Consider the following 115343-nt stretch of genomic DNA (forward strand, 5'->3'; position numbering starts at 1 on the left):
AGGCTCTGGACGCGGCGCTGCAGTTGCTTGCCGTACGGATCGAACAGTCCGCGCTGAAGGTGCACCAGGATTTTGCCGATGCCACGCTGGCCATCGACCAGACGCGTCTGGAACAGATCCTCGTCAACCTGATCGGCAACGCGCTCGACGCCATGCACGCACAGCCCAGACCCGAGCTGTGGATCGAAGGAGCGATTGCCGACGGTCGTTACCGTCTGCTGGTGCGCGACAACGGTCACGGAATCGACATGGAAGCGCGCAAACATCTCTTCGAACCTTTCTTTACAACCAAACCCGGCGAACAAGGCCTCGGGCTCGGCCTGACCCTGTCAGCAAGCCTGGCGGCTGCGGCGGGCGGCAGCCTGAGTGCCGAGCATCCGGGAGATGGCGGCACCAGCTTTATCCTCTGCCTGCCATTCATCGAAAACGCTCCAACCGAACCTCGCCAGGGCGAGCCGACATGAGGCAACACCCATGAACATCAACAACGACCTGACCGTCCTGATCGTTGAAGACGATCCGCACGTGCTGCTGGGTTGTCAGCAGGCACTGGCGCTGGAAGATATTGTCAGCGAAGGTGTTTCGAGCGCCGAAGAAGCCTTGCTGCGCATTGGCGACAACTTTGCAGGCATCGTCATCAGCGATATCCGTTTGCCAGGCATCGACGGGCTGGAGTTGCTGACCCGCCTCAAGGCCCGCGACAGCAGCTTGCCCGTGGTGCTGATTACCGGGCACGGCGATATTTCGATGGCCGTCAACGCCATGCGCGACGGCGCTTATGACTTCATGGAGAAGCCCTTCTCGCCCGAGCGCCTGGTGGACGTCACGCGTCGCGCGCTGGAGCAGCGCGGACTGGCGCGGGAAGTCTGGTCGCTGCGCAGGCAACTGGCCGAGCGCGACTCGCTGGAAGGCAAGATCATCGGCCGCTCACCGGCCATGCAGAACCTGCGCGCCCTTATTGCCAATGTCGCTGACACCTCGGCCAACGTGCTGATCGAAGGTGAAACCGGCACCGGCAAGGAACTGGTCGCCCGTTGTCTGCACGATTTCAGCCGGCGCAAGGGCAGCCAGTTCGTGGCCCTCAATTGCGGAGGTCTGGCGGAAAGCCTGTTCGAGTCGGAAATCTTCGGCCATGAGGCCAACGCGTTTACCGGTGCGGGCAAGCGCCGGATCGGCAAGATCGAACACGCTGACAACGGCACGCTGTTTCTCGATGAAGTGGAAAGCATGCCGGTCAACCTGCAGATCAAACTATTGCGAGTACTGCAGGAGCGCACGCTGGAACGTCTCGGTTCAAACCAGAGCGTGGCGGTGGATTGCCGGGTCATTGCCGCCACCAAGTCCGATCTGAACGCACTGGGCCGGACCAACCAGTTTCGCAGCGACCTGTATTACCGGCTGAACGTCGTGACGCTTGAGCTTCCGCCACTGCGCGAGCGTCGTGAAGACATTCTGCAATTGTTCGAGCACTTCCTGCAGTTGTCCTCGCTGCGATTCGACCGCGAGCCACCTGAACTGGACCGCCAGACCGTGTCGAACCTGATGAGCCATGACTGGCCGGGTAATGTGCGGGAGTTGCGCAACGTTGCCGAGCGCTTTTCGCTGGGTTTGCCCGCCTTCAAACAGACCGGCACGGTGATCGAGAATCAAAGCCTGGGTTTTGCCGAAGCGGTTGAGGCCTTTGAGCGCAACCTGCTCAGCGAGGCCTTGCAACGCAGTGGTGGCAATCTCAGCCAGGCCAGTCAGGAATTGGGCATGGCCAAGACCACGCTGTTCGACAAGGTCAAGAAATACGGGCTCTGAACCGTCAACTCACGGCGCGATGACGCCTTTCAAGCAGGAGAATCCATTGGATCTGGTACTCAAGGCCCTGTTGGGCGGCGCGGTGGTGGTAATACTTGCGGCGCTGGCCAAGACCCGCAATTACTACATCGCAGGCCTGGTGCCGCTGTTTCCAACCTTCGCGCTGATCGCCCATTACATCGTCGGCAAGGGCCGTTCGCTGGACGATCTGAAAACCACCATCCTGTTCGGCATGTGGTCGATCATCCCCTACTTCGTTTACCTCGCGGCGCTTTACCTGCTGGTCGACCGTCTGCGCCTGGAAGCCTCACTGGCACTGGCAGCCGTCGCCTGGCTGATCGCTGCGACGCTGCTGGTGACGGTGTGGGTCAGGATTCACGGATAACGGCGTCAGCGATTTTCTTATTTCGCTTCGCTGACAATCTGCCGAATCGCGCTGACAAACACATCCACCGGCTGACCGCCCGAAACGGCGTACTGGTCGTTGAACACGATGGTCGGCACCGAGCTGACGCCGCGTGAGGTCCAGAGCTGTTCGGCCTCGCGTACCTCGCTCGCGTATTCGTTATTATCCAGAACGGCTTGAGCGCGCACGCGGTCCAGACCCACTTTCTGCGCCACATCTGCCAGTGTCTGGTGATTGGAAGGATCTTTAAGATCGCTGAAATACGCTTCGAACAGTGCGTCTTTCAAGGCATGCTGCTTGCCTTCAAGCTCGGCCCAGTGCAGCAGACGATGGGCGTCGAACGTGTTGTAAATACGCCGCTCGCCCTGAGCGAAGACAAAGCCCTGCTCGGCACCGCGCTCGCGGATGGTGTCGTGGATGCCTTCGATCTGTGCGGGTGTCGAACCATACTTTTCGGCGATGTGTTCCTTGATGTCCTGCCCTTCGGCCGGCATGTTCGGGTTCAGCTCGAACGGCTGGAAATGGATCTGTGCCTGTACTTCATCGCCCAGTTCAGCCAGCGCCTTGTCCAGCGCTCGCAGACCGATGACACACCAAGGGCAGGAAACGTCGGAAACGAAATCGATTTTCAGTGCAGTGCTCATGCAGGCCCTCGCTCAATCGGCAAAAACCACACGATACACTTCTGCCCATCCCTTTCAACCGTGCCGGGTTTTACAACTGGGCCAGGCTGCGACCGTCTTCGTGCTGCGCCTTCAGGTAAGGCAGCACGGCGCCGAGCAGAGGCGCCTTGAACGCCTCTTGAAAACGGTGCGCAAGCCCTGGGATCAATCGCAACTGACTGCCCTGAATATGCGCCGCGACATGCACGCCATGCATTACCGGCAGCAGCGGGTCAGCCGTGCCGTGCACCACAAGCACCGGCAAGCGCAGGCGGTTGAGCAGTTCGACACGACTAGGCTCTGCCAGAATCGCCATGATCTGACGCTTGACGCCCTCAGGGTTGAACGCCCGGTCATAGGACACGGCAGCCTGATGCAGCAGTTGCGCCCGATCATCCTTGACCTCCGGGCTGCCCAATGCCGCCAGCAGGTCGGCCTGTTGTTCGATGGCCATCTCGCGGTTCGGCGCACCACGGCGGGCCAGCAATTGCATCAACGCTGCGCTGGGCATCGGCAGACCCTGCGCGCCGGAACTGGTCATGATCAGCGTCATGCTCTCGACCCGCGAAGGCGCAAGATCAGCCAGATGCTGGGCAATCATCCCGCCCATGCTGGCACCGAGCACGTGGAACTGCCGAATCTGCAACACATCCATCAGGCCCAGCGCATCGTCGGCCATGTCGGTCAGCGAGTAAGGCGCGGACACCGGCAGGCCCAGCTTGTAGCGCAGCACTTCATAGGTAAGGTTGGCATCGGCAGGCTGTTGCACCCAGGTCGACAGACCGACATCACGGTTGTCGTAACGAATCACGCGATAGCCCTGCTGACAGAGCGCAACCACGACTTCATCAGGCCAGTGAATCAATTGCCCGCCCAGCCCCATGACCAGCAGCAAGGCAGGGTCGGACTCACTGCCGATACTCTGGTAGGCAATCCGGACGTCCTTGAGGTCGGCCATTTGCACAGGAACATCAACACTGCATTGATCGGCCGCAAAAGACGGCAAGCCGCACAAAAGCGCGGCCAGAAAAAGTAAAACCCGCATGAAAAAACACCAAAAAACAGATCCCCAGTAGGCCGCGAGTCTGATGATGTTTTACAAAGCGCGCTGCCACAGTTACGTGACAATTTGATGAAGGGTGCTCAACGGTCGTTTACGGGCCTGAGCAAACCCGATCAGGCACAGGCCAGCAGCAGGTTATCGCCAAACCGGGCACGCGCCTCCTGAACCAGCTCGACCTGATCGCTGGCGCTGCCGAGGGAAAGGACTTTGTAGACCGGCAGGCGATCAAACACCGGCGCCAGCTGCTCAGGCACGCTGACGCTGTCGATGTGCAGGCCGGTAACCGGCAACAAGGCGGCTACGCCAAGGTTGTCCTTAAGGTCGCCACGGTAGGTCGCGACCAGTTTCTTCATCGGTGAGTATTGAAGGATGTGGTACGCGCGCTCAAACGCATTGCGCCATTCCAGCGGCAGGTCCAGGGTCAGGATCGGCTCATCGATCTGCACCCACTCGACACCTCTGGCAGCCAGTCGACCGAAAATCTCGCCGTAGGCAGGCAACAGTCGTTCCAGCAGGTCGAGCTTGTCCAGGCCCTCTTCTGCCCGAGCGAACCAGAGGTACGTCAGCGGACCGATGACAGAAGTTTTGTGACCCTGCGCTTCGGCTTCCTGAGCATCCTTGAGCAGCAGCTCCCAATCCGGCTGGAAACGCTGGTCCTTAACCAGATGAGGAATCAGCGACGAAAACTGATCCGCCATCCACTGGTCTGGCGTGTGCGGAGAGGATTCATCACGCTGCCAGCACGCCCGCAGAGCCTGTTGCAATTCACGATCAGCGCCGATGCGCAGCGAGTCAGGGGTGTGTGCCAGAGCCATGAGGCGTCCTCCATAAAAGATGGTGCTATTGTCGACAGCCGAAGCATCATGAGACAAACTCATTTTTTTCGTGTTGATCACAAATACTATTCATGGAGCACTGACCGTGCTTGAGATACGCCACCTCAAAACGCTCCACGCCCTGCGTGAAGCTGACAGCCTTGTAGAAGCGGCCGAACGCCTGCACCTGACCCAGTCGGCACTCTCACACCAGTTCAAGGAACTGGAAGAGCGCATGGGCATGCCGCTGTTCGTGCGCAAGACCAAACCGGTTCGGTTCACCAGTGCCGGTCTGCGCCTGCTGCAACTGGCAGATTCGCTGCTGCCCCAGCTTCGCGGTGCCGAACGGGACATCGCACGGCTTGCGGGCGGCACCGCGGGCCGCCTGCACATGGCCATCGAATGCCACAGCTGTTTTCAGTGGCTGATGCCAACCATCGACCAGTTCCGTGATGCCTGGCCGGAGGTGGAGCTGGATCTGTCCTCGGGCTTCTCGTTCGCTCCGCTGCCTGCGCTGGCCCGTGGCGATCTGGATCTGGTCGTGACTTCGGACCCGCTGGAGTTGCCCGGCATTACCTACGTGCCGCTGTTCACCTACGAAGCAATGCTCGCGGTTGCCAATCAGCATGCGCTGGCGAGCAGACCCTACGTGGTTCCTGAAGACCTGTTGACTGAAACGCTGATCACGTATCCGGTTGAACGCGACCGGCTGGATATCTTCACGCGTTTTCTCGAACCAGCCGACATCGAGCCCGCGCAAGTGAGGACTTCGGAACTGACCGTGATGATGATGCAACTGGTCGCCAGCGGACGTGGCGTGTGCGGCATGCCCCACTGGGCGCTGCACGAGTACAGCTCGCGCGGCTATGTCAAAGGCAAGCGGCTTGGTGAGAAGGGATTGTTCGCAACGCTTTACGCCGGTATCCGCGCCGACATGCTGGACGCCCCTTACATGCGCGATTTTCTGCTGACCGCCAAGGACACTTCATTCTCGACGCTGGACGGTGTCAGCGCGGTTCGCTGACACCCTGCCTGCAACTCAGACGACCTGGGCCTGCCGCTGCCTGTAGAGCGGCAGAATGAGGTCGCGGGTCAGCGGAGCCAGGTGCAGCTCCACGTCAGTCTGCGTGCCGATCCAGATCACTTCCTCAATCTCGGCAGCGGGCACCGCCTGCGCGTCGGTCATCACCTCGAACAAATGGCAATGAACCTCAAAGCCAGGTTCATTGGCCGCAGGTGCGGTGAACTCACCGAGGAAAGCGGCCTGTTGCGGATCAATGACCAACCCCAGCTCTTCTTTCAGTTCCCTGGCCAATGCCACGGCTGCGGCTTCGCCAGGTTCTATCTTGCCGCCCGGCTGCATGAACGCCTGGGTGCCGCGTTTGCGCACCAGCAGGGTCTTGCCATCCGCAGCGATCAGCAAGGCTGCCGCAATAGTGATGAGCTTCATGCAAAGATATCCGTCTTCAGCAGTCGCGACTCGTCGGCGCGCTCCAGCGCCAGCGTGATCAGCCGATCAATCAGCCCGGCGTAGGAAAGACCGCTGGCCTGCCACAACTTGGGGTACATGCTGATGGAGGTGAAACCGGGAATGGTGTTCACCTCGTTGATGATGATGTCGCGCGCCTCGGTGACGAAGAAATCGACCCGAGACAGCCCTGCACAGCCAAGCACCTTGTAGGCGGTCAGCGCGACATTGCGCACCTCATCGCTCAGATCCGTAGCCAGCTCTGCCGGAATCGCAATACGTGCCTGATCGCCGTTGAGGTATTTGGTGTCGTAGGCATAGAACTCATCATTGGCAACCACCTCACCGCACACGCTGACCTGCGGATCGCGGTTGCCCAGCACAGCGCATTCCACTTCACGCCCCACAATGCCCTGTTCGATCAACAGTTTGTGGTCGAACTGGAAACCCAGCGCCAGAGCAGCCTGGAAACCGGCTTCGTCCATGACCTTGCTGACGCCCACCGAAGAACCCTGGCTGGCCGGTTTGACGAACATCGGCAAACCCAGCTGACTGGCCACGTCGGTAAAGTGGACGGTCTGGCCGCGGGTCAGCACGACAAACGGCGCGACGGCAATCCCGGCATCGCGCAACAGACGCTTGGTCACGTCCTTGTCCATGCAGGCGGCCGAGCCGAGCACGTCAGGGCCTACAAACGGAATCGCCAGCAGGCGCAGCAGGCCTTGCAGCGAGCCATCTTCGCCAAAGGCACCATGAATCAGCGGAAACACCACCTCGATACGCGCCAGTTGCTTACCGGTTTCAACCTCGACGAACTGACCGTCAGCGCTGCCCGGCAACAGTGCCAGACGCTTGCCCGCAGTGCTCAGGCTGATTCTTGCCGGGTCGTCCGGATTGAGCAGGTAATCGCCTTCGTCGAACCACAACCAGTTGCCCAGTTTGTCGATGCCGATCAGGGTCAGCTCATAGCTTCCACGATCAATCGCATTGATCACATTGCGCGCGGACTGCAACGAAACTTCGTGTTCGCTGGATTGCCCACCGAAAATGATGGCCACTGACTTTTTCAAAGCGGGTACTCCTGTTTTTCAGGCCGCGAAGATAAAAGCAATTCCCGCCAATAGTCCAGAGGACGAGTGGTCGCAACCCTCAATCCCGGCAAAAAAAATCCCGGTCATGGGCAATCCTGTACGGATGGCCCCTGACCGGGACGGGTGATGGATCATTGACCTGTAGAAGCGTCTTTCCTGGTGCCGGAACCAAAGGTGGCGAAACGCTTGTTGAAACCTGCGATCCGGCCTTCGCTGGTGGTCTTGCGTTGCTGGCCGGTGTACATCGGGTGCGATGCGCTGGACACGTCGAGCGCCACGTAGGGGTAAGTATTGCCGTCGGTGTGCTGGTGGGTGCGCTCTGTATCCACTGTCGAACCGATCAGAAAGTAGACGTCGGCTGCGGTGTCATGGAACAGCACGGTGCGGTATGCGGGATGGATATCGGGTTTCATGGATGCCTCCGGTCAAGCATGTGATTTAAGCGTTATACAGTAACATAACGGAATTTCCGGATGATAATGATTCCTGTCGATTCGCTCCATCGGCGGGCTTGATCGGGCTGCCGCTTGACGCTAAGGTTCGGCGCGCATCTGCAACATCGGTGGCATCGGATGGACCCTCAAGCGCCGATGGAACAATAAAAAAGCCAGTAGGATTTTCATGCCTGACACCCCCCACTACGACCTGCCCTCACATGCTTATGAACGCTTGATCGAGGCCCGTGATTCACTGCGATTGCTCGATGGTTATGTCAACAAGACTGATGTCATGTGCAACCCTTCGATGCTGCTGGGTTATGTCTCGATGCTGCAGAACGCCTTGCAGGACGTGATCAAGGCCAGCACCCCCACAGCACCTCGCGACAGCTTCATGCACAAGGAAGACGAACCCGGTTTCGTCGCGCTCAACCCCAAAGAGCAGGCCCTCATCCAGCATCTACGCTGGACCAGCCTGGAAGGTCGTGAAGAAGTGTATGCAGCCACCGAACGCCTGCGACATCTCAAGCCCCGGCTGCTGGAAAGCTGAACGAACGCTGCGACACAGGCAAAAGCAATCACCCGCGCTTCATTTACTGCTCACACCCATAGCGGCAACCCGCTACATTTCAGTGGTGCTCCCTGCCGACTCGTTCTGCGAGCAGGCCGGGACGTAAACTCTCCGGCAGCCCCGCAGTCCTGCAAGCCGTAACCGCAGGCAAAGACGGGGCGCCCAGCGCAGAAAACCGCCATTAGTCCAAGGATGTCGTATGAGCCTCTCGCTACTCAGTCGTTATGCCGTTTTCGTCGGATGCGTACTTTTCACGCTGTTCAGCCTGCCGTTCTGGCACCACGAGTGGCTGTGGCCGTTCACGCTGCTGACCGCAATGCTGAGCGTCGTGGGCATCATCGACCTGCTGCAGTCGCCGCACTCGGTTCGCCGCAACTACCCGATCCTGGGCAACATTCGCTACGCCGTCGAAGCGATACGCCCCGAAATCCGCCAGTACCTGCTCGAATCCGACAGCGACGCCCTGCCCTTCTCGCGGGCACAGCGCTCGCTGGTGTATTCGCGTGCCAAAAACGAATCGGCCGACAAGCCTTTCGGCACGCTGATCGATGTCTATCAGACCGGTTTCGAATTCATCGGCCACTCCATGCGCCCAGCCCCGTTGAGCGATCCCAACAGCTTTCGTGTATTGATCGGCGGCCCGCAGTGTTCGCAGCCCTATTCGGCATCGATCTTCAACATCTCGGCCATGAGCTTCGGCTCGCTCAGTGCCAACGCCATCCGAGCACTCAACAAAGGCGCCAAACAGGGCAACTTTGCCCACGACACTGGTGAAGGCAGCATCAGCCCTTATCACCGCGAACATGGCGGCGACCTGACCTGGGAGCTGGGCAGCGGCTATTTCGGTTGTCGCACAGCGGATGGCCGCTTCGATCCCGAGAAGTTCGCGGCGCAGGCGAGCAATCCGCAGGTGCGCATGATCGAGATCAAGATGAGCCAGGGAGCAAAACCCGGTCATGGCGGCATCCTGCCCAAGCACAAGGTGACTCAGGAGATCGCCGATACCCGAGGTATCCCGATGGGCGAGGATTGCATTTCGCCGTCCCGGCACAGCGCGTTCTCCACGCCTTTCGAGCTGATGCAGTTCATCGCACAGTTGCGTGAGTTGTCGGGCGGCAAACCGGTTGGCTTCAAGTTCTGTCTGGGCCATCCGTGGGAATTCATGGGCATCGCCAAGGCCATGCTCGACACCGGAATCTACCCGGACTTCATCGTCGTCGACGGTACCGAGGGCGGAACCGGTGCCGCGCCGGTCGAATTCACCGATCACATGGGCACACCGATGCGTGAAGCACTGCTGTTCGTGCATAACACGCTGGTTGGCCTGAATCTGCGCGAGCAGATCCGCCTGGGTGCCAGCGGCAAGATCGTCAGTGCTTTCGATATTGCCAGTGTGCTGGCGATTGGCGCTGACTGGGCGAACTCCGCAAGGGGCTTCATGTTCGCCATCGGTTGCATCCAGTCACAAAGTTGCCACACCAACAAATGCCCGACCGGAGTTGCGACTCAGGACGCGCTGCGTCAGCGCGCGCTGGTGGTGCCGGACAAGGCCGAGCGGGTGTACAACTTCCATCGCAACACCCTCAAGGGTCTGGCCGAAATGCTTGCGGCAGCAGGCCTCGACCACCCCTCGCAACTGGAAGCCAAACACCTGGTACGACGCATGTCAGCCACGGAAATCAAACTGTTTTCGCAAACCCACGTCTTCCTGCAACCCGGGCAATTGCTCAACGGCGTGCAAGACGACAGCTTCTATTCACGGATGTGGCGCATGGCCCGTGCCGACAGCTTCGAGCCAGCCGATGAAGTGGCGTGAGGCTCGGTCTGGAGACATTCTGTAATAGCCTGATTTTGCAATTGCCATGATTTAACGCCACCCTGCCGCGCCGCCGAGACAGACAGACTGGCGGCGCGGAACCTCAGCCCTGTATGGCCCATCTTATTAGCAACTTTCAAGAGTCCACCGTTATGACTAACGGACGCGATCATCGAATCGACTTTTTTCGAGGCCTGGCGCTGATCTTCATCTTCTGGGATCACGTGCCGGACAACCCTCTGGCCCAACTGACCGTGCGCAACTTCGGCTTCAGCGACGCGGCCGAAATCTTTGTGTTTCTGGCGGGCTACGCGGCCATCCTGGCCTACGGGCGCATTGCCCGACGCGAAGGCCTGCTGGTTGCAGGCGTGCGGATCCTGCGGCGCACCTGGGTGCTTTACGTCGTGCACATCTTTCTGCTGACCCTGCTGATGGGCATCGTTTTCGTCGCCAACAACCACGTCGAAACCCGCGACATGGTGCAGCAGATGGGCCTCGAATATTTTGTCGGCAATCCACAACAAGCATTGGCCGATGAGCTCCTGCTGCGCTTCAAACCCAACCTGACCGACCCCTTGCCACTCTACATCGTACTGCTGCTTGCCTTGCCACTGATCCTGCCTTTGATGCTGCGCAAGCTGGAACTGGCAGTAGGGCTGTCCATTGCGCTGTACATGATGGTGCCGCTGTTTGGCTGGAACCTGCGCGCCTACGAAGGCGGTGGCGTCTGGTACTTCAACCCGGTCGCCTGGCAGTTGCTGTTCGTGCTCGGTGGCGCCTGTGCACTGCGGGCTGAAACGCACGTCGCCAAGGAACGGCGCCCGCTGCATCGGCAACCGCTATTCGTCGTATCTGCCGTTTATGTGCTGATCGCAGGCGCACTGACGTTCAGCGAAAAATGGCCGGGCCTGCACACAGCACTGGTGTCGACGCTGCAACTGGAAACCTTCTACCCCATCAGCAAGACCGACCTGGCACCGGTTCGCCTGCTGCACTTCCTGGCGCTGGTCTATGTGGTTGCCCGCCTGCTGCCCGCCACCAGCACCTGGCTTGAAAACTGGCCCGCCCGCCAGACCTGCCGCATGGGCCGCTACTCACTGGAAGTCTTTTGTCTGGGCGTACTGTTGGCACCGCTGGCCGACATGGCCAACGCACTGGCGGGTGACACCTGGCCGATGCAAGTGACCACCGCAATGATCGGATTGGGATTAATGATGCTCATGGCTAACGGACTCGAGCTGAACAAACGCTTCGACAAAGCGCCCCGCCTGTTACCCACCTGAGAACAGCATCACACTCGACAACCCTCTCGGAAGTTTCCTACTGCTTTATCAGGCCAAGTTTTTCTGGACATGGCCGTTATCCGGTATGAACTCAACGGGAGGGTAATGCCTTGAATATCAACACCGTGACAAACCATGTAAATCCGCTAACGTCTGAAAGACCGTTACAGAACAGAACGGTCGAAGATTTAAGTGGGGATATCGTCCCCCTCTCTGTTTCGCCAAAACATCTGATGCTGCCGCCCAAGGCTGCACGCGACCCGAATGAAGAGTTTTACCATTACGAAAAAACGCCTTGGCTGACTAAAAAAGCCCAAGGCACTATGGGAAACTATCTGACGCATAGTTCCGATACATTTTTTGAACATGATCGACAAGAATTTCTGAACGAGGAAATCGAGAGGTTTCAAACATCCGTCTGCAGAATGTTCGACGACTTTCATGACTTCAAACAGCAGCTTTCCTATTTGAACCCGGAGCTTGCCAACAAACACTATGGTTTCACGCTAGGCTTCGATGAGCACATCAAGGTGACCGACCCGGACGGTGTATTGACGCCCGCCGAGCACACCTACCTCACCGAGGAGCTCAACAAGCGTCAGCCACTCAAGGATGCGCTGGTTAACAATGCAAAAAGCATCATGACGCTGCTGGACCATTACCCGGAAAAATTCGGCACAGAGCACACACTCAATCTGGAGAGTTTCAGCAAGGTCATCGATTACGGCCAGGTATTCAGCCGCAACACCATCGGTAACTTTATGGACACCATCATTTACCAGATCGAACGTAATGCCCCGAAACGCGAGGTCGTGGAGGGCGCACGGGTGGATGTTCACGCTTGATTCGAGAAAGGCTTCACAACAAAACGTCGCATCGGAAATGCCCTACGAGGTTATCAGGCCAAGCTTTTACCCTGACGGCCGTTATCACAGGAAGCGTCATCCATTCAGCAAGGAGCGAGACATGAATATCAACAGCGCTATTCCATATTACATACCGTCTCAAACACCGCGGCAGACGCTTGCGCCTCTGCCGACCGACCTCCCTTCCAATGCATTAACGGATCAGGAAAAGAAAGAAGCTTTTGCGAAAGAGTTTTACACGAGGGAGGAAGAGCCTTGGAAGGGAAAGTTTGTCAATTACGGGGACGACACAATAAAAAACGAACTGCGCGAGATGACTAAAGATCAGTATTTAATTTTTGCGAGCATGGAGGCCAGCATTGAACTCAGCAACCAGTATTCATTTTTTTGCCACTTCAAAGAACAGATTTTAGATGCGCGACCTGACCTGGCAGAGAAAAGCTTCAGTTTCACTCTTGGCGACGACGCGGAGATCAAAATACTGGACACTGGAAAAAGTCTGAGCGATGACGACTTGAAGTGGTTGACCGGAGCCATCAATTCCGGCGCCGACTTCAAAAACTCGGTACGACAAGGTGCGAAGCTTATAATGAGTCTTGTTGACCACGACCCCAAACACTTTTCAGGAAAAACCAACCTGAGCCTTTTAAACTTTCAGCACATTATTGATCTTGGCAAAGCACTCACAGACCCGCACAGCATGATTGAAGGATGGATGAAGCAAGTAAAGGAGCATGACGAGAAGAATGGAAACTCCCTGATCAACACCTACGCTTAGGTATTTCAAAAAGGGCGCTCCGCAGGCAAGCGGAGGCGCCCTACCCTAGAAGTTAAGGTCTTGTATGCAAATTGGTTAGCCAGCGCTTGCACAAATGCCCTAGCTTAAATTCGTGGGCCCTGTCTTCCAACTGCCCTGTCAAAATATTGTTAGCCTTATAGTGTCCCCTCTCGTAACGCGTACTCCACGTGAGTCTTGTCTTGTCGACATTTTCATAGATACTGTCTGCGAGCCGTCCACCTTCGCAGCGTTTGAACTCTATCAACTCTGATATTTTTCCATTTTTATCAGATGAGAAAACGTCTCTCACCTCCTCTCCGGTGCCCGTAGTCAGTGAAAAGTCCAGCTGACCACCCTCCAACGGATACGCCTTGCTGTCGGTAAAAGTCGCCTCCAGCGTCGCCTCTTTGAACGCCTGAGTCGCAAGAAATCCTTCTAGGTACTGCTGAAAAGCTGAAATCGGCAAAATGCCCTTCTCGTTGAGCAGGTCGTAATTCATGTGAGGAAACGACCCGAACACGATCCTGTATTCAGTGCTCGCAAATTTGACCCCCTCAACGGCGAGGACGCGGACGTTGACCTGAGAGCCGGGGTTCAAGCCCGATATCTTTTGAGCGCCTGCATAGGGTTTAGGCTTCCACGCGGCACCGTCAATTTGATATTCAACTTTCCATAGTTTGTCGTATTGACTGCCGGGCGTCGTCAGCAATACATCCTGACCACGAATTGCGGTAAAGCTGTACTGATGGACCGCCGAATTACTCTCCAGCATCTGACTGATCTCGTGAATCTTATCGGAGAGTACGACGACACCTGGAGCTTCCGCACGCAGCGCCGATGTTGCCTGTGGAGCATCCGGCATAACATCTGCAACCCTACTTTCACCCTGTGCAAGCGCATGGCAGGACACCGCCAGAAACAGTCCAGACAACAGCAGACGGCATGCAGCGTTTTTATTGATATTCATCTTTAACCTCAACTTCAATCCATTAATTCATGCCGGGCATCATTGCCACTGACGGCCTGGACGTAATCAGTTGAGTCGCCGAAGATCAACACCTAAAACAACTTTAAGGAAACGTCCTACACACTAATAACTGGCAAACTTTAACTATATAACGCACGTCAATCAGCTCTGGTTTACATCGACCGGGATTTGGCTGACCGCCTCTCAACGCCTGCGAAGCTCTCTAAATTCCTCCCGACAATTTCTCCTGCAATCCCGCCCAGCGTCTAAGCTTGTCTCAGGTGCGTTAACAGGGTGACGGGCCATCGACTATGGGCGTATTAAGGCATTCCGATAGCAGGCAAGATGTGATTTCCGCTGACCGTCAGGATGACCCACGCGCGCCGAAGCATTCCCCTCGTAAACGTTACGGATGGCGGGTGTTCTGGGTGGTCGTGGCATTGGGAGGTGTAGCGCTCGGCGCAGCGGTGGCGGTCGAAAGCCGCAGTTCCAGGCTTCAGGCCCGGGAGTTCAGCCGTTTTGCCGCCAGCCTCAGTTACTCGGTGCAGCCTGGACCGAGCACGGATGTCGTGTACCCGGGTGACGGGCCTTTCGACAAACGTCTGGGGTATTCCTCGCTGGATGAATTTCTGCCGCGTCTGCTGAAGCGCGATTACGTGATCACCCGACAGGCGCGCTTTTCCCCCGAGCTGATGCGTTACAGCCAGCGCGGTTTCTTTGTGCCTTATCAGGAAAAGATTCAGGCGGGGCTGTCGATCACCGACTGCCGGGGCGCGCCGCTGTATGAGTTCCGCTATCCACAGCAGTTTTATCCAGCCTTTGCCGACATTCCGCCGGTGGTCGTTCACAGTCTGCTGTTCATCGAGAACCGCGACCTGCTCGACCCGCAGCAGCCGCTGGCCAATCCGGCAGTGGACTGGCCACGCTTCGCCAAGGCGGCGTGGTCGCAGATCGCGAGAATGCTGTCGCTGCCCGGCCAGTCGGCAGGCGGCAGTACGCTGGCCACGCAGTTGGAAAAGTACCGTCACTCGCCGGATGGGCTGACGCAGTCGGGCTCGGAGAAGATCCGGCAGATGATCTCCGCCAGCGTCCGCGCCTATCAGCCCGGCGCGCAAACGCTGGAAGCGCGCCAGCATGTAGTCCGGGATTACCTCAATAGCGTGCCGTTGTCAGCCGTGCCCGGTCATGGCGAGGTACACGGCCTGGCTGAGGGGCTGCGGGTCTGGTTCGGTGCGGACTTTGCCAGAACCAACGAAATACTCGCGTCCAGTCCTGCCGACAGGAAAGGCCTGAACGAGAAAGCGCTGGCCCTGCGTGAGGTGCTGTCGCTGGTGATTGCCCAGCGTCGACCTTCCCATTACCTGGCCAAGGGAAGGCTGGAACTGGCAGAGCTCACCGACAGCCATATCCGTTTGCTGGCGCAGGCCAATGTCATTGATCAGTCCCTCGCCGATGCCGCGCTGGCGACGACAGTCACCTACCGCGACTGGGTGCAGCAGCCGACGATTCAACCTATCGAAACCAACAAGGGCATCAGCGTTGCGCGTACCCGTCTGTCGAACCTGCTGAATCGACCGCTCTATGATCTGGACCGTCTAGACCTGTCGGCCACCAGCACCCTGCACGGGCAGTTGCAGACTCAGGTCAGCCAATACCTGCGTGATCTGGCCGACCCGGAGTTCGCCCGCAGCATGGGGCTGATGGGCGAACGGCTGCTGTCCCCGGCCAGCACTGCGCAGGTGCGTTATAGCTTTACGCTTTTCGAACGCGGCGCGGATGGCTCCAGGGTCAGGGTACAGACCGACAGCACCGACCAGCCCTTCGACATCAACGAGGGCAGCAAGCTGGAACTGGGCTCGACCGCCAAGATGCGCGTGCTCACTACCTATCTGGAAATCATCGCCGAACTGCACGGGCGTTACGCCGACATGAGCGTTGCGCAATTGCGAAAAGTACCGATTGAAGAACCGGATCGCCTGACCCGCTGGTCGGTGGATTATCTGCTGCAGAACAAGGATCACGATCTGTCGAAGATGCTCGCGGCGGCGCTGGATCGTACCTACTCGGCCAGCCCTGGAGAAGCGTTCTTCACTGGCGGCGGCATGCATCGTTTCAACAACTTCAGACACGAAGACGACGGACGCATCCCGACCTTGCGCGAATCGCTGCGCGAGTCGATCAACCTGCCGTTCATTCGTCTGATGCGCGATGTGGTGCGCTACAGCACCTATCAGGCACCCAGCAACAGCGCGGCGTTGCTCAAGGACGACGACAACCCGCGTCGTCAGGAATACCTGAGCCAGTTCGCCGATCGCGAAGGCACCGTGTTCCTGCTGCGTTTCTGGAAGCGCTACAAGGACAAGACCACTCAGGAACGCCTGGACACTTTTCTGGATGGCATCCACCCCACTGCCATTCGCCTGGCTGCCGTGCATCGTTACCTGTTGCCGGGTGCCGACCGCACGACCTTCAATGCCTTCGTTCGTGCGCACCTGGAAGACCCGAGAACGACGTCGAAACTGACTGAAAAGCGTCTGGCGGATCTGTATGACAGTTACGCCCCCGGCGCGTATGACCTGCCCGATCAAGGCTACATCGCGCGGGTGCATCCGCTGGACCTGTGGCTGGTGGGCTATCTGCTCAAGCATCCCGACGCGCAGTTCAAGGACGCCGTGGCCGCCAGCCGTTTCGAGCGCCAGGAAGTCTATGGCTGGTTGTTCAAGAGTCGGCACAAAGGTGCGCGCGACAGCCGCATCCGCACGATGATGGAGGTCGAAGCGTTTCTGGACATCGAGCAACGCTGGCAGCGCGTGGGTTATCCGTTCGATCATCTGGTGCCTTCGCTGGCAACTGCCATCGGCAGCTCCGGTGATCGTCCGGCCGCGCTGGCAGAGTTGATCGGCATCATCCAGAACGATGGCATCCGTCTGCCTGCAGTACGCATCGACAGCCTGCATTTTGCTGCCGACACGCCCTACGAAACCGAACTGACCGTCAATCCGGAACTGGGTGAGCGAGTGCTGCCGTCCGAAGTGGCCGCAGCCATGCGCGAGGCGTTGTCGCAAGTGGTGGACGGCGGTACGGCAAAACGCGTGCAGGGCACTTTCAAAATGCAGGATGGCAGCGTGCTGGCGATGGGCGGCAAGACCGGCACCGGCGATAACCGTATCGAGAGCATCGGCGCAGGCGGACGCATCCTCAGTTCGCGGGCCGTCAACCGTACGGCGACATTCGTGTTTTACATCGGCGACAACCATTTCGGCACGCTGACGGCTTTCGTTCCAGGCCGTGCCGCCGAAGGCTTTCGCTTCACCTCGGCACTGCCGGTGCAGGTGCTCAAGGGCATGGCGCCACTATTGACTCCTTACCTGGAAGACCACGGCAAGGCGATGTGCAACTCGCCGTCTACCGCTCAAAACACCAGAACGTGACCTCGTTACCGTTCGTCATCATCTCTTGCAACGCAATTTAGATATATCTTAAGGTATATCTAACGTGTACAGAGAGAGATGAAGACTATGCGTGATGACGCTCATCACCCCCACCCCCGCCCCCACCATGTGCGTGAAGACCGCGACGGTTTTGAGAAACGTCCCGGCCGTGAACGCGGTGGACGTGGCCCGCGTGTATTTGCTCCGGGCGATCTGAAATTACTGCTGCTGGCGCTGATCGCCGAGCAGCCTTCCCACGGCTATGACCTGATCCGCAAGATTGAAGGCCTGTTCGACGGCGCCTACTGCCCGAGCCCTGGCGTGATCTACCCGACCCTGACCTTTCTGGAAGAAAGCGAGTTGATTCTCGGCGACGCCCAGGCCGGCAAGAAGCTTTACACCGTGACCGATCCCGGCCGCGCGTCCCTGCTGGAGCAGGCCGTTGCACTGGACGGCGTACGCACCCGTATCGAGGTCAGCAAGCGTTCGCTGCGCGGGCATGACCGACCGCCGGAAATCCACGAAGCAGTTCATAACCTGCGCCACGCGATGCACATGCACGATGGTCGCTGGAGCCCGGAGGAAATCATTCGGGTCCGCGACCTGTTGAACAACACCGCCAAGGCCATCGTCGATGGGCCGCAATCAGCCTCGGAGCCGTCTCAATGATTTCCGAACAAACTCAGGAACAATCGATCCACCGCGTCATGCATGAGATCAAACGTCGCAAGCTCACCGTGCTGCGCGTGACCCAACTGACGCCGCTGATGCGGCGCATTACCCTGCACGGCCCTGAGCTGAGCGGCTTCATCAGCCTGGGCACCGACGACCACGTCAAACTGTTCTTCCCGCGCACGCCTCAGGAACAAGAGGCCCTGGAAACCCTGACGCCTGCCAGCGACAAGGACGCACCACGTCCCCCCATGCGCGACTACACACCGCGTCGCTACGACGAAGCCACCGGCGAGCTGGATATCGATTTCGTGCTGCATGGCGAAGGCCCGGCCGCTACCTGGGCAGCCCAGGCTGAACCGGGACAGTGCCTGCACATTGCCGGTCCGAAAGGTTCGATGGTGGTACCGGACATGTTCGACAGTTACTTGCTGATTGGCGATGAAACCGCCATTCCGGCCATCGCCCGTCGTCTGGAATCGCTGCCTGCCAACCGTGCTGCGCTGGTGGTGGTCGAGGTGGCCAACGAGCAGGAACAGCAGGTATTCCAGAGCGCGGCACAGGTCGATGTGATTTGGATCGTCCGAGGCGAGCAGAGCCTGATTGATGTCACCCGCCGTCTGGAAATGCCCGAGGGCAAGCTCTACGCCTGGGTGGCGACAGAATCCGGCCTGTCTCGCAAACTGCGCCGGGTATTGCTGGAAGAATTCGGGCTCGACGAAGCGTTCGTCAAGGCCGCCGGCTACTGGAAGCTGGACGGCGAAGAGGCTTGAATCTCGAGGGTCTGGCGCCCTCGGCTGCGCCAGACCATGCCGCGCCTCACTTCTGGCGACGCGACGCCCGGCGATCCACCTCCACCAGCATCAATGCGATCACCACGAACCCCAGCAACACACCCAGAGCGTTGATGAAGGCTTTGGTGAAGCCAATCGTGCCGATATCGATGAAGGGGTACATGTAGTCGCCGACCACGTCGCCGCGCAGCAGGATGTAGGCGAAGTACACAATCGGGTACAGCGCCCACAAAAACACATGCTTAACGCGCAACAGCCCCTTGGGCACGCACCGCCACCAGTACGCCAGAAACGTCAGCGGCATCACGTCATGCAGTAATTCGTCGGCGACGAATTGCCAGCCTTGCGGGTGCCATAGATGGCGCAACAGGATGTTGTAGGCAATACCGACCACGGCGATGCTCACCGCGATGCCGCTGCACACCACCGGATCGCGAAAGAACCGATGCCCTGCCGACTGCCGCCCACTGAGCGCACAACTCAACGCGACCGCCACCAGCGTATTGGTGAGCACGGTGAAGAAACTGAAGAACCGGACCAGTCCTCCCAACAGGCTCGCCTGATCCATCCAGCGGCCAATCAAAATCAGATACAGCTGAATCGCAAGCCCCGCCCAACCCAGACAGGCAGCCAGCAAGAGGATGTAACGCTGCCGTTGGGAACGAGGCAGGTGGTGACTGTGCATCGGTGTGCTTCCTTGGATATCAGCCTCCCTGCCATGCGTTGATTACCAGCCTTTGCTGCGGTGCAGCTTTTTGTACAGACCTTCCACTTTCTCCCGAGCCCACGGCGTCTTGCGCAGAAACGTCAGGCTGGACTTGATGCTCGGGTCGCTCTTGAAGCAGCGAATGTCGATGCGTTCGGCCAGGCCCGACCACTCATAGTGCTCGACCAGGACGGTGAGAATCTGTTCCAGCGTGACGCCGTGCAGCGGGTCGGTATTGGGTGTTGTCATGTCAAACCTTGAAACCCGTGAGTGGGTGCAATACAGGAAGGTGCGCACCTTAGCCGACCCATCGGACATCGGAAAGGGCCAGGTGTGCGGCAGGGCCCGCATCACAGGTTAAAAATAGTGCCTTAAAGCACTGTTACCAAATCTGCAATGATCCATGTCAAGGAAAGCCCTTTTCGTAAACTAGTTAGCGTCCTATCATTGTCGCCTTCATAGCTGAACCGATTCTCTGCATCCGGAGTTTCACCGATGCCCGCCAAGACGGTCACGGGGAGCCTCGTCGTTCCTGAAAAAATCAAAAAGAATGCCCTTTTTCATGCCCAAATCATCAAAGCGTTACCGCTTCGCTACGGTTCACCGAGCTGTCAGTCTGTGCGGCCTGACACTGCTCGGCCTGGCAGGCACAGCCCATGCCGCGCCCGCTCTGTCACCCGATTCATCCTGGATGCTGGGTGACTGGAGCGGCAAGCGTACCGACCTTTCCACGCAAGGTATCGATTTCAAATTCGATTACACCAGCGAGACCGGAGCCAATCTGCACGGCGGCTACAACCACGAAAAGGCCACCCGCTACAGCGACCAGATCGCCGTCGGCGCTCATCTGGACCTGCAGAAAATCCTCGGCTGGCATGACGCCGAGTTTCAGCTGACCCTGAACAACCGTAACGGCGATAACATCAGCAACGACCGGATCGGCGATCCGCGCACCGGCACGATATCTTCTTCGCAGGAAGTCTGGGGACGCGGCAGTGTCACCCGGCTGACACAGATGTGGTATCAGCAGAAGTTCTTCGACCAGGCCTTGAGCGTCAAGCTCGGCCGCTTCAACGAAGGTGAGGACTTCAACAGCATACCCTGTGACTTTCAGAACCTGTCGCTGTGCGGCTCGCAGGTCGGCAACTACGTCAACACCTGGTACAACTGGCCGATCAGTCAGTGGGCGATGCGCATCAAGTATCAGCTCACGCCTGACGTCTTCGTGCAGGTCGGCGCCTTCGAGCAAAACCCGTCCAACCTGGAAAACGACAACGCCTTCAAACTCAGCGGCAGTGGCACCGAAGGTGCGGTATTGCCGGTGGAGCTGGTCTGGTCGCCCAGCGTCGATGGCTTGCCGGGTGAATATCGCGCCGGTTATTACTACAGCACCGCCGATAGCGAAGACGTCTACAAGAATACCGATGGCCAGCCCGCGGCGCTCACCGGGACGGCGTATCGTGGTGCTTCGAGCAAACATGGCGTGTGGCTGAATCTGCGCCAGCAGGTCACCCGGCACGATGGCGATGCCAGCCGCGGCCTGAGTCTGTTCGCCAATGGCACGCTGCACGACAAGAAAACCAACATGGTGGATAACTATGTTTCGGTCGGCATGGTCTACAAAGGCCCGTTCGATGCCCGTACTCAGGACGATATTGGTCTTGGTCTGTCGCGTATTCACGTCAATCCGGCGTACCGGAAAAACGCTGATGCACGAAATCAGGCAGCGGCGGTCTACGACTACAGCGACCCATCCTTCATGCCTTTGCAAGACACGGAATACAACGCCGAGCTGTATTACGGCGTGCATGTGGCCGACTGGTTGACCGTGCGCCCCAACCTGCAATACGTGCGTCATCCGGGCGGGCTGGACGAGGTCGACGATGCGCTGGTGGCCGGATTGAAAGTGCAACTCTCGTTCTGACCAGCGGTTGAATTCAACCGCTGGTAAATCGTCTCAACAGTTAGTCTGGTTTCAAGAGTGGCTCAGGACCCTGCAGAGGTTGCGGCGCCGGGGTCAATCATTCAATTCTCGCGGAGATTCGCATTATGAGCACTGATGGTGCTTCGGGTAGAAATCGTCTGTTACCGACACTGCTCGGGCTGGTGATTCTGTTGATGGGGCTGGCCTTGCTGGTCGGCGGCATCAGGTTGCTGCAACTGGACGGCTCGCTGTATTACCTGCTGGCCGGTATCGGCTTTGCGGTGACCGGCGTGCTGTTGATGACCGGGCGCAGTGCTGCGCTGGGTCTCTATGCGTTCCTGCTGTTCGCCAGTACGGTCTGGTCTCTGTGGGAAGTCGGTCTGGACTGGTGGCAACTGGTGCCGCGCCTGGCGCTGTGGTTCGCGCTGGGGCTGGTACTGCTGCTGCCATGGTTCCGCCGTCCGCTGCTGCATAACGGCCCGGCCCGCATGGGCACCGGTGCGTTGAGCATCGCCGTGGTGCTTGCCGGTCTGACCGCGCTGGCCAGCCAGTTCACCAACCCTGGCCGCATCGAAGGCCAACTGGATCGCGAGACCGCAGGCACAACCAATACCGCGCCCGCCATGCCCGACGGTGACTGGCAGTCCTATGGCCGTACCGCATTTGGTGATCGCTACTCTCCGTTGGCACAGATCACGCCGGAGAACGTCAGCAAGCTGGAGCCAGCGTGGACGTATCGCACCGGCGACATTCCAGGCCCGAACGACCCGGGCGAAACGACCGCCGAGAACACCCCGCTCAAGGTCAACGGCATGCTGTATGTCTGCACGCCGCACAGCCAGGTGATCGCACTTGACCCGGACACGGGCAAGGAAATCTGGCGCTTCGATCCGAAGATCAGCACCCAGAACGCCGAGAATTTCAAAGGCTGGGCGCACATGACGTGCCGTGGTGTCTCGTACCACGATGACGCAGCCTATGCCGCCGCCGGTGCTCCGGCTCAAAGCCCGGCTGCTCCGGCTACGACGGACGCTTCGACTGCAAGCGCTTCCTGCCCGCGCAGAATTTTCCTGCCGACTGCCGACACCCGTCTGATCGCCCTGAACGCCGACACCGGCAAGATGTGCGAAGACTTCGGCAACAAGGGCTCGGTCGATCTGACGGCCAACATGGGCACGTTCGCACCGGGTGGCTACTACTCCACCTCGCCTCCGGCCGTGACCAAGGACCTGGTGATCATTGGTGGCCACGTCACCGATAACGTCTCGATGGACGAACCGTCCGGTGTGATCCGTGCGTACGACGTACACACCGGTCGTCTGGTCTGGAACTGGGACAGCGGCAACCCTGAAGCCACAGCGCCTATCGCTGAGGGACAGGTCTACACCCGCAACTCGCCGAACATGTGGTCCATGTTCAGCGTCGATGAAAAGCTCGGCATGATCTACCTGCCGATGGGCAACCAGACGCCTGACCAGTGGGGCGGCGACCGTACGCCAGAATCCGAGAAGTACAGCGCGGGCCTGGTTGCACTGGACATCGCCACCGGCAAGGTGCGTTGGGATTACCAGTTCACTCACCACGACCTGTGGGACATGGACGTGGGCGGTCAGCCGACCCTCATGGACATGAAAACCGCTGACGGCATGAAACCAGCCGTTCTGGCCTCGACCAAGCAGGGCAGCATCTATGTGCTGGACCGCAGCAACGGTCAGCCTATTGTGCCGATCAACGAAGTGCCTGTGCCACAAGGCGCGGTCGAAGGCGATCACACCTCGCCGACCCAGCCCAAGTCTGACCTGAACTTCATGCCGCCTCCGCTGAAAGAGCGCGACATGTGGGGTGTGACCCCGTTCGACCAGATGCTGTGCCGGATCGACTTCAAGTCGCTGCGTTACGACGGTCCGTTCACTCCGCCATCGCTGCAGGGTTCGATCGTTTATCCAGGCAACTTCGGCGTCTTCGACTGGGGCGGTATCTCCATTGATCCGGTCCGCCAGATCGCATTCGTGAATCCGAGCTACATGGCGTTCCGCTCCAAGCTGGTGCCATCGGCTGAAGTCGAAGGCGGTCCGGGCCGCAAGAGCGAAACCGAAGGCGTACAACCGAACAAGGGCGCACCGTATGGCGTGATCCTCGAAGCACTGCTGTCGCCAATGGGCCTGCCTTGCCAGGCACCCGCATGGGGTTACGTGGCTGCGGTCGATCTGACCACCCACAAGACCATCTGGATGCACAAGAACGGCACCGTGCGTGACAGCTCGCCGGTTCCGATCCCCCTGACCATGGGCGTTCCAAGCCTGGGCGGTACGTTCACCACCGCCAGCGGCCTGGCGTTCCTGAGCGGTACGCTTGACCAGTACCTGCGCGCCTACGACGTTCGTAACGGCAAGCAGCTGTGGGAAGGCCGCCTGCCAGCAGGCGCTCAGACCACACCAATGACCTACACCGGCAAGGACGGTCAGCAATACGTGCTGGTCGTGGCCGGCGGTCACGGCTCGCTGGGCACCAAGCAAGGTGACTACGTGATGGCGTTCAAACTGCCGAAGTGATGTTGCGCTGAGGTAAAGGAAAGGCGGCCATCGAAAGATGGCCGCCTTTTTTTGTGCGCTCGGATGACTGAATGCATTCCCCATGGGAGGGGGTTTATGGCTGCGCGAAAACATGTATATAAAGATGAGCGCGGAACCGTGGACACGATCAGTGGACACGATCAATAGCTAACGCGCTTTCCCGCCCGGCTTGCCACCCGCCCGCAGGATGTCGCTCCAGCGTCGAACGAGGTAGTTGTGCTCATTCATGACCGAGTTCCACACGGCGATGTGACCCATGCGCTCCTCATATGAACCACCGTCGCGCACTTCTCCGGCATCGATCAGCGGCAAGCCGTCGCTGCCCAGCAATTGCTCGCGTGCAGGCAGGCCGGCGTACCAGTAGTCCCACTCGGCAGCGCTCAGGTGATCGCGGCTGCGGGCCGGGTTGCCTATGTAGTAACCCTGACGCGCCATCACCGCGCCCGGCCAGCCGGACAGCCACCAGTTCAGATAGGCATAGGCCGCGTCGAGCACAGGCCCCTTGGCGTGGCGTGAAAGAGACAACCCGCCAAACCAGCCGCGATAGCCTTCCTTCGGCACCGCAACGCGGTATTTCACACCGGCGCGATGCAGTCGCACCAGCGTCGGTGACCACAGGCTCTGAATATCGATGGTCGGGCTGAGCATCAATTCCGCCGCTTCCTCGTCGTCCGACCAGAACGCGCCGAAATGCCCTTGTTGCTGTTTACGCACCAACACGTCCGCGAGCAGGTCGATTTCCTCGATGCACATGTTGCCGATGTCCTTGAACTGCGCCAGTCCCGCCCCCTGCACCGCCAGCGCCGCGTCCAGTGCGCCGATGGCAGCGTCGCTCTGCAACGCGATGCGTCCACTCCAGACCGGGTCGAGCAACCAGCCCCAGCTTTCATCGGACGGGCTCAGACTTTCGGGCAAACGCTCCGGGCGATAGGCAAAACTGTCGGCGTTGTGGGTCAGCGGCAGCATGCTGATGCGCTCGGTGACGGCACTGCCCAGGCTCCCGTCGTGCTGCACGAAAAGGCGCTCGCTGGGCACACTGCCGCTGCCGGGTTGATCGGTAGGCCTCAAGCGCCCGCGCTTGGGCAGGTCGTTGATCTCGTGCCACAGCGCAATCCGACGCGTATCGATAGGCTGAATCGCCCGCGCCGGCCAGACGAAATCGACGTTGTGAAACCACTGATCGTACAGGTCGTAACTGTCCGGCTGCATGACCGCAATCCGCTGCGCGGTCTGCACATCGTGAATCTGATAGACCAGCTTGATACCCAAGTCCTGTTCGGCGCGCTCGCGCAGAGACTCAAGCAACGTGACCGAGGTGCCCAGCACACGCAGGGTGATGGTCATGCCGCGGTCTCGCTTTGGGCCGAGGTCAGAGGCGGCGCGAAGCTGCTGGCGAAGACGTCGAACGAGTGGCGCAGCAAGTCAGGGTCGAGGCCGCGCAGGATGAATACCAGACGCGAGGTGCGATCATCACCCGGCCAGGCTGCAAGATGGACGGGGGCATGCAGGCAATGCTGCACGCCATGGATCACGACAGGGGCCTGATTGGCATTCACGTTGAGCAGTCCTTTGACACGCAGGATTCGTTCGCCGTGGCATCTTAACAGCATCGACAACCACACCCCGAATCCGACCCAGTCCAGCGGCCGCTCGAAGGTCAGGCAACACACCTGTGCATCGCCATGCCGGGGCAATGTGGATTGCGGGCGATGCAGTTGCCAGCGGGTCACCTCCTGAGTGGGTTCTGCACTGCGTACGCCCTGCCCCAGCAGCAACTGATCGCCGCTGTGAACCTGCGCGGTGTCCAGCAACGGTGCGGAAAAATTGAGCGCCTGCAGATGCAGACGCAGTGCATCGAGAGCAGGCACATCGACCAGATCGGTCTTGCTCAGCAGCAGCCTGTCAGCGGCGGCAACCTGCGCCAGCCATTCAGGGTGCAGGCGCTCCTGCAGCGCGGCATGGCAGGCATCGACCAGGGTGATGATCAGCCCCACATGAAAACGCCCGCGCAGTTGCGGGTCATGACTCAGCGTGGCAAGAATCGGTGCCGGGTCGGCAAGACCGGTGGTTTCCAGAATCACACGACGAAACGCCGGGATTTCACCGCGACTGCGTCGCTCCAGCAGACCGAGCAACGCGTCTTTCAGCTCGCCACGAATCGAGCAACAGACACAGCCGCTGGGCAGCAACACGGTGTCGGGTGCCACTTCTTCGACCAGCAGGTGATCGATTCCCACATCACCGAACTCGTTGATCAGCAGCGCCGTGTCGCCCATGTCTTCATCCGCCAGCAGGCGCTTGAGCAAAGTGGTCTTGCCGCTGCCCAGAAAACCGGTAATCACGTTAAGCGCAATGCTCATGGAGACCTCTGCAAATGTTCAAGCAGACGGGAATCGAGCGGGTCCAGCGGTCGGCCGATCAGCAGTTCGGCCTTCTGCCACAACTGATCCAGACCGCTCGCCAGTTCCTGTTTGCCGGTCGCGCCCAGCAGCAGATAGGAAACGCCCTGAAAGTCCTCGACCTTCAAGCGAAACGGCGCGACCACCTTGTTGATGGCTGCAATGCGCCGCAAGCGTTCACGCCGCCTTGGCAGCTCGCCGCTCAGAGGATCGCTCCAGTGCACGTCTTCGCCCAACAGCCCGCACAGTCCACACATAGGTCATTCCTCGCTCAGGTGCATCACGGCATTACGTCGCCGGAGTTAGGCCCCAGTGTCTGACCCACGAACAGATTGCCGCCCGGCTCACTGGCGAGCAGCACTGCAACCGGCGCGACTTCTTGCGCAAGACCGAAGCGGCCCAAGGGCAGTTCGGCCGCCTTCGCGGCTTTCCAGGCGTTGCTGATACCTGCAACCAAAGGCGTTTCGATGGGGCCGGGCGCGATGGCGTTGACCAGTACGTTATCCTTGGCCACTTCCAGCGCCAGGGATTTGGTGAAGCCGATCACCCCGGCCTTGGCAGCGGAGTAGTGCGTCAGCTCGGCCCCGCCCTTGATGCCCAACTGCGAGGCGACGTTGATGATTCGTCCCCAGCGTTGCGCCAGCATGTACGGCAAGGCGCGCTGACTGGCGACGAACACACTGGTGAGGTCGACGCGCAGCATGTCGTTCCACATCTCGATGCTCAGGTCGACGCAGCGCGCCTGGGTCAGCATGCCTGCGTTATTGACCAGAATGTCGATGCCGCCGAACTGCTCGACGCACGCATCGACACCAGCCTGCGCGCCGTCGACCGTACCGACGTCAGCCACGCAGGCGTACACCTGCGCGCCAAGCTGGCGGCACTCTTCGGCGATTGTAGTCAGGTTATTCGGATCACGATCGCCCAGCACCAGCCGCGCGCCTTCGGTGGCATAGGCTCGCGCGATGGCAGCGCCGATGCCACTGCCTGCGCCGGTGATCACGGCGCGTCTGTCTTTGAGTTGTTGCATGGTGAATTCCTTGTTGCGAATCATCAAGAACGTGATCGTGCCCATGCTCTGCGTCACGGCCCGTGCGGACGCGGAGCATCAAGAGCGGCGTGACCACGCAGAGCGGTAACGATCACAAAATCAAACTCACTCCGGCCAGCGCACGGTCAGGCCGCCGTCGATCACGATGCTTTGCCCGGTCAGGTAGCTGGCCTCATCACTGCACAGAAACCGCACCAGCGACGCCACTTCATCCGCCCGTCCGACACGCCCCAGCGGAATCGCCCTGGCGGCCTGCTTCAGCCCTTCCGGACCGAGCGAATTCTTGCTGTCCAGCGACTGCGGTGTTTCGATCAAGCCGGGAATCACCGCGTTGCAGCGGATGCCCTTGGGCGCCAGTTCAACTGCCAGCGAACGGCACAGCCCTGGCACACCCGCTTTGGCCGCGGCGTAATGCGAGTGGTCCTGCCAGCCGTACACGCCACCGGCAATCGATGAGATCGCCACCAGCGCGCCGCCCTCGCCCATGTGCCTGACCGCCGCGCGGAAAGTGCGCATAACACCGGTCAGGTCCACGTCGAGCATTTCATTCCAGCGCTCGTCGGTCATTTCCAACAGCGGCGCACGGCGCAACAAGCCTGCGTTGGCAACTGCGTAATCAATCCGGCCAAACGCCTCCAAAGCCTGATTGGCCAGGTTGTCCACCGATTCGGTACTGACGACGTCCAGTGGCAGCATGAGGCATTCGCCGCCCGCCTCTTCCACCAAACGACGGGTTTCATCCGGGTCGTGCGGATCGGCCGGGTAAAATCCGCCCGCCACCGCCACACCCTGCCGGGCAAACGCCACCGCCAGGGCCTGACCGATACCGCTGGCGGCACCGGTTACCAGTGCAACTTTACGAGTCATGTGCATTTTCCTCATTTGACGGTTTCAGGGCGCACGTGACGGGCCGCGAACATCAACGCGCCGGACAGGAAGCAAGGCAGCGCGCCGAAGTACAGCGCCGAAGTCTGCCAGTCGCCGCCTGCGCTCAGCACCGACGTGGCACCGAAACCCGCGACCACAGCACCGATAGGTCCCATGGCATGGATGATTGCGCCGCCGGTGGCGCGGATGCTGGTGGGAAAACTTTCACTGATGAAGAACAGCGCTGCCGAGTAAGGCCCGATCAGGAAGAACAGACCCAGGCTGTACAGCCCGACGACCACCGGCATGTTGCTCGGCCCATAGAGCATGCCCGCAAACGCCAGACCTCCGAGCATCCAGCCCAGACCGATCACGTTGCGGCGGCCGATCTTGTCGCCCATCCAGCCGTGGCTCAGGTAGCCGCAGTAACCGACCAGGTTGGATAGCACCAGAATGATCAGCGAGTTTTCGAACGAGATGTGGTGCACGCTGACGATCACCGTTGTGCCCAGCACGCTGAACACCTGAATCGCCGCCCAGTTGAGCAGAATCGCTGCGCCGATAACCAGCGTTGCGCGCAGCGAGGTGCCCCGAAACGCCGCCCCAAGGCCTGCCTTGCTGTGTTCGTCGTAATCGACGCCATAGGTATGCGCCACGGCCTGCGCCTGGCTGACCTCACCCTTTTTTCGCAGTTGCGTGATGCGCTGATGGATCTGGAACTGCGGGCTCTCCTTGAGCTTGCGCGCCATGATCGCAATGATGATGGCCGGAATGGCAGCAAACACGAAGCAACCCTGCCAGCCGATGATCGGCAACAGCACCGCCGTCAGGCCCGCCGCGATCAACGCGCCGACCGGCCAGCCGCCCTGCACGAGGCTGTAGATGAAGCCGCGGCGCTTGGCAAGACGCGGGTCATCGGACGCCGCATAGATTTCACTCAGGTAGGTCGCGTTGACCGTCTCTTCCGCGTAACCCAGGCCGCCCAGCGAACGGATCAGGATCAGCGGCGACTTGCCCCACGATCCACCAATGGCCGTAAGCGCCGAACAGATCGCCGATCCGCTTACGGTAAACATGATGCCCACACGCCGTCCCAGGCGATCCACCAACGGGCCGATGGCCAGCGCCACCACGGCGGTACCGACCGCGACCCAGGTCGCGATCTCGGCCTGCTCCACTTCACTCCAGGAAAAGTGCCGCCCGATCTCGGGCAGCAGGGTCCCGAACAGAATGAAGTCGTATACCGCAAACACCCACGCAAAAAAGGCTATCCATGTGGCGAAGCGAACTTGCTCCGGCGTCAACTGCTCTGGCTTCCAGCCGGTCAGGTCAAGCTTGTTGTATATGGACATGAGTGATGCCTCGGACAGGGCTGTGAATCAACGGTTACGTGGGTTGCGACGCACGAAGTCGTCGGCGATCTCGTCGAAGGTGACGAATTTGACGCCCGCATGGCTCTGGATATGCTCGATCAGGCGCTCAAGCATCAGCAGCACCTGTGGGCGTCCAGACACATCGGGGTGGATGGTCATGGTGAACACCGCGTGTTCGTGCTCGCGGTACACCCAGTCGAACTGATCGCGCCACATTTCTTCCAGGTGGCGCGGGTTGACGAAGCCATGGCTGTTGGGGGCTTTCTTGATGAACATCATGGGCGGCAGGTCATCGAGGTACCAGTTGGCCGGAATCTCTACCAGGTCGGTTTCTTCACCACGCACCAGAGGTTTCATCCAGGTGTCGGGGTGCTGGCTGTAATCGATCTTGGTCCATTTGTCGCCCACGCGAACGTAGTACGGGTGGAAGTCGTTGTGCATCAGGCTGTGGTCGTACTTGATGCCCTTCTTGAGCAACAGCTCATTGGTGACGTTACTGAACTCCCACCATGGCGCGACATAACCGGTCGGACGTTTACCGGTAACCTGCATGATCAGGTCGATCGACTTGTCGAGGACGATTTCTTCCTGCTCCGGTGTCATCGCAATCGGGTTTTCATGGCTGTAGCCGTGCACACCGATTTCATGACCCGCATCGGCCACCGCCTTCATCTGCTCGGGGAAGGTTTCCATGGAGTGGCCTGGAATGAACCAGGTGGTACGCAGCCCGTAACGCTCGAACAACTTGAGCAGGCGTGGCGCACCGATTTCGCCCGCGAACAGGCCGCGCGAGATATCGTCGGGCGAATCTTCACCGCCATAAGAGCCCAGCCAGCCCGCGACAGCATCCACGTCCACACCAAACGCACACAGAATTTCTTTAGCCATTGTTGTTTCTCCTGCTGGTTGATCGGACCGGTCCACCGAATGGAGCCAGGTCACCGGTCAGTCGTTGATAGGGTGTTCAAGCGATGTTCATGAGGGTTTCAGCAGCGCTTCTACCGCCAGCGCCGCGCGCAACAGCCGGGCGTCCTCTCCTGCTGGCGCGCTGAGCAGCAGCCCGGTGGGCAGACCGCAGGCGTCGAAGCCGCTGGGCAGCGAAACGCCGGGCATGTTGAGCAGGCTGCCGGGCATGGTCAGGCGCAGCGTTGCAAGGTTGGTCTGGATGAAGAGCTCGTTGTCAGCCAGCAAAGGTGCCAACGGCGGCGCGACATGGGCGACGCTCGGGGTGATGAGCAGCGCGCCGTCCAGTTCGAGGGTCAGCCGCTCCTGCAAGCGCTCGCGGGCGGCGTACAAATTGATCAGCAGACTGGCAGGCATGTGCCGGGCAGCCTCAAGGCGCATGCGAACGCGCGGATCAAGGTCGACGGCCGCGTCGCTGTCGAGCAATGGCTGATGCAGGGCAAACGCCTCCGCCGCGCCCAGCCAGCCGCTGTGCTGGATCAGGTGCAGGGTGGCTTGAAAGGCTTCGCAAGGGCGCATTTCGACCAGCGCACCGGCAACGCGTAGCGCCTCGACAGCGCGCAGCAGATTGTCGCGCACTGCCGGTTCGACACGTGTGTCGTCCAGCACCGTCTGATCGACGATGAATTGCTGACCGGCCAGACTGCGCGGCACGTGCGAAGTCGGCTTGCTGCGTGCGCACAGCAGGTCGTCGATCACCAGCACATCCCGAACACTTCGGGTCAGCGGCCCGACACTGTCCAGCGTGATTGCCAGCGGGAACACGCCATCGCGGCTGTAACGGCGACTGGTACTGCGAAAACCCACCAGACCGTTGAGTGCCGCGGGAATGCGAATCGAGCCTGCGGTGTCGGTGCCCATCGCAATCGGCACGATGCCCGCTGCGACCGCAACCCCTGAGCCTGATGACGAGCCACCAGGAATCCGTGGCGAATCGTCGCCGAGCGGATTGACCGGCGTGCCGAAATGCGGATTGAGACCGAGCCCGGAATACGCAAACTCACTGAGGTTGGTCTTGCCCACACTGACCATGCCGGAGCGGGCCAGCAGCCCGACGCTTGGCGCATCCAGGCAAGCGGCGCTGACCTGTCGGCGGATCGCAGAACCGGCCGTGGTCACGGAGCCCGCCACATCGAACAGGTCTTTCCACGCCAGCGGAACGCCATCGAACGGGCCGAGCGGTTGACCCTGCTTCCAGCGGGCGGCCGACGCTTCGGCCTCGCGACGGGCGCGTTCTTCACTCATGGAAATGAAGACGTGATCAACCTGACCGGCGCGATGCAGGGCCTGCTCCAGGGCTTGCACAGGATTGTTTCGTCCCTTGGCGAAGTCTTCGGCCAGTGCGCAGGCATCGAGCGTTGTTCCGGAGGCGGTGGTGTCCATCATCGACATGGCAGACCTTCAAAATGTACTTATTAATAAAATGTACATTTAATAAAGGCAGAATCCATGCCAGTCTGGGACTCATGGCCCGCTGAAACGGCCGCGTCAAGCGCTTGAATGCGCCAAGAACATTGGATTAGAAACCTTTCATTGTCGGCACACACAGTGAGTCGATGGCATGCAGGGCCTTTGGTCGGCTGTCACAATGAAATAATGTATCTTTTATAAAAGGTACATTTTAGTGCAGATAGGTAACGGTGGCCCCATGAGTGAGCATGCGGATGTACCTCAAGGTGACAGTGGCGCATCTGTGCGAGAATTGTTCGTCAGCCGTCAGAAGTGTAAGAAAGCGATGTCAGATGAGGACCCGCGTACCGCCTCGCGTTACGCCACGATCCGTGAAGTGTTACGCAACGCCATCCTCACGGGTGCGGTCGCCAATGGACTGGTATTGCTCGAAGCGCCGTTGGCAGAACTGTTTGGCACCAGCCGCGTTCCAGTGCGCAAGGCGCTCAACCTGCTGCACGATGAAGGGCTGATCACCCGGTTCGACGGGCGCGGTTATCTGGTCAACCCGGAAGGCGGCTCGATCGAACCCTTGCGCCTGAGCCTGAGCCACAAACAGTTCGGGCTGGACAGCAGCGAAGAGCTGGTAGACACCCGCCCGCTGGGTGAGCGCATCCATGACGAAATCGGTGCGGCGCTGTCGGCGTGTATCGCTTTTGGTCATTACCGTCTGGATGAACAGAGCGCAGCCGAGCACTTCGGGGTCAGCCGCGCCGTTGTTCGTGAGGCGCTGATGCGCCTGCGTGATCGCGGGCTGGTGGAAAAAGAACCTTATTCCCAATGGTTGGCCGGGCCGCTGACGGCGCGTGAAGTGACCGACGATTATGAGCTGCGCGCCTGTCTGGAACCCGAAGCCTTGCGCCAGACCGGACCGCATCTGAGTCGCGAGCTTCTGGAAAGCATGCTGGCCAGAATCATCGCGGCGCAGAATGCTGAAAGCTGCAGTCTGGAACAGATCGAGCAACTGGAAGAGGACCTGCATCAACAGTGTCTGGCGGGCCTGCAGAATCGCAAGATCGCCACCCTGATCAGCCAGGCGCAGAGCCCGATGATCATCAACCGGATCTTCTACCGGCTGCTGGACATCGGTGCCGATGAAGCCATGCTCGCCGAACACCGAATGATCCTCGAACTGCTGCTGCACGGTGCCTTCGACGCCGCCGCGCTGAATCTCAAGGAACACCTGCATCGCGCCAGACAACGCATGCTTCAGCGCTTGAAAGTGTTATCGGTACTGCCTGAGCAGGAAGTACCGGGGTATCTGACGCGGTTGAGTTGATCAGCATTCATTCCGAAAGGTAGCTTGAACCCTGCACCTGGCTCACTGAATCCTCGGTCTGGGCCATGTATGACGCAGAGCGCCACGGCTGCATGTCCACGCGGAGCGGCATGGGCACGAGGCAGGATCGTTCCACGCCTGCGTGGTATTGCCGCACAGGACGCCCCGCGTCCGCTCTCGACGATGACGCTACTTGCGGATCACCTCTCCACGCAGCGCAGCAAGTCGGGCGATGAAGCGGTTTTGCACCGGCACCGGGACTTTTTCGGTGTCCATGGCGGCGATCAGGTTTTCGACCAGCGCGTTGAAATCGCTCGGGCTGAGGTTCTGCCCCTTGTGGGATTCGGCCAGACTGTCGCCGGTGTAGGTGCAGGGACCGTCGGCTATCACACAGAACTTGTCGACCAGCCGGTCGCGCAGCAGCACGATATTGACCCTTTTGAAGCGCTCGACAATCCGGTCATCTCTGGCAGCATTCAGGAGCATGCCTTCGACGATCCGCTGGATGCCCGCGCGCTGACCCAGATCCTGATAAAGGCTGTCATCCTTGACCTGCTTTTGAGCACACCCGACCATCAAGGCCAGCATCAGACACATCACCAAACGCATCATCAGAAACTCCCCTGAACGGACAGATAGGTGCCGTTCTGGTTGTCCAGCGTGGCGATTTCACCCAGGCGGGCGTAAGCCAGCACCACTGACAGGTGCTTGTTGGGGAAGTAACCGAGGAACACATCCGCCCAGTCGCTTTCGCCCGCAAACGACAGATTGTCGGGTTTCTCGCGGTACTCCACGCCCATGGCCCAGCGCGGGTTGAACAGCACCGCCACCGACCCTTCCTTGAGCAGGCTGCGCGTATCACGCCGGTCACCACCGAACCCCAACAGTCCGGTTTCGTTGGCGCGGCTGTAACGCACGCCGCCGTTGACCACCACGTTGTAGCCAAACGCTGCGCCCATGAACAGGCGGCTGGCCGTTAGATAACCTTCGACGTCAGCGTCACGCTGCGCGCCGACCAGACTCGGAATCAGGAAATCGTTCTGGTGCTTGTACTGCACGCCCAGCGACACCTGCGGAAGGCTGTCGTAAATCAGATCTCCGAACAGCCGCACCTTGACGCCAAATACGTCCTGGCTGAGGTTGTCATCCGGCAGGCTCAGCTTGTGCTGCAACGGGCTGATATCGAAGCGCTGATGCGCGTAGGACAGTTCAACGCGGTTGCCGTAAGCAACGGCAAGCCCCGCCACATCCAGGTTGTAATCCGGAAGATTGATGTGCGTGGCAAATGCTGTCGCGCCCCACTCGCCCTGCTCGCTGTAGCCGGTGATCACTGCCCAGGGCGTGATGCCGCCGCCTGCGCTGCCTTCGATGTTACTGGCACCGCCCGTGGCAATCAGACGACCGTTGTCGGCCAGGGCAGGAAGCGCCGCAGCGCCCAACAGACAACCCAACATCAGCGATATTTTGTAGGACATGGCTCAATTCACCATCAGACCGGGTAATTCGTCGGTTTTAACGATCCATGTCTCGAACGCAGTGGCGGTCAGCGGCCTGCTGATCAGGTAACCCTGCGCGGTATCGCAGTGCCAGCGACGGAGCAGGTCCAGGCTGTGTTGATATTCCACGCCCTCTGCCACGACTTTGAGCCCCAGGTTGTGGCTCATTTCAATGGTCGAACGCACGATCACCGCGTCTTCACTGGTCTCATCCAGATCGCGCACGAACGATTGGTCGATTTTCAGTTCCTGCACCGGCAGACGTTTAAGGTGCGCCAACGACGAATAGCCGGTGCCGAAATCGTCGATCGACAGGCTGATGCCACAGTCACGCAGCTTGTGCAGCACCACCAGCGCTTTTTCCGGCTGGCTCATGATTGCGCTTTCAGTAATTTCGAACACCAGTTGCTCGGCCGGCACGCCGTACTGTTTGAGCAGACCGACAACAAATCCGGCCAGGTCCTCACCCAACAGGTCATCGGCAGAAATGTTCACTGACACCTGCAACACCAGGCCCCGCTTGCGCCACTCGGCCAGTTGACGCATGGCCTCTTCAATGACCCAGTTGGTCAGCAGATGGATACTGCCGGTCCGCTCGGCCAGCGCGATGAATTCAGCTGGCGAGACATTGCCGAATTGCGGATGACTCCAGCGCAACAGGGCTTCGGCCTGGCGCACCGTTCCCTGACGAATATCCAGCTTGGGCTGGTAATGCAGCATCAGTTCGCCGTTGTACGGAGCCTTGCGCAGATCACGAATCAGGCTGATCTGACGCTGGTGCGCCAGGTCGCGACCGTCCTGATAGATTTGCAGCCGTCCCGGCAGGAACGCGGCGTCCTTGCGCGCGATGGCCGCGCGATTGACCAGTTCCTGGGCCGAGTTGCCGTTTTCCGGGTAGACCGTGATGCCGATGCAGCACTCGAGCGCAATGTCGTGATTGTCGATTCGCTGCGGCTCGCTGAGCAGCCGTTGCAGAGCATCGCCCGTCGCTACCGCGCCGTCGCTGGTGGTCTGATCGAGCAACAACAGGAATTCGTTGGCCGACAGTCGGGCAACGGTATCACCGGCGCGCAGTGTGCTTTGCAGACGCTGGCCGACTTGAAGCAACAGCTGCTCGACGCCTTCGGCACCGGAGCTTTCGTTGATCGCGCCGAGGTTTTCAATGCTCAGGTACAAGAGCGCCACTGCACGCTCGGCAGCGATGGCGCTGCCCAGCCGCTCCATTACCAGCGCCCGGTTGGGCAGGCCGGTCAGGTTATCGTGCAGCGCGTTGTGCGCCAGTTGCCCTTCACGCACCGCAATACCGTGCTGCATGGTGTTGATGGCGTCGGCCAGCATGCCGAGTTCATCCGTGCGGGCCATGTTGACCGGGGTCTCGTAATCGCCGTCACCGATCCGCTTGGCTGCGATCGCCAGCTCACGCACCGGGAGCGAGACACTGCGCGCCAGTGCCAGAGTGCCGATCAGCGAGGCCAGCAGCGCCGCCATGGAAATCCAGAAAATCTTCTCGTCCAGCGGCGCGAAGGCCTGCAGGGCTTTGTCCAGCGGGCTTTGCAGCAGGGCCAGGACCTGTCCGTCGCCGCCATTGCCCGTGTTGGCAAGCATCAGGGTCTGGCTGAGAAAATTCAGGTTGGACTGTTCGGTGACGCGCATCTGTCCGCCAGAGGAACTGCGCATCAGGTCAATCAGACCGGCATGCAGGGCTTCGGGCTGAGTACTGATCAGGCTGCCAGCCTTGCCGTTCTCAATGGTCAGAAACGACACTTCCAGACCGCTGAGCGAGCGCAGCTCTTCAGCGATGTCGCTGTCGATGGAAAATCCCATCACCACCCGACCAATTGGCAGGGGGGCCAGCACTGTGCTCTCGACCAGCAGATGCGGCGTACCACCTCCGGGCACGATCAGCACCGACTGGCCGGCGCGTTTGGCGGTACGCAGCGCCTGGTCATAAACGAATCGGGAGCCCTCGGGCACCTCGGGCACGGTACTGGCTATCACCACACCGTCCATACCCAGCAGAAACATGTCGCTCGCGTTGATGCGCTTGCCGTGGTTGAGCAACACCGAACGGATGGTCGAAGAGTCGGAACTGGCAACGGCATCGCGAAAACCGAAGTCGGCAGACAGCAGTTGCACCGCATCGCGCAGGCGTTTGCCGCGCAAATCGATCAGCCGCTCGAACACCCGGCTACCCACTTCCAGTTGAGCCTGAGCCTGAGTGCGCACTGCGTCGCCGGTCGCCACCTTGACCGCGAAGTACACCGCAAAGACCACGATCAGCAACAGGGCAATCAAGACCCCGGCGATGCGCGCCTGAAAGCTGACTTTAAGGTTCATTCATGGGCTGCCTTGTGGAACGCATCGCCAAAGCCACCCGTCGCCGGTTTGGCCGGCTTGTCGTCGACGGCCACTGGTACGACTGACAGGGTAAAACGCTGGGTAAGGCCTGCGGCAGGAATGTCAAACTCGCCGCCTGACACTGGCTGCATGTCTTCGATCTGCGGGTGCCAGAGCGTTGCCTGGTAGTGTCCGGCAGGCATCTGATCCAGTTTGAGCTGGCCATTGCTGTCGGTCACCCCGAACCAGGGCTCATCCGTGACGTAGATGTAGCCGACCATCCAGTCGTGAATATTACAGCCGAGCACCACGACTCCCGGCTTGTCGAACAGCAGTGGCTCCGACGGTGTGCCTTCATAAAGACGCAGCTCGAAGCGCTTGGCCGGAGAGAAGGAGTACACCTGATGCCGGATGTTGTCGCTGTTGGGAAATTTCACCTGCGTGCTGGTGTGAACGGCCAGAACGTGAGGCGCAAATTCCTGGTCGCGCTGGTCCATGGACGCCTTGAGCGCTGCAGGCGTGGCATCCGGCGGGCCTTTGAGCGTCACCACGGCATCGGACAGCGGCTTGCCCTGCTTGTCGACCAGTTGCGCCGTGAAAGTCGCGGCCGAGGCACTGACAGCAGACATCATCCACAGGCCAGCCAGCAATGCAGAAATAAATAAGTTGGTCATAACCGAGTCAACCCACAACGGCAGCGCCGCAAAAAATAAGCCAGCCCTGGCGACAACTGAAAGATCCCGGCGATGCTCGAAACCACAGGTTTTATCGCCACTGTTCAGACTATCGACCGAAGCCATTGAAACCTGAGGACACCCGCCCCATCTAAGAGCCATGTTCAACTTCTCAGGTGCCCCATGAGCGACCAGCAGACAGACTCGCCAGATTTGCCGAATGATTCAGCCGAGCACGACGTGTCGCTGAGCTCCGACAGCACCTCGCTTGCCCTGCCCGGCCAGAATCTGCCGGACAAGGTCTACATCATCCCGATCCATAACCGCCCGTTCTTCCCGGCCCAGGTCCTGCCGGTTATCGTCAACGAAGAGCCCTGGGCCGAGACACTGGAGCTGGTCAGCAAGTCCGAACATCATTCCCTTGCGCTGTTTTTCATGGACACGCCGCAAGAGGATCCGCGCCACTTCGATACCCGTGCGCTGCCAGAGTATGGCACTTTGGTAAAGGTTCACCACGCCAGCCGTGAAAACGGACGATTGCAGTTCGTGGCGCAGGGCCTGAGCCGCGTGCGTATCCGCACCTGGCTCAAGCACCATCGCCCGCCGTATCTGGTGGAAGTCGAGTACCCGCAGCAGCCGAACGAGCCGACCGATGAGGTCAAGGCCTACGGCATGGCCCTGATCAATGCGATCAAGGAACTGCTGCCGCTCAACCCGCTGTACAGCGAAGAGCTGAAAAACTATCTGAACCGCTTCAGTCCGAACGACCCTTCCCCGCTTACGGACTTTGCTGCGGCGCTGACGTCGGCAACAGGCGTGGAACTGCAGCAGGTGCTCGATTGTGTGCCCATGCTCAAGCGCATGGAAAAAGTCCTGCCGATGCTGCGCAAGGAAGTTGAAGTTGCGCGGTTGCAGAAAGAGATCTCTGCCGAGGTCAATCGCAAGATCGGCGAACACCAGCGCCAGTTCTTTCTCAAGGAACAGCTCAAGGTCATCCAGCAGGAACTGGGCCTGAGCAAGGACGACCGCAGCGCTGATATCGAACAGTTCGAGCAGCGTCTGGAAGGCAAGACCCTGACGCCACAGGCGCGCAAGAAAATCGACGAGGAAATCGGCAAGCTCAAGGTGCTGGAAACCGGCTCGCCGGAATACGCCGTGACCCGCAACTACCTGGACTGGGCCAGCTCCCTGCCGTGGGGCGTGTATGGTGCGGACAAGCTGGACCTCAAGCACGCACGCAAGGTGCTTGATCAGCATCACGCCGGGCTGGATGACATCAAGGCGCGGATTCTCGAATTCCTCGCCGTCGGTGCATATAAAGGCGAAATCAGCGGTTCGATCGTGCTGCTGGTCGGTCCGCCCGGCGTGGGCAAGACCAGCGTCGGACGCTCGATTGCCGAATCTCTGGGGCGACCGTTCTATCGCCTGAGCGTCGGTGGCATGCGCGACGAAGCGGAAATCAAGGGTCATCGTCGCACCTACATCGGCGCCCAGCCCGGCAAGCTGGTGCAGGCGCTCAAGGATGTCGAGGTGATGAACCCGGTCATCATGCTCGATGAAATCGACAAGATGGGTCAGAGCTATCAGGGCGACCCGGCGTCTGCCCTGCTGGAAACCCTGGACCCGGAACAGAACGTCGAATTCCTTGACCATTACCTGGACCTGCGCCTGGACCTGTCCAAAGTGCTGTTCGTCTGTACCGCCAACACGCTGGACTCGATCCCCGGCCCGTTGCTGGACCGGATGGAAGTGATTCGCCTGTCCGGCTACATCACCGAAGAAAAGCTGGCCATCGCCAAGCGCCATCTGTGGCCCAAGCAGTTGGCCAAGGCAGGCGTCGCCAAGAACAAGCTGACCATCAGCGACAGCGCTCTGCGCGCCGTGATCGAAGGGTATGCGCGTGAAGCAGGTGTGCGGCATCTGGAGAAGCAACTCGGCAAACTGGTGCGCAAGGCGGTCGTAAAACTGTTGGATACGCCGGATTCGGTCATCAAGATCGGGCCGAAGGATCTGGAGGCATCCCTGGGCATGCCGGTGTTCCGCAGCGAGCAGGTGCTGTCAGGCACTGGCGTCATCACGGGCCTGGCCTGGACCAGCATGGGTGGCGCGACCCTGCCGATCGAAGCCACCCGCATCCACACGCTGAACCGCGGCTTCAAGCTGACCGGTCAGTTGGGTGACGTGATGAAAGAGTCGGCGGAAATTGCCTACAGCTATGTCAGCTCCAATCTGTCGAAGTTTGGCGGCGACGCGAAGTTCTTCGATGAAGCATTCGTACACTTGCACGTGCCGGAAGGCGCCACGCCCAAAGACGGCCCGAGCGCGGGTGTGACCATGGCCAGCGCCCTGCTGTCCCTGGCCCGCAACCAGCCGCCGAAAAAAGGCGTGGCCATGACAGGCGAACTGACCCTGACCGGGCACGTGCTGCCGATTGGTGGCGTGCGCGAGAAGGTCATCGCGGCGCGCCGTCAGAAGATCAACGAGCTGATCCTGCCGGAGCCCAACCGTGGCAACTTCGAGGAACTGCCTGACTACCTGAAGGAAGGCCTGACCGTGCACTTCGCCAAACGCTTTGCAGATGTGGCGAAAGTGTTGTTCTGAGGCCTGCAGCCATATCGCTCCGCGTCACGCTTTCAAGCGGACGCGGAGCGATGGGCACGAGCAGTGTCGAGGCAGACGTGTGTATGACAGCGCGCACGACTCCTGAGCGCATCGACACCTCTGGCTCCCCTCCCAAACCCTGATCGGTTATTCTCCAGCATCGTCTTGCAAAATCGGACCTTGCCATGACCCTTGCCCGTCTCGCTGCGCCCTTGAGCCTCGCCCTGTTGAGCGCCTGCGCACAAACCCCGAAAAACATCGTTTCCATCGATAGCCAGAGTGACTGTCCATTGAGCCTGGAAGCCGGACAGACGCTGATTCTGACGCTGCCCAGCAATCCGACCACCGGCTTTCGCTGGCTGACCCAGAACCCGGCACAGGACATCCTGCGAAGCCTGGGGCCTGAGGTGTATGCCAATGGCGGCAGCAAGGAAATGATCGGCAGCGGCGGCGAATCTGTCTGGCGCTTCAAAGCCACGCAGGCTGGCAGCGGACATCTGCTGATGGTCTACCGCCAACCCTGGGCACCGGAAGTCGCGCCGGAGCAAACCTTCGACTGCTCGATCAAGGTGAACTGAGGCGTTTTCGACACTCCGCGCGGGGACTCATCCGGGAAGCTGCGCCAGACCATGCATCCCGGCGACAACTTGGCTAGAATGCCCGCCTTTCAAAGCCTTCGCCGGAATCGCCGTGAGCAAAGAACCCGACCGCCTATTCGCCCAGCCTCTGGCTCAGGTGCCTGACTTCGCCTTCAATGAAGACGTGGTGCGGGTGTTCCCGGACATGATCAAGCGCTCGGTGCCCGGTTACCCGACCATTGTCGAGAACCTCGGTGTGCTTGCGGCGCAGTTCGCGCAACCCGACACCGTTCTCTACGACCTGGGCAGTTCGCTGGGTGCCGTCACTCAGGCACTGCGCCGCCACGTGCGCATCGACGGGTGCAGGGTCATCGCCATCGACAACTCGGCCGCCATGGTCGAACGCTGCCGCGAATACCTGAACGCCCAGAACTCGATGTTTCAGGAGCTGTTGCCGGTTGAGGTCATTGAGGGCGACATACTGGGCCTGACATTCGAACCGGCCTCGGTGGTTGCTCTGAACTTCACCCTGCAGTTCATTGCGCCCGAGCAGCGTCTGGAGCTGCTGGGTCGTATCCGCCAGGCACTGGTGCCGGGCGGCGCGTTGATCCTCTCGGAAAAACTGCGCTTCGATGACGAGCAGGAACACGCACTGCTGACCGATCTGCACATTGCCTTCAAGCGCGCCAACGGCTACAGCGATCTGGAGATTGCCCAGAAGCGCAGCGCGATCGAGAACGTCATGAAACCCGACAGCCTCGAAGAACATCGCCAACGTCTGCTCGCCGCCGGTTTTTCCAAGGTGGTGCCCTGGTTCCAATGCCTTAACTTTGCCTCGTTGATTGCCCTGCCATGATTGATCTCGCTCCACTTGTCCGCCGTCTGGCACGTACTCCGCTGGCAGAATGGTCCAACGGCCTGCAGGACCAGCTCGACACCAAGATGACCAAAGGGCACGGCGACTTGCAGCGCTGGCAGAGTGCCCTGGACGCGCTGCCTGCGCTGACACCAAGCCGTGTGGAATTGGCCGACAGCTTCACGCTGGAAACCGAGTGCGATGGCGAAACCCGCACCGTGCTGCGCAAGGCCTTGATGGGACTTTCGCCGTGGCGCAAAGGACCGTTCAACGTGTTTGGCGTACACATCGATACCGAATGGCGCTCCGACTGGAAGTGGTCGCGCGTATCGCCGCACCTGGATCTGAAAGGCAAGCGCGTGCTGGATGTGGGCTGCGGCAACGGTTATTACCAGTGGCGCATGCTCGGTGCCGGGGCTGACTGTGTGATTGGCGTCGATCCGAACTGGCTGTTTTTCTGTCAGTTCCAGGCCATGCAACGCTACCTGCCCGACCTGCCTGCCTGGCACCTGCCCTTCGCTCTGGAGGACCTGCCTGCCAATCTGGAAGGGTTCGACACAGTGTTTTCCATGGGCGTGCTGTATCACCGTAAATCGCCCATTGATCACTTGCTGGCGTTGAAAGACTGCCTGGTGAAAGGTGGTGAACTGGTCATGGAGACGCTGGTGATACTGGGGGATGTGCATCAGGTATTGGTACCCGAGGATCGCTACGCGCAGATGCGCAACGTCTGGTTCCTGCCGTCCGTGCCTGCGCTGGAACGGTGGATGCGCCGTGCCGGCTTTACCGATGTGCGCTGTGTGGACGTCAGCCATACAACGGTCGACGAACAACGCAGCACTGAGTGGATGCGTTTTCAGTCGCTGGGCGACTTCCTCGACCCGAGCGATCCAACCAGAACCGTCGAAGGCCTGCCCGCGCCGATGCGGGCAGTGATCGTGGGGCGCAAGCCTTAGGCGTTCAGCGCCGGATCAAACATCCGTAACAAGGACCTTAGCGTGCTGCCGCGACGATCAGCGCCTTCATCTCGGCCACCGCTGCCTTGAAGCCTACAAACAGCGCGTGCGCTACCAGTGCATGCCCGATGTTCAGTTCGTTGATGCCCTTGATCGCGGCAATCGCTTCGACGTTGTGGTAGTGCAGACCGTGACCGGCGTTGACAATCAGCCCCTGAGCCAGACCAAAGGTCACGCCATCGGCAACCCGCTGCAGCTCTTCAGTCACTTCGGTCGGGGTTTGAGCGTCGGCGTAGCGGCCAGTGTGCAACTCGATGGCAGGCGCACCGACACGCGCTGAAGCGGCAATCTGGCGCTCATCGGCATCAATGAACAGCGACACTTCGCAGCCGATCTTCGACAGACGCTCGACCGCTGCCTTGATCCGGGCTTCCTGACCCGCCACGTCCAGACCACCTTCAGTGGTCAACTCCTGACGCGTTTCCGGCACCAGACACACATGCGCCGGACGAATCCGCTCGGCAAACGCGAGCATCTCTTCGGTAACGCCCATTTCGAAGTTCATACGGGTCTGCAGCACATCCTTGAGCAGCAGCACATCGCGCTCCTGAATGTGGCGACGGTCTTCGCGCAGATGAACCGTGATGCCATCGGCACCCGCCTCTTCCGCGTCCAGCGCGGCCTTGACCGGATCCGGGTAACGCGTGCCGCGTGCCTGGCGCAAAGTCGCCACGTGATCGATGTTCACGCCAAGAAGGATGCGGGTGCTTTGAGTCACGGGAGGTCTCCTGAAGGTTGATCGAAGCAGGCCGCAGAGCATAAAGCCTGTTTACGGCTTGCGAAACAGTTCACGACTGACTAATGGACGACCGCCCAGATGCACGGCCAGTGCCTGACGCATCAGGCGCTTGGCGGCAGACAATGCACCTGGCGCGCTCCAGTCGGCTTCGGCCATGGCCAGCAGCTCGACGCCCTGAAACAGACCGGGCTGCAACAGCCAGACCCGCTCCAGCCCGGCGTCGACCTGCAGGCGGTACATGCCATCTGCGGCCAGAGGCTCACCGTTGATGTCGGTATCCAGCGCAAAGCCGTAGCCCAGGTCATCCAGCAGACGCCATTCGAATGAGCGCAGCAGGGGTTCGAGCGCACGTCCCTCTGCAAGGGCGACCAGCGTGGCGGCGTAGTGTTCGAATACGGCGGGATGCGGGTCTTCGGCCGGCAGCAGGCGAATCAGCAACTCATTGAGGTACATGCCACTGAACAGCGCCTCGCCTGTCATCCAGGTCGCGACACCCGCGCTTTCCATGCGCCCGACATTCTTCAGTTCGCCGCGACCGCGAAACTCGACTTCAAGAGGCACGAAGGGGCGTGCCAGCGAGCCAGCCTTGCCCTTGGCGCTGCGCAATACGGCACGCAAGCGGCCCTGAGGCGTGAGGAAATCGACCAACGCGCTGTTTTCACGGTACGCACGGCTGTGCAGCACAAAGGCAGGTTGGCCGGTTGGCGTGCTCATAGGGCGGGCTCGAAAAGGAAAATGTTCACCCGGCCGGTGGCCGGGTGAAAAGACAACCTAGAGGTCGCCGTAGCCCAGCGAGCGCAGGGCGCGCTCGTCATCGGACCAGCCACCCTTGACCTTGACCCAGAGATTGAGCATCACCTTGGAGTCGAACAGCAGCTCCATGTCGCGACGAGCATCGCTGCCGATGCGCTTGATACGCTCGCCCTTGTCGCCAATGATGATCTTTTTCTGGCCGTCGCGTTCGACCAGGATCAGCGCATGGATGTGCAGGGTGCGACCCTGCTGCTTGAACTCTTCGATTTCAACGGTGATCTGGTACGGAAGCTCGGCACCCAGCTGGCGCATGATCTTTTCGCGAACCAGTTCCGCGGCCAGGAAACGACTGCTGCGGTCGGTGATCTGGTCTTCCGGGAAGAAGTGATCGTTTTCCGGCAGGTGGGAGGCGATCAGACTTTCCAGCGCTTCGAGGTTATGACCGTGCTGGGCAGAGATCGGCACGATGGACGCATTCGGCAGTTGGCCTTGCAGCCACTCCAGATGCGGCATCAGATCGCTCTTGTCTTCAATGCGGTCAGTCTTGTTGATCGCCAGAATGACCGGTCCCTGAACGTATTGAACACGTTCCAGTACCATCTGGTCTTCGTCGGTCCAGCGCGTGCGGTCCACAACGAAAATCACCACATCGACGTCTTTCAACGCGGCCGATGCAGTCTTGTTCATGTAACGGTTCAGTGCCTTCTCGCCGTTCTTGTGCATGCCCGGCGTATCGACGTAGATCGCCTGCACGGCGCCCTCTGTCTTGATGCCCAGCATGTTGTGACGGGTGGTCTGCGGCTTGCGTGAGGTGATCGCCAGCTTCTGACCGAGGATGTGATTGAGCAGCGTGGACTTGCCTACGTTAGGGCGGCCGACGATGGCAACGTAGCCACAGCGTGTTGCAGTTGTATCAGTCATGACCGTTCTCCACGCCCAGGGCAATAAGTGCTGCGGCCGCGGCTACCTGTTCGGCAATCCGGCGGCTGACACCCTGACCTCGACTCTTTTCATTCAATAAGGTGATTTCACATTCGACGAAAAACGTCCGGCAATGCGGCTCACCCTGGATGTCCACCACTTCGTAACGCGGCAGATCACAGGCCCGTGACTGCAGAAACTCCTGCAGACGGGTTTTCGGGTCCTTGTTGGTGTCTACCAGCGTCAGGCTGTCGAACTCGGTCGTCAACCACGCCAGCACGCGCTCGCGCGCAGCTTCCATTCCTGCGTCGAGGTAGATCGCACCGATCAACGCCTCAAGGGCATCGGCCAGGATCGATTCACGGCGAAATCCGCCACTCTTCAACTCGCCGGAACCCAGCCGCAGGTACTCGCCCAGATCAAAACCCCGCGCCAGCAATGCCAGCGTCTCGCCTTTCACCAACCGCGCACGCAGGCGCGACAGCTGGCCTTCACGGGCCTGAGGGAAGCGCTCGAACAGCGCCTCACCAGCCACGAAGTTGAGAATGGCATCACCGAGGAATTCCAGGCGCTCGTTGTTGCGACCGGCAAAACTGCGATGAGTCAGGGCAAGGACCATCAGTTCCTGATCCTTGAAGGTGTAGCCGAGCTGACGCTCAAGGCGGCTCAAGGATACGCTCACGGTCTGCCCACGCTCAGTTGCTTGTCGAACCTGATGACCACGTCGATGTTCTGGATCAATGGCTCGCGCTGTTCATAGTTCAAATGGGCGTTGAACGCATTGTTCTCCACCGTTACTTTTAAAGCCTTGTTCAAATCTATATCCCGGATGCTGTTGAGCTGCATGCTCTTTTCGACATAACTGTAAAATTCGTTGACCGTGGTGATATCCAGGCCCTTGTTGGTTTCGACCGCTTTGATGATTTTCGTCATCGCCATGTAGTCGAGGTAATGGGGAACGATCTTCAGCGCCGTGCTCACCGCAAATGCGACCAGCCCCAGCGTCAGCAGCCATCCAACCCAAGACAAACCTTTTTGAGAAGCAGGGAACGTCATGTTCACTGTTGACCCTCCTGGGTGCTCTGCCAGCGGCAGGCCAGAACGTTCCCAAATGACATACGGCGCTGATCAGGCAGCGCCGTATGGATTATTTGATCAGACCTACCCGTGAAAAATTGGGGAAGTGGCTCAGCTTCGGCTCCGGCCAGCTCATCCAGACAGCGAACGCCTTGCCGACGATGTTCTTGTCCGGAACCATACCCAGCTCATCCTTGGGAATGTTGGGGTCATCCCAGTAACGGCTGTCGTTGGAGTTGTCGCGGTTGTCGCCCATCATGAAGTAATGCGCGGCAGGCACAGTCCACTCGGTGTCAGGTGGCGCACGGTAGCGGCTCATTTCCTGGCGGATCTGGTGCTCGACAGTGCCCAGTTGCTCTTCATACAGTTCGGCGCTGCCCAGTGTACCGGGCTCGGTGCCGATCAACTTCTTGGCGACCAGTTCGCCGTTCACGAACAGGCGCTTGTCACTGGTGTAACGAATCCGGTCGCCGGGCAAGCCGATCACACGCTTGATGTAATTGACACTCGGGTCGCTCGGGTAACGAAACACCATGACGTCGCCGCGCTGCGGATCGCCGATCTGAATCACCTTCTGGTCCAGTACAGGCAAACGAATGCCGTAGGAGAACTTGTTGACCAGAATGAAATCACCCACGTCCAGTGTCGGCTTCATGGAACCCGAAGGGATCTGGAAGGGTTCGACCAGAAACGAGCGCAGCACCAGAACGATGAACAATACCGGAAAGAACGATTTGCCGTATTCAACCAGCAGGGGTTCCTTGTCCAGTCGCTCCACGACAGCAATGTCAGGCTCTGCGACGCTGCCCTGGTAGTTGGCGATGGCCGCCCGGCGACGAGGCGCCAGGAAAACCAGGTCAATCAGTGCAAGCACGCCACAGACGAAGACAGCGATGACCAACAACAGCGGGAAATTTAGTGACATAGGACCTGACTATTCCAACCTGAGCACTGCAAGGAAAGCTTCCTGTGGAATCTCCACGTTGCCGACCTGCTTCATGCGTTTCTTACCGGCCTTCTGCTTCTCGAGCAATTTGCGTTTACGGCTCACGTCGCCGCCATAACACTTGGCCAGTACGTTCTTTCTGAGTGCCTTGACGGTTGTCCGGGCCACGATCTGACCGCCAATGGCGGCCTGAATTGCCACGTCGAACATCTGCCGCGGGATCAGTTCTTTCATTTTCTCGGTCAACGCGCGCCCTTTGTAGTGCGCATTGTCACGGTGCACGATCAGCGCCAGAGCGTCGACCTTCTCGCTGTTGATCAGTACATCGAGCTTGACCAGATTGGCCGACTGATAACGGTCGAAATGATAATCCAGCGAAGCATAACCACGGCTGACAGACTTCAGACGATCGAAGAAGTCCAGGACCACCTCGTTCATCGGCAGATCGTAGCTGACTTGAACCTGCGTTCCGAGGAACAGCATGTCGTGCTGCACGCCACGTTTTTCGATACACAGCGTGATGACGTTGCCCAGGTGCTCCTGAGGCACAAGAATATTTGCCCGAACGATAGGTTCGCGCATGTCTTCGATGGCTGACAGGTCAGGCAGTTTGGACGGGTTGTCGACGTAAATCGTTTCACCGGTCTTCAGCAGCAGCTCGAAGATCACGGTTGGCGCCGTGGTGATCAGGTCCAGGTTGTATTCGCGTTCCAGGCGCTCCTGGATGATCTCCATGTGGAGCATGCCCAGGAAGCCGCAGCGGAAGCCGAAGCCCAGCGCGTCGGAGCTTTCCGGCAGATATTGCAGCGAAGAGTCGTTGAGCGTCAGTTTCTGCAACGCTTCGCGGAAGTCTTCGAAATCATCGGAGCTGACCGGGAACAGACCGGCATATACCTGCGGCTGAATGCGTTTGAAGCCCGGCAATACGTCTACATCGGGCGTAGTGCTCAACGTCAGGGTATCGCCGACCGGCGCACCATGAATGTCTTTGATGCCGGCGATGATGAAGCCCACTTCGCCGGCTTTCAGATCGACCGTTGCAGTGTGCTTGGGATTGAAAACGCCGACGCTGTCGACCAGGTGCATCTTGCCGGTGGATTTGACGAGAATCTTGTCGCCTTTCTTCACACGGCCGTGGCGCACACGCACCAGAGACACAACGCCCAGGTAGTTGTCGAACCAGGAGTCGATGATCAGCGCTTGCAGCGGGTCTTCGATATTGCCGGTCGGTGCCGGAATGGTCGTGACCAGACGCTCGAGCACCTCGTCGACACCCATGCCGCTCTTGGCACTGCAGGCGACAGCGTCGGTGGCATCGATGCCGATGATCTTCTCGATCTCTTCCTTGACGCGATCCGGATCGGCCTGCGGCAAGTCCATCTTGTTCAGTACCGGCATGACCTCAAGGCCCTGCTCGATAGCGGTGTAGCAGTTGGCAACCGACTGTGCCTCCACACCCTGACCCGCATCGACGACCAGCAACGCGCCTTCACAGGCCGCCAGCGAGCGGCTGACCTCATAGGTGAAGTCCACGTGGCCCGGGGTGTCGATGAAGTTGAGCTGGTAGGTAATACCGTCTTTGGCCTTGTAGTACAGGGTTACGCTGTGGGCCTTGATGGTGATCCCGCGCTCGCGCTCAAGATCCATGGAGTCAAGCACCTGCGCTTCCATTTCGCGCTCGGACAGGCCGCCGCACATTTGAATGAAGCGGTCGGCCAGCGTCGACTTGCCATGGTCAATGTGGGCGATGATGGAGAAATTGCGGATATGACTCAAATCACTCACGGATCAACACTCAAAAAGGTTGCAGGCAGATTGCCCGCCGAAAAATAGCCGGGAATTGTACCTGAAGGATGCCCGAGGCGTCACGCTTGCAGGTAGACCGATCAGCTTCAGGGTGAATCACAGGCATGAAAAAGGGCGACCGTGGCCGCCCTTCCCCATCAGACCTGGCTGTTATTCAGCCAGCTTGAACGTAATGAACGTCGCACGGCCCTGACGCAGGACGCGCATGGACACGGAACGATCCTTGGGCAGGCTTTTCGCCACATCGGTGAACTGCTTGGCCGACGTGATCGCCTGATTGTTCAGGTGAGTGATCACATCGCCGGCCTGCAGACCGATCAGCGAAGCCGGACCACCGGTGACTTCCTTGATCGCCACGCCACCTTTCAGGTCCAGGGTTTTCTTCTGCTCGGCGGTCAGTTCGATCACCGAGACACCCAGACGGTTGCTGCTGCGCTCGGCACCGGCACCCGGTACGCCGCCCATTTCCTGACCTTCATCCGGCAGTGCGCCGACGGTGACCGTGACGTTCTGACGCTTGCCGTCGCGAATCACTTCAAGTTCGGCCTTGCTGCCGTCCTTGAGGTTGCCGATCAGGTGAGGCAGGTCGGCGGACATGATGATGGGCTGACCGTTGGCGCTCAGAATCACGTCACCCACCTGCAGACCACCCTTGGCAGCCGGACCGTCTTCAAGCACCTGCGCAACCAGCGCACCGGCAGGCTTGTCCAGACCAAAGGATTCGGCCAGGTCCTTGTTCACTTCCTGAATCACTACGCCCAGCCAGCCGCGACTGACCTTGCCGCTGGCCTTGAGCTGATTGGCGACATCCATGGCGACGTCGATGGGAATCGCGAACGACAGGCCCATGAAGCCACCCGAGCGGGTGAAAATCTGCGAGTTGATGCCCACAACTTCACCGGCCATGTTGAACAACGGACCACCAGAGTTTCCGGGATTGATCGCCACGTCGGTCTGAATGAACGGCACGTAAGTGTCATTCGGCAGGCTGCGCCCCTTGGCGCTCACGATACCTTTGGTCACCGAATGGTCGAAGCCGAACGGCGAGCCGATCGCCAGTACCCACTCACCGACCTTCAGCTTGTTGGAGTTACCCAGCTTGGCGGTTGGCAGATCCTTGCCTTCGATTTTCAGAACAGCCACGTCAGTACGCGGATCGGTGCCGACCAGTTTGGCCTTCAGTTCGCTGCGGTCGGAGAGACGCACGAGAATTTCGTCCGCACCATCAATCACATGGTTATTGGTCAGCACATAGCCGTCAGACGAAATGATGAAGCCCGAACCCAGGGACTGGGCCTCGCGCTGACGATCACCTTTGCCCGGCGGACGCGTTCCCGGCGGCATGCTGCGCTCGAGAAACTCACGCAGCATCGGCGGCAGGCCCTCAAGGTCCGGCACCTGCTGATTGGCAATGGCCCGGTCAGGCAGCTTCTGCCGGGTACTGATATTCACCACCGCCGGCGATGCCTGCTCCACCAGCCCGGTGAAGTCCGGCAGATTCTCGGCCTGTACGGCAGCGACCTGTCCGAGCATCAGCACGGCGGCAATGAGGGATAGATAAGATTTCATGCGTGGTATCGACATACGGCTCCCATTCACAACGAGCAAAGTTAAGCAGTACAAGGTCAGCTGACTCAGAGACTCGGCACCGGGCGGCGCTCTTCTCTGACGCTTTTTACGGCCCACAAACGACAAAGGCCAGAGCTGCAAGGCTGTGACCTATAGAAAAAAAAGAGATGTTTTGCAACCTGAAAACCTGACCAAACATTTCAGCATCTCAGCACAGGGCCAGGTTGATTGCAGTCTGGCAGTTCGTCGGGCCCAAGATGAAATTTTTTACATCTTGGGCGCTATTCACAATTTCGAACTACTTTTTCGCCTGGGTTTCGGTACCACGGATGGACAACGCGATACGCTCTGCAGTGCCCAACGGTATCTCACCGACAACGGTTACCATCGTATCGCCTTGAGGCGTGGTCAGACGCCGGGAGACCGCGACGGTAGGGCCCAATTGAGTGCGGATATCGGACGAAGCGTTACCGCTGACAGGCTCTATGAACACCGAAAAGCGCGCCAGACCGTCACCATACATCAGACTGGTCACCGGAGAATGCGAGTCTTGCTCCTTGCGCACACCACTGCTGCTCAGCTCAAAGCCGGGCGGTAGCCAGTCGGAACGCCAGGCGACCGGGGTGACCTGCGCTTTGGCCTTGGCCTTCGCAGCCACTACAGGCTTGCAGTCGGCACTGGCCTGAAGCAATTGATCGGTCGGAGTGGTGGCGGTATCAAGGTCAGTGAACTGGAAACGCTCCAGCAATTGCCCCTTGTCACTCAACAACAGGGATTTCAGCGCAAGGCCGGTCTCATTGTCGATATGCAGTTCCATACCGTAACGATGCTGATCCTTGGGCGTAACCGCCACAATTGTAGTTGCTCGCCCAGCCACTCGCGACTTGCCGACGACTTTCATGTCGTACCAGTCCGAGAGTTTCTTGACGTCGAAATTTCGTGAGGAAGCGCTGGCGCTGGTAACGCCTGCTTCGAGAGTGCCACTGACGCACTGAGTAAGCCCGTCGATGCGTGACACCTCAAGAGCGGAACCATCAAGCTGCAACAAGCGCTCGCTGACCTTGCCTTCCGCTACGCGGTGCCAGATCCGATGGGTAGAGAAACTACCGTTGCGCTCGTAAACAAAAGTACCTTGATAGCTTTGCTGCTGATCAACCTGCCCAAGACGCTTGAGCATGTCTTGGGCATCATCGGCATGCACTGGGAGGGCAAGCCATCCACCAAGCAACAACGGCAGTAGAGGGACGACTCGCATGATCCTCCTTAACGGTTTTCCAGGCTGGCGGCACGAGCGTATGGCAGCGCGCTTTCAGTACCCTTCAACGCTGCTTCCTGTGCATGCTGGCGCAGGTAACCTGGCAGACGCTTGTCACCTTCACCGGCCTGACCTTGCAATACACCGTTGGCCATAGGACCCGGTGCCTGCTCAGCGCTCTCGGTGTAGCCCGCCAGTACAGCCGGACCCTTGACCTGTGGAACAGTGAGGTTGGCAGGCTGTTGGGTCTGTTGCGCCAGCTGCGTACCGGTGATTTCGTCCTGGTTATACAGGCGAACACCAGCCAGAACAGCAACGGTCACCGAAGCGGCAACGGCCAGACGACCCAGCGAGCGCCACGGACCGCGGGCTGCTTTAAGGGGGCTGACTTCATCGGCAATTGCAGCGGACACGGCCGCCGAAATGTCCAGATGAGGCATCAGCAGTTCCTTGTGCATGGCTGCACGGGCAATCTGATAACGCGACCATGTGGCACGTGTATCTGCATCGTCAATGGCATTCAATACCCGACGCAATTCCAATTCGTCCGCTTCATTATCCATCACTGCGGACAGCGATTCCTGCAGGGCTTCACGACTCATGGCGGGTTCCTCTCTTGGGCTATCGCCGCTGTCTCAGGATTCCTGCAACAACGGCTGCAGGGCTTTATCGATGGCTTCCCGAGCGCGAAAGATGCGAGAGCGCACGGTACCAACAGGACATTGCATGACGCTCGCAATGTCTTCGTAACTCAGACCATCGAATTCACGTAAAGTTAGTGCCGTACGCAAATCCTCCGGGAGAAGCTGGATGGTCCGATGGACTGTGCCCTCGATCTCATCCCTCAACAATGCACGCTCCGGCGACTCGATGTCCTTGAGGCCATGATCGCCATCGTAGAACTCCGCGTCCTCAGACCTTACATCGCTATCAGGCGGTCGCCGACCTCGCGACACCAGATAGTTTTTCGCCGTGTTGATGGCGATGCGATACAGCCACGTGTAAAACGCACTGTCACCGCGGAAATTTCCGAGTGCGCGATAGGCCTTGATAAAAGCCTCCTGCGCAACATCCTGAGCCTCATGGGTGTCGTGCACGAACCGCACGATCAACCCTAGAATCTTGTGCTGATACTTCAGCACCAACAGATCAAATGCCCGCGTGTCCCCGCGCTGTACGCGCTCGACAAGCTGCTGATCCTCTTCCTGGGTTAGCATGAACACTCCTCATTGAGCTTAAAGGAGCGTTGCAACTGATATTGTTCAGGCTCGCAAACATAGACTCGGGCTTTTCGCAAAAGTTCTCCCCCTTCAAGCAAGTTTCCTACAGGCAGTCATAAAGCCTGCAAGAAAAACGCAGCTCGACCGGATCGGCTGCGTGAATAGTCTTGTCGTCAGATGCACAGTCGATGATCACTTATCTAAACCTGAGCATGCCGACGCTGTTCCTTTATAGGCAACCTGCTATTGAGCCTGGATCCCGGTGAAAAGTTCCGTCAGCACAAACGCGGGCGTGAACGCAAACTGCATCCTCCCTACGAATCGATGAATGTATTTCAAGGATTGAAGCAGAGCAAAACGGTATGCATCAAAGCGGAGACTGGAGCACAATCGTCACCCGCCGTGGTTTCACATTGCCATGAGGCGCGGCTATTGTGCCGATCCCCCTATACTTATACTAGTGGCCGCCGAGAGCAGAATTCACAGATGAGCCAACATTTTCAGCACGACGTACTGGTCATCGGCAGCGGAGCGGCAGGCTTGAGCCTTGCGCTGACCCTTCCATCCCATCTGCGCATCGCGGTTCTGAGCAAGGGCGACCTGTCCAACGGCTCCACTTTCTGGGCTCAAGGCGGTGTCGCTGCTGTGCTCGATGACACTGATACGGTGCAATCGCACGTCGAAGACACACTCAACGCCGGTGGCGGCCTTTGCGACGAAGAGGCCGTACGCTTCACGGTCGAACACAGCCGCGAAGCCATCCAGTGGCTCATCGATCAGGGCGTGCCGTTCACCCGCGGCGACCATGCTGACACCGAGGAAAGCGGCTTTCAGTTCCACCTGACCCGTGAGGGCGGTCACAGCCATCGTCGGATCATTCATGCTGCAGATGCCACCGGCGCTGCGATTTTCAGAACACTGTTCGAGCAGGCCAGCAAACGTCCCAACATCGAACTGCTCGAACAACGCGCCGCCATCGATCTGATCACCGAACGCCGACTGGGTCTGGAAGGCCAGCGCTGCCTGGGCGCCTATGTGCTGAACCGTAAAAGCGGTGAGGTCGATACCTATGGAGCACGCTTCACGATCCTCGCGTCTGGCGGCGCGGCGAAGGTCTATCTCTACACCAGCAACCCTGACGGCGCGTGTGGTGATGGCATCGCAATGGCCTGGCGTGCTGGCTGTCGAGTGGCGAATCTGGAATTCAACCAATTCCACCCGACCTGCCTTTATCACCCGCAGGCCAAAAGCTTTCTGATCACTGAAGCACTGCGCGGCGAAGGCGCTTACCTGAAACTGCCGAACGGCGAACGCTTCATGCCTCGTTTCGACGAACGGGCAGAACTGGCACCCCGCGACATCGTGGCACGCGCCATCGATCACGAGATGAAGCGCTTGGGCATCGACTGCGTCTATCTGGATATCAGCCACAAACCCGAGGCGTTCATCAAAACGCACTTTCCGACGGTTTATGAGCGCTGCCTCGAGTTTTCAATCGACATTACCCGCCAGCCGATTCCGGTCGTCCCTGCCGCGCATTACACCTGTGGCGGCGTGATGGTCGACAGCCAGGGGCATACCGACGTGCCGGGGCTATACGCGATTGGCGAAACCAGTTTCACTGGCCTGCACGGTGCCAACCGAATGGCCAGCAATTCGCTGCTGGAATGTTTCGTCTACGCGCGCTCGGCGGCGCAGGACATCGAGAAACAGTTGGGCGACATCCAGATGCCAGTCGATCTTCCGGCCTGGGACGCCAGCCAGGTCACCGACTCGGACGAGGACGTGATCATTGCCCACAACTGGGACGAGTTGCGCAGATTCATGTGGGACTACGTCGGCATCGTGCGCACCAATAAGCGCCTGCAGCGCGCCCAACACCGTGTGCGACTGTTACTGGATGAGATCGACGAGTTTTACAGTAACTACAAAGTCAGCCGTGACCTGATCGAGTTGCGCAATCTGGCGCAGGTGGCCGAACTGATGATCCGCTCGGCCATGGAACGCAAGGAAAGCCGCGGACTGCACTACACACTGGATTATCCGGACCTGCTGCCCGAAGCGCTGGACACTATTCTGACACCACCCACCTACGTCGGCTGAATTTCAGACGTACGCGCAGACGTCGGTGAATATCCGGCGCTTGCGCATCGAAGGGGATGCAGCAGCTGTGGACCTGCCGACCGGGCCGCCCGCCACTGACCAGACGAAAGCGCAGAATCACGACCAGCGGGAGCGCCAGACTATCCTTGCATAACTGCACAGGCTGCCAGCCGCCTCGCTCGCTCCAGACCCGCCAGCCCTGCGAATCACGCTGCAATCCGGTGAACGAGCCGGGGCGCTTCAGCAATATCGACGCCGGCAACACCCAAGCCGCGTGAGCGACGCACAACGCAGCGCCCATCGCTGCGATCAGAACCGGAACATCCAGCCAATACAGCGCAGACAGCGAAAGCACCTGAACCAGGGCGTACGCCGTCAGCAGCAGACGCGACGCCTGCCAGTGACACTCGAAGCGATCATTTGGGCTGAACACGGTCCAGAATCATGCGAACCATGCGCTGCAACTCAGGATCTTCGGACTCGGCACGCTGCATGAACCAGCCGAACATGTCCTGATCCTCACAGGTCAGCAGGCGGCGATACAGATCGCGGTCCACGTCATTCAAATGCGGATAGACCTCACGGACAAACGGCACCAGCAGCACGTCCAGTTCGAGCATGCCGCGGCGGCTGTGCCAGTAAAGGCGGTTGAGTTCAACGTCTTCGACCATGGAGCGCTCCTCAAAGTAGGCGGCGAGTATACAGCCGTGAGCCGGCAGCGCGAATCGCGCAATGGTCGCAGCAGTTTTCATGTACCCGTATTCAGATTCACGACTGGGCACTATGATGTGCCCCAGACTTTTCCCATTTGCGATGACCATGGCCCACTCAGCTTTCTTCTGCACGCTATCCCATGAGGGCGTTCTTGCCGTTCGCGGCGTGGATGCCAGCAAGTTTCTGCAGGGACAATTGACCTGCAATTTCAATTACCTGAGCGAAGACCGCTCGAGCCTCGGTGCGCGCTGCACCCAGAAAGGCCGGATGCAGTCCAGTTTCCGCGTCGTGTTCGAAGGTGACGGCTGCCTGCTGGCGATGGCCCGGGAACTGATCGAACCGCAACTGCTGGACCTGCGTAAATATGCAGTCTTCTCCAAGTCAAAGCTGACTGATGAAAGCGCCACCTGGGTGCGCTTCGGCCTGCAGGAGGGTGACGGTGCTCTGGTCAGCCTGGGGCTCGATCTGGCGCAGGAAACCGATTCGGTATCGCGTGCCGACGACCTCATCGCAATTCGTGTCTCGCCTGCGCGGGCGGAGCTCTGGGTGCGTGCCGAACAGGCCGAGAGCGTTAAGTCGCGACTCGCTTCGCAGCTGGAAGAGGGCTCACTCAACGACTGGCTGCTCGGCCAGATCCAGGCCGGTATCGGGCAGGTATTCATCGAGACCCGCGAAGAGTTCATCCCGCAGATGATCAACCTGCAGGCGGTGGGCGGTGTCAGCTTCAAGAAAGGCTGCTACACCGGGCAGGAAATCGTGGCGCGCATGCAGTACCTGGGCAAGCTCAAGCGCAGGCTTTATCGGCTGTCCATGCAGGGCGACGAGATTCCGGCTCCCGGTGTCGCGCTGTTTTCCCCAGTGCACGCCAGTTCGTCGGGCAACGTTGTGCTCGCGGCACGGTCAGAGCAGGGGATCGAGTTGCTGGCAGTGCTTCAGGCCGATGCCGCAGAAAGTGGCGAGGTGCACCTCGGCGCTGCGGACGGCCCTTCCCTGCAATTGCGCGAGCTGCCCTACACACTGGACAGCAAGCTCGAAACGCAACGATAACGCGAGCGAACGCTCCCGTTTTTCCATGGTCATTACAGCACCCGGCATTCCGGCGCCCACAGGGCGCCCGGAACACTCTGGACACCCCTAAAGGCTGCGAGACGCAACATGAGCAAGATGGCTGACGAGGTGCAGAGAAACTTGATCAAGGCCATCGACAGAGATGCCTTGTTTCTCCCTACCCTGCCGGAAGTAGCACTGAAGATTCGCCTTGCCGCCGAAGACACCGAAATCAGCATCGCTGCGCTGAGCAAGGTCATCGGCAGCGACACTGCCCTGTCCGCTCGCCTGATCAAGGTGGCGAACAGCCCGTTGCTGCGACCCAATTTCGAGGTCAGCGACGTGAACACGGCGATCCGCCGTCTGGGCGTCAACTACACCTGCAACCTGGCCATCGGCCTGGTGGTGGAGCAAATGTTCCACGCCAAGTCGGAAGTCATCGAGCAGAAGATGCGCGAAATCTGGAAGCAGAGCCTGCAGGTGGCCGGGATCAGCTATTACCTATGTCAGCAGTACACCAGCCTGAAGCCGGATCAGGCCACGCTGGCCGGGCTGATCCATCTGATCGGGATCCTGCCGATCCTGACGTATGCCGAAGACCACTTCGATCTGCTCGCCGATCCGGTCAGCCTCAATCACGTGATCGACAACATTCACCCGGTCATCGGCGAGCGCCTGCTGCGCTCCTGGGATTTTCCGGAGCCGCTGGCCTCGGTGCCGGGCAAATTCCAGGACTTTACCCGCGTCTCGAAAAGCCCGGACTACATCGACCTGGTACAGGTCGCAACGTTGCACATTCACAAGAACACCGACCATCCCTTCAGCCTGATCGAAATCGCAGACCTGCCCGCCTACAGCCAGCTGCGCCTGAGCAGGGCCGCTGGCATGCTCGGTGCGGAAATGGACGACGCCAAGGACATGCTCTACTGAACCTGAGTCGCACTGAAGCTGACCCTGACTTTCAGACCGCGCTCGGCCCCGTCGTGTAAGGAAATACGGGCGAGATGGGCGCGACAGATTTCCCCGACGATGGCCAGTCCCAGCCCGGCACCGCTGCCCTGCTGGCTGCGACGATAGAAACGTTCGAACACCCGCTCGCGCTCCGCCTGCGGAATTCCGGGTCCGTCATCTTCGACTTCAAGAATGCCCGGCGCGTAGACCCTCAGGACAACATTGCCGCCGGACGGTGTGTGGGCCAGTGCATTGTCGATCAGGTTGCTCAGCAATTCGTTGAGCAGGGTCGGCTCGCCGCGCAGCCAGACCGGCTCTTCGGCCTCCAGCGCCAGTGCTACGCCGTGCGAGTGCGCCAGTGGCGCCATCGCCATGCCCAGCTCACGTGCCAGTTGACTGAGGTCCAGTTGCTGCGCGCCGCCTTCGGCAATCGCTCGGGCGCCGTTTTCGATGCGCGCCAGTGACAGCAACTGGTTGGCCAGATGAGTCAGGCGATCGGTTCCCAGCGCGGCGGACTCCAGTGTCGTGCGCCATTGCTGCGGGTCGCGTTCACGCAAGCCCAGTTCCACACGGGCCTTGAGCGCAGCCAACGGCGTGCGCAATTCGTGGGCGGCATCGGCAATGAATTGTGCCTGGCGCTCGAACTGCAGGCGCAAACGCTCGGTGAAGTGGTTCAACGCACCGACCAGCGGTCGAAGTTCATGCTGCACCTCGACCATCGGCAGTGAACGCAAATCGTCAGGCTGGCGTTCCTCGACCGCTGTGCGCAGACGCTCCAGCGGACGTAGCGCAGCACTGACCGTGAACCAGACCAGCAGCAACGCACCGCCGCCCAGCATGCCCAGCCGCAGCAAGGTATCGGCCATCAGACTGCGGGCCATGCCCTTGCGTGCTTCCTGGGTTTCAGCGACGCGGATTTCCGCCGTGCCGTTCATGCCCGGATCGGTTACCGGTTTGAGCAGACTGACGACGCGTACGTCCTGGCCCTGATACATCCCGTTATAGAACTTGGCGAGTGCCGGATAATCGTCGGTTCGCAACGTCCCCGGCGGCGGCGACGGCAGGTTTTCGTAGCCGGAAATCAGCTTCTGGTTGATGTCGTTGACCTGGTAATAGATCCGCCCTTCGCTGTCGTAGGCGAACGTATCCAGCGCCACATAGGGAATGTCTGCACTCAGCGTTCCGTCGCGCTGAGTCAGACCGGCAGCGATGGTGCGCGCCGACGCCAGCAGTGTGCGGTCATAGGCCGTGTCAGCCACTTCGCGTCCGTTCCAGTAGGCGCTCATGCCGCTGGCCAGCATCAGCACGACCAGCAGCAATGCCAGATTCCACAGCAGTCGCCAGCGCAGACTGTCGTTAATCATCGCGGCTTTCCAGCAGGTAACCCAGGCCACGGAACGTCACAATGGCCACCGAGTGCCCGTCGAGTTTCTTGCGCAGACGGTGCACGTAGATTTCGATGGCGTCAGGGCTGGCTTCCTCGTCGAGCCCGAATACCTGAGCCGCAAGCTGCTCCTTGCTCATCACCCGACCGGGCCTTGCGATCAGCGCCTCAAGCACCGCCTGTTCGCGAGAGGTCAGGGTCAGCAGTTCGTCGCCCAGGGTGAAACGACGCGTGTCCAGATCGTAGGCCAGCACGCCGCAACGCTGCTGACGTTCGCCGCCCAGCACGCTGCGTCGTAGCAGCGCTTTGACCCTGGCTTCCAGCTCGGACAGTTCGAAAGGCTTGGCCAGGTAATCGTCCGCACCCAGATTGAGACCATGCACCCGGTCCTTGACGTCACTGCGTGCCGTCAGCATCAGTACCGGCAGATTCTTGCTGCGCGCCCGCAAACGGGCCAGCACTTCGAAACCATCCATACGCGGCAGACCCACGTCGAGAATCGCGACAGCGTATTCCTCACTGGTCAGAGCCAGGTCGGCAGCCACGCCATCGTGCAGGACATCGACGGTCAAACCCGCGCTCTTGAGCGCCTGCGCGACACTCTCAGCCAGTTGCAGATGATCTTCAACGAGAAGAACACGCATCGCCGTCTCCTGTTATGGGTGTTGTTATCGGGAATGGTCGTTGCGGAGTTTACAGGCGCTTTGCACCCTGTGAAGTACAGAAACAACTCGAAGGCGTTCGGCGACACATTGAAAGGTAAATGAAAGGTTTGTCATTTAGCATCGCGGCACGACCCGCCAAAGGGTACGTGAACAGGGCGCCCGGATGCGTCTGAAAATAAAAACAATAAAACGGTAAACGGAGTCACATCATGTCAATGCCTTCCCGGCTCGACAGTTCGTGCATTGCATTCAATTTCCGGCCGTCCCGGTCGATCCGCTTCATGCTCGCCCCGTCATGGCACGACGCTGCCCCCGGCGCTCTTCCCGATATTTTCAGCACTTCGATGCAGTTATCTGCAGCCCTGTACCTGCCCGTCGAACCATGACGTTACGGGAAGTACCTGATAATCGAACACGCTGAACAGCTTTCCACATCCAAAAACAAAAACATCTCAGGAGACTGAACATGAAACTTTCCTTGCGTCAGCTAGCCATGACCGCCGGTTGCATGCTGGTTGCCACCCAACTGCTTGCCGAGCCCAAGCGCCCGGAATGCATCGCACCGGCCTCGCCGGGCGGTGGCTTCGACCTGACCTGCAAGCTGATCCAGAGCGCGCTGATCAATGAAAAAATCCTCAACACCCCGATGCGGGTGACCTACATGCCCGGCGGCGTCGGAGCTGTGGCTTACAACGCGGTGGTCGCACAACGTCCGGCCGATGCCGGTACGCTGGTCGCATGGTCCAGCGGGTCGCTGCTCAACCTGGCGCAGGGCAAGTTCGGGCGCTTCGACGAAAACGCCGTGCGCTGGCTGGCGGCCGTCGGCACCAGCTACGGCGCGATCGCGGTGAAGAGCGATTCGCCTTACAAAAACCTCGACGATCTGGTGAAGGCACTCAAGGCCGATCCAAGCAAAGTCGTCATTGGTTCCGGCGGCACCGTGGGCAGTCAGGACTGGATGCAGACCGCACTGATCGCCAAGGCGGCCGGTATCAATCCGCGCGAACTGCGCTACGTGGCGCTCGAAGGTGGCGGCGAAATCGCTACGGCCCTGCTCGGCGGTCACATTCAGGTTGGCAGTACCGATATCTCCGACTCCATGCCGCACATTCTCAGCGGCAACATGCGTCTACTCGCGGTCTTTGCCGAGAAGCGTATCGACGAGCCGGAAATGAAAGACATTCCGACGGCCAAGGAACAGGGTTACGACATCGTCTGGCCAGTGGTGCGTGGCTTCTACCTCGGACCAAAGGTGAGCGACGAAGACTACAACTGGTGGAAAGCCTCGTTCGACAAGGTATTGGCCTCGGAAGACTTCGCCAAACTGCGTGATCAGCGCGAGCTGTTCCCGTTTGCCATGACCGGCCAGGAGCTGGACACCTACGTCAAGAAACAGGTGGCCGACTACAAACTGATGGCCAAGGAATTCGGCCTGATTCAGTAATTGAACCCGATTGACTGACTTTCGGTTGCGCCTGCCTGGCGGGCGCGACTCAGGAGCTTTTCATGGTCATACAACGCATTTTCGCGGGTGTCCTGCTGATGGTCTGCATCGGCCTGGCCCTCATGGCCTGGCCGTATCAGGCGCCCTTCTCTTACGAGCCTGTAGGTCCCAGGGCCTTTCCGCTGCTGATGCTCGGCCTGATGGGCATTGCCTTGCTGTACATGCTGATTCGTCCGACGCCCATCGTACACAGCGAAGACGAACCGCCGCTGGACCGCGAAACGCTGGTCAAGATCGGTATCTGCATCGCCCTGCTGCTGGTCTTCGCCGGCCTGTTCGAACCGCTGGGCTTCATTCTCAGCAGCATCCTGATCGGCATACCGATGGCGCGCCTGTATGGCGGTCGCTGGGTGCCCAGCGTGGTGGTGGTGATTCTGATGAGCGTCGGCCTTTACCTGCTGTTCGATAAAGCCATGGACGTTCCACTGCCTTTGGGCCTGCTCAGCGTTCTGGAGAATTAAACATGGATACCATCAGTTATTTGGGCCAGGGCTTCGGCGTTGCCCTGACGCCTTACAACCTCGTTACCGCGCTGTCGGGCACGTTGATCGGCACCGTCGTCGGCCTGCTGCCGGGGCTGGGCCCGATCAACGGCGTCGCGCTGTTGATTCCCATCGCGTTCGCGCTGGGCCTGCCGCCCGAGTCCGCGTTGATCCTGCTGGCTGCGGTTTATCTGGGCTGCGAATACGGCGGCCGCATCAGTTCGATTCTGCTGAACATTCCGGGCGAAGCGTCCACCGTGATGACCACTCTGGACGGCTACCCGATGGCCCGCAACGGTCTGGCGGGCGTTGCGCTGTCGCTCTCGGCATGGAGTTCGTTCATCGGCGCTTTTATCGCCACCTGCGGCATGGTGCTGTTTGCACCACTGCTGGCCCGATGGGCGATTGCCTTCGGCCCTGCGGAGTACTTCGTGCTGATGGTGTTCGCCATCGTGTGCCTGGGCGGAATGGCCGGCGACAAGCCGCTCAAGACGTTCATTGCAGCACTGATCGGGCTGTTCCTGTCCGCCATCGGGATTGATGCCAACAGCGGCGTGTACCGTTTCACCGGCGACAATATTCACCTGGCGGACGGTATCCAGTTCGTTGTGCTGGTGCTGGGCCTGTTTTCCATCAGCGAGATCCTGTTGCTGCTGGAAAAAACCCACCGCGGTCAGGAAGCGGTCAAGGCCACCGGGCGCATGATGTTCAACCTCAAGGAAGCGGCGGCGGTGTTCACGGTGAACATTCGTTGCGGCTTCATGGGCTTCATTCTGGGCGTATTGCCAGGTGCGGGCGCCACACTTGCCAGCGCCGTGGCCTACATGACCGAGAAGCGCATTGCAGGGCCGACCGGTAAATTCGGTCAGGGCGACATGCGCGGTCTGGCAGCCCCGGAAACCGCCATTGGCGCAACCGCGTGCGGTGCGCTGGTGCCGATGCTGACACTCGGCGTTCCCGGCTCCGGCACGACGGCTGTGATGATCGGCGCCCTGTCGCTGTACAACATCACCCCTGGGCCAATGCTGTTTCAACAGCAGCCAGACCTGGTCTGGGGCCTGATCGCGTCGCTGTTCATCGCCAACATCATGCTGGTGATCCTGAACATCCCGATGATTCGCATCTTCACCCGCATCCTGTCCGTGCCGAACTGGGCGCTGGTGCCGGTCATCGCGATCATCACCGGGATCGGTGTCTATGCCGTACACGCCACCACGTTCGATCTGTTTCTGATGGTCGGCATCGGTATCTTCGGCTACATCCTGCGCAAGCTGGATTTCCCGCTGTCGCCAATCCTGCTCGGGTTCATTCTTGGCGGCCTGATGGAGCAGAATCTGCGTCGTGCACTGTCGATCTCCAACGGCGAACTGGGGATTCTCTGGGCCAGCCCGATCACACTCGGCGTCTGGGTGCTGACTGTGTTCATGCTGCTGTTCCCGCTGATCCGTATCTGGCGTAAACGCGCCAGACAGCGTTCCGCCCTGACCAATGTCTGATTCGTCACTGCGTAACTGGTGGCCGACCCCGCTGGTCGGTCTGCTGGGCGGTTACCTCGCCAGCCAGGTCGGCTGGCCGCTGCCCTGGATGGTCGGCTCGTTGCTGGCGATCATCCTGGTGCGCTGCCTGACACCCTGGCAGATCACCCAGATTCCAGGCGGCCGCAAGTGCGGCCAACTGGTTATCGGCATCGGTATCGGCCTGCACTTCACCCCTGTGGTGATCGAGCAGGTGCTGGCGCACTTCGGGCTGATTTTCTTCGGCGCGCTGATCACCAGTCTGTCGTGCCTGGTGGGCGTGTGGCTGATGCTGCGCACCGGCGAGGACCGGCCTACGGCCTTCTTCTCCAGCATGCCGGGCGGTTCCGGCGAAATGGTCAATCTCGGCGCACGCAATGGCGCGACCCTGAGCAGCGTCGCCGCCGCACAGAGCCTGCGCGTACTGGCGGTGGTGCTGTGCGTCCCGGCAATCTTCAAGTACTTGCTGGGCGATGGTGCCCCCGTGCTGCACGCCACCAGTGTCGACTGGCGCTGGCTGGCGTTTCTGCTGCCGTTCGGCGCGCTGCTGGCCTGGCTCTGGCAACGCCTCAAACAGCCGAATCCGTGGCTGTTCGGACCGCTTTTGCTGAGCGCCGTGGTCAGTGTGGTCTGGGACCTGAAAATCGGTTTGCCCCACGGAGCCAGCCAACTGGGCCAGTTGCTGATTGGCAGTGGGCTGGGTTGTCACTTCAATCGGGAATTCTTTCGTCGTGCACCGTCGTTTCTGGGACGCACGCTGTTGGGAACGGCACTGACCATGTTGATCGCCGCCCTCGCCGCCTTCGGCCTCAGTGCATTGACTCATCTGGATCTGCGTTCGCTGACGCTGGGCATGATGCCGGGCGGCATTGCCGAAATGAGCCTGACGGCCGAGGTGCTGCAATTGTCGGTGCCGCTGGTCACGGCGATGCAGGTGATGCGTCTGCTGTTCGTGCTGTTTCTGGCCGAGCCGCTGTTCCGGCGCTGGAACAGACGACTCGCAGACTGACGCCTCAGATATTCGGCAAGCGCCAGTCAATCGGCGTGATGCCGTTCTGCTCCAGATACTTGTTGGCCCGTCCGAAATGTCCGTTTCCAAGAAAGCCTTTATAGGCCGACAGTGGCGAGGGATGGACCGAGGTCAGGACCAGATGCTTGGTCGCGTCGACCAGCTTCTGCTTGCTCTGCGCATGAGCGCCCCACAGCAGAAATACCAGATGCGGCTGGTGCTGGCTGACCACCTGAATGATCCTGTCAGTGAAATGCTGCCAGCCCTTGCCTGCGTGAGACGCCGCATTGGCCCGCTCCACGGTAAGGGTGGTATTAAGCAGCAGTACACCCTGATCGGCCCAGCTCTGCAGGCAGCCATGGTTGGGAATATCAATGTTCAGGTCGCGCTTCAGTTCTTTGTAAATATTGACCAGCGAAGGCGGCGTCGGCACGCCAGGCTGCACCGAAAAGCACAGACCGTGGGCCTGATTGGGGCCGTGGTACGGATCCTGGCCAAGGATCACGACTTTCACGTTATCCAGCGGCGTGGAGTTCAGCGCGTTGAAGATCAGCGGGCCCGGCGGATAGATTTCCTTGCCTGCGGCGTGCTCCTGACGCAGAAACTCGCGCAACTGTTGCATGTAGGGCTTTTCGAACTCTTCGCGCAGCGCCTCTTTCCAACTGGGTTCAAGCTTGATGCGGTCGTCGCTAGTCATGGTCACATCCGGTAAAAACATTGCGCGGACACTAGGAAAGCTGACTGCCAATGTCAAATGTCCCCCATCGATTCCGTCGATTTCCTACACTGCATATTTCCCCCTGCAACTTAATGACGCCGCACAAAGACCAACAATGAGGTCGGCGTCTTTCCAGAGAGGGTCACGATGAACCTGCAATTCGAAGAACTTCACGCCCAGGGTGGCGTACGTATCGGAGTCGCTACGCTGGACGCCGAGAAATCGCTGAACGCACTGTCGCTGCCAATGATTCTGGCGCTTCAGGACCAGCTCGACGCTTGGGCGGGCAATCCACAGATAGTCTGCGTGCTGCTGCGCGGCAATGGCGCGAAAGCCTTCTGCGCCGGGGGCGATGTGCGCACGCTGGTAGAGACTTGCCTCAACGATCCCGGCACGGTGCCATCGCTGGCGGCGCACTTTTTCGGCGCTGAATACCGTCTGGACTACAGCCTGCACACTTACCCGAAGCCACTGATCTGCTGGGCGCACGGTTACGTGCTGGGCGGCGGTATGGGATTACTGCAGGGCGCCAATATCCGGATCGTCACCCGGAGCAGTCGGCTGGCTATGCCAGAGATCAGCATCGGGCTTTATCCGGATGTTGGCGCGAGCTGGTTTCTGTCCCGCCTGCCGGGAAAACTGGGGCTGTTTCTGGGCCTCACCGGTTCGCACATCAACGGACGTGACGCGCTGGATCTTGATCTGGCGGACCGTTGCCTGCTCGACGAGCAGCAGCCGGACCTGATCGAAGGCCTGCTGCAACTCAACTGGCAGGAACAGACCGATGTGCAACTGAACAGCCTGCTCAAGGCGTTGCAACATGAAGCCGACAGCCAGCTGCCAGAAGCGCAGTGGTTGCCGCGCCGGGCGCAGATCGATGCGTTGCTGGACGTGGGTAATCTGGTCTGTGCCTGGCAGGCCATCAGTCACTTGCAACAGCAGGACGATGCATTGCTGGCCAAGGGCGCGAAGAACCTCATCGAGGGCTGTCCGGTTACTGCGCATCTGGTGTGGGAGCAGATCAGCCGCGCGCGTCACCTGTCACTGGCACAGGTGTTTCAGATGGAATACGCCATGAGCCTGAACTGCTGTCGTCATCCGGAATTCAGTGAGGGCGTGCGGGCCAGACTGATCGACAAGGACCACACGCCGCACTGGCACTGGCCGGATGTCAGCAAAGTACCGCCTGCGGTGATCGAGGCGCACTTCGAGAAAGTCTGGGAAGGACGGCATCCGCTGGCGGACTTGTCGGAGTATTGAGCCTACGTGAACCCGTGCAGTCCTTGCCGGTCATGCCCTAGGGTCTGCCCCCATCGCTATACACACGTCCGCCTCAACACCGAGCATGCCCATCGCTCCGCGTGGGCATGCAACCCACGACGCTCCGCGCCCCATTCGAGAGCAGACGCGGAGCGTCCCGGGCTGCGTTACCACGCACAAGCGTGGAAACGATCATCGCTGACGCGTGAGCATCAGCGATGCCCGCCGCGCCCTTCTCCACGGCCACGCCCGTCACCTCTTCCTCCATGATCACGACCGCCGCCATGTTCCCAGCCGCGGTTGCTGCGGTAGTCACCGCGATAGCCACCGTTGTCACGGAAGCGGTCGTTGCGCCAGCCATAGCCGGGTGGGCGACCCGGCTGGTAATAGCGCGGTCCCGGTGGCGGCCCGTAATAACGGGGCTGGGTGTAATACCGGGGTTGCGGTTGGTAATAGCGCGGTTGAGGCGCCACGTAGATGCGCCGCTCCTGGTAATAAGTGGAGCGGTAGCCATTGTCAAAACCGTACCCGCCAGCGACGACCGTCGTCGGTTGCGTGTACACATCGGATTCGTAGTAACCAGGGCCTCCATAACAACCGGCAAGGAAGAGGGTCAGCAAAACGATAAGCGAGGGTCTTCGATACATGGCGGCCTCCTGGACCGCGATAGGGCACAAACCAGCGACGCTGGTCGGCGTCCGCCAAAGCGGTTGGCGGACGAAGGTTAAGACACTGAAAAGACGATCCAGTGCGCAACCGGGCATCCCGTCCGTCCGCTTGAACGCTTCCAAAAACGCCTGTAAAGCCCTGAAATCAAGGCTTTCGGACCTGTCACGATTTCTTGCAAAGATGCTACAAAACGTTTCAGCAAGCGCCTCATCAAGGTGCAGCCATGCACCAGCACAAGGCATATCCCTGCCCTCCACTGCGTCTGATAATACGGCAACCCTTGCCATACGGGCCTTCCGGCGAGTTGGCACAACTCTCGCTTAGTCCATCCCGTGCAGGAGTCAACACACGGTTCGCGGCACCACAATTTGCAATAGCTGACTAGGGTTCCGGCTTGCCATAGGCAAGTGGCTGGTCCGAGAGTTGGCGACCTCCAGTAGAGGTTACACGGCGGGACAAAAGCCCGGGAGACAGGACACCAGTGGTGTCACGTTGCTCCTGGCCGCCCTTTTCACTACTGGAGATTTCTCGATGCTCAAGTCAACGTCACGTCTCTCGGGCCTGCTCTGCGCCGGTCTTCTCGCTGCATTGAGCTTCTCGGCGAACGCCGCTCCCAAGGATCACTTCAACGTCTGCTGGACCATCTACGCAGGCTGGATGCCGTGGGAATACGCAGGCACGCAGGGCATCGTCGACAAATGGGCCAAGAAGTACGGCATCAAGATCGATGTCACCCAGCTCAATGACTACGTCGAGTCGATCAACCAATACACCGCCGGCCAGTTCGATGGCTGCACCATGACCAACATGGACGCCCTGACCATTCCAGCCGCCGGTGGTGTGGAAAGCACCGCACTGATTGTCAGCGACTTCTCCAACGGCAATGACGGCGTGGTGCTCAAGGGCGAAGGCAAGAAGATCACCGATCTGAAGGGCATGGACGTCAATCTGGTCGAACTGTCGGTTTCCCACTACTTGCTGGCCCGTGCGCTGGACAGCGTCAAACTCAGTGAGAAAGACCTGAAAGTGGTCAATACCTCGGACGCCGACATTGCCGCGGCCTTCAACACCGATGATGTTCAAGCCGTCACCACCTGGAACCCGATGCTTTCGGAAATCAAGGCCAAACCGGGCGTCACCGAAGTGTTCAATTCCAGCCAGATTCCAGGCGAGATCATGGACATGATGGTGGTCAACACCCAGACCCTGAAAGACAACCCGGCGCTGGGCAAGGCACTGACCGGCGCGTGGTTCGAAGTGGTCGCGCTGATGAACGCCAGGAATGCGCAGAGCAAGGTTGCACTTGAACACATGGCCAAGGCCTCGGGTACCGACCTGGCCGGATTCCAGTCGCAACTGGACACCACCAAACTGTTCGCCACGCCCAAGGAAGCGCTTGAGTTCGCCACCAGCAAGCAACTGCCTGAAACCATGGGCAAGGTCGCCAGTTTTTCGTTCGCGCACGGTCTGCTGGGTGAAGGCGCCCGGGATGACAAGGCCGTCGGCATGACCTTTGCCAACGGCGTGACCACCGGCGACAAGGGTAATCTCAAGCTGCATTTCGACCCCAGCTACGTGCAGATGGCCGCCGACGGCAAGCTGTAATTCACGTTCCGCACAAAGGTCTTTGCCATGCGCTTGATAAACCGTCATCCGGATCGCGCGGGTCGCCTGATTCTGGTGATCCTGCCGTTCGCCCTGCTGCTGTTTGCCTACTTTCTGGGCTCGGCCGACAGGCTTGCGGAAAACCCCAACGACAAACTGCTGCCCAGCGCGGTGCAGATGGCCGATGCGGTCAATCGCATGGCGTTCAAGGACGATGTCCGCACCGGTGAATACCTGTGGTGGCAAGACACCGCGTCCAGCCTGCAACGGCTGGCCATCGGTCTGGGGATCAGTGCCCTGCTCGGGCTGTGCCTGGGCATTGCAGCGGGCATTCTGCCGATGTTCGGCGCGCCGCTGTCGCCCTTGCTGACGGTGCTGTCGATGGTGCCGCCGCTGGCGATCCTGCCGATCCTGTTCATCGTCTTCGGTCTGGGCGAGCTGTCGAAAGTGATGCTGATCGTCATCGGCATCACGCCCATTCTGGCGCGGGATCTGGAACAGCGGGCGCGTGAAATTCCGGTCGAGCTGCTGATCAAGGCACAGACCCTGGGTGCCTCGACCTGGACGCTGATCCTGAGGGTGATCCTGCCGCAACTGCTGCCGCGCTTGCTGATCGCTCTGCGGTTGGTGCTCGGTTCGGCCTGGCTGTTTTTGATCGCCGCCGAAGCCATCGCCTCCACCGACGGTCTGGGCTACCGGATTTTCCTTGTCCGCCGCTATCTGGCGATGGACGTGATTCTGCCTTACGTGGTGTGGATCACCCTGCTCGCCTGGCTGATGGACTGGGGCCTGAAAGCCCTGACCCGTCGTGCGTTTCCCTGGTACGAAGGAGCGCGGACATGAGTTTTATCTGCGTACGCAATGTCTGGCAGCAATACGACGAACAGGTGGTGCTGGAACGCTTGAATCTGGACGTCGCCGAGGGCGAGTTCTGCACCCTGGTCGGCGCGTCGGGTTGCGGCAAATCGACCTTCCTTCGCCTGCTGCTGGGCCAGGAAACCTCAAGCCGTGGCTCCATCACCCTCGATGGTCAGCCTCTGTCCAGCGAGCCCGACGCCAGTCGCGGGGTGGTTTTCCAGCGTTACTCGGTGTTTTCGCACCTGAGCGTGCTGGACAACGTTGCACTGGGCCTTGAGCTGCCCCGTGCGCGCTGGATCGGCCGACTGTTCGGTCAGGCCAAGCGTGAAGCACGGGAGCAGGCCGCGTTATTGCTGAACAAAGTCGGGCTGGGCCATGCGCTGGACAAGTACCCCTCACAATTGTCCGGCGGCATGCAGCAACGCCTGGCCATCGCTCAAGCGTTGATCATGAAACCTCGCGTGCTGTTGCTCGACGAGCCGTTCGGCGCGCTCGACCCTGGCATTCGCAAGGACATGCATCACCTGCTGCTGGAACTGTGGCGCGAAACGCAATTGACGGTGTTCATGGTCACTCACGACCTGTCCGAAGGCTTCAATCTGGGCACGCGCCTGCTGGTGTTCGACAAGGTCCGCCACGACCCGCACTCGCCAGGAGCCTACGGCGCCCGCATCACTTACGACATTCCCCTCAACAGCGAGCGTCGCGCCGAGCGCGCCGCACTCGAACTGCTGAAACCGGCTTTGGAGGAGCCCACGCCATGACTGACTCGACCACGCTCTACCCCGTATTTGCCGAAGAACTGTTGCCCGGTGGCGGCCACCGTTCGTTCATTCTCAAGCGCGGCGAACTATTGCGTCTGACCGACCTGAACGGCAATGCCAACGTCAGCCTGACGCTGCTCAACACCCACGAAAAAACCGAACGCCTGAACCTGCCTGACAGCCTCAAATGCCAGCACACCGCGCGGCTGAGTGCCGGTCACTGCCTGTATTCGGACATGGGCCGCGTGCTGGCGGCCATCGTCACCGACACCTGCGGCTGGAGCGACAGCATCGGCGGCGTGCTCAATGCGCAGGAGGTCGCCGAGAAGTACGGCCAGGGCCGCTATCAGGAACTGCGCAACGGCTTCTTCCGCAATGGCGTCGACAACCTGCTGGTGGAGCTGGGCAAATGGGGGCTGGGTCTGTCGGACCTGCTGATGACCCTCAACCTGTTCAGCCGGGTCAACGTGGACGAAGCCGGCGGTCTGCACTTTGTGCCGGACAACTCGAAAGCAGGCGATTACATCGAACTGTATGCACCGATGGACACGCTGGTGGTGCTGACCGCCCTGCAACACCCGATGGACCCCAATCCGGCCTACGCACCGCAACCGCTCAAGCTGAGCTGGATGAAAGCCGACGCAAGCATTGCCGAGCACTGCCGCACGTCACGCCCGGAAAACGAGCGCGGCTTCATCAACACCGACCGCCTGTTCGCCTGAGGAGACTCCGCCATGAATCAGCATGCCCACGACCATCATCACTGCGACGCAACCATCCCGGCTGGCGAACCGTTTCTGGCCGAAGTGAAAGCCGGACAAACCGTGCGCATCCTCGACCTGGAAGGCAATCAGGCCGTCGATACACTGTTCTTCAGCCTTGCCAACCCGCGTGAACGCTACGACGTGCAACGCACCCTGCGCCGCCAGAACAGCGTGTATCTGACCACCGGCAGCGTGCTGTTTTCCAACCTCGGCCAGCCGATGCTGACCATCGTCGATGACACCTGCGGTCGGCACGACACGCTGGGCGGCGCCTGTGCGCAGGAAAGCAACACGGTGCGCTATGCCCTGGAGAAACGTCACATGCACAGCTGCCGCGACAACTACCTGCGCGCCTGCCTGCATGACGGTCGCCTGACCAAGAACGACATTGGCCCGAACATCAATTTCTTCATGAACGTGCCCGTGACCGCGGATGGCGGCCTGACCTTCGAAGACGGCATTTCCGCTCCCGGCAAATACGTTGAACTGCGTGCCGAAATGGACGTGATCGTGTTGATCTCCAACTGCCCGCAACTGAACAACCCCTGCAACGGCTACAACCCGACACCTGCGCAGTTGATCGTTCGCGATTAGTTGATCTTCAAGCCCCGAATCCGGGCAGCAACGGACGACCGTTGCGTTGAAACGTTTATTAGCGGGACGGCCCGCTTCCCATCACGAAACCGATTCAGTCCGGTTTCCGGGGTCATGCCATGTTCGACAAACTGCTGATCGCCAACCGTGGCGCCATTGCCTGCCGCATCCTGAGAACCCTGCGCACCTTGCACGTCACGGGCGTGGCGGTGTATTCCGAAGCCGACGTTGCCAGCCTGCACCTGACGCAGGCCGACGAGGCTCACAGCCTGGGTGAAGGCGGCGCTGCTGGCACCTACCTGGCGGCGGACAAGATCCTCGCCATCGCCAAAGCCAGCGGCGCGGGGGCGATTCATCCCGGTTACGGATTTCTCTCCGAAAACGCCGCGTTCGCACAGGCCTGTGAAGACGCGGGCATTGCCTTCGTGGGTCCGACACCCGAGCAACTGCGCGTGTTCGGTCTCAAGCACACCGCTCGCGCGCTGGCCAGACAAAATGGCGTGCCGATGCTGGAAGGCACCGAGCTGCTGGACAGCATCGATGCGGCACTCACGGCAGCCGAAGTCATCGGCTATCCGGTCATGCTCAAGAGCACGGCGGGCGGCGGCGGTATCGGCATGCGCGTGTGCCGCAGCGCCGATGAGCTGGCCGACTCGTTCGAGGCGGTAAAGCGGCTGGGCCAGAACAACTTCAGCGACGCCGGTGTGTTCATAGAAAAATACATCCAGCGCGCCCGCCACCTGGAAGTCCAGGTGTTCGGTGACGGCCAGGGAGAAGTCCTGGCACTCGGTGTGCGGGATTGCTCGGTGCAGAGGCGCAACCAGAAAGTGCTGGAAGAAACCCCGGCACCCAATCTGCCGGAAGGCATGGCGGATGAACTCTGTGCTGCGGCAATCAAGCTGGCCAAGGCCATCAATTATCGCAGCGCCGGGACCGTGGAATTCGTTTTCGACAGCTGCGACCAGCGTTTCTATTTTCTGGAAGTGAACACCCGCCTGCAGGTCGAGCATGGCGTGACCGAACAGGTGTGGGGTGTGGATCTGGTCGGCTGGATGGTGCAACTGGCGGCCGGTGATCTGCCGCCGCTGGCCGAGCTGCAAGCGACCCTGCAACCGAGCGGGCACGCGATTCAGGCGCGTCTGTACGCTGAAGATCCGGGTCGCGACTTCCAGCCCTGCCCGGGCCTGTTGACCGCCGTAAATTTTCCGCCTGCAGATGGTCGGGCGCTGCGCATCGACACCTGGGTGGAAGCTGGCTGCGAGATCCCGCCGTTCTTCGACCCGATGATTGCCAAGCTCATCAGTTGGGCACCGAGCCGCGATGAAGCCAGCGCTGCACTGTCCGAGGCGCTGGCCGAAAGTCATCTGTATGGCGTGGAAACCAACCGCGACTATTTGCGGCAGATCATTGCCGATGCGCCGTTCGCCAGCGGTCAGCCCTGGACCCGTTGTCTGGAAGATCTGGTGTATCACGCCGACACCGTCGAAGTGCTCAGCGGCGGCACCCAGACCAGCGTTCAGGATTATCCGGGGCGTCTGGGTTACTGGGCCGTCGGTGTTCCGCCGTCCGGGCCGATGGACAGCCGCGCCTTGCGTCAGGGCAACCTGCTGCTGGGCAATGCCGAGGGTTGCGCAGCGCTGGAAATCACCATGAGCGGGCCGCTGTTGCGCTTCAATACGGACGCAGTGGTGGCGGTAACTGGCGCACCGATTCCGCTGACGCTGGACGGTGAGTCGTGCCCCATGAATACAACGCTGCTGGTGAAGGCCGGCTCGACACTGGCATTGGGCACCATCGCCGGTGCCGGTGCACGCAGCTACCTGTGTGTACGGGGTGGGCTGGATGTGCCGGATTATCTAGGCAGCAAAAGCACCTTCACACTCGGCCAGTTTGGTGGCCATGGCGGTCGTGCGTTGCGAGCCGGGGATGTGCTGCATCTTGCGCAACTGACTGATAGCAGCGCTGGCCAGTCCATCGCCGATGATGCGCTCGAGGTGCTCGGCGAGGTTCGTGACATGCGTGTGATCTACGGGCCACACGCTGCGCCCGAGTACTTCACCGAAGCGTACATGGAGACGTTCTTTGCGACTGACTGGGAAGTGCACTTCAATTCCAGCCGCACCGGCGTGCGCCTGATCGGACCCAAGCCCGAGTGGGTTCGCGCCGACGGCGGCGAGGCCGGGCTGCACCCGTCCAACATTCATGACAACCCTTACGCGATCGGCGCCGTGGATTTCACCGGTGACATGCCGGTCATCCTCGGGCCGGACGGGCCGAGCCTGGGTGGCTTCGTGTGCCCGGTCACCATCATCGAGGCGGACCTGTGGCAACTGGGTCAGCTCAAGGCGGGTGACAAGGTCCGGTTTCATCCGGTGAGTATCGAGGCATGTCATACCATGGCATCAGCGGCACTCGATCAGGCCTTTTCGCGGACACGCCAAGCGCCGTCCGGTCTGCTCTCACTGGACAGCGCGCTCCCGGGTGAGAGCGGACTTGTCCGCGAAAGCGCTCCAGGCCACACCTCAGTAATAACCCGACTGCAAAGCCCGATCATCATGGACATCGGCCAGGACGACAAACGCCTCGTTGCGCGGTTGTCCGGCGATACACATCTGCTGCTGGAAATCGGCGCACCGGAGCTGGATCTGGTGCTGCGTCTTCGCGGCCACGCCCTGATGCTGGCGCTGGAAGCCAGGGCCCTGCCGGGCGTGATCGACCTGACGCCGGGTATCCGTTCGCTGCAAGTGCACTACCGCCCCGCCCAACTGCCACTCAGGCAGTTGCTCGAAATCGTGGCCGGCGAGTGGGACGCCGTGTGCGCCGCGAAGGACCTGCAAGTCGCCTCGCGAATCGTGCACCTGCCGTTGTCCTGGGACGATCCGGCCTGCCAGTTGGCGATCGAGAAATACATGACCACCGTGCGCAAGGATGCGCCGTGGTGCCCGAGCAATCTGGAATTCATCCGGCGCATCAACGACCTGCCCAACCTGGACGAAGTGCAGCGCACTGTGTTCGACGCCAGCTATCTGGTGATGGGCCTTGGCGATGTCTACCTCGGTGCGCCGGTTGCAACACCCCTGGACCCACGCCATCGACTGGTCACCACCAAGTACAACCCGGCCCGCACCTGGACGGCGGAAAACTCGGTCGGCATCGGTGGCGCCTACATGTGCGTGTACGGCATGGAAGGCCCTGGTGGCTATCAGTTCGTCGGGCGCACGTTGCAGATGTGGAATCGCTACCGCGATGTTGCCGCATTCGAGGGAAAACCGTGGCTGCTGCGGTTCTTCGACCAGATTCGTTTCTATCCGGTGAGCGCCGAGGAACTGCTGCGCATCCGCCGCGATTTCCCGTTGGGCCGTTTCGATCTGAACATCGAACACAGCACCCTGAACCTGACCGATTACCAGACCTTTCTGCTTCACGAAGCCGAAGGCATCGCCGCATTCCGGGCCCGGCAACAGGCGGCATTCAACGCCGAACGCGAGCGCTGGATTGCCAACGGACAAGCCAACTTCGAGAGCGAGGAAAGCACTGCCCCGACGACTGACGAGACGGTTCTCGAGCCGGGCCAGCAAGGTATCGACAGCCACATCGCTGGCAATCTCTGGCAGGTACAGGTCAAGCCCGGCGAACGGGTCGAGGCAGGCGATGTGCTGGTGGTGCTGGAGTCCATGAAGATGGAAATCCCGGTACTCGCGCCCGTGGGCGGTGTCGTGCGCGAAGTGCGCGTGCAACCCGGCTCGGCCGTGCGCGCAGGCCAGCGTGTCGTTGTGCTCGACGCAGACTGAACCGAATTACGCATTTGAGGGAATATCACCATGACCAATAACCCATTGTTGACTGATCTGCGTCTGGATTCCGTTCGCGCCGCCTACCAGTCCGGCGCCGTGTCGCCACGTCAGTTGATCCTGGCACTTCAGGAAAAAGCTGCCGAGCTGAACTCCGGGTATCACCTGTTCATCCATCTGTTGAGCCCGGATGAACTGGAACCCTATCTGGCCGCACTGGAAAGCCGTGAACTCAAGGACCTGCCACTGTATGGCGTGCCATTCGCGATCAAGGACAACATTGATCTCGCGGGCATTCCCACCACCGCTGCCTGCCCCGACTACGCCTACACGCCTGAACGCTCGGCGACCATCGTCGAGCAATTGATTGCGCTGGGTGCCGTGCCCATGGGCAAGACCAACCTCGACCAGTTTGCCACCGGTCTCAATGGCAGCCGCTCACCTTACGGGCCTTGCCCCAACAGCGTATTGAAGGAGTATCCCTCCGGCGGCTCCAGTTCGGGTTCGTCACTGGCCGTCGCGCTGGGTGTCAGCAGCTTCTCCCTGGGCACGGATACCGCTGGCTCAGGTCGCGTGCCAGCAGCACTGAACAATCTGGTCGGCACCAAAGCCAGCAAAGGCCTGATATCGACCGCAGGCGTCGTACCTGCCTGTCGCACTCAGGATTGCGTATCGCTGTTCACCGCCACAGCCAGAGAAGCCAGCGAGCTGCTGGGGCTGGTCGCAAAACTCGACCCGCGCGATGAATACAGCCGTCGCAACCCGGCGTGGAACGACGCCACTGCATTCGGAGCGCCGCGCCCATTTCGCTTCGGCGTTCCGCGTGCGCAAGATCTGGAGTTCTTCGGCTGCGTCCAGGGGCCCCTGTTGTTCAGTGACGCGATCGATCACCTGACCGCGCTGGGCGGCGAAGCGGTCACCCTTGACCTGTCACCGTTTCTCGAAGCCGCCAGCCTGCTGTACGACGGCCCGTGGGTCGCCGAGCGCTACAGCGTCGCCGGGCAACTGATGGAGGAAAACCCCGCCGCCGTGCTGCCGGTGATCCGTGCAGTATTGGCCAAGGCGCCAGCCGTCACAGGCGTCGAGACCTTTCGCGCGCAGTACCGTCTGCAGGCACTGAAGGCCATTTGCGACAAGGCGCTGGAAGGCGTGGACTGCGTGGTGACGCCGAGCATCGGTCGGCCGATGACCTCGGCCGAGCTGCTCGCCGAACCGGTGCTGCGCAATTCCGAACTGGGCTACTACACCAACTTCGTCAATCTGCTGGATTACGCCGCCGTCGCCGTGCCCAGCACCTTCATGGATAACGGTTTGCCGTGGGGCGTGACGCTGTTCGGGCGCGCCTTCACCGACCAGTATCTGCTCAGCCTGGCCGATGCCTTCCAGCGCCACACGGCCCTGCCATTGATCTCGGGTAACACGCCGTCCGCACCGACCACCGTCGCACGCAATGACAGGGTTCGACTGGTGGTCTGCGGTGCGCATCTGGACGGCCTGGCGCTCAACGGACAATTGAAGCAACGCGGCGCCCGATTGCTGGAAGCCACGCAAAGCTCACCCGACTATCAACTCTACGCACTGGCAGGCGGCCCGCCCTTTCGTCCGGGCATGGTGCGCGTGGCCGAAGGTGGCGTGGCGATCGAGGTGGAAGTCTGGGAATTGCCGAGTGCCGAACTGGGTTCGTTCCTGACCGGCATTCCGGCACCGCTGGGTCTGGGCAAGGTACAGCTCGCCGATGGTCGCTGGGAGACCGGTTTTATCTGCGAGCCGTACGGCCTCGAAGGGGCGCGCAACATCAGCGAACTGGGAGGCTGGCGCGCGTATCTCCAGCAGCAGTAATGCAGCGGCGGCATGTGCAACATGCCGCTCATCTTATCGAGCAAGGTCCCGCTGCGCCTTCGACATAACGCGGTCGCGCAGCGGACACTGGACTGTGGGGGCAGCTTGCCGGCGATGGGGTTTCAAGCGCCCGATAACCGGATAACGAACCGGAACAGATAAATAGTTGTATCTGATCAAGCCCACCGTTGCGACATAGTGCGTCGCCATTCGACTTGATCATCCACCATGAACGACCTCCGCAGCCTGCTGCGCCAAAACGCTCTGTTTCATCCCGCAGCGTCCTTGCTGGAGATGCCTGGCGTCTTGCCGATGGCAACCTCACCCCAGCTGAAATACGACACGCTCAACGCCTCCTTCGCCTTTTCATCGCCACCCATTCACCCTGAGCTGGGCGATGTTTCGGAGCTGCCTGCAATCGGGCAAACGCCTGAGCCTGTCGATCCGGACCTGGCCATCGAGCGCAGGCTTCAGGCACTGCGCAAAAGCCCCGGTTTCGAGCTGATGTCCAACTCTGTATTGCTGCTCAAAGCCTGCCAACTGGACATGGATGCGCCGCCACGTCGCACGTATTACGTGCGCCAGAGATTGATCGAATACCTGAAGGAAAAGACCGGCCGGACACTCGACCCGGATCAGTTGCACCTCACTTTTACCACTCAGTCTCACCCGGCTGTGGACGATCACGGACATGAGCATTACAGCCTGCGCCTGTCGCTGACCGAACTGGCCTTGGCCAGTTTTGATCCGCAGGGGTCCATGGCGTTATACAAAAACACGCTTGAAGACATTCCGCTGTCAGCGAAAGCGACGCTGCCGAGCGCTGCGGAGGTTTTCGAGGATGTCATGCAAGCATGGTGGAGCCGCGACTACGCCGCCAACCTGGAGCGATTCTGGAACCGCCACCACGCGACCTATCGGCTGCTTTCAAGGCTGAGCTTTCTGGACACGCTAGCGCGCCACTTTGCGCGTGGGCAGATCAGCCGCTACGGCTACTTCCTGACGCTGGATGCCCTCGGCCTGAAGGATTTCCCCACAGATGTCGCAGCACTGGAGCAGCGCACACGTGGCGAGACGTGCGAAGTACACATGCTGTGGATCGACGATGAACAGGTGCCGGGGATCTTCCAGGTCAGGTCGAATGTCACGTCGCACTGCTTCATTCATGTTCTGGGCAGCCAGAGCCCGGTCATCGAATACATCGGCACCGACCCCGGACACATGGCAGAAAGGCTGGTGGCAGCGCTGAATGACTCGACCATCTACGAGTATGCCTCGCACTTGTTGAAACCCGAGAAACAAGCGGCAGCCACTGCAAGGACGATACCGGTCGATGGCGATGTGTTTGCCGAACTGACGAAGGCCCATGAATTGCTGGCCGATCAGTTGCTGGAGCACGAGTCCTTTGATCGTTTCGATCTGCTAAGACCCGTCAGCCGCTGCATTGCCCTGGCCAGCGCGGTGGATCTCTGGCAGACGCATCCGGCAATTCTGGACCAACTGCCCGAGCCAGCCACACTGGCAGCGCAGCTCATGGCTGACTTCCTGCGCGAGCAGCACAATCTGGAGCATGACCCCGACCACGTCTTCATCGCCTACCGACGGGGCACGTCCACCACACCACTGGGCGATGCACGCACGCCGTCCATGCAGGCCTACACACCCGATGAAACACCGCTGAGCCTGAGCGAGGCGCTGGTGAATCAGTACCGGGTCCGCTCGCCTGCCGGCTACATCGACCACGGAGGTCGGACAGTCACGTTTCTCGACCCCACAGGCAAAGGCGAGTGGGCCGAAGACCGGGCGCTCGCGCTGGACCCACAGGCAGTTGAGAACCACATCAGAACGATCGACTTCCTGAAGCTGATGACCGAGCGCATCGACACGTTCTGGGACCAGCACAAGACCGGCATTGAACAGGCGCTCAAGTCGACCCTGATGACCCAGGCACTGATCGCCCTCAAGCAGCAGCGTCTGACACGAAGCGCCTTCGACAGGGTCGTGTCGTCACTCGATGATTTCAGTGACACGTCCTGGTACGACCTGAGTTTTTATGTGCAGGGCTCGTTCATCGACAGCCTGCACACTCAGCACACAGGCTTGCTGTTGCTTGATCAACCCGGGAAACCGAAGGTGCTTTATCAGGCCGGACACCCCAGGGCGTTCATCGAGCTGGCCGATGAAGACGCGCTGAATCGCTATCTGATAACGGCGGCGGCAGACGAAACCTGGCGTGAAACCGTCTTGCGCCATGCGCCGGTGCGTTATCACCCGCGTCTGAATTACCTGCTCAAAGTCTGGAGTGGCGTAAAGTCGCCCAACCCTCCCGTCTCCATCCTGCGACCCTGGACAGACCGGTTCTACAATCCCGATACCTATAAGGCCTTGCAGCACGTCCTGCATATCCAGGTGCTGGACGAGCCGCCGTTCGCCTTTCTGTACCGGATGCTGAAAAAGAACGCGCTCATGGATGCCGAAGACCGGATCGTGACCTCCGCGCAGGTCTCACTGCACGACTGGACGAACCGGCTGTACCACCTGCAAATGCTGCTGGCACCCATGTCCCTGTTGCTCACACCGGCACTGATCGCGTCGCTGGCGGTGGAAATAGGCATCACCTCAGTGAGCCTTGCGGCAGCCAACCTGCCCGGTGGTCGCCACGCCGAGAAGGATCAGGCCCTGCTAACCGCGCTGTCGCTGGGGTTACTGCATCTGAGCCCACGAACACCGGGGCTGCTGCGCGCTTTCAAAAAGCTTGCCCGGCCACTACGACAGGTGAAGCCGTCGCCAGTGCCTCGGCCTGGACTGACAAAAGGCATCAGGCCGCAAAACGGGCAGTCGATGGCGCATCGCAAAACCCGTCTGGAGAAGTTTTTCCACACCGACGCCTTGCTCAAACGCTGGACACTGTCAGGCACACCGCACTTTGGTGGCGTGCCGGTCCATGCCTGGAAACTGGGCCGCCGGTTTCTGCTGTGGACATCGGATCGGGGACAGGCACGCACGCTGGTGGTCAGCAGCCATGGTCATTACCTGCCGTGGACCGGCACGGTGAACATTCCGAACGGCACCGAAATCCGCACATACGCGCCCCACGGCTATGAACTGGTCGATCCTTTACTGCATCGTATCGTCAGCCAGCGCGTCGAACCTTTCGCAATATCCAGCACGGCAGGAAACACACCCGTGGCGCCAGGCCCTTCACTGACACCACTGGTCATGACCGACAAACTGATAGCAGGCACCGCACTGCCCGGCCGGCTCAAGAACTACACCCTGTCCAAATTCCAGACCGTCAGTAACGAAAGCTACAACGATATCTCGCATATCGTGCGGCACTCGAACGCTTCGCCGTTTCGCGACCAGTTGCCGCCAGTCCCCATGGATGTGCTCACTGTGCGCAATCGTTTTGGCATGCCTTCGCCAACGCTGGCAGACCTGTTCAACATGCTGGCCGCTCAGGGAATTCATTACGACAGACTGTTGCTGGTGCACTGCCGCTGCGCCGCAATCTCATCCCTGTTACAGCGGGCACCGGTTTACAAGGCGCCGACAGTCAAGCCGACGATTGTTAAGATGCCATGACTTTTTGCCCAGTCCCGAGATCACCATGACAACCGCCGACGCTGTTACCAACCTGTGCCCGGTGTGCGGCTTCAGCAACAGTTGCACCCTGGCCGACCCGCGCACAGCCAGCCAGCCGTGCTGGTGCTTCTCGGCAACCATCGATCCGGCACGACTGGAAGCGCTGCCCGACGAGGTCCGCAACACGGCTTGCCTGTGTCCGCGTTGCGCCCGTGTCGAACAGATGATGCCTGGCCAACCGGTACGCTAGATCGCGTACCATGTGCGCCCTCACCGCCTCTCTGTCGCCATCGCCATGCGTCTTGACCGCTTCCTCAGCAACCTTCCCCGCTTCAACCGCAAGGACGTGCGTCTGGCGTTGGTCAGCGGCCGCGTGAAGGTAGACGGCCAGATAACGCGCAACCCGCATCACGACGTGCGTGAATTCAGTTGCGTGGCCTTCGACGACGACATCCTGCAGGCAGGCAAGGCGCCGCGCTATTTCATGCTGCACAAACCACAGGGCTGCGTCAGCGCCACAGTCGATCCGCACCACCCGACCGTACTCGACCTCTTGGATGAACCTGACAGACATGACCTGCATATTGCAGGGCGTCTGGACTTCAATACCACGGGGCTGATGTTGATTACCAATGATGGTCACTGGTCACGCCGACTGACGCAGCCGCAAACAAAGTTGCCCAAGGTGTATTACGTCGAGACGGAACAGCTGATCGACGAACGGTATATAACCAAGTTCGCCGAAGGCTTTTACTTCCCGTTCGAAAATATCACCACACAGCCAGCACAGTTATCCATCCTTGGACCCCGTTGCGCCCGGCTGAGTATTGTGGAAGGTCGCTATCATCAGGTGAAGCGGATGTTCGGTCACTTCGACAACAAGGTGTTGATTCTGCACCGCGAACGAATGGGGGACCTGGCCTTGGCCCCCGAGCTAGAGCCCGGCCGCTACCGTGCCCTGCACGCCGCAGAAATCGCGCTATTCTGAAAAAGTCACAACCGTTCGGCGGAATGCGCAAGAAGCCTATGAGTGGCACTTGCGGGTTCCGGTATCCACTGCTTGAATCCAAATCGTCAGTCCACATGTGACTGATGAGTCAGGACATCATTCCAAGAAACCTTTTGCCGTACCGAGTCATTGGACTCACGACAAATTGCCCGCCAATAACAATACCTGTCGAACAGATCGTTCGGATCGACATGGGCCTTTAATCGGCTTTTGCCTGCCTGTCACGAAACTCGTGCAACGTTGTTGTACGCATACCTGTTACGCCAGGAGTTATACCTATGTCGCCAGAAAAAGCCGTGCTTGATATACAAGGACAGTTTCGGGTTTACACGGAGTTCTATCGCGCAGATGCCGCGGAAAAAACCATCATCATGGTCAACGGCTCACTGGCCACCACCGCGTCATTTGCACAGACCGTTCGCAACCTCTACCCGACCATGAATGTGGTGCTCTACGATCAGCCGTACGCCGGAAAATCCAAACCACATAACCGGCATGAAAAGCCCCTGACCCGGGAAATGGAAGGCCAGGTCCTGGTGGAACTGATCGACCACTTCAACGCCGAACACGTCATGTCGTTTTCATGGGGCGGCGCCGCGGCGCTGGTCGCGCTGTCGCATCGTCCCAAGCGCATCGAAAGCGCGGTCATCAGCTCATTTTCGCCCGTCCTCAACGAGCACATGCGTGACTACCTGAATCGCGGCATCATCCACTTGGGCGCTCACAATCGTTACGAAGTCGGCCACCTGATCAACAACACCATCGGCAAGCACCTGCCGTCGTTGTTCAAGCGCTTCAATTACCGTCACGTCAGCAGTCTGGACCTGCACGAATACGATCAGATGCATTACCACATTAGCCAGGTACTGGAGATCGATCCGGGCAATTACCTGACCGCCGCGAAAAACATCAATGTACCCGTCTTGTTCATGAACGGTGCCTGGGACGAATACACCGCCGCGAACGATGCCGTGCATTTCGCGAAATACGTAAAGAACTGCAGCTTCAGCGTCATCGAGGCAGCCGGGCACTTTCTGGACATGGAACACAAAGCCGCCTGCCGCGATTCGAAGCTGGCGCTGCTGAGTTTCCTGCAACCGGAACCTGCCGTGGCAGAGTCGTCCCGTCACGCGTATCAGTTGGTCCAGAGCCACAATGCCCTCGCCTTCTGAGACCAGCGCTCGAAAGAGCCAGGGAATCCTCCGCCAGCGCACGGACAGCGGCACTCGGCGGACGGCTTCCAGGGTGAAGGTCCGGTTAAATGCAGTTTTTGAGGAATTAACGCTTCAAATGCACGACTGCATCTGGTACAAAGTCAGCCGCTTCGAGCGGGTATAGTTTAGTGGCAAAACGAAAGCTTCCCAAGCTTTAGTTGAGGGTTCGATTCCCTCTACCCGCTCCATATCACCTCTTCTCTGAAACTCACCGAACGTCAGGAAACGCTGGCTGATTCGGCTCTGCTTTACCCTCTCATCACCCCGAAATAAATCACTGAATATCTGCACGTAACGCAGCGATCATCCGTTGTGCATTTTTGTTGAAAATAATTGAAAAAACTCGGGTTACCCTGACCATCAGTCATTCTTCGGGTTTTTGAACGATATAACCCGTCACCGCCGCAACAACGGCCATTATTTCTGCAACGTGAACTCGGCCTTGTCGAAAGACAGCCAGCACGATTCATTATCCGTCCACTTCGATTCGGTAGTCCCCAGAACGCCTTTCATCAACACTCTGTCACCCTTTTTGAAACTGCTGATCTTTTTCTTGTTCACCAATAGATCATCGCGGGTCAAACCCTGGCCCTGGCATTTGGGATTGGTCGGATCCGTAAAGATGACGGCGATCTGGTTCTGGCCAATGGCGCTGCCAGTCTTGGTGATGCGCTGCACAACGCCGGGAATGATCAGTGTTTGGGCGTCCCACTTTTCCTTCGCTGTGACTTCGTTTGTTTCCCAATCGCCCCAGATCTCCGTCAACGTTGCCTGTTTGGCCTCGGTCAACCCTCTGAAATCGCCGCTCAGCAAATCACCGGTCTGGTCGAACACTCCGTTGGTCACGGACATGGCCTGATCAAGACCCGCGCACCCCGATAAGGCCAGAATCAACGGAAACAACGCTACACTTTTCATCCACACACTCCGCTGGCGAACTAACCTCTGTGGGGTCGGTTATCCGTCATTCAATAATAAGGGGCTCAATAACTTCGGCAAAAAGCCTAACCAGCACTTTTTAAAACCTCAATAGTACAGATGCACTATGCGCACCATGGCGCGTAGCCACTAGTTCATATGTGCTATATCCATTAAAACTTCGTCTCCTGATACTTCCGCCGTTGGCAATCTGCCTAACGGAACCGCTAATGCCTTCAAGGCTGGCAGCCACGGTCGTGGCTTTTATGGAGTATCTGGAGTCGTTATGAACCCCTTATTCAGAATATCCCCCCTTGCTTTTGCGATTACCCTTGCACTGCTCCCAGAGACTCAGGCAGCGGACTTTGTTCTTAATGATGCCCAGGAAACATTCAGCAGCGACCGCGTGATCGATGGCGAAATCAGAGTCCGGTCAACGGATGGCAACACGGCCAGCCTCACGATCAACAATGGCGCGACAGTGACCAGTGAAGGCGGCGACATGATTGGTCAGGGCAGCACGACGGGCGTCAATATGGCCAAGGCCAGCGTTATCGTCGAAGGGGCGGGTTCACGCTGGATCGTGCCGCGTACCTCATTCGTGCTGGGTAACACGGTCCGTATCGGTGGTGCCGGTCAGGGCGACCTGACGGTCCGCAATGGGGGCCAGGTATCGGTGCGGGATCTGGACCTGGGTGACGTTTTCGGGGCCAATTCCAACAGATTCTCGCAAGCGGATCTGCTGGTGAGCGGACAGAACTCGCTGGTCGATGCAGCCAACATCACGGCCGATGGCGTCTTTGTCTATAAATCGAGCATCACGGCCAATGATGGCGGCAAAATCAACAGCCAGGACGTGAATATCGAATCCACCGTCAGGCTGTCTGGCGCAGGCACGCGCTGGGACAATAGCGGGGCTTTCCGCAACAGAGGCGATCTGACGCTTGAGAACGGTGCAGTACTGGCGACCAACTCAATGACGCTGGGATCTGCCATCAGCAGCATCAGCAATCAAGTGAACATCTCCGGCCAGGGCACCCGCCTCTCCGCGCAAGACCTCACCCTCGGCAGCGACACCCGCACTTACCTGACACTGTCCGACGGTGCCGAACTGAGTGCCACCAACGGCATCCTTATCAGCACCATAAGCGATATCAACACGCCAACAGAAGGCACGCTCGCCGTGGGCGGTTCGGTCACAGTGGACCCCAACCGTACCGATGTCGATTCCACGACGGCTGGAGCGGCACAGGCCGCGGGTCGAATCGATCCGGCAACCGCCATTCGCTTTGGTACCGGTAACGGATACCTGGCGTTCAACCATACGGACGCCGACCTCCAGTTCGCCAACACTTTGAGCGGAACAGGCCGGGTGTATGCGTTCAACGGAAACACCACCTTGAGCGGTGATCTCTCTGGGCTGGCCGGTAGCGTCGTCGTGCGCGGCGGACGTCTCGTGCTGTCGGGGAACGTAGACCAGGTCAACCAGCGCGGCAATACGGCCACTACCCAGAGCCTTTCACGGTTTAACGTCGGCAACGGTACTCTTGTGGTCAACGGCACCGCGGGGCGTAATGAGTTCGGGGTCTACACCAACAGTGCCCAGGTGCTGGAAGGCGGCGTTCTGGCCGGTGTCGGTCAGGTCGGCAGCACTCAGGTCGCATCAGGCGGCACGCTGTCGCCGGGTGAAAATGCCATCGGTGCGCTGGCCATACAAGGCAATCTGGACATGGCGGCGGGCTCGCGTTATGCCGCAGACATTGCTGGCAACGGCGCGTCAGACCGGATCAACGTGAGTGGCACCGCCACCCTGCGCGGTACTCAGGTCAACGTCACCGCGCTGGATCCGGCGCAGAGTTATCAGAGCGGCAGGACCTACACCCTGCTTTCCGCCCAGGGTGGGCTGGTCGACGGCGCGACGCCAGGAACGGCCTATGCGCAGGCGGCGACCAATTCGGCGTTTCTGAATGTCGGCCTGCAGCGCACTGCCAACGATCTGAACCTCACCATCGAGCAGAAAAATACAACGCCTACCCCGACTCCAGAGCCGACGCCAACGCCAACGCCAACGCCAACGCCGGAACCTACACCTACACCGATTCCAACACCTACACCGACTCCAACACCTACGCCTGAACCAACACCAACACCAACCCCGACTCCGACTCCGACTCCAACGCCAACGCCAACGCCGACACCAGAGCCAGAGCCCGCTCCTGCGCCGGGCATCTTCCAGACGGTCATGGTGACCGCGAACCAGTTCAACACCGCTGGCGCGCTCAGCGCATTGCAGCAGAGCGGCGAGTCCCTGCGTCTGTACAACAACCTGCTGATTCTGGATGCAGACAGCGCGCGCGATGCGGCCGATCAGTTGTCCGGCGACTCTCTCAGCAGCACCTCGACCGCCCTGATCGCCAACAGTCAGGTGGTGTCCGGCGTACTGGGAACCCGCCTGCGCGGCCTCCTGGACTCCGGTACCGTGCGCATGCCAGCCATGGCACTCAATCTGATGCCGACCACGCCAGCCGCCGAAAACGGTGCCTGGGTGCAGCCCTTCGGCAACTGGACTCAACTGGACGGCCGTGACGGTGCCAGCGGCTTGAAACAAAGCACCGGCGGTGTGCTGTTCGGAGCCGACGGCAGCTTCAATCCGGATTGGCGTGGCGGCATCTATGCAGGCTACAGCCGCTCGAAGTTCGATGCAGACGATCGCGACGCCGAAGGCCACAGTGACAACTATCACCTCGGCCTCTACACCGGCGCCCAGATCGATGCCCTGCGCCTCAGTGCAGACGTCGGCTATACCTGGCATAAGCTGGAAAGCGAGCGGAACGTGGCGTTTGCCGGGTTCAGCGACCGTCTGACCGGCAAACGCAACGCCCAGTCGCTGCAGGCCAGTGGTGAAGCGGCTTACCGCATACCGGTTGGCAGCGTGTCTCTGGAACCTTTCGCCGGCCTTTCCTACGTGCGCTACAACGCGGACGACCTGCGTGAAAAAGGCGGAGCGGCCGCTCTGGATGTGTCCAGCGACAAGCAGAACACTGTCTTCTCGACCGTGGGCCTGCGTGCGTCGACACATGCAAACGTAGCGAACCTCAACACCGAGCTTTACGGCTCTCTGGGCTGGAGACGCGCTTACGGTGACCTGGATCCGCGCAACGTTCAGTCTTTTGCCGGAGGTCCTAACTTCGAAGTGCAAGGTGTTTCTCAAACCCGCGACACGGCCTTGACTGAAGTCGGCGCGAAGGTGCGACTGAACAAGCAGACCGATCTTGGACTGTCCTATCAGGGCCAGTTCGGCACCGACACACGCTTCCATTCGGTGAACGCAGGCGTAACGGTCCGCTTCTGACCGCAGCTGCGCTCGGGCTGGATGATCATTCGAGCAGTGTCTGCTCGAACGGCTTCCGGCTCGAACTTTTTGACGGACCTGCGGCTCGTTTGGTTGGAAGTGACGGCTCCAGCCTGTACTGCTGAGTGAAGTTACAGCGTTTCTCACAGGCAAAAAAAGGGCACCTTAGGTGCCCTTTCTTTTCTTTGCTTATGGCGTAATCAAGCTATTCAGTTATCCGCGTAAGACAGGCTCTCAACGATACCGCTCAAGCCAGTGCGCATAAGGTGCCGGCAAGGTCCACGACGCGTTCTGCGCACCAAGTTCCTTCGCAGCAAAATAGGCCCAATGCGGATCCGCAAGGTGCGCGCGGCCGATGGAAACCAGATCGAGCTGACCCGATTTGACCGCCTCTTCCGCCAGTTGCGGCGTGCCGAAGCCCCATGCCGATGTCACCGGAATGCCCGCTTCACGGCGCACACGTTCGGCAACCGGCCCCATGAAAGCCGGCCCCCACGGGATGTTGGTGTCGGGAATGGTGAAGCCGACGCTGACGCTCAGCAGGTCAAGCCCGCCAGCCTTGAAACGACGCGCCAGCTCGATGGACTCGCTGAGGGTCTGCTCGTCGCGACCATCGTACTCAATGACGCCGAAACGGGCGGTCAGCGGCAGATGCTCTGGCCAGACTTCACGTACGGCCGCCAGGGTTTCCAGCAGGAAACGGCTACGGTTGTCGAAGCTGCCACCGTAGGCATCGGTGCGCTGGTTGGAGTGCTCGGAAAAAAAGCTTTGCCCCAGGTAGCCGTGGGCAAAATGCAGCTCAATCCATTCAAAGCCGGCTTCAAGGGCGCGGCGTGCAGCGTTGACGAAGTCCTGTTGAACGCGCGCGATGTCGTCCAGGGTCATTTCACGCGGCACCTTGGGCAGGTTGGCACCGAAAGCGATGGCAGACGGCGCGATGGTTTCCCAGCCACGCGCGTCGGAATCGGCAATATGGTCGTCGCCTTCCCACGGACGATTGGCGCTTGCCTTGCGGCCTGCGTGGGCAATCTGAATGCCTGGAACGGATCCGGCCGCCTTGATGGCCTTCACAATGGGAACGAACGCCTGCGCTTGCTGGTCATTCCAGATACCGGCGCAGCCTGGAGTGATTCGGCCTTCGGGCGCCACGGCAGTCGCTTCAACCACCACCAACCCTGCCCCGCCCCGCGCCATGCTGGCCAGGTGAACGTGGTGCCAGTCGTTGATCACGCCGTCGTCGGCTCTGTATTGGCACATGGGCGGAATGGCGATGCGGTTGCGCAGGGTCACGTCTTTGAGGGTGTAGGGTTGGAACAGCGCTGACATGAATATCTCCCGATACGTCTAAATACGATTGTTCGATAGTATTCGAAATATAGCGCCAATTGAAACCCCTCGTTATCATGCCGCCCATGCGAACCCTAAAACACCCCGAACCCGATGCCTTCACCCTCGACCGCGTGCTGTATGCGCTGAGCGACCCTGTACGCATGGAAATCGTCCGCCATCTTGCAGGCGTGCCCGAGGCGACATGCGGCGACTTGTGCGGCGAAAGGCCCAAGTCCAGTGCCTCCCACCACTTCCGGGTGCTGCGCGACTCCGGGTTGGTGCATACGCGCAATGTGGGGACCACGCACATGAACTCACTGCGCAGTGAGGAGCTGGAAACCCGCTTTCCGGGGCTGTTGGCAGCGATTCTTCGGCAGTTGGGATAATCGTCCAATGCACACGCAACGGCCCCGTTTTCGGAGCCGTGCATCATTTTTTCAGTGTGCGATATCGGATTTGACCGGCGCAGCGGCTGCAACGGCCTGAGGATGTTTCATTGCCTTGATCTCACGCTCGGCAACCGCCTGATCGAACGCGCCGTCCCATTTGGCAATGGCGATTGTGCCGATACCATTACCGATCAGGTTGGTAACCGCCCGCGCCTCGTTCAGAAAACGGTCAACGCCCAGCAGCAGTACCAGACCGACCAGCGGAATGTCCGGAATCACCGACAGCGTTGCGGCCAGCGTCACAAAGCCTGCCCCGGCCACCCCCGCCGATCCTTTCGAAGTCAGTAGCAGCACGCCAAGCACGACCAGTTGGTCCGCCAGGGTCAGCGGCGTGTTGGTGGCCTGAGCCACGAAGATCGCGGCCATGGTGAGATAGATGCAGGTGCCATCCGAATTGAACGTGTAACCGGTCGGCAACACCATCCCGACGACCGCGCGCTTGCAGCCGAGCTTTTCGAGTTTGATCATCATCCGTGGCAGCACGGCTTCGGTGGAGCACGTCCCCAGCGTCACCAGAATCTCGTCCTTGAAATAACGCAGGAATGTGAGCAGCGGTACGCCCGACCAGCGGGCAATCGAGCCCAGCACAACGATGATGAAAAACAGCGTGGTCACGTACAGCGCCAGCATCAGATGACCGAGCGACACCAGCGTGCCGATGCCGTATTTGCCAATCGTGAACGCCATGCCTGCGCCAGCACCAATCGGTGCGAGACGCATCACCATGGCCACGATGCGAAACAGGCTCTGCAACAGCAGGTCGATGATATTGACCAGCGGCTTGCCTGCCTCACCCAACTGCACCAGCGCAATGCCCATCAACACGGAGATGAAGATGACCTGAAGCATGATGCCTTTGGCAAAGGCGTCCACAATGGTGGTCGGAATGATATTCATAAAAAAGCTGACGGCACCGCCCTGCGACTCGGCGGCCTGGGCATAGCCCTTGATCGCATCGACATTGAGGGTGCTGACATCAATGTTCATGCCCTCGCCCGGTTTCATCAGGTTGACGACTACCAGTCCGATGACCAGCGCCAGTGTCGAAACGATCTCGAAATACAGGAGCGCCTTGCCGCCCGTGCGGCCCACTTCCCTGATGCTCCCCATCCTGGCAATGCCAACGACGACCGTGCCGAAAATGATCGGCGCGAGCAGCATCTTGATGAGCTTGATGAACCCGTCGGCCAGTGGCTGGAGCCTGGCGCCGATGTCGGGTATCAGGTAGCCGATAAGACCGCCGATGACGATGCCTATCAAAACCTGGACGTACAGAAGCTTGTACCAGCGTGTGGCTGTGTTCATGGCTGTACCTCAGTGTTGTTTTTGTATGAGGACAAGCGCGGCCCTGTCGTGAAGGGCCGCGTCATGACGAAAACCGGTCAGCCTTCGCCGAGTTCCCGCATTACTTTGTAGAGCTCGGACTTAGCCTCGAAGCCGACGCCTGGAATATCCGGCAGGCCTACGTAACCGTTCTCGACGCGAATCCCGTCGGCAAAGCCGCCGAACGGCTGGAACACATCCGGATAAGACTCATTGCCGCCCAGGTGCAGGCCCGCTGCGATGTTCAGGGACATCTGGTGACCGCCATGCGGAACGACACGGCGCGATGACCAGCCCAGCTCCTCCATGACGTCCAGGGTGCGCATGTACTCCACCAGGCCGTACGACAGCGCGCAGTCGAACTGCACGTAGTCGCGATCAGGGCGCATGCCGCCATGACGCAGCAGGTTGCGGGCGTCCTGATGAGAGAACAGGTTTTCACCGGTCGCCATCGGCAGTTCATAGTGGTTGGCAAGCTCGGCCTGCAGCGCGTAATCCAGCGGGTCACCCACTTCTTCGTACCAGAACAGGTTGTACTTCTTGATGGCTTCGGCGTACGCAATGGCGGTCCTGATGTCGAAGCGACCGTTGGCATCGACCGCCAGTCGACGACCGTCACCAACCACTTCCAGCACCGCCTCGATGCGACGAATGTCCTCATCAAGCGGCACGGCACCGATCTTCATTTTTACGACGTCGTAGCCGCGATCCAGGTAGCTCTGCATCTCGGCCTTGAGTTTGGTCTGGTCCTTGCCTGGATAGTAATAACCACCTGCCGCGTAGACCCAGACCTTGTCGTCGGCGACGCCATCGCGATAGCGGTCAGCCAGCAGGCGATACAGCGGCTTGCCTTCGATCTTGGCAACGGCGTCCCAGACCGCCATGTCGATGGTGCCCACGGCCACGGAGCGCTCGCCATGCCCGCCTGGTTTTTCATTCGTCATCAGGGTTTTCCAGATGGCAAAAGGGTCGAGGTTGTCGCGCTCTTTATCGACCAGCGTCTCGGGATCCGCCTCGCTGATACGGGCCAGGAAACGGTCGCGCATCAACGCACCCTGCCCATAGCGACCATTGGAGTTGAAGCCGTAACCAATCACCGGTTTGCCATCACGAATCACGTCAGTGATGACCGCGACAACCGAGCATGTCATCTTGGAAAAATCGATGTAGGCATTGGCAATGGGTGATGCGATGGAAACCGTTTTTTCACGAATTTCGACGATGCGCATGGGGAAGCGTCCTCTCTGATTGTTATCCCCGGAACCCCGGGTTGGTACGCCCGGACTGTAGGGCTGGACGCGAAATCGGGGCCAATGCTATTAATGCAGCACCCTATGTGTACAAGGCATCACCCATGGAACTCGTGTGGCTGGAGGACTTCAACGCCCTTGCCGAGAGCGGAAATTTCTCACGTGCCGCCGATGCGCGGCATGTCACCCAGCCCGCGTTCAGCCGACGGATCAGGGCGCTGGAAAGCTGGGTTGGCGTCGAGTTGTTCGAACGCACGGCCCAGGGCGCGACGCTGACCGAAGCGGGTCAGAGCATGCTGGACAACGCCCGCGAACTGACGCGAAGGCTCTACCAGATGCGCGCGGAGGTTAAGGAAGTCGCAGGCAAAGCCACCCGGACACTGCACTTTGCCGCCACGCACTCGCTGTCGTTCACCTTTTTCCCGGCCTGGATCAGACAAGTGGAAGACGGGGCGCCGATTGAAGGCATCAGGCTTCACTCCGACAACATGGCCGCGTGTGAGCAATTGCTGCTCAACGGCGAGGTGCAGTTCCTGATCTGCCATCAGTACCCCAACGTATTGCCCCGGTTCGACAGCAAGCAGTTCGAAAGCAAGGTGATCGGTTCCGATGCCCTGCTCGCCTTGCAATCCCCCGAGCTGAAGCCGGGCGAGCCTGTGCCTTTTCTGTCCTACACGGCAGAGTCGGGCCTGGGGCGGATCATCGCCTCATACTTGCAGAACAACCCCGGTCACCCTGACCTGGAAACCGTTTTCAGCTCGCATTTGGCGGCCGTGCTGCTGTCGATGGCGCTACAGGCCAAGGGTGTTGCCTGGCTGCCTCTAAGTCTCGCGACACCTGAGTTGGCGTCGGGGCGTCTGACACAGAGCTCGATAGCCCTGCCAGACATCCAGACCGAAATCCGGATCTTCAGGGCATCGATTCCCCTGGGGGATTTTGCAGAGAAGTTCTGGGCGGGGCTTCAGGATTGATCGGGCGAGCCACACCGAAGAACCCGCACGTCACTGAAGAAAGACGAAACCTGTGAGAGGCCCCGGTCACGACCACTCCAGCACCGGCCAGCCGTGCTCCTGCGCATACGCCCGCAGCGTCGGGTCCGGGTTCACGGTCATGGGGTTGTCGACCAGCTTCAGCAGCGGAAGGTCGTTCCTGGAGTCCGAGTAAAAGAATGCGCCTTCAAGCATTTCGTCCTGTGCTCTGAGCCACTCGCTCAGGCGCAGCACCTTGCCTTCGCGGTAAGTCAGGATTCCCTCGGTGAGACCGGTGAACTGACCGTCCTCCACTTCCAGATCGATGGCCAATACCTCGTCGATACCCAGATGCGCGGCAACAGGCGAGACGATATGCAAGCCTGTCGCTGAAATGACCAATAGCCGGTCACCCGCCGCCTTATGCCTGGTGATGGCCTGACGGGCCTCCTGATACACAAGCGGCTCGATGACGGCCTCGATGAAGTGCGCGACGGCCTCGGCCACCTCCTCCACAGTACGCCCGGCCATTGGTGCGAGGCTGAACGCCATGTATTCCTCCATGGCCAGTTTGCCTTGGCTGTAGGCGTTCATCAGTTCCTGGTCGAGGCTGAGAAACGCTTCGTCCTCCACCCAACCCAGCCGCACCATTTCCCGGCTCCAGAGGCTGGCACTGTCGCCATGAATCAAGGTGTCATCCAGATCAAAAATCGCTAAAGCCATCGGGGTCTTCTCAACAGTTGAACTGCGCTGAACGAGCGCGCCCGAAACGGGCGCGCGCCTGTATCAATTCATGGCCGGAAAGGCGTTGATCGCCCTGGGAGCTGGCGCTGCAATCGCGAACAGATCATCGACCCGCTTCACTTCAGCGGCACTGGGCTTGATGGCGAATGCACACGCGACGAAAATCAATGCGTTGAAGATCAGCCCGATGATCCCGCTGGTCAGGGAACCCAATTGTGGGATGTCGTCCGGGTAAATCGTCGTCAGCACGATGGCCACGAAGATGCCCACGAGCATGCCGGCAATCGCGCCCTGTTTATTGCCTCGGCGGGAGAAGATGCCGAAGAACAGCGGCACGGCCAACTGGATGATGCCCTGATAGGAAATCTGCGCCAGCAACTGAAGTCGGGCGTAGTCGAAGGTCAGGTAGGCCAATACCGACGCAGCACTGATGAACACCACCATGCCCACCTTGGCGAGAATGGTCTTCTGCCGGTCGGTTCGTGGTTTGTTCCAGGTCGCCAGGTCATTGGCGAACTGCGTGCCGCAGACTTGTACGCAGCCATCCACATGGCCGATGCTGGCGGCCAGCACGATCACGATGGCGACCGCCAACAGCCACGGCCCGCCAATGTCGAACAGCGACAGGAACCAGCCATGCTGTGGATGCGCGGCGACATTCGGGTCCTGACTGATCGCGGCGGCGAACAGCATCAGAATCCCGTAGAAGCCTGCGACCAGCAGAATGGTGACCAGCGTGCCCTTTTTCACAGACCGCACGCCGCTGGCGGTGTAGATACGCTGGAAGCTCATCGGCCAGCACATCGAACCGATCACGCCAGTGAAGATCAGGCTGAACATGTAAAGCGGGCCGTAGGTGCTGCCTGCGCCGCCCGGAATCACCAGCATGCTGGCGGGCAATTGCGCAAGGTTGGAAAACGACGCCTGATCACCGAACAGCAGCAGAACGCAAAGCGCGGCGCAGAGTACGTAAGCGATCAGCCCCTGATACATGTCGGTCATGATCAGCCCGCGCATGCCCATGCTCACGGTCCAGTACTGCCGAATCAGGATCACCACGACGCCGACCGTCAGGCAGGTCGTCACGCCCCAGCGCCCGAAGCTGGCGAACTGAAACAGTGTGGCCAGCGCCTGAATGCCCATCACCACCCACGGGAACACCGAGATGATGCCGATGATCGAGGCGATGCGTTTCACCGCCGGGCTGTCGAAGCGCATGCCCAGCAGATCGGGCTGTGTGGTGAGGTTGAAGCGTTTGCCCCAGGTCCAGGCGCGGTTGGCCATCAGGTACATGGCGGTGACCCCGAGGGTCGCATACACCATGCCGTAAAAGCCCAGCGCACCGCCCACCGAAAGGGCGAAGAACGCCGTGAACGTTGCGCCAGGCCACCACGAATTGGTGTAGCACATGGCGATGTACCACGGCCCGTAGGAACGGCCGCCCACCGCGTAGTCGGAAAACGAGTCACTCTTGCGATTGGTGGCGTACAGCACGCCGATCATCCCGGCCAGAAACAGGCTGATGAGCCCGAAGGTTATGTACAGATCCGAATTGACGAGTGTGCTGATCATTGTGCGTCCCCGTCTTCAGGAATCTCGCCACTGGCGGACTCGACCATATAAAGCACCCAAAGGCCGAGCCCCATCAGCGCCGCGTTCAGAATCCAGTAAAAGATCGGCAACGGAATACCCAGCACGATGACCGTACTGCCACTGACCTGAAGATAAAACGGCGGGAACAGCGCCATCATCAACAAGGCAAAAAAGTACACGCCGAACACGAGCGTTTTCACACGCCCAGGCTGCGCAATCGAAACAGTCGTCATGGAAGACTCCTTGAATTTTGGATCTTGCGATTAATCGATCAAGTAAAACTCAAGCAGTAGAAGAGTTGCCGCCGATAGCCCGATCTTGTGGTTGTCGGGTCTTGTAATACGCAGGTTCAGACCTGTCTGAGCCAGGTTTCCCAGCGCGGATCGTTGATTGCGTTGCGCGCCCTCATTTGTTTCCAGGCACCGTATTTGTAGAAGTCGAAGTCCAGTTGCGACACGGCATGCTGCACCATTGCCCAGGTCGACCATTTGATATCCGCCAGCGCTTTATTGACCTTGATCCGGGCCAGCGTCCGGGTGTCGACGCGGCCGAAATAGTCTTCGACCAATTCAAGTTCCACCTCGTCGGTGAAGAACATTTCGCCAAACCAGAGCGCCAACTCGTAGTGCCGATCGTTATTGGACGCGTATTCGAAATCGACCAGCCTGACGTGCTGCCGGTCGTTGAGCATGAAGTTACCGGCCAGCGTGTCATTCATGCACGGCGCCAGATCGATGCCTGAGGCCTGCAATGCAGATTTCGCCCTCTCGTATTGCAGGGATAACCAGGCACCGTCCTGGGGTTTCAAGGCGTTGAGTTCAGCCACCTGAGTCTGGTGTTCGGCAATCATGTCGAACACCGTCTTGGTCTGACACAGCAGCGCCTGATCATTGAATGCCTTGAGCCCGAGCAGTGCGTTATGGCGTACATCACGCTGCAGAAAATCGAGGTTCGACGACGCCCGCCAGCCTTCCATGAACTCGAACACTTCGACGCCGAACTCTTCCAGAAACGCAAACACCGGCGCGCCGTATCCTGTCGCCGCTGCGGCGACACTGGCGTCGTGAGCCGTGCGGCGATCAATGAACATCTCGGTCCCGGCACCCGGAATCTTGAAGAAATACGCGGTATCGGCGCCCTCGACTTCGACACGCCAGTTGGTGTTGGAAATGCCGCCGCTGACCGGCCTGTACGTGATCCGCTTGCCGCGCCACTGGCTGATGCTGGACACCGCCGCTTCAAGTTGCTGTTCATGAATATTCATGGCCTCTCCCAACACGTTCATGCGCGCGACTCCTCAACCTGACGCAGCCAACTCTCCAGACGTGGATCCCGGGTGCTCTGCAAACAGCGCAAAAAGGTCCATTGCCCGAGCTTGGAAAACTCGAGCGACCGGGAAGACACCGTGCCCGCCCAAAACCCCCACAGCGTCCAGTACCAGTCGTTGATCAGCGCATACAGACGGCAGACGGCGTAATCCACTTCAAGGCATTCTCCTGCCCACGCTTCGATGCCTTCGCGCCACTGCGCCTCGAACGAAAACAGCTCGTTCAAGGTAATGGCGACGTCGTACCAGGCATCCATGCAACCGCCGTAATCAAAGTCGACCAGCTTCAGACTCCCGTCCCGCGCCACCATGACGTTGCTGGTAACGCCATCGCCGTGAATCGGCACCGCATGAAAAGGCCGGTTTTGCAGTGCATCCCAGGCCATGTTGACGCATCGGTCGATCCACGCGTGCTCTGGCGGCAACACAACCCGATCCCGCGTGCACAACACGCGCAGGCGTTGCAGATCATCCATCGGCGAGCGAATGGAATCCGGCACTGCGCCTGAATGAACCGTGCGTTTCAGATCCCATAACCGCTCAAGCCGCCCCGGCGCGATGAGCTCGTCCAGCCGGGCACAGCGCCAGTCTGTCGGACTCAGCGATTCGAAAATCAGCACGCCGCTGGCGCTGTCTGCACTGATCAGGCGAGGTGCTGCTCCGCTCAGACCGGCACACTCGCTGGCCTGCACACTGCGCTCGACATCAATCAAGGGTGTCATGTCCGCCTGCAACACCTTTGCGTACCAGGCGGTCTGGCCGTCAGTGACGTGATAACCCAGCCACTCGGTGGCCAGCCTGGACGGCGAGGCAATGCCCGACGGTCCGTCCTGTACATTCAGGTTGTCGCCTAACCCCGCTTCCGATAATGCACTGTGAAGACGATCCAGCGGTGCGCGCTCTTTGAACATGGTCTGCCCTCAGCGAAAGGAATCCGGCGCCGTGCAGGCGCGATGAAGCAAGGCAGTCAGCATTTTCAAACCGTTGTGCATGTCCTCGTCGCTGGTGTACTCGGCTTCGTTGTGCGAAAGGCCGTTACGACTGGGGATGAACAACAGGCAGACCGGGTATTTGCTGTTCATGCTGATCGCATCGTGACCGGCCACGGTTGCGCTGTCGGTGATAGGCAGCCCCAATTCGTTCGCCACTGCATGTGCCAGTTCGGCGAAGCCGTCAGGAAGCACACCGGGAGCGCGCAGTACGCTGCTTTCGATTTCGAAACGGGTCTGGGTCCGGTCGGCGATCTCATGCAATGTGGCGTCCAGGCGCTCGGCAGCGGCACGCAGCAGTTCAGTGTCTCGCGAGCGATGTTCCGCCAGCAGCGACACGCGGGACGGCACCACGTTGGGCGAGTTCGGCCAGATTTCCACGCGGCCCACCGAACTGTGCATCTGCAACCCATGCAAGTCGGCTTCCGCACGAACCGCGACGATGGCATGTGCGGCAGCAAGCATTGCGTCGCGGCGCGCGGCCATGGGCGTTGGCCCGGTATGGTTCTGCTCGCCGTCGAAACGAATGCGTTGTTTCAACGCGGCCCAGGTTTCCCTGACAACACCGATCGCCAGCTTGCGGCTCTCCAGCGCGGTGCTCTGCTCGACATGAATTTCCACATAGCCCGCAATGTCGAGGTCGACCGGGCCGTTGCCCAGATAACCGATATCCTGCAAGGCCTGCCTGAGGCTGATGCCGTCGCCATCGCAACTGTTCCAGGCGTCCTCAAGACTCAGCGAGGCGGTGAACACGCCGCTGCCGATCAGGCTCGGCTGGAAGCGTGCGCCCTCTTCGTTGGTCCAGTTCACGACAGCAAGATTGCAGGCCGGCTTTTCTCCGCGCTCCCGCATCTGTCGCCCGAGGCTGGCAACCGCCACAGCACCGGCGAGTACGCCGTATACGCCATCGAATCGACCGGCACTTGGCTGGCTGTCCAGGTGCGAACCGCACACCACATACGGCGCATGTGGGTCGAAGGTCATCAGGCCAAAAATATTGCCCACGGAGTCGATGCGAACCTCAAAGTCATGCGTTCTGAGCCAGTCGCAGAACAGGTCGCGAACCTGACCGTCCTCGACTGATGCAGCGAGCCGATGCAAACCACCCGCCGGTGTCGCACCAATGGCCGAGCTCTCTGCGAACAGCGCTTCGAACCGGGCATGGTCGGCTGCATCTGGCGTCAGCAAGTCATGCGTACAGGATGTCGACATCATCTCTCTCCAGGCGAGCCGTAAACTCAGCCGATAGCGGACGGTTCGTGACCAGGGTTGTGATTGCACTGAACGGCAGGGTGTTAACAAAAATCCGGTGACCGAACTTGCCGTCGTCGGCGAGGATCACACGCTGCCGGGAATGCTTGACCAGCGTGCGCCGCAACATGGCTTCCGGCTCGTGGTAATCCATCAGGCCTTGTTCGAGATCGATGGCGCCGATGCCCATGAACGCGATGTCGTAATTGAACTGGCTGGCGAACGCCAGCGTGTGCGGGCCGATCAATGCGTTGTCGTTGCGGCGCACGTCTCCGGGAGCGACCAGTACCTGGTTGTCGCTTTGATGGGTCACCACCTGCGCGATGTCCAGCGAGTTGGTGATGATCCTCAAGCGGCTGAATCGGGACAGCGTTTGCGCCAGTGCGAGCGTCGAGGTGCCGGTGTCCAGAAACAGCACCATGCCATCAGCAATCAAGCCTGCCGCCTTATTGGCGATACTCGCCTTGGCTTGCGGTTTCATGCGACTGCGAACCTGCAACGGCGGCTCGTCATTCAACTGCGGCAGAATCGCTCCGCCGTGGATGCGCCGCAGCTTGCCCATCTCTTCCAGATACTTGAAGTCGCGGCGAATGGTCTCTTCCGACACATAAAGCGACTGTGCGAGCTCGGACGCCTTGACTCGCTGTTGCTGGGCCAACAGGCGCATGATTTCGTCCAGACGAGGCTGATTGAGCATGGGGCTGACATTCCGTTGTGAAGAAAGGCGTTCAGTGTACCCATCTGTCTTCAGCTGCTGATGGCTGCTCATGTCGGGCGTGCTCATTGCGCAAGCATCGGTGGCAAATGTTGATCCCAGGGCGAAATCGCCTCGAAGGCCGCGCAGAATTGCAGAACACCACCCTCTGCGAAGCGCGGTCCGACCACTTGCAGACCGATGGGCAGCCCGCCCGGGGCAAAGCCACAGGGAATGGTTGCCGCCGGGTTTCCCGACAAGTTGAAGGGATAGGTAAAGGGCGTCCAGCGAGCCCATGGCACGGCGCCTTCCTGATCAGCGAAGTCGGCCGGTGCGACTTCATCGGCATCAAAGGGCAGAACGGGAAGTGTCGGCATGATCAGCAGATCGTAATCGTCGAACAGCGCGTGTACCCGACTGGCGAAAGCGGCACGCTGTTCGACGGCACGCAGATAACCAGCGAGATCGTAGCGGGCCGACTGCGCGATCAGCCGGGCGAAACCGGGATCCAGCGCTTCCAGTCGGTCCGCCAGCGCACCCCCGTATACGATGCCGCGCCCGCCCACCCATAGCGTTTCAAAAGTGGCCAACGGGTCCGGCCAATCAAGCGCAAGGGTGCTCACGTCTACTGACAGGTTTGCGGCGATCCTTTCGACAGCAGCGTCGACTACGGTCGCGATAACCGGATCGACAGGCGTGTTGAACAGCGTCGGGACGTAAGCGATGCGCAGCGGACCAAGCGGCTCGTCGCAGCGGGCCAGATAAGATTCTGTGGGTGCCGGGAGCGCCTGATGGTCCAGCGGATGCGGCCCTGAAAGAATGTCGAACAACAGCGCAGAATCGCGTACGGTTCGGGTCATCGGGCCTGCATGGCTGAGCATTTCGGTCGCGGACCATGGCCATGTGGGAATTCGTCCCAGTGACCCCTTGAGGGCGAATATTCCGCAGAACGAACCGGGAATTCTCACCGACCCGCCGCCGTCCGACCCAAGAGACGCTGGAACCATTCGCGCCGCAACCGAAATCGCAGACCCCGAGCTGGAGCCGCCACTGGTCAGCGTCGGATTCCAAGGTGTACGACCGTTGCCGAAAAGCCGCGAGGTGCTCGCCCCCGTCCAGCCGAACTCGGTGGTCGCTGTTTTGCCGAGAATGATGGCGCCTGCGCTTTTCAGGCGCTGAATGATGGGCGCGTCCTTGAGCGGGACAGTGTCCAGACTGGTCAACGACCCTTTGGTGGTCCGCAGACCTGCCGTGGAGAACAGATCCTTGATGCCGAACGGAATGCCGTGCAGCGGCCCGCGAATGCGGCCGCCGCCCGCCTCGTCATCCTGACGACGCGCCTGTTCAAGCGCAGCGTCTGCATAAACATCACCGAATGCATTCAATGTGTGATTGTGGGTTTTGACCGCTTCAAGGCTCGCTTCGACCAATGCCACAGACGTGATCGCTCCCGCGTCCAACTGCTCGCGGGCCTGAATCACGGTGGGCATGGAGAAGCGCTTTGACTCAATCAATGTGGATGCTCCGGCAAGTCGTGGGCATATCGCCCAGGCCAGCGCATTACTGATCAGGTGGTAAAAACCGTCAAGTGGAAAATGTTGTTTTTGTTGTATTTATGGACTTTAAATTTGTAACAGCACCGCTGGAGTGCGAAAAAACACATCATTTCCGGGCTACGCCCAACGCTGGGGCAGAAAAAGGGCTTGCCCGTTTGCCGGTTTCAAGCCCAAAAATCTCAATGCTTCATTAATGAATCGATCCCTCCCGGCTTGTCATGAACCCCGAATCTGTCCACCAGTGTGGCGGTGGCGCTGTTCATGCCAATCACATCCACTGCGATACCGGCGCTTCTCAGTTTCAACACCACCTTGTCCAGCGCGGCCACGGCGGTGATGTCCCAGAAGTGCGCGTCCCTCAGGTCGATGGTCAGGGTGCCGAGCGATTCCTTGAGATCGAACGAGCGAGCGAATCGGTCTGCGGAACCGAAAAACACCTGGCCGGTGACGTAGTAGGTGCGGTGGCTGTACTCGGGATCCCGCTTCGAGCTGACATCGAGGTAATAAGCCATTTGGTTGGCAAAAAACATTGCCGCCAACAGCGTTCCGGCTACGACCCCATAGGCAAGGTTGTGCGTGGCGACGACCACAATGACGGTGACAATCATGACCAGATTGGTGGAGAGCGGATACTGACGCAGGTTGCGAATCGAGCCCCAACTGAAGGTGCTGATGGACACCATGATCATCACCGCGACCAGCGCTGCCATGGGAATACGAGCCAGCCAGTCACCGAGGAAGATCATCATCGCCAGCAGCGAAACACCGGCACTCAGCGTGGACAGGCGGGTTCTGCCGCCAGACTTCACGTTGATCATCGACTGACCGATCATGGCGCAACCGGCCATGCCACCGATCAGTCCGCTGGCGATGTTGGCGACGCCCTGCCCTTTGCACTCGCGGTTCCTGTCGCTGGACGTGTCGGTCAGGTCGTCGACGATGGTGGCCGTCATCATCGACTCCAGCAACCCGACAACCGCCAGCGCCGCCGAGTACGGCAGCACGATCAGCAACGTATCGAGCGTCAGTGGCACGTCCGGCCAGAGGAAGACCGGCAGGCTGTCGGGCAACGACCCCATGTCGCCGACCGTGTGAATCTTCAGCCCCATGAACACCGATATCGCGGTGAGCACCAGAATGCACACCAGCGGCGAAGGCAACAGCGTGCCGATCACCGGAATCCGTGGCAGCAGATAGATGATCGCCAGGCCGCCGACCGTCATGGCGTACACCACCCAGGTGACGTTGGTGAGCTCCGGCAGTTGCGCCAGAAAGATCAGGATGGCCAGCGCATTGACGAAGCCGGTCACGACCGAACGCGACACGAAGCGCATCAGTTCGCCCAGCCGCAGATAACCCGCCACGATCTGCAAAACCCCGCAGACCAGCGTGGCAGCCAACAGGTATTGCAACCCATGGTCCCTGACCAGATTCACCATGAGTAGCGCCATCGCACCGGTGGCAGCGGAGATCATCGCAGGGCGACCGCCTACAAACGCGATGACCGTACAGATACAGAAAGAGGCGTAAAGCCCGACACGGGGATCGACCCCGGCAATGATGGAAAAAGCGATGGCTTCGGGAATGAGGGCCATCGCAACCACGAGGCCCGCCAGTACGTCGGCCCGGACATTCGATAGCCAGGCAGCCTTGATATTTTCAAGCATTGATTCACCCATGCAGGCACGGCATGACGCGCAGCGGCGGGCGCTGGGCGATGCAGATGCGTCTGTTTTCAGTGGTGTTGAATGATGTGCTGCGGCCAACAATCAGGCACAGCAGAAAGAGACCGCAACCAGAGAGCGGCCAGGGTGTTGCGAGGGGGGCGTAGCGCTAAGGCGGCGTAGGCAGCCAGTTGGAACGGGACAAGGTATTTTCCTTCGTCAGATCACAGATTGACCGACGGGATGATAACCCTCACAGGAAGCAGGGACAACCTGTCGACTGAACGCACTTGCCTCCAGGGGCCGGGAGACAGTTTACGGTAGGCGGCCACCAAGGGGAGCGCCGATTATCTGCTGGATGTCGACAGCGTGTACAACGTCGGCTGAGTAACTCGAAGGGCGGGCTGATATCGCACATTGTGGACGACACCATAATCCTCGCCAGTGTCGATTTCAGTTATGAGGTTTCAGTGAGCCGGTCAGCCGGGGAAGTGTTGCATTTTGGTCAGGCGAAAACCGAACTGTAGCCCGGCGGAGCCATTGGCCAATGGCAAAATCTCAGGACGGCGACCAGCGTTTTCACTAACAAGAGCAACGCTGGCGTGGAAAACTTCTACGTCGACCTGTTGCCACGTTTTATTGTGGATGACGTCAAAAACATCCCGTCACGCTGACATCTTGCCCGCCCCCTTCAAGTGTGGATAACCGATCATCCACACTTGCAGCTTCCAAAGGCGTTCTTACCCGGCGGTGATCGCTCCTTCCGAACGCGGGTGGCTCAGGAATCACCCATTCTCGGACTCACCATGGCCGGCGTTGTTACCAGTGCCTGGCAGACGCCTGTCGGTAACCCAGACCTGCGACCGGATTCTCGTTCATGGAGATCAGCATGCGCGCTTCGCCAACCAGTTCCGACAGTGCGCGACTCGATACCATCAGATCGAGTTTGATTCCCGTCACACAAATGGCGTGGTCCGGGTTCTGGGGGTTGATCAGAGTCAATGTCAAGGAATCACCCTCGGCAGCCTCCCAGGTGCAACGATGAGGTAACAGCGCCTGTTCGACCATGTGCTTGATTTCAAGCGTTGAAAGTCTGTATGCGTTCATGATTGCCTGCTTCATATAATTTGTAATGGACGGTATTCAGAGAGCGAGTGTCCGCAGGCGTTCCACATAAATATTTATCAAAACACCCGCTACGTAATGCCGTCTCTATTCCTGTACAAATTATTGAAAGCTGTAACGTTTCCGTCCAACTTTTGGCCGAGCAAATAGTGATTTTTAGAGTATCTGCTCAATAAATAAGTTTTCTTTTGTTACAACTCCAACGTCATTTCGACGCTGTCGATACCCTTGCCATGACCGTCATGTCTGAGGCGAGTCACCGAAAAACCCAGGCCGCTGTAAAAGCCCTGAACCAACTGACTGGTGTTGATGTAAGCGTGAGTTACGCTCGGGAGCGGCCTCATGAGTTCCAGCCGCGCCAGAGTCAGGAATCGACCCAGACCATTGCCATGCTGATTCCCGGCCACCATGCCCCAGGTGAGTTCGGCCATCGCCGGATCGGCGAGCATCAGATACCCGCCGCAAGCGAGAACTTCGCCATCGCGTTCCAGAACAAAATAGGAACCCACCGGGTCGAGCAGAAACCGGGCAAATTTGTCGCGCTCGGACGGGTCGAAAAAGCGTGGCGTGTTGGAGTCGAAAATTTTCAGACAGACATCTCTGTCTGCAAGAAGGTAAGGGCGAAGCATGTCCATGTGCAGACCTTATCGTTCGATGCTGTAAGACTAATCAGGGGACGGCGTATGAAAAGAATTCGTGCGCCGACCGCAGATGTTGCTGCAGACGGCGCAGCTCCGAGTGAACGGTGTGTGCCCGCCGCTGAGCGCCAAATCTATCGAGCCGTCAGCCAGGCAAACCATCCGCCCGAAGCAGGGTCTCCAGGCACTGCTCGGTAATGCCGTAGAACGTCTTGAGTTCCTGTATACGCGCCAGCAGGTGAGCCGGATCGACGGGCTCGGCGCGCTTGACTGCCAGGATCATCTTGTTCTTGTTGGTGTGCTCCAGCGAAATGAACTCGAACACCTTGGTCTCGTAGCCGCAGGCTTCCAGCAACAGAGCGCGCAGACTGTCGGTGACCATCTCGGCCTGCTGCCCCATGTGCAGGCCGTACTGCAACATTGGCTTGAGCAGGCTCGGGCTCTGGATCTGCAACCGAATCTGTTTGTGGCAGCAAGGCGAGCACATGATGATCGACGCGCCGGAGCGAATACCCATATGAATGGCGTAATCGGTAGCGATGTCGCACGCGTGCAGCGCGATCATCACGTCCAGTTCGCTTGGCGCAACGGTGCGCACATCGCCGTGCTTGAAGACCAGCCCCGGATGTTCAAGACGTGCCGCTGCGTTATTGCACAGGGTCACCATGTCCTCGCGCAACTCGACACCCGTCACCTCGCCCTGTGCCTGCAGCGTGTTGCGCAGATAGTCATGGATGGCGAACGTCAGGTAGCCCTTGCCCGAACCGAAATCCGCGACCTTGACCGGTTGATCCAGCTTGAGTGGCGAAGACGCCAGGGCGTGCGAAAACACCTCGATGAACTTGTTGATCTGCTTCCATTTGCGCGACATGGCCGGGATCAGCTCATGCTGGCGGCTGGTCACGCCAAGATCGGTCAGGAACGGGCGCGTCAGTTCCAGGTAGCGCTTCTTCTCGCGGTCGTGCCCGGCAGCAGGCGCCTCCCGCTCTTGCTGCGCCTTGCTCTTGAACAGCGTGCTTTTGCCTTTCTTGCTGAATTCCAGCTGCACCTCATCGGTCAGCGACAGCAGGTGCGCGTTCTTGAACGACTCGGGAATCAGGCCCGCAATGACATCCACGGCGTCGGCCAGCGGGAAGTTCTTGGTGATGTCGCGGGTCTTGTAGCGGTATACGAAAGACAGGCACGGCTGCTCGCGGACCGTCAACGGCTTGATGATGACCCGCTGCAACTCGGCCTCACTGCCCACGTATTTGGCCAGCACCAGCTTGATCAGCGAATTCTGGGACAGGCTGGTGTCGAGCAGACCGAGAAATTGCGCACGATGGTCCTGCGCGGCAGAGGTTGAAGCGGTGGGTGTCACGGACATCGAAGGGTGCCTCAAGCGTCCCCGCAGGGACTCGTAAAAGTCAGGCGTACATTTTAAGCGTGCCGGCGGGTGTCAGGCATGACTATTTTCAATTCTGACATGAACGCTCCAGAGGCGACGGCCGCGCCGCGACTGTAAAAAACGAAATTATCGCCTGTCACTATACAAATATATTAAACAGCCGAAAAAGGCCGTTACAGTGAAACACGCCCACTCAAGGAGTACCGCACAACCGTCGAGTGAGCCCTTACTGAAACTGCACAAGGAACGTGCACCATGCATGACCCGAAGAGTAAATCTGAAGTACCTGAAAAACCCAAGCTCACGATAACGCCCACCGAATTCCTGAGGGCCCTGGTGGAAGATGAAAAAAACAATGGCCGGGCGACCGCGCTTATTCTGACCAAAGAAGACATTCTCAGTATCAAGCGTTACGAAAGACACAGTTTGAACCTGCCCAACACCTTGGAGCGGGTAAAACAACAACTGGGGTTTGCACACAGTGGCATTTCCGGTCTTGAACCTCAGGACCTTTTGCTGACTTACCGCGCAATCAACCAACACGCCCAAAGCTGGTCAGCCATCGAGGTTGATATAAAAGCCAAGGGTTTCGACCTTGATCTGTTTGCCGGAGAGTTTTCCAATCAGGGCAAACAGATTCTGGATTACGTCGACAAAATGGAACTCGCCAGGCAACTCCAGCTGACCGTTGACGATCTGACCATTGAAACAGTGAGAAGCCTCTCCCCTGCTCCGCTGACAAAAACAGATAAAACAGTGTGCCTGTCATTGGCTGAAATGCTGAAAAAAATCGCAGTCCAGATGGAGGCGCATCGAAAAGCGTCAAAGAAACTGGCCAAAGATATCAAGCAGTTTGCGCACACGCTGACCGTCGACCTCGTGCCTGTCATCAACGACAAAGTGGCGCTGGCCAACCGATCGGATCTGGACGAGGATCTGATCGCGCTTGAAAAAGAGATTGATCGCCTGACCGTCGATATTGATCAGAAGCATCAGGAATACTCGACCACCAGAACTCACATCACGCTGGGACTACTGGGCGGACTTGTCGGGCTTATTGTGACGGACAGCATCTTTGGCGCCCAGGCTGAAGCGATCCGCAAGGAGAAAAACCGGCTGATCAAAGAAAAGAAGGCCCGGCTGGAAATGCTCGGACAGAAACGTCCACTCGCTGCGGCCATACGCAATCTGGAAATTCTGTTCGAAGACATGAAGATTCGCATGCTGGATGCTCATCAGAGTGCAGTCAACCTGCAGGATCTCTGGACCATGCTGGCCAAGTATGTCGATAACGCTGCCACGCGACTGGCCGATATCAGCGACGATCAAACACTGTTGGACTTTGTATTGGAGTTCAAAAGTGTCGTGACTCCATGGGAAGAGATAAAGGGCATTACCACCCACCTGCTGCTGACCTTCGAACAGGCACTGGACGAGTTTTCAAACCAACAAAGCAAATAACCATAAGGATATGGACATGATGAACACTGATGCCTCCCAGGCTGACCCCTTTGCAGCACCCGACAGAGCCCTCATGGACGCGGCTCGTCAACAGATTCATACGCAGATTACGTCTTTGAAGCTCGACTTCCTGCCTGCCATGAAAGAGAAGTTACCGCCTCTGAAAGCGACCCTAAATGCCGCTGATTCGCAATTTGTGGACAACCTGGCGACGATCACCGCACAGCTGAAAACCTTCAGCCATACGGCCATCGACCAGAAGCAACAGCAGATAGAAGCGGATCAGAGCCTGAGCGATGAGCAGAAGAACCAGGCACTCACGCTGCTGAATGCCCAGCGGGTTCGTCAGGCATTGGAGCTGAACAGGGTTTTGGCCAATGCCGCTCAGGCCATTGCACGCACCACCGACGAACTTCAGCAGATCAGGTTGCAACTCGTGGACAGCAACCTGACAGAGACACTGCAAAGGCAACTCAACGGCTTCAATCAACAGGCTGCCGGACAGATAACCCAAATGGACACGGAGGCGGAAGACCGTCGTCTGCTGGATGAAACGGTCAAGACATTCGAGCAGCACAACCTGGCAGACGTATTCAAGGAAGCGTTGCCTACCACGGAAGAGCTGTCCGCAATCGCCATTCCCTCGCCGCACCTCATGGCGCTGCAACTCGGAATCGGTCGACTGCAGACGCTGCTTGGCAAACTCGGCAGCGCACTCAAATATTCCGACCTGATCGCCAAGCGTGACCAACTGCGCAACCGCTACAACAAACTGCTGGCAGAATCCCAGACCGCGCAAAAAGAGGTGAAGGCGATTACTCGAAAACTGGAAGAACTGGCGACATTGGCCAGCCTCGACAATAACAGGACGATTTGGGTTCAGCAGTCCAGAAAGCTCAGTGATTCGCTCTACCGCTTTCTGGAAAACGATTTATCGAAAGTCGAGGATACGGCACTCGTCAATCAGCAGGTCGATCAGCTCAGCGCTTACATGAAGTCCATCTACAGCGTTGATCGCAACGTCTGAGTCGTGCTGAACGCCTGTGGGCAGGTAAACGTGTTCATCGTTACCTGCCTTTTTTCAACCCAATACAACCAGCCGATTGGGCAGCTCATTCCTGCCGTGGGTCACCGGCACATGATCGGCCAGCAACTCGCCGCAGGCATGAATGCAACCTAAAAACCCCTGCAGGGTCTGCCCGTTTCTGACCTGCTGGGTGAAAACATCGACCATCGCCTTCCAGGTATCGTCGTGCAGGCGGCTGGCAATGCCGTGATCAACCAGAATCTCGACGTAGCGCTCGGCTTCGCTGACGAAAACCAGAATGCCGGTTCCGTCGTGGGTCTTGTGCAGGTTCTGCTCCAGAAACTGACGCCGCGCCAGATTGCCCGCCCGCCAGCGGCGCACCGAAGCGGGCACCAGATGCGCGGTCACGCGCGGAATACGGCAGATCAGCGCAACCACAATGAACGTGGTCATCTGCGCCAGCATCAACTCATCGGCACTCAGCCATTGCAGGCAGTAATTGACGGTCCCTGGCAGCAAGAGCCCCAGCAGACCTCCCCAGATCAGCGGCATGTAGGCATAGTCGTCAGCGCGAGCGGCCAGCACCGTCACCAGTTCGGCATCGGTGCGCTGCTCGACGCGATCGATCGCCTCTGCCACTTGCCGCTGTTCTTCTCTGTTCAATAAAGCCATGACTTTCTCATTTTCCCGAACCGGTCATTTACCAATTGCCCGAGGCACCACCGCCATCGAATCGTCCGCCGCTACGGCGGGCAGATTGCTCACTGAGACAAAGACGCCCGACTGAGCGTCGAATACTGACGAATACGATCAGCAGTACAACAAGGGTCATAACAATCGCCGTCAGCCAGACCCTGAAGTCGCCTGTCGGCTCTTCATAAACCGCCAGCCGGGCCGCAGGTTCCGGATAATCCGGGACCTGACCACCCAATGCGGTGATCATCGCCTGAGCGCCGCGTTCGATGCCGGTGGCAAACCGACTGTCATTGAACTCGGGCGTGACCAGCATATTGATGATGAGCGACGCCTGGGCATCGCTCAAACGGTCTTCAAGGCCGGAGCCGACCTCCATGAGCACCTTGCGCTTCTCACGGTCGACCACCAGCAGAGCGCTGTTGGCCTTGCCTCCGCGCCCCAGATCCCAGGCATCACCCAGTTGGGAACCGAACTCTTCGATCGTCGCGCCCTGCAGATCTGCCAGGGTGACGACGACTATTCGCTCACCGGTGGTCTGTTCGTAGGCACGCAGCAGTTTTGCGAGACGCACGGTCGTCTGACTGTCGAGCATCTGTGCTGCATCCACAACACTGCCCGTCATGGGTGGAAAAACCAGTACGGGCTCCCCGGCCTGGGCACGAAATGCCACGCCCAGCGTCATTACCGCGTACAACATCATCTGTAACACACACTTCAAACCTGACCTCCGGTGCTTTTTGAATCCATTGAAACGACCGCCTTAGCCAAAACACAAGTTCCCCGGCATAATCCATCGCCGATGCCGAGCACAGGCCAACCGTTGACCGAGCGAGGATGTGTACAAAAATCAATCAAACCGAAGATTTTCGTACACACCCTGGAAAGACCTCGCGCAACGAAGCGGGCAGCAACTATTCTTGCGCCCTGCTCGAACAATAACGCCAAAGGTCCATAACCCAAAAACTGGCTGTCGGATATTAAACGCGAGTTGTCCACAAAAGCCTTGAGAATTTATTGATGAATAAGCTGTGTTTATTAGGTTTGCTGGTCGGTCTGGCCAGCCACTCCATGATCGCTCAAAGTGCTGCGGCTGTTGATGTTCCGGCCTCTTCCGCTGTTTCGGACAAGACCACACTTCAGGCAAAGAACGCGTTCATCAGCAAACTGATGAAACAAATGACCCTGGATGAAAAAATCGGTCAACTGCGCCTCATCAGCATCAGCGGTGAAATGCCGCAGCCCATGATTCTCAAGGAAATCGCTGCCGGACGCATCGGCGGCACGTTCAACTCCATTACACGCTCGGAAAACCGACCTTTACAGGAAGCGGCAGTCGCCAAGAGCCGTCTGAAGATTCCGATGTTTTTCGCGTATGACGTGGTCCACGGCCATCGCACGATTTTCCCGATCAGCCTCGGCATGGCCGCCAGTTGGGACATGGACGCCATTGCGCTGACCGGCCGTGTGTCGGCCAAAGAAGCCAGCGCCGACGGCCTGGACATGACCTTCGCCCCCATGGTCGACATCTCTCGTGATCCACGCTGGGGTCGCAGCTCCGAAGGCTTCGGTGAAGACACCTATCTGGTCTCGCGCATTTCCGACGTCATGGTCCGGTCGTTTCAGGGCAAGAACGTTGCCGCGAACGACAGCATCATGGCCGCCGTCAAGCACTTCGCCCTGTACGGCGCGGTGGAAGGCGGACGCGATTACAACACCGTGGACATGAGCATGACGCGCATGCACAACGACTACCTGCCGCCGTATCGCGCCGGTGTAGACGCGGGCGCCGGCGGCATCATGGTCGCCCTGAACTCGATCAACGGGATTCCGGCCACCTCCAATACCTGGCTGATGCAGGACCTGCTGCGCAAGGACTGGGGCTTCAAGGGCGTCACGATCAGTGACCACGGTGCGATCAAGGAGCTGATCGAACACGGCGTGGCCAAGGATTACCGTGAGGCGGCCAAGCTGGCGATCAAGGCCGGTGTCGACCTGAGCATGAACGACGTGGCCTACGGCGAGCAGTTGCCAGGTCTGGTCAAGGACGGCGAGGTTTCCATGAAGGAGATCGACAACGCCGTGCGTGAAGTGCTGGGCGCCAAATACGACATGGGCCTGTTTGCAGCGCCGTACGGCCGCATTGGTGTAGCCGCCGATGATCCGGCTGACACCTACTCCGATGATCGCCTGCACCGTGCCGAAGCCCGCGACGTCGCGCGCAAGACACTGGTACTGCTGAAAAACCAGAACGACACCCTGCCGCTGAAGAAGCAAGGCACCATCGCCGTGATCGGCGGCCTGGCGCAGAGCCATCTCGACATGCTGGGCAGCTGGTCGGCTGCCGGTCGTCCCAACCAGTCGGTGACGGTGTATGAAGGTCTGCAGAATGCTGTGGGCGACAAGGCCAAACTGGTCTATGCCCGTGGCGCGAACGTCAGTGACAACGAACACATCCTCAACTACCTGAACTTCATCGAAAAGGAAGTGGAAATCGATCCACGTCCGGCTCAGGAAATGATCGACGAAGCCGTCAAGGTGGCCGAGCAGTCCGACGTGATCGTGGCCGTGGTCGGCGAGTCTCGCGGCATGTCCCACGAATCGGCAAGTCGCAGCAGCCTGACCATTCCCGGCAAGCAACGCGACCTGATCAAGGCCCTCAAGGCCACGGGCAAACCGCTGGTTCTGGTGCTGATGAACGGCCGTCCGCTGGTGCTGGTCGACGAACAGGAACAGGCTGACGCCATGCTCGAAACCTGGTTCCCGGGTACTGAGGGCGGTAACGCGGTGGCTGACGTGCTGTTCGGCGATTACAACCCGTCGGGCAAGCTGGCCATGTCGTTCCCGCGCTCGATCGGTCAACTGCCGGTCTATTACGCACACCTCAACACCGGCCGTCCATACCATGAAGGCAAGCCGGGCAATTACACCTCGCACTACTTCGAAGAGCCGAACGGCCCGCTGTTCCCGTTCGGTTACGGCCTGAGCTACACGCAGTTCGACGTTTCAGACATCAAGCTGTCGGACGCCAACATGGCGCGCAAAGGCAAACTCACCGCCAGCGTGACGGTCAAGAACACTGGCAAGGTTGCCGGTGCAACCATCGTTCAGCTGTACCTGCGTGACATTGCAGCCTCGATCAGCCGTCCGGTCAAAGAACTGAAAAACTTTGAAAAGGTCACCCTCGAGCCAGGCGAAGAGAAAGTCGTTACCTTCACGCTCAGCGAAAACGATCTCAAGTTCTACAACGCTCAGCTCAAGTACGCCGCCGAGCCCGGCGAGTTCAAGGTCATGATCGGTCTCGACTCCCAGACCGTGAAAGAGGCGATCTTCAATCTGTTGTAAGCATTGCTGACGGCACCTTCACGGGCAGATTGCTCATGAAGGTGCCCAGGCGATACGTTCAGGCAGCACAAGAAACATGACCTTCAAGCATCGCTACTGGCGTCTCTCCCTTTATGTGATGCTGATTCTGGCTGGCGCAGCCGTGTCGGCCGGACTGGCGATGCGTCAGGCGCAGCGCCATGCCCTTTCGGAAGACGCCATTCGCGCCAGTGGTCAACTGGCGTTGTACGCCAACACACTGCACACCCTGATCGAACGCTATCGCGCCCTTCCCTCGGTGCTGGCGCTGGATCCGGAAATCCGCACGGCACTGAGCGGTCCGGTCACCGAGGATGTGCAAAACCGGCTCAATCTGAAGCTGGAAAAAATCAATACCGCTGCCCACTCATCGACCCTTGAGTTGCTGGACCGCCACGGTCTGGCTGTCGGCGCGAGCAACTGGCAGACACCCAACAGCTACGTCGGCCACAACTACGGCTTTCGCCCCTACTTTCTGCAAACCCGAGCGCAAGGCACGGGGCGCTTCTATGCGGTCGGTGTGACCACCGGCATTCCCGGTTACTTTCTGTCCAGCGCCGTACTGGACGACGCGTCCGGGTTCATCGGTGCAATGGTGGTGAAACTGGAGTTTCCGACCCTTGAACAGGAGTGGGGCCAAGGCGATGACCTGTTGATGGTGAGTGACGACAAGGGCATCGTCTTCATCGCCAACCAGCCCGGCTGGCGTTATCGGGAACTGGAACCCATCTCGGTCGAAAACCGCAGCGAACTGCTGCGCACACGGCAGTACGACAAGAAACCGCTGACACCTCTGCGCAGCCGAGTCATCGAGCACCTTGGGGAACACAGCCAACTGCGCCGCGTCGATGGCCCGGATGGCACGGAAGACTACCTGTGGCAGTCATTGCCGCTGCCGGACGAAAACTGGACGTTGCACCTGCTGCGCAAACCGCCACTGGCCAACGAAGACATCCGCAACGCCGGAATCGCTGCCGCCGGCATCTGGCTGGCACTGGTGTTTCTGGGCCTGTTCCTTTACCAGCGCTGGCGTCTGGCCCGCTTGCGTGAGCGCAGCCGTGACGAACTTGAACGCCTGGTTCAGGAACGCACCCGCGATCTGCAGACCGCTCAGGATGGTCTGGTTCAGTCGGCCAAGCTGGCAGCGCTGGGCCAGATGTCGGCAGCACTGGCGCATGAAATCAACCAGCCCCTCACGGCACAGCGCATGCAGCTGGCAACCGTGCGCCTGCTATTGGATCAAGGCCGCATCGAGGAAGCCTGCAAGGCACTGATACCGGTGGATCAGCAACTGACCCGTATGGCGGCATTGACCGGGCACCTCAAGACCTTCGCCCGCAAAAGCCCCGCCGGCCTGCGCGAACGGCTGGACCTGGCGACCGTGGTCGATCAGGCCTTGCTGTTGCTGGAACCGCGCCTGCACGAAGAGCATGTCGACTGCGTGTTGCAACTGTCACGCCCGGCCTGGGTGCGCGGTGATGCGATCCGCCTTGAGCAGGTGTTGATCAACCTGTTGCGCAATGCATTGGACGCCATGCGCGGCAGAACACCTGCGCGCCTGGAAATTCGTATCGAGCCATCGGACGGTCAATGGCGCCTGAGCGTCGTGGACACGGGCGAAGGCATCGCGCCCGAAAATCTGACCAGCATTTTCGATCCGTTCTTTACCACCAAACCGGTCGGCGACGGGCTGGGTCTCGGCCTGGCGGTGTCCTATGCAATCATCCATGAACTGGGCGGCCAATTGATCGCGGAAAATCACGGCCACGGTGCGGTGTTCTGGTTCAGCCTGCCCAACGACTTTCTGGAGACCTGACCCGGCATGTTGAACTCGGTCATCGTGGTAGACGACGAAGCCCCCATTCGACAGGCCGTGGAACAGTGGCTGACCCTGTCGGGTTTCACTGTGCAGGTTTTCGCCCGGGCGGAAGAATGCCTGACCGAACTCCCGGAGCATTTCCCCGGCGTGGTGCTCACTGACGTGCGCATGCCGGGCATCAGCGGGCTTGAACTGCTCGCACGTTTGCAGGTTATCGACAAGGATTTGCCAGTCATCCTGCTGACCGGTCATGGCGATGTACCGATGGCCGTCGAGGCGATGCGCGAAGGCGCCTACGACTTTCTGGAAAAGCCCTTCAGCCCCGAAACGCTGATCAGCAGCCTGCGCCGGGCCCTGGAAAAGCGTCAGCTGATTCTGGAAAACCGTCGTCTGCACGAGCAGGCCGATGCCCGCACCCGACTGGACGCCACGTTACTGGGCATGTCGCCCAGCCTTCAGACCTTGCGCCGCCATGTGCTGGAACTGTCGCAGTTGTCGGTCAATGTGATCATTCGCGGCGAAACCGGCAGCGGCAAGGAACTCGTAGCCCGCTGCCTGCACGACTTCGGCCCTCGCGCCAGCAAGCCTTTCGTGGCCCTCAACTGCGCCGCCATTCCTGAACACCTGTTCGAAGCCGAGCTGTTCGGTCATGAAAGCGGCGCGTTCACCGGCGCACAGGGCAAGCGCATCGGCCGCCTCGAATACGCTGACGGTGGCACGGTATTTCTCGACGAAATCGAAAGTATGCCCATGGCACAACAGGTCAAATTGCTGCGGGTACTGCAGGACAAGCGTCTGGAACGGCTGGGCTCCAATCAGAGCATCGACGTCGACCTGCGGATCATCGCGGCGACCAAGCCGGATCTGCTGGAAGAGGCACGCGCCGGACGCTTTCGCGAAGACCTCGCCTACCGGCTCAACGTGGCCGAACTGCGCCTGCCCGCGCTGCGTGAACGACGTGAAGACATTCCGCTGCTGTTCAACCACTTTGCCCGTGCGGCGGCGGCGCGCATGGGACGAGAAGCTCCG

Annotated in this window: 103 protein-coding genes, 1 tRNA gene and 1 riboswitch (2 of these 105 cut by a window edge); of the genes, 48 read left to right on the forward strand and 56 right to left on the reverse strand. The window is 59.6% G+C overall.

Annotation, left to right across the window (positions count from 1 at the left end):
• The 3 genes in view from aauS to JTJ32_RS19975 are tightly spaced (at most 19 nt apart) and all read left to right on the forward strand, a layout consistent with a single transcriptional unit that may run on beyond the window.
• Positions 1 to 464, forward strand: partial view of a two-component sensor histidine kinase AauS gene (gene aauS, locus JTJ32_RS19965; protein ID WP_099226121.1) — the final stretch only. 1453 nt of this gene lie to the left of the window's left edge; the window shows 464 of its 1917 coding nt (coding positions 1454-1917); its start codon lies off the left edge, out of view; its stop codon occupies positions 462 to 464.
• A gap of 10 nt (positions 465 to 474) precedes the next feature.
• The gene (gene aauR / locus JTJ32_RS19970; RefSeq protein ID WP_099226122.1) at positions 475 to 1803 is read left to right on the forward strand and encodes a two-component response regulator AauR; all 1329 of its coding nucleotides are present in this window, start codon (positions 475 to 477) and stop codon (positions 1801 to 1803) included.
• Between the two features lie 19 nt (positions 1804 to 1822).
• Entirely contained in the window at positions 1823 to 2188 is a 366-nt protein-coding gene (locus JTJ32_RS19975) for a GlpM family protein (RefSeq protein ID WP_180274215.1), read from the forward strand.
• A 17-nt stretch (positions 2189 to 2205) separates the two neighbouring features.
• Here the strand turns inward: JTJ32_RS19975 and JTJ32_RS19980 are convergent, their stop codons facing one another.
• The 3 genes from JTJ32_RS19980 to JTJ32_RS19990 form a co-directional block, all read right to left on the reverse strand.
• The gene (locus JTJ32_RS19980) at positions 2206 to 2853 is read right to left on the reverse strand and encodes a DsbA family oxidoreductase (RefSeq protein ID WP_099226123.1); all 648 of its coding nucleotides are present in this window, start codon (positions 2851 to 2853) and stop codon (positions 2206 to 2208) included.
• Between the two features lie 70 nt (positions 2854 to 2923).
• Complete coding sequence (locus tag JTJ32_RS19985) at positions 2924 to 3916, reverse strand: alpha/beta fold hydrolase (RefSeq protein WP_210043060.1); 993 nt, start codon at positions 3914 to 3916, stop codon at positions 2924 to 2926.
• Between the two features lie 131 nt (positions 3917 to 4047).
• A complete protein-coding gene (locus JTJ32_RS19990; RefSeq protein WP_210043061.1) occupies positions 4048 to 4749 on the reverse strand; it encodes a uroporphyrinogen decarboxylase/cobalamine-independent methonine synthase family protein in 702 nt (233 codons plus the stop codon).
• Between the two features lie 106 nt (positions 4750 to 4855).
• On the opposite strand from JTJ32_RS19990, the gene metR reads away from it, so the two are divergent.
• Positions 4856 to 5773, forward strand: a complete 918-nt coding sequence (metR, locus tag JTJ32_RS19995; protein WP_099226126.1) for a transcriptional regulator MetR — start codon at positions 4856 to 4858, stop codon at positions 5771 to 5773.
• A 15-nt stretch (positions 5774 to 5788) separates the two neighbouring features.
• Here metR and JTJ32_RS20000 read toward each other — a convergent pair whose 3' ends face one another.
• From JTJ32_RS20000 to JTJ32_RS20010, 3 genes are all read right to left on the reverse strand, one after another.
• Positions 5789 to 6199, reverse strand: coding sequence for an NUDIX hydrolase (locus JTJ32_RS20000; protein ID WP_210043062.1), 411 nt, complete (start codon positions 6197 to 6199; stop codon positions 5789 to 5791).
• Positions 6196 to 7287: a D-alanine--D-alanine ligase gene (gene ddlA, locus JTJ32_RS20005; protein ID WP_210043063.1), complete on the reverse strand. Its 1092-nt coding sequence runs from the start codon at positions 7285 to 7287 to the stop codon at positions 6196 to 6198. Before ddlA ends, JTJ32_RS20000 begins: the two co-directional genes overlap by 4 nt.
• Positions 7288 to 7439: 152 nt before the next feature.
• Positions 7440 to 7721: a type B 50S ribosomal protein L31 gene (locus tag JTJ32_RS20010; protein WP_099226129.1), complete on the reverse strand. Its 282-nt coding sequence runs from the start codon at positions 7719 to 7721 to the stop codon at positions 7440 to 7442.
• Positions 7722 to 7929: 208 nt separating this feature from the next.
• Here JTJ32_RS20010 and JTJ32_RS20015 point away from each other — a divergent pair, with 208 nt between their 5' ends.
• From JTJ32_RS20015 to JTJ32_RS20035, 5 genes are all read left to right on the forward strand, one after another.
• Positions 7930 to 8295 carry a hypothetical protein gene (locus JTJ32_RS20015; RefSeq protein WP_099226130.1) on the forward strand — a complete coding sequence of 122 codons (366 nt, stop codon included), beginning with the start codon at positions 7930 to 7932 and terminating at the stop codon, positions 8293 to 8295.
• A 220-nt stretch (positions 8296 to 8515) separates the two neighbouring features.
• Complete coding sequence (locus JTJ32_RS20020; protein WP_099226131.1) at positions 8516 to 10132, forward strand: FMN-binding glutamate synthase family protein; 1617 nt, start codon at positions 8516 to 8518, stop codon at positions 10130 to 10132.
• Between the two features lie 152 nt (positions 10133 to 10284).
• The gene (locus tag JTJ32_RS20025) at positions 10285 to 11415 is read left to right on the forward strand and encodes an OpgC domain-containing protein (RefSeq protein ID WP_099226132.1); all 1131 of its coding nucleotides are present in this window, start codon (positions 10285 to 10287) and stop codon (positions 11413 to 11415) included.
• A gap of 233 nt (positions 11416 to 11648) precedes the next feature.
• Complete coding sequence (locus JTJ32_RS20030; protein WP_210043133.1) at positions 11649 to 12260, forward strand: hypothetical protein; 612 nt, start codon at positions 11649 to 11651, stop codon at positions 12258 to 12260.
• Between the two features lie 121 nt (positions 12261 to 12381).
• Entirely contained in the window at positions 12382 to 13059 is a 678-nt protein-coding gene (locus tag JTJ32_RS20035) for a hypothetical protein (protein WP_210043064.1), read from the forward strand.
• 52 nt (positions 13060 to 13111) lie between these two features.
• Here JTJ32_RS20035 and JTJ32_RS20040 read toward each other — a convergent pair whose 3' ends face one another.
• Positions 13112 to 14026, reverse strand: coding sequence for a hypothetical protein (locus JTJ32_RS20040; protein WP_210043065.1), 915 nt, complete (start codon positions 14024 to 14026; stop codon positions 13112 to 13114).
• 311 nt (positions 14027 to 14337) lie between these two features.
• On the opposite strand from JTJ32_RS20040, the gene JTJ32_RS20045 reads away from it, so the two are divergent.
• The 3 genes from JTJ32_RS20045 to JTJ32_RS20055 all read left to right on the forward strand — a co-directional run bounded on the left by JTJ32_RS20045 (position 14338) and on the right by JTJ32_RS20055 (position 18902).
• Positions 14338 to 17457, forward strand: a complete 3120-nt coding sequence (locus JTJ32_RS20045; protein ID WP_210043066.1) for a transglycosylase domain-containing protein — start codon at positions 14338 to 14340, stop codon at positions 17455 to 17457.
• A gap of 78 nt (positions 17458 to 17535) precedes the next feature.
• A complete protein-coding gene (locus JTJ32_RS20050; RefSeq protein WP_099226136.1) occupies positions 17536 to 18126 on the forward strand; it encodes a PadR family transcriptional regulator in 591 nt (196 codons plus the stop codon).
• Complete coding sequence (locus tag JTJ32_RS20055; protein WP_184320883.1) at positions 18123 to 18902, forward strand: siderophore-interacting protein; 780 nt, start codon at positions 18123 to 18125, stop codon at positions 18900 to 18902. The genes JTJ32_RS20050 and JTJ32_RS20055 overlap by 4 nt, the downstream gene beginning before the upstream one ends.
• Positions 18903 to 18948: 46 nt before the next feature.
• On the opposite strand, the gene JTJ32_RS20060 is transcribed toward JTJ32_RS20055, so the two are convergent.
• A complete protein-coding gene (locus tag JTJ32_RS20060; protein ID WP_099226138.1) occupies positions 18949 to 19608 on the reverse strand; it encodes a Pr6Pr family membrane protein in 660 nt (219 codons plus the stop codon).
• Positions 19609 to 19650: 42 nt separating this feature from the next.
• Positions 19651 to 19878 (reverse strand): VF530 family protein, encoded by a 228-nt coding sequence (locus JTJ32_RS20065; RefSeq protein ID WP_122462503.1) that lies wholly within the window; start codon positions 19876 to 19878, stop codon positions 19651 to 19653.
• Between the two features lie 313 nt (positions 19879 to 20191).
• Between JTJ32_RS20065 and JTJ32_RS20070 the strand changes: the two genes are divergently transcribed.
• Together JTJ32_RS20070 and JTJ32_RS20075 are read left to right on the forward strand one after the other, a co-directional pair.
• The gene (locus JTJ32_RS20070; protein WP_210043067.1) at positions 20192 to 21553 is read left to right on the forward strand and encodes a carbohydrate porin; all 1362 of its coding nucleotides are present in this window, start codon (positions 20192 to 20194) and stop codon (positions 21551 to 21553) included.
• Between the two features lie 125 nt (positions 21554 to 21678).
• Positions 21679 to 24105: a glucose/quinate/shikimate family membrane-bound PQQ-dependent dehydrogenase gene (locus JTJ32_RS20075; protein ID WP_210043068.1), complete on the forward strand. Its 2427-nt coding sequence runs from the start codon at positions 21679 to 21681 to the stop codon at positions 24103 to 24105.
• 168 nt (positions 24106 to 24273) lie between these two features.
• Here the strand turns inward: JTJ32_RS20075 and JTJ32_RS20080 are convergent, their stop codons facing one another.
• The 8 genes from JTJ32_RS20080 to JTJ32_RS20115 all read right to left on the reverse strand — a co-directional run bounded on the left by JTJ32_RS20080 (position 24274) and on the right by JTJ32_RS20115 (position 32171).
• Positions 24274 to 25470, reverse strand: a complete 1197-nt coding sequence (locus JTJ32_RS20080) for an ABC transporter substrate-binding protein (RefSeq protein WP_099226141.1) — start codon at positions 25468 to 25470, stop codon at positions 24274 to 24276.
• On the reverse strand, positions 25467 to 26486 hold the full coding sequence (locus tag JTJ32_RS20085; protein WP_210043070.1) for a CobW family GTP-binding protein: 1020 nt from the start codon (positions 26484 to 26486) through the stop codon (positions 25467 to 25469). Before JTJ32_RS20085 ends, JTJ32_RS20080 begins: the two co-directional genes overlap by 4 nt.
• Positions 26483 to 26782, reverse strand: coding sequence for a hypothetical protein (locus JTJ32_RS20090; RefSeq protein ID WP_099226143.1), 300 nt, complete (start codon positions 26780 to 26782; stop codon positions 26483 to 26485). Before JTJ32_RS20090 ends, JTJ32_RS20085 begins: the two co-directional genes overlap by 4 nt.
• A 23-nt stretch (positions 26783 to 26805) precedes the next feature.
• Positions 26806 to 27555 carry an SDR family NAD(P)-dependent oxidoreductase gene (locus JTJ32_RS20095; RefSeq protein WP_099226477.1) on the reverse strand — a complete coding sequence of 250 codons (750 nt, stop codon included), beginning with the start codon at positions 27553 to 27555 and terminating at the stop codon, positions 26806 to 26808.
• A 126-nt stretch (positions 27556 to 27681) separates the two neighbouring features.
• Positions 27682 to 28443 (reverse strand): SDR family NAD(P)-dependent oxidoreductase, encoded by a 762-nt coding sequence (locus tag JTJ32_RS20100; protein WP_210043071.1) that lies wholly within the window; start codon positions 28441 to 28443, stop codon positions 27682 to 27684.
• Positions 28444 to 28454: 11 nt separating this feature from the next.
• Entirely contained in the window at positions 28455 to 29795 is a 1341-nt protein-coding gene (locus JTJ32_RS20105; protein ID WP_099226144.1) for an MFS transporter, read from the reverse strand.
• Positions 29796 to 29822: 27 nt separating this feature from the next.
• Positions 29823 to 30704, reverse strand: a complete 882-nt coding sequence (locus tag JTJ32_RS20110; protein WP_181115940.1) for a polysaccharide deacetylase family protein — start codon at positions 30702 to 30704, stop codon at positions 29823 to 29825.
• A gap of 87 nt (positions 30705 to 30791) precedes the next feature.
• Positions 30792 to 32171 carry an amidase gene (locus tag JTJ32_RS20115; protein WP_408004611.1) on the reverse strand — a complete coding sequence of 460 codons (1380 nt, stop codon included), beginning with the start codon at positions 32169 to 32171 and terminating at the stop codon, positions 30792 to 30794.
• A 343-nt stretch (positions 32172 to 32514) separates the two neighbouring features.
• Here JTJ32_RS20115 and JTJ32_RS20120 point away from each other — a divergent pair, with 343 nt between their 5' ends.
• On the forward strand, positions 32515 to 33507 hold the full coding sequence (locus tag JTJ32_RS20120) for a GntR family transcriptional regulator (protein ID WP_210043073.1): 993 nt from the start codon (positions 32515 to 32517) through the stop codon (positions 33505 to 33507).
• A 189-nt stretch (positions 33508 to 33696) separates the two neighbouring features.
• Here JTJ32_RS20120 and JTJ32_RS20125 read toward each other — a convergent pair whose 3' ends face one another.
• Genes JTJ32_RS20125 through JTJ32_RS20140 form a run of 4 tightly spaced genes read right to left on the reverse strand, consistent with a single transcriptional unit; the run spans position 33697 to position 38014 of the window.
• Positions 33697 to 34119 (reverse strand): group I truncated hemoglobin, encoded by a 423-nt coding sequence (locus JTJ32_RS20125; RefSeq protein ID WP_210043075.1) that lies wholly within the window; start codon positions 34117 to 34119, stop codon positions 33697 to 33699.
• A complete protein-coding gene (locus JTJ32_RS20130; protein ID WP_210043076.1) occupies positions 34119 to 34982 on the reverse strand; it encodes a DUF3034 family protein in 864 nt (287 codons plus the stop codon). Before JTJ32_RS20130 ends, JTJ32_RS20125 begins: the two co-directional genes overlap by 1 nt.
• Positions 34983 to 34985: 3 nt before the next feature.
• Positions 34986 to 37340 carry a bifunctional diguanylate cyclase/phosphodiesterase gene (locus JTJ32_RS20135; RefSeq protein ID WP_210043077.1) on the reverse strand — a complete coding sequence of 785 codons (2355 nt, stop codon included), beginning with the start codon at positions 37338 to 37340 and terminating at the stop codon, positions 34986 to 34988.
• Positions 37337 to 38014 (reverse strand): methylamine utilization protein, encoded by a 678-nt coding sequence (locus JTJ32_RS20140; protein WP_210043078.1) that lies wholly within the window; start codon positions 38012 to 38014, stop codon positions 37337 to 37339. The genes JTJ32_RS20135 and JTJ32_RS20140 overlap by 4 nt, the downstream gene beginning before the upstream one ends.
• A 183-nt stretch (positions 38015 to 38197) precedes the next feature.
• Between JTJ32_RS20140 and lon the strand changes: the two genes are divergently transcribed.
• The 4 genes from lon (at position 38198) to cmoB (ending at position 43005) form a co-directional block, all read left to right on the forward strand.
• Positions 38198 to 40615 (forward strand): endopeptidase La, encoded by a 2418-nt coding sequence (gene lon / locus JTJ32_RS20145; protein ID WP_099226150.1) that lies wholly within the window; start codon positions 38198 to 38200, stop codon positions 40613 to 40615.
• A gap of 185 nt (positions 40616 to 40800) precedes the next feature.
• Positions 40801 to 41193, forward strand: coding sequence for a protease inhibitor I42 family protein (locus tag JTJ32_RS20150; RefSeq protein WP_099226151.1), 393 nt, complete (start codon positions 40801 to 40803; stop codon positions 41191 to 41193).
• Between the two features lie 112 nt (positions 41194 to 41305).
• The gene (gene cmoA / locus JTJ32_RS20155; RefSeq protein ID WP_210043079.1) at positions 41306 to 42049 is read left to right on the forward strand and encodes a carboxy-S-adenosyl-L-methionine synthase CmoA; all 744 of its coding nucleotides are present in this window, start codon (positions 41306 to 41308) and stop codon (positions 42047 to 42049) included.
• Positions 42046 to 43005 carry a tRNA 5-methoxyuridine(34)/uridine 5-oxyacetic acid(34) synthase CmoB gene (gene cmoB, locus JTJ32_RS20160; protein ID WP_210043080.1) on the forward strand — a complete coding sequence of 320 codons (960 nt, stop codon included), beginning with the start codon at positions 42046 to 42048 and terminating at the stop codon, positions 43003 to 43005. The genes cmoA and cmoB overlap by 4 nt, the downstream gene beginning before the upstream one ends.
• Before the next feature lie 37 nt (positions 43006 to 43042).
• On the opposite strand, the gene pdxJ is transcribed toward cmoB, so the two are convergent.
• The 11 genes from pdxJ to rpoE all read right to left on the reverse strand — a co-directional run bounded on the left by pdxJ (position 43043) and on the right by rpoE (position 53348).
• The gene (gene pdxJ, locus JTJ32_RS20165) at positions 43043 to 43783 is read right to left on the reverse strand and encodes a pyridoxine 5'-phosphate synthase (RefSeq protein WP_210043081.1); all 741 of its coding nucleotides are present in this window, start codon (positions 43781 to 43783) and stop codon (positions 43043 to 43045) included.
• Positions 43784 to 43834: 51 nt separating this feature from the next.
• The gene (gene recO, locus JTJ32_RS20170; RefSeq protein ID WP_099226155.1) at positions 43835 to 44518 is read right to left on the reverse strand and encodes a DNA repair protein RecO; all 684 of its coding nucleotides are present in this window, start codon (positions 44516 to 44518) and stop codon (positions 43835 to 43837) included.
• A 57-nt stretch (positions 44519 to 44575) separates the two neighbouring features.
• A complete protein-coding gene (gene era / locus JTJ32_RS20175; RefSeq protein ID WP_099226156.1) occupies positions 44576 to 45478 on the reverse strand; it encodes a GTPase Era in 903 nt (300 codons plus the stop codon).
• On the reverse strand, positions 45471 to 46160 hold the full coding sequence (rnc, locus tag JTJ32_RS20180; protein WP_099226157.1) for a ribonuclease III: 690 nt from the start codon (positions 46158 to 46160) through the stop codon (positions 45471 to 45473). The genes era and rnc overlap by 8 nt, the downstream gene beginning before the upstream one ends.
• Positions 46157 to 46534, reverse strand: a complete 378-nt coding sequence (locus tag JTJ32_RS20185; protein WP_184321482.1) for a DUF4845 domain-containing protein — start codon at positions 46532 to 46534, stop codon at positions 46157 to 46159. Before JTJ32_RS20185 ends, rnc begins: the two co-directional genes overlap by 4 nt.
• A 91-nt stretch (positions 46535 to 46625) precedes the next feature.
• Complete coding sequence (gene lepB, locus JTJ32_RS20190; protein ID WP_099226158.1) at positions 46626 to 47480, reverse strand: signal peptidase I; 855 nt, start codon at positions 47478 to 47480, stop codon at positions 46626 to 46628.
• A gap of 9 nt (positions 47481 to 47489) precedes the next feature.
• Positions 47490 to 49286, reverse strand: coding sequence for a translation elongation factor 4 (gene lepA / locus JTJ32_RS20195; protein ID WP_099226159.1), 1797 nt, complete (start codon positions 49284 to 49286; stop codon positions 47490 to 47492).
• Positions 49287 to 49457: 171 nt separating this feature from the next.
• A complete protein-coding gene (locus JTJ32_RS20200; RefSeq protein ID WP_371321842.1) occupies positions 49458 to 50840 on the reverse strand; it encodes a DegQ family serine endoprotease in 1383 nt (460 codons plus the stop codon).
• Between the two features lie 334 nt (positions 50841 to 51174).
• Positions 51175 to 52131 (reverse strand): MucB/RseB C-terminal domain-containing protein, encoded by a 957-nt coding sequence (locus JTJ32_RS20205; protein ID WP_099226161.1) that lies wholly within the window; start codon positions 52129 to 52131, stop codon positions 51175 to 51177.
• 8 nt (positions 52132 to 52139) lie between these two features.
• Positions 52140 to 52733: an anti sigma-E factor RseA C-terminal domain-containing protein gene (locus tag JTJ32_RS20210; protein ID WP_004881766.1), complete on the reverse strand. Its 594-nt coding sequence runs from the start codon at positions 52731 to 52733 to the stop codon at positions 52140 to 52142.
• 33 nt (positions 52734 to 52766) lie between these two features.
• Positions 52767 to 53348, reverse strand: a complete 582-nt coding sequence (gene rpoE, locus JTJ32_RS20215; protein ID WP_002554912.1) for an RNA polymerase sigma factor RpoE/AlgU — start codon at positions 53346 to 53348, stop codon at positions 52767 to 52769.
• A gap of 489 nt (positions 53349 to 53837) precedes the next feature.
• Between rpoE and nadB the strand changes: the two genes are divergently transcribed.
• Positions 53838 to 55454, forward strand: a complete 1617-nt coding sequence (nadB, locus tag JTJ32_RS20220) for an L-aspartate oxidase (protein WP_099226162.1) — start codon at positions 53838 to 53840, stop codon at positions 55452 to 55454.
• Here the strand turns inward: nadB and JTJ32_RS20225 are convergent.
• Together JTJ32_RS20225 and JTJ32_RS20230 are read right to left on the reverse strand one after the other, a co-directional pair.
• Positions 55423 to 55887 (reverse strand): protein YgfX, encoded by a 465-nt coding sequence (locus tag JTJ32_RS20225; protein ID WP_210043082.1) that lies wholly within the window; start codon positions 55885 to 55887, stop codon positions 55423 to 55425. The two genes, nadB and JTJ32_RS20225, sit on opposite strands and share 32 nt — an antisense overlap.
• Positions 55871 to 56125, reverse strand: a complete 255-nt coding sequence (locus JTJ32_RS20230) for an FAD assembly factor SdhE (RefSeq protein ID WP_004881759.1) — start codon at positions 56123 to 56125, stop codon at positions 55871 to 55873. The genes JTJ32_RS20225 and JTJ32_RS20230 overlap by 17 nt, the downstream gene beginning before the upstream one ends.
• Positions 56126 to 56273: 148 nt before the next feature.
• Between JTJ32_RS20230 and ygfZ the strand changes: the two genes are divergently transcribed.
• Both ygfZ and JTJ32_RS20240 read left to right on the forward strand, forming a co-directional pair.
• Positions 56274 to 57215, forward strand: coding sequence for a CAF17-like 4Fe-4S cluster assembly/insertion protein YgfZ (gene ygfZ, locus JTJ32_RS20235; protein ID WP_210043084.1), 942 nt, complete (start codon positions 56274 to 56276; stop codon positions 57213 to 57215).
• Between the two features lie 108 nt (positions 57216 to 57323).
• The gene (locus JTJ32_RS20240) at positions 57324 to 58145 is read left to right on the forward strand and encodes an HDOD domain-containing protein (protein ID WP_210043086.1); all 822 of its coding nucleotides are present in this window, start codon (positions 57324 to 57326) and stop codon (positions 58143 to 58145) included.
• On the opposite strand, the gene JTJ32_RS20245 is transcribed toward JTJ32_RS20240, so the two are convergent.
• Both JTJ32_RS20245 and JTJ32_RS20250 read right to left on the reverse strand, forming a co-directional pair.
• Positions 58139 to 59530: a sensor histidine kinase gene (locus JTJ32_RS20245; protein ID WP_099226166.1), complete on the reverse strand. Its 1392-nt coding sequence runs from the start codon at positions 59528 to 59530 to the stop codon at positions 58139 to 58141. The genes JTJ32_RS20240 and JTJ32_RS20245 overlap by 7 nt on opposite strands.
• Positions 59523 to 60194, reverse strand: a complete 672-nt coding sequence (locus tag JTJ32_RS20250; protein WP_004881751.1) for a response regulator — start codon at positions 60192 to 60194, stop codon at positions 59523 to 59525. Before JTJ32_RS20250 ends, JTJ32_RS20245 begins: the two co-directional genes overlap by 8 nt.
• Positions 60195 to 60424: 230 nt before the next feature.
• On the opposite strand from JTJ32_RS20250, the gene JTJ32_RS20255 reads away from it, so the two are divergent.
• The 5 genes from JTJ32_RS20255 to JTJ32_RS20275 all read left to right on the forward strand — a co-directional run bounded on the left by JTJ32_RS20255 (position 60425) and on the right by JTJ32_RS20275 (position 64724).
• Positions 60425 to 60601: a hypothetical protein gene (locus tag JTJ32_RS20255; protein WP_210043087.1), complete on the forward strand. Its 177-nt coding sequence runs from the start codon at positions 60425 to 60427 to the stop codon at positions 60599 to 60601.
• A gap of 74 nt (positions 60602 to 60675) precedes the next feature.
• Positions 60676 to 61659, forward strand: a complete 984-nt coding sequence (locus tag JTJ32_RS20260; protein ID WP_180274232.1) for a Bug family tripartite tricarboxylate transporter substrate binding protein — start codon at positions 60676 to 60678, stop codon at positions 61657 to 61659.
• Positions 61660 to 61721: 62 nt separating this feature from the next.
• Positions 61722 to 62180: a tripartite tricarboxylate transporter TctB family protein gene (locus tag JTJ32_RS20265; RefSeq protein WP_099226168.1), complete on the forward strand. Its 459-nt coding sequence runs from the start codon at positions 61722 to 61724 to the stop codon at positions 62178 to 62180.
• 2 nt (positions 62181 to 62182) lie between these two features.
• Positions 62183 to 63697 carry a tripartite tricarboxylate transporter permease gene (locus JTJ32_RS20270; RefSeq protein WP_099226169.1) on the forward strand — a complete coding sequence of 505 codons (1515 nt, stop codon included), beginning with the start codon at positions 62183 to 62185 and terminating at the stop codon, positions 63695 to 63697.
• Positions 63690 to 64724, forward strand: a complete 1035-nt coding sequence (locus JTJ32_RS20275) for an AbrB family transcriptional regulator (RefSeq protein ID WP_184320932.1) — start codon at positions 63690 to 63692, stop codon at positions 64722 to 64724. Before JTJ32_RS20270 ends, JTJ32_RS20275 begins: the two co-directional genes overlap by 8 nt.
• Before the next feature lie 4 nt (positions 64725 to 64728).
• Here JTJ32_RS20275 and ung read toward each other — a convergent pair whose 3' ends face one another.
• Positions 64729 to 65421 carry a uracil-DNA glycosylase gene (gene ung / locus JTJ32_RS20280; protein WP_099226171.1) on the reverse strand — a complete coding sequence of 231 codons (693 nt, stop codon included), beginning with the start codon at positions 65419 to 65421 and terminating at the stop codon, positions 64729 to 64731.
• Between the two features lie 168 nt (positions 65422 to 65589).
• Here ung and JTJ32_RS20285 point away from each other — a divergent pair, with 168 nt between their 5' ends.
• Positions 65590 to 66702: an enoyl-CoA hydratase/isomerase DspII gene (locus JTJ32_RS20285; RefSeq protein WP_210043088.1), complete on the forward strand. Its 1113-nt coding sequence runs from the start codon at positions 65590 to 65592 to the stop codon at positions 66700 to 66702.
• Between the two features lie 212 nt (positions 66703 to 66914).
• Here JTJ32_RS20285 and JTJ32_RS20290 read toward each other — a convergent pair whose 3' ends face one another.
• Entirely contained in the window at positions 66915 to 67265 is a 351-nt protein-coding gene (locus JTJ32_RS20290; RefSeq protein ID WP_180274233.1) for a hypothetical protein, read from the reverse strand.
• Between the two features lie 476 nt (positions 67266 to 67741).
• A riboswitch (guanidine-I (ykkC/yxkD leader) is annotated at positions 67742 to 67843 on the forward strand.
• 59 nt (positions 67844 to 67902) lie between these two features.
• Between JTJ32_RS20290 and JTJ32_RS20295 the strand changes: the two genes are divergently transcribed.
• From JTJ32_RS20295 to JTJ32_RS20350, 12 genes are all read left to right on the forward strand, one after another.
• Positions 67903 to 68976, forward strand: coding sequence for a putative urea ABC transporter substrate-binding protein (locus tag JTJ32_RS20295; RefSeq protein ID WP_210043089.1), 1074 nt, complete (start codon positions 67903 to 67905; stop codon positions 68974 to 68976).
• Between the two features lie 27 nt (positions 68977 to 69003).
• A complete protein-coding gene (locus JTJ32_RS20300; RefSeq protein ID WP_210043090.1) occupies positions 69004 to 69819 on the forward strand; it encodes an ABC transporter permease in 816 nt (271 codons plus the stop codon).
• Positions 69816 to 70598, forward strand: coding sequence for an ABC transporter ATP-binding protein (locus JTJ32_RS20305; RefSeq protein ID WP_099226176.1), 783 nt, complete (start codon positions 69816 to 69818; stop codon positions 70596 to 70598). The genes JTJ32_RS20300 and JTJ32_RS20305 overlap by 4 nt, the downstream gene beginning before the upstream one ends.
• Complete coding sequence (locus tag JTJ32_RS20310) at positions 70595 to 71320, forward strand: urea amidolyase associated protein UAAP1 (RefSeq protein WP_210043091.1); 726 nt, start codon at positions 70595 to 70597, stop codon at positions 71318 to 71320. The genes JTJ32_RS20305 and JTJ32_RS20310 overlap by 4 nt, the downstream gene beginning before the upstream one ends.
• A gap of 12 nt (positions 71321 to 71332) precedes the next feature.
• Positions 71333 to 71956, forward strand: a complete 624-nt coding sequence (locus JTJ32_RS20315; protein WP_099226178.1) for an urea amidolyase associated protein UAAP2 — start codon at positions 71333 to 71335, stop codon at positions 71954 to 71956.
• A 119-nt stretch (positions 71957 to 72075) separates the two neighbouring features.
• A complete protein-coding gene (gene uca, locus JTJ32_RS20320) occupies positions 72076 to 75747 on the forward strand; it encodes an urea carboxylase (RefSeq protein WP_210043092.1) in 3672 nt (1223 codons plus the stop codon).
• Positions 75748 to 75777: 30 nt separating this feature from the next.
• Positions 75778 to 77586 carry an allophanate hydrolase gene (gene atzF / locus JTJ32_RS20325; RefSeq protein ID WP_210043093.1) on the forward strand — a complete coding sequence of 603 codons (1809 nt, stop codon included), beginning with the start codon at positions 75778 to 75780 and terminating at the stop codon, positions 77584 to 77586.
• Positions 77587 to 77814: 228 nt separating this feature from the next.
• The gene (locus JTJ32_RS20330; protein WP_210043094.1) at positions 77815 to 81171 is read left to right on the forward strand and encodes a dermonecrotic toxin domain-containing protein; all 3357 of its coding nucleotides are present in this window, start codon (positions 77815 to 77817) and stop codon (positions 81169 to 81171) included.
• Between the two features lie 25 nt (positions 81172 to 81196).
• Positions 81197 to 81421, forward strand: a complete 225-nt coding sequence (locus tag JTJ32_RS20335; RefSeq protein WP_210043095.1) for a cysteine-rich CWC family protein — start codon at positions 81197 to 81199, stop codon at positions 81419 to 81421.
• A gap of 45 nt (positions 81422 to 81466) precedes the next feature.
• Entirely contained in the window at positions 81467 to 82159 is a 693-nt protein-coding gene (locus JTJ32_RS20340; protein WP_210043135.1) for a pseudouridine synthase, read from the forward strand.
• A gap of 299 nt (positions 82160 to 82458) precedes the next feature.
• The gene (locus JTJ32_RS20345) at positions 82459 to 83352 is read left to right on the forward strand and encodes an alpha/beta fold hydrolase (protein WP_210043097.1); all 894 of its coding nucleotides are present in this window, start codon (positions 82459 to 82461) and stop codon (positions 83350 to 83352) included.
• Between the two features lie 156 nt (positions 83353 to 83508).
• A tRNA-Gly gene (locus JTJ32_RS20350) sits at positions 83509 to 83582 on the forward strand.
• A gap of 229 nt (positions 83583 to 83811) precedes the next feature.
• Here JTJ32_RS20350 and JTJ32_RS20355 read toward each other — a convergent pair.
• Positions 83812 to 84312 (reverse strand): hypothetical protein, encoded by a 501-nt coding sequence (locus tag JTJ32_RS20355; protein ID WP_099226185.1) that lies wholly within the window; start codon positions 84310 to 84312, stop codon positions 83812 to 83814.
• A 286-nt stretch (positions 84313 to 84598) separates the two neighbouring features.
• Between JTJ32_RS20355 and JTJ32_RS20360 the strand changes: the two genes are divergently transcribed.
• Positions 84599 to 87664: an autotransporter domain-containing protein gene (locus JTJ32_RS20360; protein ID WP_236059377.1), complete on the forward strand. Its 3066-nt coding sequence runs from the start codon at positions 84599 to 84601 to the stop codon at positions 87662 to 87664.
• Between the two features lie 234 nt (positions 87665 to 87898).
• Here the strand turns inward: JTJ32_RS20360 and JTJ32_RS20365 are convergent, their stop codons facing one another.
• Entirely contained in the window at positions 87899 to 88990 is a 1092-nt protein-coding gene (locus tag JTJ32_RS20365; protein ID WP_210043099.1) for an NADH:flavin oxidoreductase/NADH oxidase, read from the reverse strand.
• Positions 88991 to 89076: 86 nt separating this feature from the next.
• Between JTJ32_RS20365 and JTJ32_RS20370 the strand changes: the two genes are divergently transcribed.
• On the forward strand, positions 89077 to 89379 hold the full coding sequence (locus tag JTJ32_RS20370) for an ArsR/SmtB family transcription factor (protein WP_210043101.1): 303 nt from the start codon (positions 89077 to 89079) through the stop codon (positions 89377 to 89379).
• Between the two features lie 51 nt (positions 89380 to 89430).
• Here the strand turns inward: JTJ32_RS20370 and dctA are convergent, their stop codons facing one another.
• Complete coding sequence (gene dctA / locus JTJ32_RS20375; protein WP_210043103.1) at positions 89431 to 90747, reverse strand: C4-dicarboxylate transporter DctA; 1317 nt, start codon at positions 90745 to 90747, stop codon at positions 89431 to 89433.
• A gap of 77 nt (positions 90748 to 90824) precedes the next feature.
• On the reverse strand, positions 90825 to 91994 hold the full coding sequence (locus JTJ32_RS20380; protein WP_210043104.1) for a mandelate racemase/muconate lactonizing enzyme family protein: 1170 nt from the start codon (positions 91992 to 91994) through the stop codon (positions 90825 to 90827).
• Positions 91995 to 92119: 125 nt separating this feature from the next.
• On the opposite strand from JTJ32_RS20380, the gene JTJ32_RS20385 reads away from it, so the two are divergent.
• Positions 92120 to 92986 (forward strand): LysR family transcriptional regulator, encoded by an 867-nt coding sequence (locus tag JTJ32_RS20385; RefSeq protein WP_210043105.1) that lies wholly within the window; start codon positions 92120 to 92122, stop codon positions 92984 to 92986.
• Positions 92987 to 93052: 66 nt separating this feature from the next.
• Here the strand turns inward: JTJ32_RS20385 and JTJ32_RS20390 are convergent, their stop codons facing one another.
• The 12 genes from JTJ32_RS20390 to JTJ32_RS20445 form a co-directional block, all read right to left on the reverse strand.
• Positions 93053 to 93706, reverse strand: coding sequence for an HAD family hydrolase (locus JTJ32_RS20390; protein ID WP_210043106.1), 654 nt, complete (start codon positions 93704 to 93706; stop codon positions 93053 to 93055).
• A 63-nt stretch (positions 93707 to 93769) separates the two neighbouring features.
• Positions 93770 to 95299, reverse strand: a complete 1530-nt coding sequence (locus JTJ32_RS20395; RefSeq protein ID WP_099226192.1) for a sodium:solute symporter family protein — start codon at positions 95297 to 95299, stop codon at positions 93770 to 93772.
• Positions 95296 to 95553, reverse strand: a complete 258-nt coding sequence (locus JTJ32_RS20400; protein WP_099226193.1) for a hypothetical protein — start codon at positions 95551 to 95553, stop codon at positions 95296 to 95298. The genes JTJ32_RS20395 and JTJ32_RS20400 overlap by 4 nt, the downstream gene beginning before the upstream one ends.
• 116 nt (positions 95554 to 95669) lie before the next feature.
• Positions 95670 to 96605: a choline kinase family protein gene (locus JTJ32_RS20405; RefSeq protein WP_210043107.1), complete on the reverse strand. Its 936-nt coding sequence runs from the start codon at positions 96603 to 96605 to the stop codon at positions 95670 to 95672.
• Positions 96602 to 97558 (reverse strand): aminoglycoside phosphotransferase family protein, encoded by a 957-nt coding sequence (locus JTJ32_RS20410; RefSeq protein ID WP_210043108.1) that lies wholly within the window; start codon positions 97556 to 97558, stop codon positions 96602 to 96604. The genes JTJ32_RS20405 and JTJ32_RS20410 overlap by 4 nt, the downstream gene beginning before the upstream one ends.
• 9 nt (positions 97559 to 97567) lie before the next feature.
• Positions 97568 to 98848 carry a Zn-dependent hydrolase gene (locus tag JTJ32_RS20415; RefSeq protein ID WP_210043109.1) on the reverse strand — a complete coding sequence of 427 codons (1281 nt, stop codon included), beginning with the start codon at positions 98846 to 98848 and terminating at the stop codon, positions 97568 to 97570.
• On the reverse strand, positions 98826 to 99584 hold the full coding sequence (locus JTJ32_RS20420; protein WP_099226197.1) for a DeoR/GlpR family DNA-binding transcription regulator: 759 nt from the start codon (positions 99582 to 99584) through the stop codon (positions 98826 to 98828). Before JTJ32_RS20420 ends, JTJ32_RS20415 begins: the two co-directional genes overlap by 23 nt.
• Before the next feature lie 83 nt (positions 99585 to 99667).
• Entirely contained in the window at positions 99668 to 101071 is a 1404-nt protein-coding gene (locus JTJ32_RS20425) for an amidase (RefSeq protein ID WP_236059382.1), read from the reverse strand.
• Between the two features lie 245 nt (positions 101072 to 101316).
• Entirely contained in the window at positions 101317 to 102804 is a 1488-nt protein-coding gene (locus tag JTJ32_RS20430; RefSeq protein WP_210043111.1) for a SulP family inorganic anion transporter, read from the reverse strand.
• An 816-nt stretch (positions 102805 to 103620) separates the two neighbouring features.
• Positions 103621 to 103908, reverse strand: coding sequence for a DUF1652 domain-containing protein (locus JTJ32_RS20435; RefSeq protein ID WP_184320995.1), 288 nt, complete (start codon positions 103906 to 103908; stop codon positions 103621 to 103623).
• A 209-nt stretch (positions 103909 to 104117) separates the two neighbouring features.
• Positions 104118 to 104561, reverse strand: coding sequence for a GNAT family N-acetyltransferase (locus JTJ32_RS20440; protein ID WP_210043113.1), 444 nt, complete (start codon positions 104559 to 104561; stop codon positions 104118 to 104120).
• A gap of 148 nt (positions 104562 to 104709) precedes the next feature.
• Positions 104710 to 105930 (reverse strand): class I SAM-dependent methyltransferase, encoded by a 1221-nt coding sequence (locus JTJ32_RS20445; RefSeq protein ID WP_210043115.1) that lies wholly within the window; start codon positions 105928 to 105930, stop codon positions 104710 to 104712.
• A 276-nt stretch (positions 105931 to 106206) separates the two neighbouring features.
• Between JTJ32_RS20445 and JTJ32_RS20450 the strand changes: the two genes are divergently transcribed.
• Positions 106207 to 107412, forward strand: a complete 1206-nt coding sequence (locus tag JTJ32_RS20450; protein WP_210043116.1) for an alpha-xenorhabdolysin family binary toxin subunit A — start codon at positions 106207 to 106209, stop codon at positions 107410 to 107412.
• 16 nt (positions 107413 to 107428) lie between these two features.
• The gene (locus JTJ32_RS20455; RefSeq protein WP_210043117.1) at positions 107429 to 108439 is read left to right on the forward strand and encodes an alpha-xenorhabdolysin family binary toxin subunit B; all 1011 of its coding nucleotides are present in this window, start codon (positions 107429 to 107431) and stop codon (positions 108437 to 108439) included.
• A 54-nt stretch (positions 108440 to 108493) separates the two neighbouring features.
• On the opposite strand, the gene JTJ32_RS20460 is transcribed toward JTJ32_RS20455, so the two are convergent.
• Positions 108494 to 109111: a TPM domain-containing protein gene (locus tag JTJ32_RS20460; protein WP_099226206.1), complete on the reverse strand. Its 618-nt coding sequence runs from the start codon at positions 109109 to 109111 to the stop codon at positions 108494 to 108496.
• Positions 109112 to 109139: 28 nt separating this feature from the next.
• Positions 109140 to 109832 (reverse strand): TPM domain-containing protein, encoded by a 693-nt coding sequence (locus JTJ32_RS20465; protein WP_210043138.1) that lies wholly within the window; start codon positions 109830 to 109832, stop codon positions 109140 to 109142.
• Positions 109833 to 110152: 320 nt separating this feature from the next.
• Here JTJ32_RS20465 and bglX point away from each other — a divergent pair, with 320 nt between their 5' ends.
• From bglX to JTJ32_RS20480, 3 genes are all read left to right on the forward strand, one after another.
• Positions 110153 to 112477 carry a beta-glucosidase BglX gene (bglX, locus tag JTJ32_RS20470; RefSeq protein ID WP_210043118.1) on the forward strand — a complete coding sequence of 775 codons (2325 nt, stop codon included), beginning with the start codon at positions 110153 to 110155 and terminating at the stop codon, positions 112475 to 112477.
• Positions 112478 to 112553: 76 nt separating this feature from the next.
• Positions 112554 to 114311, forward strand: coding sequence for a sensor histidine kinase (locus JTJ32_RS20475; RefSeq protein WP_210043119.1), 1758 nt, complete (start codon positions 112554 to 112556; stop codon positions 114309 to 114311).
• 6 nt (positions 114312 to 114317) lie between these two features.
• A protein-coding gene (locus JTJ32_RS20480) for a sigma-54-dependent transcriptional regulator (protein ID WP_210043120.1) crosses the window boundary here: on the forward strand, positions 114318 to 115343 show its 5' portion. The gene runs 309 nt beyond the window's last position; the window shows 1026 of its 1335 coding nt (coding positions 1-1026); the start codon lies at positions 114318 to 114320; its stop codon lies off the right edge, out of view.

Source organism: Pseudomonas alliivorans (assembly GCF_017826695.1).
Lineage (GTDB): Bacteria > Pseudomonadota > Gammaproteobacteria > Pseudomonadales > Pseudomonadaceae > Aquipseudomonas > Aquipseudomonas alliivorans.

Excerpts from the sequence above, each read along its gene's own strand:
- aauR (WP_099226122.1), top strand. The coding sequence starts at position 475 with ATGAACATCAACAACGACCTGACCGTCCTGATCGTTGAAGACGATCCG.
- JTJ32_RS19975 (WP_180274215.1), top strand. The coding sequence starts at position 1,823 with ATGACGCCTTTCAAGCAGGAGAATCCATTGGATCTGGTACTCAAGGCC.
- JTJ32_RS19980 (WP_099226123.1), bottom strand. The coding sequence starts at position 2,853 with ATGAGCACTGCACTGAAAATCGATTTCGTTTCCGACGTTTCCTGCCCT.
- JTJ32_RS19985 (WP_210043060.1), bottom strand. The coding sequence starts at position 3,916 with ATGCGGGTTTTACTTTTTCTGGCCGCGCTTTTGTGCGGCTTGCCGTCT.
- JTJ32_RS19990 (WP_210043061.1), bottom strand. The coding sequence starts at position 4,749 with ATGGCTCTGGCACACACCCCTGACTCGCTGCGCATCGGCGCTGATCGT.
- JTJ32_RS20000 (WP_210043062.1), bottom strand. The coding sequence starts at position 6,199 with ATGAAGCTCATCACTATTGCGGCAGCCTTGCTGATCGCTGCGGATGGC.
- JTJ32_RS20010 (WP_099226129.1), bottom strand. The coding sequence starts at position 7,721 with ATGAAACCCGATATCCATCCCGCATACCGCACCGTGCTGTTCCATGAC.
- JTJ32_RS20015 (WP_099226130.1), top strand. The coding sequence starts at position 7,930 with ATGCCTGACACCCCCCACTACGACCTGCCCTCACATGCTTATGAACGC.
- JTJ32_RS20020 (WP_099226131.1), top strand. The coding sequence starts at position 8,516 with ATGAGCCTCTCGCTACTCAGTCGTTATGCCGTTTTCGTCGGATGCGTA.
- JTJ32_RS20025 (WP_099226132.1), top strand. The coding sequence starts at position 10,285 with ATGACTAACGGACGCGATCATCGAATCGACTTTTTTCGAGGCCTGGCG.
- JTJ32_RS20030 (WP_210043133.1), top strand. The coding sequence starts at position 11,649 with ATGCTGCCGCCCAAGGCTGCACGCGACCCGAATGAAGAGTTTTACCAT.
- JTJ32_RS20035 (WP_210043064.1), top strand. The coding sequence starts at position 12,382 with ATGAATATCAACAGCGCTATTCCATATTACATACCGTCTCAAACACCG.
- JTJ32_RS20040 (WP_210043065.1), bottom strand. The coding sequence starts at position 14,026 with ATGAATATCAATAAAAACGCTGCATGCCGTCTGCTGTTGTCTGGACTG.
- JTJ32_RS20045 (WP_210043066.1), top strand. The coding sequence starts at position 14,338 with ATGGGCGTATTAAGGCATTCCGATAGCAGGCAAGATGTGATTTCCGCT.
- JTJ32_RS20050 (WP_099226136.1), top strand. The coding sequence starts at position 17,536 with ATGAAGACTATGCGTGATGACGCTCATCACCCCCACCCCCGCCCCCAC.
- JTJ32_RS20055 (WP_184320883.1), top strand. The coding sequence starts at position 18,123 with ATGATTTCCGAACAAACTCAGGAACAATCGATCCACCGCGTCATGCAT.
- JTJ32_RS20060 (WP_099226138.1), bottom strand. The coding sequence starts at position 19,608 with ATGCACAGTCACCACCTGCCTCGTTCCCAACGGCAGCGTTACATCCTC.
- JTJ32_RS20065 (WP_122462503.1), bottom strand. The coding sequence starts at position 19,878 with ATGACAACACCCAATACCGACCCGCTGCACGGCGTCACGCTGGAACAG.
- JTJ32_RS20070 (WP_210043067.1), top strand. The coding sequence starts at position 20,192 with ATGCCCAAATCATCAAAGCGTTACCGCTTCGCTACGGTTCACCGAGCT.
- JTJ32_RS20075 (WP_210043068.1), top strand. The coding sequence starts at position 21,679 with ATGAGCACTGATGGTGCTTCGGGTAGAAATCGTCTGTTACCGACACTG.
- JTJ32_RS20080 (WP_099226141.1), bottom strand. The coding sequence starts at position 25,470 with ATGACCATCACCCTGCGTGTGCTGGGCACCTCGGTCACGTTGCTTGAG.
- JTJ32_RS20085 (WP_210043070.1), bottom strand. The coding sequence starts at position 26,486 with ATGAGCATTGCGCTTAACGTGATTACCGGTTTTCTGGGCAGCGGCAAG.
- JTJ32_RS20090 (WP_099226143.1), bottom strand. The coding sequence starts at position 26,782 with ATGTGTGGACTGTGCGGGCTGTTGGGCGAAGACGTGCACTGGAGCGAT.
- JTJ32_RS20095 (WP_099226477.1), bottom strand. The coding sequence starts at position 27,555 with ATGCAACAACTCAAAGACAGACGCGCCGTGATCACCGGCGCAGGCAGT.
- JTJ32_RS20100 (WP_210043071.1), bottom strand. The coding sequence starts at position 28,443 with ATGACTCGTAAAGTTGCACTGGTAACCGGTGCCGCCAGCGGTATCGGT.
- JTJ32_RS20105 (WP_099226144.1), bottom strand. The coding sequence starts at position 29,795 with ATGTCCATATACAACAAGCTTGACCTGACCGGCTGGAAGCCAGAGCAG.
- JTJ32_RS20110 (WP_181115940.1), bottom strand. The coding sequence starts at position 30,704 with ATGGCTAAAGAAATTCTGTGTGCGTTTGGTGTGGACGTGGATGCTGTC.
- JTJ32_RS20115 (WP_408004611.1), bottom strand. The coding sequence starts at position 32,171 with ATGTCGATGATGGACACCACCGCCTCCGGAACAACGCTCGATGCCTGC.
- JTJ32_RS20120 (WP_210043073.1), top strand. The coding sequence starts at position 32,515 with ATGTCAGATGAGGACCCGCGTACCGCCTCGCGTTACGCCACGATCCGT.
- JTJ32_RS20125 (WP_210043075.1), bottom strand. The coding sequence starts at position 34,119 with ATGATGCGTTTGGTGATGTGTCTGATGCTGGCCTTGATGGTCGGGTGT.
- JTJ32_RS20130 (WP_210043076.1), bottom strand. The coding sequence starts at position 34,982 with ATGTCCTACAAAATATCGCTGATGTTGGGTTGTCTGTTGGGCGCTGCG.
- JTJ32_RS20135 (WP_210043077.1), bottom strand. The coding sequence starts at position 37,340 with ATGAACCTTAAAGTCAGCTTTCAGGCGCGCATCGCCGGGGTCTTGATT.
- JTJ32_RS20140 (WP_210043078.1), bottom strand. The coding sequence starts at position 38,014 with ATGACCAACTTATTTATTTCTGCATTGCTGGCTGGCCTGTGGATGATG.
- lon (WP_099226150.1), top strand. The coding sequence starts at position 38,198 with ATGAGCGACCAGCAGACAGACTCGCCAGATTTGCCGAATGATTCAGCC.
- JTJ32_RS20150 (WP_099226151.1), top strand. The coding sequence starts at position 40,801 with ATGACCCTTGCCCGTCTCGCTGCGCCCTTGAGCCTCGCCCTGTTGAGC.
- cmoB (WP_210043080.1), top strand. The coding sequence starts at position 42,046 with ATGATTGATCTCGCTCCACTTGTCCGCCGTCTGGCACGTACTCCGCTG.
- recO (WP_099226155.1), bottom strand. The coding sequence starts at position 44,518 with ATGAGCACGCCAACCGGCCAACCTGCCTTTGTGCTGCACAGCCGTGCG.
- era (WP_099226156.1), bottom strand. The coding sequence starts at position 45,478 with ATGACTGATACAACTGCAACACGCTGTGGCTACGTTGCCATCGTCGGC.
- JTJ32_RS20185 (WP_184321482.1), bottom strand. The coding sequence starts at position 46,534 with ATGACGTTCCCTGCTTCTCAAAAAGGTTTGTCTTGGGTTGGATGGCTG.
- lepB (WP_099226158.1), bottom strand. The coding sequence starts at position 47,480 with ATGTCACTAAATTTCCCGCTGTTGTTGGTCATCGCTGTCTTCGTCTGT.
- JTJ32_RS20200 (WP_371321842.1), bottom strand. The coding sequence starts at position 50,840 with ATGCTCGGACAGGTCGCTGCCGTACAGGCCGAGAATCTGCCGGACTTC.
- JTJ32_RS20205 (WP_099226161.1), bottom strand. The coding sequence starts at position 52,131 with ATGCGAGTCGTCCCTCTACTGCCGTTGTTGCTTGGTGGATGGCTTGCC.
- JTJ32_RS20210 (WP_004881766.1), bottom strand. The coding sequence starts at position 52,733 with ATGAGTCGTGAAGCCCTGCAGGAATCGCTGTCCGCAGTGATGGATAAT.
- rpoE (WP_002554912.1), bottom strand. The coding sequence starts at position 53,348 with ATGCTAACCCAGGAAGAGGATCAGCAGCTTGTCGAGCGCGTACAGCGC.
- nadB (WP_099226162.1), top strand. The coding sequence starts at position 53,838 with ATGAGCCAACATTTTCAGCACGACGTACTGGTCATCGGCAGCGGAGCG.
- JTJ32_RS20230 (WP_004881759.1), bottom strand. The coding sequence starts at position 56,125 with ATGGTCGAAGACGTTGAACTCAACCGCCTTTACTGGCACAGCCGCCGC.
- ygfZ (WP_210043084.1), top strand. The coding sequence starts at position 56,274 with ATGGCCCACTCAGCTTTCTTCTGCACGCTATCCCATGAGGGCGTTCTT.
- JTJ32_RS20240 (WP_210043086.1), top strand. The coding sequence starts at position 57,324 with ATGAGCAAGATGGCTGACGAGGTGCAGAGAAACTTGATCAAGGCCATC.
- JTJ32_RS20245 (WP_099226166.1), bottom strand. The coding sequence starts at position 59,530 with ATGATTAACGACAGTCTGCGCTGGCGACTGCTGTGGAATCTGGCATTG.
- JTJ32_RS20250 (WP_004881751.1), bottom strand. The coding sequence starts at position 60,194 with ATGCGTGTTCTTCTCGTTGAAGATCATCTGCAACTGGCTGAGAGTGTC.
- JTJ32_RS20255 (WP_210043087.1), top strand. The coding sequence starts at position 60,425 with ATGTCAATGCCTTCCCGGCTCGACAGTTCGTGCATTGCATTCAATTTC.
- JTJ32_RS20265 (WP_099226168.1), top strand. The coding sequence starts at position 61,722 with ATGGTCATACAACGCATTTTCGCGGGTGTCCTGCTGATGGTCTGCATC.
- JTJ32_RS20270 (WP_099226169.1), top strand. The coding sequence starts at position 62,183 with ATGGATACCATCAGTTATTTGGGCCAGGGCTTCGGCGTTGCCCTGACG.
- JTJ32_RS20275 (WP_184320932.1), top strand. The coding sequence starts at position 63,690 with ATGTCTGATTCGTCACTGCGTAACTGGTGGCCGACCCCGCTGGTCGGT.
- ung (WP_099226171.1), bottom strand. The coding sequence starts at position 65,421 with ATGACTAGCGACGACCGCATCAAGCTTGAACCCAGTTGGAAAGAGGCG.
- JTJ32_RS20285 (WP_210043088.1), top strand. The coding sequence starts at position 65,590 with ATGAACCTGCAATTCGAAGAACTTCACGCCCAGGGTGGCGTACGTATC.
- JTJ32_RS20295 (WP_210043089.1), top strand. The coding sequence starts at position 67,903 with ATGCTCAAGTCAACGTCACGTCTCTCGGGCCTGCTCTGCGCCGGTCTT.
- JTJ32_RS20300 (WP_210043090.1), top strand. The coding sequence starts at position 69,004 with ATGCGCTTGATAAACCGTCATCCGGATCGCGCGGGTCGCCTGATTCTG.
- JTJ32_RS20305 (WP_099226176.1), top strand. The coding sequence starts at position 69,816 with ATGAGTTTTATCTGCGTACGCAATGTCTGGCAGCAATACGACGAACAG.
- JTJ32_RS20310 (WP_210043091.1), top strand. The coding sequence starts at position 70,595 with ATGACTGACTCGACCACGCTCTACCCCGTATTTGCCGAAGAACTGTTG.
- JTJ32_RS20315 (WP_099226178.1), top strand. The coding sequence starts at position 71,333 with ATGAATCAGCATGCCCACGACCATCATCACTGCGACGCAACCATCCCG.
- uca (WP_210043092.1), top strand. The coding sequence starts at position 72,076 with ATGTTCGACAAACTGCTGATCGCCAACCGTGGCGCCATTGCCTGCCGC.
- atzF (WP_210043093.1), top strand. The coding sequence starts at position 75,778 with ATGACCAATAACCCATTGTTGACTGATCTGCGTCTGGATTCCGTTCGC.
- JTJ32_RS20330 (WP_210043094.1), top strand. The coding sequence starts at position 77,815 with ATGAACGACCTCCGCAGCCTGCTGCGCCAAAACGCTCTGTTTCATCCC.
- JTJ32_RS20335 (WP_210043095.1), top strand. The coding sequence starts at position 81,197 with ATGACAACCGCCGACGCTGTTACCAACCTGTGCCCGGTGTGCGGCTTC.
- JTJ32_RS20340 (WP_210043135.1), top strand. The coding sequence starts at position 81,467 with ATGCGTCTTGACCGCTTCCTCAGCAACCTTCCCCGCTTCAACCGCAAG.
- JTJ32_RS20345 (WP_210043097.1), top strand. The coding sequence starts at position 82,459 with ATGTCGCCAGAAAAAGCCGTGCTTGATATACAAGGACAGTTTCGGGTT.
- JTJ32_RS20355 (WP_099226185.1), bottom strand. The coding sequence starts at position 84,312 with ATGAAAAGTGTAGCGTTGTTTCCGTTGATTCTGGCCTTATCGGGGTGC.
- JTJ32_RS20360 (WP_236059377.1), top strand. The coding sequence starts at position 84,599 with ATGAACCCCTTATTCAGAATATCCCCCCTTGCTTTTGCGATTACCCTT.
- JTJ32_RS20365 (WP_210043099.1), bottom strand. The coding sequence starts at position 88,990 with ATGTCAGCGCTGTTCCAACCCTACACCCTCAAAGACGTGACCCTGCGC.
- JTJ32_RS20370 (WP_210043101.1), top strand. The coding sequence starts at position 89,077 with ATGCGAACCCTAAAACACCCCGAACCCGATGCCTTCACCCTCGACCGC.
- dctA (WP_210043103.1), bottom strand. The coding sequence starts at position 90,747 with ATGAACACAGCCACACGCTGGTACAAGCTTCTGTACGTCCAGGTTTTG.
- JTJ32_RS20380 (WP_210043104.1), bottom strand. The coding sequence starts at position 91,994 with ATGCGCATCGTCGAAATTCGTGAAAAAACGGTTTCCATCGCATCACCC.
- JTJ32_RS20385 (WP_210043105.1), top strand. The coding sequence starts at position 92,120 with ATGGAACTCGTGTGGCTGGAGGACTTCAACGCCCTTGCCGAGAGCGGA.
- JTJ32_RS20390 (WP_210043106.1), bottom strand. The coding sequence starts at position 93,706 with ATGGCTTTAGCGATTTTTGATCTGGATGACACCTTGATTCATGGCGAC.
- JTJ32_RS20395 (WP_099226192.1), bottom strand. The coding sequence starts at position 95,299 with ATGATCAGCACACTCGTCAATTCGGATCTGTACATAACCTTCGGGCTC.
- JTJ32_RS20400 (WP_099226193.1), bottom strand. The coding sequence starts at position 95,553 with ATGACGACTGTTTCGATTGCGCAGCCTGGGCGTGTGAAAACGCTCGTG.
- JTJ32_RS20405 (WP_210043107.1), bottom strand. The coding sequence starts at position 96,605 with ATGAACGTGTTGGGAGAGGCCATGAATATTCATGAACAGCAACTTGAA.
- JTJ32_RS20410 (WP_210043108.1), bottom strand. The coding sequence starts at position 97,558 with ATGTTCAAAGAGCGCGCACCGCTGGATCGTCTTCACAGTGCATTATCG.
- JTJ32_RS20415 (WP_210043109.1), bottom strand. The coding sequence starts at position 98,848 with ATGTCGACATCCTGTACGCATGACTTGCTGACGCCAGATGCAGCCGAC.
- JTJ32_RS20420 (WP_099226197.1), bottom strand. The coding sequence starts at position 99,584 with ATGCTCAATCAGCCTCGTCTGGACGAAATCATGCGCCTGTTGGCCCAG.
- JTJ32_RS20425 (WP_236059382.1), bottom strand. The coding sequence starts at position 101,071 with ATGCCCACCGTGATTCAGGCCCGCGAGCAGTTGGACGCGGGAGCGATC.
- JTJ32_RS20430 (WP_210043111.1), bottom strand. The coding sequence starts at position 102,804 with ATGCTTGAAAATATCAAGGCTGCCTGGCTATCGAATGTCCGGGCCGAC.
- JTJ32_RS20435 (WP_184320995.1), bottom strand. The coding sequence starts at position 103,908 with ATGAACGCATACAGACTTTCAACGCTTGAAATCAAGCACATGGTCGAA.
- JTJ32_RS20440 (WP_210043113.1), bottom strand. The coding sequence starts at position 104,561 with ATGGACATGCTTCGCCCTTACCTTCTTGCAGACAGAGATGTCTGTCTG.
- JTJ32_RS20445 (WP_210043115.1), bottom strand. The coding sequence starts at position 105,930 with ATGTCCGTGACACCCACCGCTTCAACCTCTGCCGCGCAGGACCATCGT.
- JTJ32_RS20450 (WP_210043116.1), top strand. The coding sequence starts at position 106,207 with ATGCATGACCCGAAGAGTAAATCTGAAGTACCTGAAAAACCCAAGCTC.
- JTJ32_RS20455 (WP_210043117.1), top strand. The coding sequence starts at position 107,429 with ATGATGAACACTGATGCCTCCCAGGCTGACCCCTTTGCAGCACCCGAC.
- JTJ32_RS20460 (WP_099226206.1), bottom strand. The coding sequence starts at position 109,111 with ATGGCTTTATTGAACAGAGAAGAACAGCGGCAAGTGGCAGAGGCGATC.
- JTJ32_RS20465 (WP_210043138.1), bottom strand. The coding sequence starts at position 109,832 with ATGTTGTACGCGGTAATGACGCTGGGCGTGGCATTTCGTGCCCAGGCC.
- bglX (WP_210043118.1), top strand. The coding sequence starts at position 110,153 with ATGAATAAGCTGTGTTTATTAGGTTTGCTGGTCGGTCTGGCCAGCCAC.
- JTJ32_RS20475 (WP_210043119.1), top strand. The coding sequence starts at position 112,554 with ATGACCTTCAAGCATCGCTACTGGCGTCTCTCCCTTTATGTGATGCTG.